This window comes from Streptomyces herbicida (genome assembly GCF_032656585.1).
Classification (GTDB): Bacteria; Actinomycetota; Actinomycetes; order Streptomycetales; family Streptomycetaceae; genus Streptomyces; species Streptomyces herbicida.
In genome coordinates, this window is the sequence record NZ_JAUYWJ010000017.1 from 112,172 (window position 1) to 212,283 (window position 100,112).

A 100,112-nucleotide genomic window follows, 5' to 3' on the forward strand; every position below is an offset into this window, starting at 1 on the left:
GGCGAACCCGGGTCGCGGCGCCACACGTCCGTACCCCGGCGGGGCCCGCCCCCGTACCCCGGGGGGCCGGCCCACGGCCGTTCAGCCGAACGTGGTCTTCTCCAGCCAGAACTCCAGCAGTCCCCGCTCACCGAAGACCTCCGGCTCCAGGCTGTCGAGCGGCAGCCGGCGGTAGAAGGCAAGCCGCGTGCAGATGGATACTGCGACCGGGTCCGCGCAAGGAGAACATCCCGACCGAGCAGGTCCCGGAGTACGACGGACCGTAGCCCGGCTGCGCCCGCGCCGTGCTGGACGCCTGGCTCGCGCAGAGCGGCAGGCTGGCCGTCGGGGCGCTGCGGGAGGCCGGGCCCGACGCCAGGATCCGGGCCTGGGCCGGGGTCGGCACCTCCGGCTCCTGGGCCCGCCGGATGGCGCACGAGATCACCGTCCACCAGCAGGTCGACCCAGCGCAGGGCGCCGCCCAGATGGCAGACCAGTTGCTCCAGCCGCCAGTCGGGGCAGGTCGGCACGGTCGCGGACAGATCGGCGCCGGACGCCACGACGGCCCTCAACTGCCCCACCTGGTGGGCGATCTCGTCGGCGTAGCGGTCATGTGCGAGTAGCGTCATGACCGTCACCCCAGGACGCAGATGATCAGCCGAGCACGACGATTTCGGCCGAGTCGAACTCCACCCCGACCTCTGCCCCGACCTCCGGTGCCTCCCGCAGCGCGCACGCCGCCTCCAGACGCGGGCGGCCGTCCTCGGGCCTGAGGTGGACCGCGACATGGGTGCCCTTGAAGGTGCGGGCGGTCACCGTACAGCACAGGCCCTCGTCGGCCGCCACGAGCCGCACCCCGGCGGGCCGTACGAGCAGCGAGCAGGTGCCCTCCGGCGCGTCCTCCGGCACCGGGAGCTTGCCCCACGGCGTGACCGCGGCCGCCCCCGCGACCGTCGCCGGCACCACGTTGTCGAAGCCGAGGAAGCGGGCCACGAACTCGTCCGCCGGACGCTGCCAGACCTCGAGGGGCGTGCCGGACTGGGCGATCCGCCCGTCCCGCATCACCACCACGCGGTCGGCGAGCGCGAACGCCTCGCCCTGGTCGTGCGTCACGGCCAGCACGGTGGTGCCCAACCGGCCGAAGAGCTCACGGAGTTCGACGACCAGCCGTTCCCGCAGCGAGCGGTCCAGCTGACCGAGCGGCTCGTCCAGCATCAGCAGCCGGGGGCGGGGCGCGAGGGCCCGCGCCAGCGCCACCCGCTGCTGCTCACCGCCGGAGAGCCCGGCGACGGCCCGGCGGGCGGCGCCCGGAAGTCCCACGAGCTCCAGCAACTCCCGTACCTGGGCGTGCTGCTCCCCCTTGGCCGCCCCGCGCATCCGCAGCCCGAACGCCACGTTGCCGCCCACGTCGCGCTGCGGGAACAGCTGATGGTCCTGGAACATCAGCCCGACCCCCCTCTTGTGCGCGAGGACCCCGCCCTGGTCGCGCCCGTCGAGCAACACCCGTCCGAAGTCCAGCGGCTGCAGCCCGGCCACCGCCCGCAGCAGCGTCGACTTGCCACTCCCGCTGGGCCCGAGCACACACACGATCTCGTGCTCGGCGACATCGAGGTCGACGGCGTCGAGCACGGCCCGCCCGCCGAAGCGCACGGTCGCGGCCTCAAGGCTCAGCAGCATCAGAACTCCCCGGTCCGGTCGGTCCGCAGCCGCTCGAGGACCAGCAGCGCCACCGCGCACACCACCATCAGAATCGTCGACAGGGCCATCGCCTGCCCGTAGTTGAGATCGCCGGGCCGGCCGAGGAGCCGAGCCACCGCGACGGGCAGCGTCGGGTTGTCGGGCCGTGCGATGAACACGGTCGCACCGAACTCCCCCAGCGACACGGCGAAGGCGAATCCGGCCGCGATCAGCAGCGCCCGCCGGACCATCGGCAGATCGACCTCCCGCCACACCCGCCAGGGCGACGCCCCGAGCACGGCCGCCGCCTCACGAAGGCGCCCGTCCACCGCCCGCAGGACGGGCAGCATGGTCCGTACGACGAAGGGCACACCGACCAGCGCCTGGGCGAGCGGTACGAGGATCCAGGACTGGCGCAGATCCAGCGGCGGCTTGTCGAGGGCGATGAGGAATCCGAAGCCGACGGTCACCGCGGACACGCCCAGTGGCAGCATCAGCAGCGCGTCGAATCCGCGGACGATCCGGCCGGCGTCGCGGCGGGCGAGCGCGGCGGCGGCGAGAGCGCCGATGACCACGGCGATGGCAGTGGCGGCGACGGCGTACTGGAGCGAGTTCCCGATCGCGGTGATCGGCGCCACCAGGAACGTACCGCCGTCCTCGCGGGTCAGCGCCCGGTAATAGCCGAAGCCGGGGGCGTCCAGGGACCGCTGCACCAGAACGGCGAGCGGCAGTACGAGGAGTACGGCGACGGTCGCGAGGACACCGGCCAGCAGCGCCCACTGCCCCGCTCCGCGCGGCCGGCGTGCCGTCACCGACGCGTCCACCAGCCGCAGCGCGGATTCCCGGCGCCGTACGGTCCACGCGTGCACGGCGAGGACCGCGCCCACGGCGACGAACTGGACGATCGTGAGGACCGCGGCCGTGGAGAGGTCGAAGATCTCGGAGGTCTGCCGGTAGATCTCGACTTCGAGGGTGGAGAAGGTCGGACCGCCGAGGATCTGCACCACGCCGAAGGAGGTGAAGGTGAACAGGAACACCATCAGCGCGGCGGCGGCCACGGCGGGCGCCAGCGCCGGGAGGGTCACCTTGCGCCAAGCCGTCAGGGGCGAGGAGCCCAGCATCCGCGCGGCCTCCTCCTGACGCGGATCGAGCTGCGACCACAGCCCGCCCACCGTCCGCACGACGACCGCGTAGTTGAAGAAGACGTGCGCCAGCAGGATCGCCCACACCGTGGTGTCCAGCCGTACGCCCCACAGGTCGTCGAGCAGCCCGCCCCGGCCGACCACCGCGAGGAACGCCGTACCGACGACGACGGTGGGCAGCACGAACGGGACGGTGACGACGGCCCGCAGAACCTGCTTGCCCGGAAAGTCGAGACGCGCGAAGACATACGCGGCAGGCAGCGCGACCAGCAGGGTGAGCGCGGCGGAGGCAAGTGCCTGCCAGGTGGTGAACCACAGGACGTGCCGGATGTCGGACTGCGCGAGTACGTCCGTGATCCGCCCGAACCGCCAGACCCCGTCGACCTTCAGACCGCGGGCGACGATCGCGGTGACGGGGTAGGCGAAGAACAGCGCGAAGAACGCGACCGGCCCGGCCATCAGCCCGAGCCGTGCCGCGTTGCCCGTACCCCCCTTACGGGCGTCGCCCTTGCGGACGGCGCCCTGGTGGGGGGCCGCTTCGGCTACTTCAGTACGAGCGAGGTCCACGACTTGACCCACTGGTCGCGGTTGGCGGCGATCTTGTCGGGGGCCATGGTCTCGGGGTCCTTGGCGGCAGCCCCGTACTCCGTGAACTCGGCGGGCGCCTGCGCGCCCTGGACCACCGGGTAGACGAACATGTTGAGCGGCATGTCCTCCTGGAACTCCTTGGAGACCAGGAAGTCGATGAGCGCCTTGCCGCCCGTGGTGTTCTTCGCGTTGCTCAGCAGCCCGGCGAACTCGATCTGCCGGAAGCAGGTGCCGTACGACACTCCGGTCGGGGCCGTGTCGGGCTTCGGCTTCGCGTAGATGACCTCGGCGGGCGGGGAGGAGGCGTACGACACGACGAGCGGCCGGTCGCCGTGCGCCTTCCTGCCTCCGGCCGACCCGGAGAACTCATCGTTGTACGCCTGCTCCCAGCCGTCGACGACCTTGACGCCGTTGGCCTTCAGCTTCTTCCAATAGTCCTGCCAGCCCCCATCGCCGTACTCGGCTGCGCTGCCGAGCAGGAAGCCGAGGCCCGGCGAGGACGTGGCCGCGTTCTCGGTGACGAGGAGGTTCTTGTACTCGGGCTTGACCAGGTCGTCGAAGGACTGCGGCGGGGTCAGCTTGTGCTTGCTGAAGTACGCCTTGTCGTAGTTGACGCAGATGTCGCCGTAGTCGATGGGCGTGACCCGGTGCTTGCCCTTGTCGAGCTGGTACTCGGCACCGACCGTGCCGAGCCCCTTGGCCTCGTACGGCTGGAACAGCCCGTTGTCGAGGGCGCGCGACAGCAGGGTGTTGTCTACGCCGAAGAAGACGTCGCCCTGCGGGTTGTCCTTGGTCAGGATCGCCTTGTTGACGACCTGGCCTGCGTCGCCGTCCGGGAGGACCTTGACCTTGTAGCCGGACTGCTTCTCGAAGTCCCTGAGCACGTTCTTCGAGACGGCCCACGAGTCGTGGCTGACGAGGGTGACGGTCTTGGCGTCCGCCGACCCCTTGCCGTCGGACGAGCCGCACGCGGTCAGCGCGGACAGCGTGAGGAGACCGAGCCCGGCGGCGACGGCCACGAGGGTCTTGTGGTGCACTGGAATTCCTCCTGGGGTTGACCAGGAAGAGACGCGGCCCCGCCCGGGACCGCGCGGAGGATTCCGCCGGTGCCCGCGCAGGGCGCAACAGCTCGAGTAATGACCGAACTTCCTACCCAGAATGACCTGGGCGAGGTTCAGAGGGTCTGCGGCCCGGTTGCCGCACTCTCAGCGCTGTGGCGCTCCCCTGTCGGAATATGAAGATGTACTGACCGGGTCAGATTACCGCTCGGTGGCCGCCAGCTGACCACAGGCACCGTCGATCTCCTGACCACGGGTGTCCCGGATGGTGACCGGAACGCCGTGCGCGGCGATCGCCTCGACGAACGCCTTCTCGTCCTCGGGCCGCGAGGCGGTCCACTTGGACCCCGGGGTCGGGTTCAGCGGGATGAGGTTGACGTGCACGGGTCTGCCCTTGAGCAGCCGGCCGAGCCGGTCGCCACGCCAGGCCTGGTCGTTGATGTCCCGGATCAGCGCGTACTCGATGGACAGCCGGCGCCCGGACCTGGCGGCGTACTCGAAGCCGGCGTCGAGCACCTCGCGCACCTTCCACCGCGTGTTCACGGGGACGAGGGTGTCGCGCAGCTCGTCGTCGGGCGCGTGCAGGGAGATCGCCAGCCGGCACTTGAAGCCCTCGTCGGAGAAGCGGTGGATCGCCGGGACGAGCCCGACGGTCGACACGGTGATCCCGCGCTGCGACAGCCCGAGCCCGTCCGGCTCGGGGTCGGTGAGCGCCCGGATCGCCGCCACGACCCGCTTGTAGTTGGCGAGCGGCTCGCCCATGCCCATGAAGACGATGTTGGACAGCCGGGCCGGGCCGCCGGGCACCTCGCCGTCCCGCAGCGCCCGCATCCCGTCCACGATCTGGTGCACGATCTCGGCGGTGGACAGATTCCGGTCGAGGCCCGCCTGCCCGGTCGCACAGAACGGGCAGTTCATACCGCACCCCGCCTGCGAACTGATGCACATCGTCACCCGGTCCGGGTACCGCATCAGCACCGACTCGACGAGCGTCCCGTCGAACAGCCGCCACAGTGTCTTGCGCGTGGTCCCCTGGTCGGTCGACAGATGCCGCACGACCGTCATCAGCTCGGGAAGCAGCGCTTCCTGCAGCTTGCCGCGAGACGCGGCCGGGATGTCGGTCCACTCGGCCGGGTCGTGCGCGTACCGAGCGAAGTAATGCTGAGACAGCTGCTTGGCACGAAACGGCTTCTCCCCGACGGCGGCAACGGCGTCCTTCCGCTCGGCGGGCGAGAGGTCGGCAAGATGCCGCGGCGGCAGCTTGGCTCCGCGGGGGGCGACGAAAGTGAGTTCTCCGGGCTTAGGCATGGCTGTACCAGTGTCGCAGATCCACATGGGTGACCTGGGGGTGTCGCTGCCTACGACTGTCGTTAGTAGTCGTCACCGGTCGCCGTTGAGCGGCCTCGGACGGCCCAGAGACGGCCCACCGTGGGGGCCGTGCGCCCTGGCTAAGCCGCCAATGTCTACCCTTCCGGTCCACTCACGCGGAGCACATCGTCCATAGCGCTACGGGCTGCCGACACGAAGGCGTCGATGGCCTCGTTCAGGTGGGAATGAACCTCGAACCACGAGTCCACGGGCGTCTCCTCGCCGGGTCCACTACGGCTTCCGTGCTCCCGCCAACGCCGCAGCGTTCGGACCGTGGGAGGAAGCTGGGAGAGACACGACATGACCTCATCTGCCAGTTGCGCTACCGCTTCAGGCCCCTCCAACTGAATCTTGTGCGCCGAGCCGCCCGCTGCCCTAACTGCTGCGTCGACTTCTGTAGCTGCGGCATCAATATCGCCGACCGGCTCGAAACGGGACCGCATGATCATGTCGCCAAGCCTGTCGCCACTCAAACGCCGCCTCCAGCAGGTGACCCAGGAGCACCGCAAGCTCCAAGAACGCCTCGAAGGCGCCCGCACCGACGACCGCATCGCTGAGAAACGCATCGCCGACCTCGAAGCACAGGTGTTGGAACGCCGGCATGGACAGTCGGCTTAAGTCGCGTGGCGCGCCCGCAGCTGATGCGACGAAAGGAGCAAATGATACTTAAAGCAGGCATGGGTCCGGGCTCTGCTGCACGTGTCCGAAGTCCTCCGGATCGGGCCGTCCGGCCGGGGTGTTTGACCTGGGCGGACACGCGAGTCGTCCGGAGTCTTCCGGAATTCCCTGGTCAGGCGGCCCTGCGTTGCGATTCTCTCGTCAGTTCACTTGGGTCCGTCAGGTTTGCTTCCCTTGATTCCAGCGAGCATCCGAGGCTTGCTCGTGCAGCCGGACGAGTCGCTCGAGATGCCACCTCGCCCGGTCAGGCTGATCAACAAACATCACGGTGACCAGGTCGCGGACTCGGTCATAGGAAGAAGGCAAAGCCTTCCCGCGCATCCAGTCGCTCACCGCGCTTCTGCTGATGTTCGCCGGGTGCCGCATCTGCCTGGCCCTATGTTCAATCATGCTGATCGCGGGTCGGCCAGCTTGGGAGTGTGCCTCGCGAAGGGCCTCTGAGAATTGCGCCAAGGCCGCGCGATAGCGGTTCAACGGTTCCCGGTCTTGCGTGCCATGCCCGCGTTCGCGTTGCGTCCTGTCAGACACCGCCTCCGTCCAGGCAGTGAGTGCCCGGTCCACTGCGGGAGCCCGCTCTTCGTCGTTGCCTGCGAAGAGCGTCTTGACGATGTGCTCGACCAAGTCGCGGCTCGGCAGGTCAGGCCCTCGAAGGGCCCGGTGCAGCGACTGCCTGGACCGGTTCATCTCGTTGCTCATGGTTGCAAGCGATTTGTCCCCACACCGCAGGACGAAGTCCTGCATGAGCGCGAAGAAGTCGTACTGCGGCCCTGGAGGAACTTGTGGCACACCCAACCGGCGTTTCGCCATGATCGAGGCTCCTGTCAACAGCGCATCAGGCTTACGTCACCATCTTATCCCCGGAGGCTCATACGGGTTGACCAGGTGCTTTCCCTATGTAGTACAACTGATACGCCGGAATCCTCCGGACGCCGCCAGCCCTGATGGCACTTCGGCTCCTACACCTGAGCCATCGGGGCTCGGCGGCAACCCAGACCGAAGGCGGACAGACATGCGCACCATTCGGCGTCTCAAGAGTGCCCTACTTCAGGTGCTCAAGGAAAGGCGGCGGATCACGATCACGGTGGCCGTCGCACTGCTCAGCTTCGCGCTCGGGGCCTGGCTGCCCGAAGAGCGCGTTCTCACCGGTGCGGCAGTTGCGGCCGCCGCAGTTGCCTTTACCCAGCTCGTCTTCTACATCTTCGACAACGGAAAGAGCGACCAGAAGCCGGGCACGAACCAGGAGGAGTAGGTCGTTCCCGGTTACATCAAAGGGCCCCGCCCCGGCGGGGCCCTTTGGCATGCTCTTGCCCTCTGCATGGAGCCTCGCGGACATGTCCGCGAGGCTCCACTACTGATCAGCCGCGACACGTTCGAAGCAGTGGTGGCTAAACTCGACGACTGAAGCAATCTTGAAAACCGTCGTGGCAGCGATGTCACCGTGGGTTCAAATCCCACCGCCTCCGCACTGCGAGCAGTGAGAACGGCCCCCGACCTGGGTGTTAGGTCGGGGGGCCGTTCTCATGCCGGTCGCCGTGACTGCCCGGTGTTCCCCGTGGTTTCCCGCTCTATCGGGCACGGCTGGGGCACGGCAGCTTCTGATCCGTAGCTCTGTAGAGATCGGTCAACGAAGGTCATACAGGATGCCGTGAGGGTCGTGAGCGACGAGGATGGGCGCTGCCGGTTGCTGGGGTTGCTGTACTTCGCTGCTGTACCGCTCACAGGTCCACTCGGGACTCCGCCTCCCGGCTTCCGTGCCGCAGTACGACGTGTGCCGGCCTGAAGGGTAGACCACGGAGCGTTGGCTCCATCACCTCGAAGAGCGCTTCCGCATCCTTCCCGTAGGCGTACAGCACGGCTTCGCCTCCGCCGAACTCGTTCCCGTCGACCTCGCCGACTCCCTCCTTCCCGACGGCGGCCGCCAGGGCTCGCGCAGCGTCGTAGATAGCGTCGCGCTCGGCACACGAGCCGTACTTGTTGTCGCTGAGCCGGTAGCGGGCGATGACGGCTTCTTCCGGCGCCTCTGCTTCGGGACTCTCAATACCCGTTTCCATGCGCGCACCCTCCCACCAGCCTCTGACAACGCATGATGGTGCACGCTTTCCAAGTCTGTTGGCGGCCCACCAGCGGCCGTGTCGGGCCATTCACCTGCGTTCATGTCCGTCCGGGCCCTAATCACGGGCCGAGGGTCAGGCCCGCCTGAACGGTGGTGTCCGTCGCTGAATGAGACGGAAACTGAGACGGACGGGCATGGGCTGACTAGGCCGTTCGATCAGATGAGGCCGTCGATTGCTAGGGGAGGTGGCGGGGGCCGCGCGGGACGGGGGGGCAGAGAAAGCGCGATCACTACAACAGGAAAGCGGTGATCGGCCATCCTGGTAGCACGAGGAGGAATCCCGTGACGGCCAGGCCCAGACCGCGCTGGCCCCGTCGGGCCACCTGGATGCTGGCGGTGATGAGTGCACTGGCTCGCCGGGCGAGAGGTAAGGGCCGGGCGCAACATGCCATTCTGGGCCCCTGTATGGGCCGGGCGGCCCGCCTGGGGTCGGATCGGAATCCGCCATCGGTTGGTGCCCTTCCGGCTCCGCGGCTGAGGTCGAGCGGTGCACCGACCCGCCCAAAGATTCGCATAGATGTGCGGTGTGGGCTACCTCGGGTCCGGACGTCCGTCCGGGGACCCCAAAGCCGTGATCAGATTGCTGACGTACAAGTCCACTCCGGCGATCCGCACGGGCCCCTGTGGGCTTGGGGTTGCCAACGTACTCAGGTGCACCCGGCGGCCGACCTGCCCACGTTCCCCACGCCCAGTTCCCATCCCGTCCGCCGTCGAACCACCGCCTTAGGAGCGAGGTTGGGCGATCATGTCTGTGGCCTGCGGATTCCCTGCCTCGACGGGCGGCTAAGCCGACGAGCCCCCGTCCTCGGTGAGGGCAGGGGCTCGCTCGGGATTGTGTGCTGCGGCTAGGCCGAGCCGACGAACAGGACCAGCAGCAGCCATACCACCGGTGCCGTCGGCAGCAGTGAGTCCAGGCGGTCCATGATGCCGCCGTGGCCGGGGAGCAAGGTGCCCATGTCCTTGATGCCCAGGTCCCGCTTGATCATGGATTCGCCGAGATCGCCGAGCGTGGCGCTGGCCGCGACCGCGAGGCCCAGCAGGAGGCCCTGCCACCAGCTGCCGCCGTCGATCAGGAACTGCATGCACAGGGCGCCGGCGACCATCGCAAAGCCGACCGCGCCGAGCAGGCCCTCGCGGGTCTTGCCGGGGCTGATGCGCGGGGCGAGCTTCTTCTTGCCGAAGCGCCAGCCGACGGCGTACGCGCCGGTGTCGCTGACGACCGTCAGAAGAAGGAAGGTCAGGACACGGAACGGACCGTCGTCCGCCGTCAGCATCAGCGAGACGAACGTGGCCAGGAACGGCACGTAGAACGCCGCGAAGACGCCGGCGGTGACGTCCTTGAGATAGCCTTCGGGCGGCTCCGTCATACGCCAGACCAGCACCGCGAGCGCGGTCAGCGCCATCGCCACCCAGGCGCCCTCGACACCCCGGACGTAACCGGCGACGACCATCGCCGCGCCGCCGAGCGCCAGCGGCACCAGGGGTGCCTTGATGCCCTTGCGCTCCTGGAGGCGGCTGGTCAGCTCCCACAGGCCCACCACGACGGCGACCGCTACGACGCCGACGAACACGGCCTTGACGACGAACAAAGAGGCGACGATCACCACACCGAGTCCGACGCCGACGCCTATGGCAGCACTCAGATCGCGGCCCGCACTCTTCTTCTGCGGTGCGGGCGCCGGCTGTGGTGCGTCGGGCATGGGCTCCGGATTCTGCGGCGCCACCGGGTAGGGCTGCGCCGTCGGGGTCTCGTCTCGGAACAAGGGGCCGCCCAGCCGTGCGGCCCCCCGGTCCTCATCCTGGTCTCCGCCGTACGCGGGTACGTCGTCGGGCACGATGGGCATGGGGCGAGTGTGCTGCGCGTCATGCGCATCGTACGCGGGACCCGCCGGGGCGGCTCCCCGGGCATGGCTTTGGACGTAGCCGTGGCCATGCCCCTGGTCGGTGGGCTCCCAGTACCCGGTCTGCGGCGGCGCCCCCCAGGAAGAGTCGTTCATCAGACCTCGAGCAGCTCCGCTTCCTTGTGCTTCAGGAGCTCATCCACCTGGGCGACGTACTTCGCGGTGGTGTCGTCGAGCTCCTTCTCCGCACGACGGCCCTCGTCCTCGCCGACCTCGCCGTCCTTGATCAGCTTGTCGATGGCGTCCTTGGCCTTGCGGCGCACGGAGCGGATGGACACCCGCGCGTCCTCGGCCTTGCCCTTGGCGACCTTGATGTAGTCGCGGCGGCGCTCCTCGGTGAGCTCGGGGAACACCACGCGGATGATGTTGCCGTCGTTGCTCGGGTTGACGCCCAGATCGGAGTCGCGGATCGCCTGCTCGATGTTGCGCAGGGCGCTCTTGTCGAACGGGGTCACGACCGCCATGCGCGGCTCCGGCACGGAGAACGAAGCCAGCTGGTTGATCGGCGTCGGCGCGCCGTAGTAGTCGGCCACGATCTTGTTGAACATCGCCGGGTGCGCACGGCCGGTGCGGATCGCGGCGAAGTCCTCCTTGGCGACCACGACGGCCTTCTCCATCTTCTCCTCGGCTTCGAGGAGGGTCTCTTCGATCACCACTTGCTCCTGCGTGTCTTGAGTAGGCCCGGCTGCGTTCCTTGGCGGTGGCGGCGGCCGGCTGCGTCGCGTCTTCTTCCTGCACGGTTCCCGACCGGCAGGACATTGTCCATCCCCCGGTCAGGGACCGGGTGCATCTACGGTCAGTCCCGGGTGTCCTGGTCACCCACCAGCGTGCCGATCTTCTCACCCTTGACGGCCCGCGCGATATTGCCCTCCGCGAGGAGCTCGAACACGAGGATCGGCAGCTTGTTGTCGCGGCACAGTGTGATGGCGGTGGCGTCGGCGACCTTGAGGTCGCGCGTGATCACCTCGCCGTAGCCGAGGGAGTCGAACTTGACGGCGTCCGGGTTGGTCTTGGGGTCGGAGTCGTAGACCCCGTCCACCCCGTTCTTACCCATCAGCAGCGCCTCGGCGTCGATCTCCAAGGCGCGCTGGGCGGCGGTGGTGTCGGTGGAGAAGTACGGCATGCCCATACCGGCGCCGAAGATGACCACACGGCCCTTCTCCAGGTGGCGCACGGCGCGCAGCGGGATGTACGGCTCGGCGACCTGGCCCATGGTGATGGCGGTCTGCACCCGGCTGTCGATGCCCTCCTTCTCCAGGAAGTCCTGGAGGGCGAGGCAGTTCATCACGGTGCCGAGCATGCCCATGTAGTCCGAGCGGGCCCGGTCCATGCCGCGCTGCTGGAGTTCGGCGCCGCGGAAGAAGTTGCCGCCGCCGATGACGACGGCGATCTCCGCGCCGTCCCGCACAACGGCCGCGATCTCGCGGGCGATCTTGTGCACCACATCGGGGTCCACGCCCAGGCCTCCACCGCCGGAGAATGCCTCACCGGACAGCTTCAGCAGAAACCGGCCGTGTACTTTGCCGTCGTCGCTCTTCTGGGCCTTGGTGGTCATGGAGATCCCGCCTCTTTCACGTGTTGCACATACGAAGAAGGCCATTGCCGATGGGGTCGTTTTTCGCTCCCATGCGCGGCAATGGCCTCCTCGTCAGATCTGCTGTCGTCCGTCACGCGCGTGTGCGGGGCGGCATACGCGAACGGAACGGCCGACTGCTGTCGACCCTATCGGGGTCGCGCGTCGATCGCGGTACGGACTCAGATGCCGACCTTGATGCGCGTGAAGCGCTTCAGGGTGACACCGGCCTCGTCCAGCACCTTCTGGACCGACTTCTTGTTGTCGAGCGCGTACGGCTGGCCGAGCAGCGTGGCGTCCTTGAAGAAGCCGTTGAGGCGACCCTCGACGATCTTGGCGATCGCGGCCTCGGGCTTGCCCTCGGCGCGGGTGGTCTCCTCGGCGATGCGGCGCTCGGACTCGACGACCTCGGCCGGGACCTCCGCCTGGGAGAGGTACTTCGGCGCGAAGGCGGCGATGTGCTGCGCGACGCCCTTGGCGACCGCAGCGGCCTCATCGTTCTGCTTGTCGAGCTCGACGAGGACACCGATCTGCGGGGGCAGGTCGGGCATCGTGCGGTGCATGTAGGCGGTGACGAAGCCGTCGGAGAACTGCGCGAAGCGGTCCAGGACGATCTTCTCGCCGAGGTTGGCGTTGGCCTCGTCCACGAACGCCTGGACGGTCTTGCCGGGCTCGATCTCGGAGGCGAGCAGGGCCTCGAGGTCGGCCGGGGAGGTCTTGGCGACGTGCTCGGCAATGGTGTTGGCCACGGCCTGGAACTTGTCACCCTTGGCGACGAAGTCCGTCTCGCACTTCAGCTCGACGAGAACGCCGGAGGAGTTGTCGTCGGCGATGATGGAGACCACGGCGCCGTTCTCGGCGGAGCGGCCCTCGCGCTTGGCGACGCCCTTCTGGCCCTTGATGCGCAGCGCCTCGACGGCCTTCTCGACGTTGCCCTCGGCCTCGTCCAGCGCCTTCTTGCAGTCCATCATGCCGGCGCCAGTGAGCTCACGAAGCTTCTTGACGTCGGCGGCGGTGTAGTTCGCCATGAGTCTGTGAATCTTTCTCGAAGTCTGGAGGATCGAAGATCAGGGGATCTGCAGTTCCCATGTAGCCGGGGCTGCCGACGCGCCGCTGATCCGCGGGTGAACGGCGGGGGCGGACTTCATGTCGCCGCCCCCGCCGTCAACACTGACGCTGACGGAGTCAGGCCTGCTCGCCCTCGGCGGCCGGGGCCTCGGCGGCGGGAGCCTCGGCGGCGGGAGCCTCAGCGGCCGGTGCCTCAGCGGCCGGAGCCTCAGCGGCCGGAGCCTCAGCGGCCGGTGCCTCGGCGGCGGAAGCCTCGGCAGCCTCGGCGGCGGGAGCCTCGGCGGCCGGAGCCTCTTCCTTCTTCTCACCCTCGAGCAGGTCGCGCTCCCACTCGGCGAGCGGCTCGCCGGCGGCCTTCTCACCCTTGTCGCCGGTGGCGACGCCGGAGCGGGCGATGAGGCCCTCGGCGACGGCGTCGGCGATCACACGGGTGAGCAGGGTGACGGAGCGGATCGCGTCGTCGTTGCCCGGGATCTTGTAGTCGACCTCGTCGGGGTCGCAGTTGGTGTCGAGGATGGCGACGACCGGGATGTTGAGCTTCCGGGCCTCACCGACCGCGATGTGCTCCTTCTTGGTGTCCACGATCCAGACGGCGCTGGGCACCTTCTGCATCTCGCGGATACCACCGAGGGTCTTCTCCAGCTTGGCCTTCTCGCGCGAGAGCACGAGAAGCTCCTTCTTGGTCAGACCGGAGGCGGCGACGTCCTCGAAGTCGATCTGCTCGAGCTCCTTGAGGCGCTGCAGACGCTTGTAGACGGTCGAGAAGTTGGTGAGCATGCCGCCCAGCCAGCGCTGGTTGACGTAGGGCATGCCGACGCGGGTGGCCTGCTCGGCGATGGCCTCCTGCGCCTGCTTCTTCGTGCCGACGAACATGACCGTGCCGCCGTGGGCGACGGTCTCCTTGACGAACTCGTAGGCGCGGTCGATGTACGACAGCGACTGGAGCAGGTCGATGATGTAGATGCCGTTGCGCTCGGTGAAGATGAAGCGCTTCATCTTCGGGTTCCAGCGACGGGTCTGGTGACCGAAGTGGACGCCGCTCTCCAGCAGCTCCCGCATCGTGACGACGGCCATGGCCGTTCTCCTTGAGTTTCTCGGTTGTGCCGCGGGTACCGGCCGGCACCCGCGCCTGACGCCCGAGTGCGCCTTGCCGCGAGGGACCGAGAGGCGCTGACACCTGTTTGTGATCATCAGGTGTCGGGGCGTGCGAAGTCGACCCGGTGGCCCGGATCGCCAAAAGAAGTGTACGGGACCCGCGAGGTACCGGGTGACGCCGCTGTCCACAACCGGTGAGTTGTCCACAGATCCCGGCCATGATCGACGGGGGTGCGGGACCGTTCCGACATGCGACGAGTGATGCGACGAGCGAGGCGTTGCGGGTGGACGTGGGCGGGGTTGCTGCTGGGACTGTCGGCGGTGCTTCTCACCCCGCCGGCCCGGGCGGACGTCCCGCCACCGGCTCCACCGGCCCCGGTACCCGCGATCGGCCGCGCCTGGCCGGTGGGGACCCGCCCCGCGGTACTACGGGGCTGGGAGCCCCCGGCAACGCCGTACGGGCCCGGCCACCGCGGAGTGGACCTGGCGGCGGCACCCGGGGCACCGGTCCGCTCGGTGGCGGCGGGCCGGGTGTCCTTCGCGGGCCGGGTGGCGGGGAGAGGTGTGATCTCCGTGGAGCTGGAGGGAACGGATCTGCGGACGACGTACGAGCCGGTGCTCCCATCGGTGAAGAAGGGCGACGAGGTGGCGGCCGGGGAGGTGGTGGGGGTGCTGGAGCCGACGGGCTCGCACTGCGGGAGTGCGTGCCTGCACTGGGGCCTGCTCAGGGGCGAGACCTATCTGGACCCGCTGTCGCTGCTGCCGCCGTGGCTGCTGAACCGGGGGCCGTCGAGACTGCTGCCGGTGCTGGGCGTGCCCTTGCCGGCCTGAGCGGGGCTCAGCCGCGCACACCCCGCAACGCCATCGCCACGGCCGCGTCAGTGATGTCGGCGGGATCCTCGGCCGCACCCAGTTCGATGCGGCGGACCGCCGCGTCCACGACCCCCTGGAGGAGCATCGCCGCCAGCCGGGGCTGCTCGTGTCCCATCTCCCCCAGCGCCTCGACGATCATCGCGACGAGCCCGCCGTGCGCGGCCCGGATCTTCTCCCGTGCCCCGGCGTCCAGCTCGCTCGCCGAGATCGCCACGACGGCCCGGTGCCGGCGGTCCCCCACCAGCGCCAGCTGCTGCCGCACATACGCCTCGACCTTGTCCTCGGCCGACTCCGTCCGCTCCATCGCCGCCGAGACCTCGGCCGCCCACACCGGGAAGTCGACCTCGCACAGCTCCTCGACCACGGCGGCCCGCGACCGGAAGTACTCGTACACGGACGACCGCGCAAGACCGGTCCGCTCGGCGAGGGCCGGAAAGGTCAGCGCCTCCGTCCCGCCCTCGGACAGCAGGGACCGTGCCGCGTCCAGCAGGGCGGCTCGCTGCATCGACCGGTGCTCGGCCACGGAGGCCGCTCGAATCCTTGGCACGTCAACCACTTTACGGACGCATCACCCCGGACGGGAGCCACTCGGCCCTCACACGGCGTTTCCGCCGGTTCACCGGCCGAAGCTCGCCAGCTTCGCCCGCAGCTGCAGCACCGACTTGGTGTGGATCTGGCTCACCCGGCTCTCGGTGACCCCCAGGACGTTCCCGATCTCGGCGAGTGTGAGCCCCTCGTAGTAGTAGAGGGTGACGACGGTCTTCTCCCGCTCCGGCAGCGTGTTGATCGCCCGCGCCAGGAACCGCCGCAGCTCCCGGTCCTCGGCCACCTCCACCGGATCGTCGGCGGCGGTGTCCTCCAGCGTGTCCATCAGGCTCAGCCGGTCCCCGCCCTCGCCCCCGACATGCAGCAGCTCCTCCAGGGCCACCACGTTCGCCAGCGACAACTGACTGAACACCGCGTGGAGTTCGTCGACCTCGATGCCCAGCTCCGACGCCACCTCGTACTCCGAGGGGGTGCGTCTGAGCCGTGCCTCGAGCGTGGCGTACGCCCGCTCCACGTTCCGCGCCTTCTGCCGCACGGACCGGGGGATCCAGTCCAGCGCCCGCAGCTCGTCGATCATGGCGCCACGGATCCGGGTGATCGCGTACGTCTCGAACTTGATCTCCCGCTCGATGTCGAACTTCTCGATCGCGTCGATCAGCCCGAACACCCCCGAGGACACGAAATCGGCCTGCTCCACGTTCGGCGGCAGACCGACGCTCACCCGTCCCGCCACATACTTCACCAGCGGCGAATAGTGCAGGATCAGCTGTTCCCGCAGCCGATCGTCCCCCGTCGCCTTGTAGGACCGCCACAGCTCGTCGAGCGTCGACGGAGCGGGCGGCCGCACGCTGCCACCGTCGCGGGCGGCTGGGGGGATCGCCGCCCGGTCGGACCCGGAGGTGTGCTGGGGCATTCGTCGCCTTGTGCCGTTCTGCAGTGAAGTGCCGGTGAAAGGGTGAAGGAGAGTGCCTGCGTGAGCTGTCGGTCTGGTGTCGAGTTGGCGCGGTCTGCGTCGGGGTCTTCGTGAGCGTAGCGTGACTGTGGAGTCGCGGTGTGCGAACAACGAGGCACCACCCCTGCGCGAACCCCCTCCCCGGCGCGCCCCACCGAGCTCCGCACGTCGCTCTGCGTGACGGAACGGAGGTGTCAACTGGGGGAAATCCCAAGGGCGTCGGGGATTCCCCCGGACGGACGAACCCATTCGGTCAGCACCGACCGTGACCCTCCCGGACCGAGATCAGGGCCTGGCGTGTCAACTTCCAGCCATCGCCGTGTCGTTCGACATAGCCAAGTGATCGGAGTTCGTACAGCCTCGCGATCGCCTCGTCCTCCGTCGTCTGCGCGCCGCGCGCGATCTCCCCGGGCCGTGCCGCCCGGCCCCCGGGCACGGCGGCCAGGACCTGCCGTGCGGCCGGTTCCAGCAGGTCGCGGGGCAGCACCGGGCCGCGCCGGGCCGGTGCCAGCTCACCCATGTCGCCGACCAGCTCGACGACTTCCGCGGCATCGGTGACCAGCGCCGCCTCACCGCGCAGCAGCTCGTGCACGCCCGCGGAGAGCCCGCTGGTGGCGGGCCCGGGCACCCCCATGGTGAACCGCCCCAGGCGCTGCGCAGCCCGCGCCGTGACCAGCGAACCGCTGCGGTAGGCGGCCTCCACGACCACCGTGCCCCTGGTGAGCGCCGCGATCACTCTGTTCCGCAGCACGAACCGGCTCGGCGTCGGATGTTCACCGGGCGGCAACTCCCCCACCACCAGGCCCTGTTCCGCGATCCTCGCGATCAGCTCGGTGTGTCCGCGCGGGTAGGGCCGGTCGACGCCGCAGGCCAGTACGGCGACGGTGGCGCCGCTCGCGCCGAGGGCGCCCCGGTGAGCGGCGCCGTCGACCCCGTAGGCGCCGCCGGACACCACCACCCACCCGCGCTCGGCGAGTCCCGCGGCCAGCGCGGACGCCATGTGGGCGCCGTATTCCGTGCAGGCTCTGGCCCCCACGACGGCGACCGATCGGAGCGCCCACATCCGCAGGCTGGGGCTGCCGCGCACCCACAGTCCCGTGGGCCGGGCGTCCCCCAGGTCGTCGAGCTGGGCGGGCCACTCGCCGTCCCCGGGGCACACGAACCGCACACCGGCGTCCCGCGCGATGTCCAGATCCCGCTGTGGCTCGGCCTGCGCGGCCCGCGCCACCAGCCCCGCCCAGCGCGTCCCGCTCACCCCCGGCAGCGGCTCCCCACCGGCCCGCAGCCGCCGGGCGACCTCCCGCACCCCGTACTCCCGCAGCCAGCGGCCGCCGGTCTCGTCACCGGGTTCGACGACACGGGTGAGCAGGACACGGCAGAGCAGGTCGCGGGAGTGGAGCTCGCAGGAGCGCAAGTCGCGGGACTGCAGGTCGCCGCGGGGATCGTCGCCTGCGCTCACGTCAGTGCCCCGATGGCCATGGGCACGCCCCGTGGGACTCCGGTGCGCAGCTGCAGGGCGAGGGCGACGTCCGTGGCGTCGGGCCGGTCGTGACCGGCGAGGTCCGCGACCGTCCAGGCGACCCGCAGGACGCGATCCAGCCCGCGGGCGGTCAGCACGCCTCGCTCGAGGTTCCGCTCCGCCTCGTCCATCGCGCCGGTCATCGCGTGCCAGCTGCTGCGCAGTTCCCGGCCCGGCACCTCGCTGTTGGTCCGCCACGGGGTTCCGACGAGGCGTGCCGCCGCTCGTTCCCGGGCTTCCCGGACCCGGTCGGCGACCGTCGCGGTGGACTCGCCCCGGGCGCCGGGCTCGGTGAGCTGGGCCCGGGTCACGGGGTCGACCTCGACACGGAGGTCGACCCGGTCGAGCAGGGGGCCGGACAGCCGCGCCTGATAGCGACGGATCGCCGACGGCGGGCATTCGCACAGGGCGTCCCGCTGGGAGAAGCGGCCGCAGGGGCACGGGTTGGCCGCGAGCACCATGAGGAAGCGCGCCGGGAACCGCACCACACCCGCGCTGCGCGCGATCACGACGTGCCCCGACTCCAGGGGCTGGCGCAGCGCGTCGAGGGGCTGGCTGTGGAACTCCGGGGCCTCGTCGAGGAAGAGCACCCCCCGGTGGGCCAGGGACACCGCTCCGGGTCGTGCGATGCCCGGGCCGCCGCCGACGAGCGACTGCATGGTGGCCGAGTGGTGCGGGGCGCAGTAGGGGGCGATGTCGATGAGCGGCTTGCCCGGTGGCAGGAGTCCGGCCACCGAGTGCACGGCGGTGACCTCCAGCGACTCCTCCCGGGTGAGCCTGGGCAGGACGGCGGGCAGCCGCTCCGCGAGCATCGTCTTGCCGGCACCGGGCGGCCCCTCCAGAAAGAGGTGGTGCCCGCCCGCGGCGGACACCTCCACCGCCGTGCGCGCCGAGCGCTGACCCACCACGTCGGCCAGGTCGTGGTCCTGGTCGTGCTGGGCGCTGCCCAGGGTGTGCATGCCGGTTGCGGCTCCGGTGCCGGGCACGCGCAGACCGGCCAGGAGCGGATCGGGGCGGCCCTGCTCGTCCGGCGCCTCCTCGGGCACCGGCTCGTCCGTCAGCACGGCGATCAGCTGCCGCAGGCTGCGGATGCCCAGCACCGACACCCCGGGCACCAGCGACGCCTCCGCGGCGGCGCATTCCGGCACCACCACCTGCTCGTATCCGGCGTCGGCCGCGGCCAGCACCGCCGGCAGGACACCCCGGACCGGGCGCACCCGGCCGTCCAGTCCCAGCTCTCCGATCATCACGATGTCGGCGAGCACCCTCGGGTCGATCCGCTCGGCGGCACCGAGCACCGCGCAGGCGACGGCGAGGTCGAACCCGCTGCCCGCCTTCGGCACCGACGCCGGGCTCAGGCCGACCGTGACCTTCTTCGACGGCCAGGAGGCGCCCGAGTTCACCACGGCCGCCCGTACCCGGTCCTTGCTCTCCGTCAGGCTCTTGTCCGGCAACCCCACCAGTGTGAACGCCGCCACCCCGGGTTCCAGGTCCGCCTGGACCTCGACCACCACGCCCTCGACGCCTACCAGCGCCACCGAGCACGTACGGGCGAATCCCATGTCAGGCCACCCCCCGCGCGTGCTCGACGACCGGCGCGCCGCGGTCGGGCAGGAGGACGCCGACCAGGTCGATCCGGACGCCGCCCGGCGGGGCCCCGCCGTGGGCATGGATCCACCGTTCGGCCAGGCCTCGCAGCCGTCCGGCCTTCTCGGGCGTGACCGCCGCCATCGGATGCTCGAAGCCACCGCTCCTGCGGGTCTTCACCTCGCAGACGACCAGCACCTCGCCGTCCCTGGCAACGATGTCGATCTCGCCCGTCCTGCCACTGCGCCAGTTGCGCTCCAGCACCGTCATCCCGGCCTCGACCAGCCGCCGTGCGGCCAGTTCCTCGCCGTACCTGCCAAGTGCACTGCGTGCGTTCATGTCGGCACCACCTCCGGCGCCAACGCTCACGCATCCGCCTCCAAGAAGTGGATCTTGGTGGATGGCTCAGCGGTTGTGGACAACTCCGTCACCCGCCCGGAAGTTCGAGATCGCTCTTGTTCAGCTCCTCGATGTTCACGTCCTTGAACGTGAGGACACGTACCTGCTTCACGAAGCGGGCCGGCCGGTACATGTCCCAGACCCAGGCGTCGGCCATCGACACCTCGAAGAACACCTCGCCCTGGACCGAGTGCACCTGCATCTCGTAGTCGTTGGTGAGGTAGAAGCGCCGCTCGGTCTCGATCACGTATTTGAACAGACCGACGACATCGCGGTACTCCCGGTAGAGCTTGAGCTCCATCTCGGTCTCGTACTTCTCGAGGTCCTCGGCGCTCATGGCATGTTCCCCTTCACCCGTGCGATCCCACCATTGTGCGCCAGTCCCGCGGGCCCCTAGACGATTTCCGGGTCAAGGGTCACGGGCCTGGCCGGGGGACCTTCGTCGAGCAGCCTCCGCAGCAGCTCGGCGAGTCTGGTCGGATACACCGTCTCATGCGCCCGGGTCAGTTCCTGGCACGTCCACCATCGAGCTCCGGCGACACTGCGCCGCTCCAGCTCGGTCAGGCCGGCCGCCTCGGTCACCGTCTGGGCCGTACGAGCCAAGTAGTACCACTCGTCCTGGTCCCAGCGGCGGCCCGCGAACGGGAACGAGCACATGCGCCGCCACAACACCGGGCCGAGTTCGACCTCGGTGATACCGGTCTCCTCGACGAGTTCCCGCAGCGCGGCCTGTTCGCGGGTCTCGTCGCCCTCCAGGCCGCCGCCCGGAGTGAACCACCAGTCGTCGGCCGGATCGTCCGGCTCATGGCCGTGCAACAGCAGGATACGGTCCTCGGGGTCGAGCAGGACGACCCTGGCGACCTTGCGCAGACCCCCCTGGTACGCGTTCTCGTACGTGGCTCCGGCGTCCCCGGGGGCCGTCGCGCCCGCGTCCGTGGCCTCAGCCGGCACTGGCTGGCTCCGGCCGCTTTCCGGCGCGGGAGCGGGCCGCTCGCTTGGCGATCGGGCCGTACGCGCCGCCGCCGAGGACCAGGACGGCACCGCCGACGACCAGACAGAAGATGATGCGCAGCGGGCCGGGCTGGGACAGGGTGCCGAGGGACTCGAAGCCGGTGGGGCGCTTGAGCATGCCGTTCATCGGCCAGACGACGGCGTCCACGCGGGCACTCACGGCGTTGCGCGAGACGGTGCCGCTGGCCGCGTCCGTGAGGTGGGCGGTGGAGTCCAGGGAGCCCTGGCGTTCGTCACCGAGGAGGAAGAGCCGGCCCTCGGGGACCTTCACGGTCGGGAAGTTCTTGATCTCGGCCAGGCTGCCCTTGGGCAGATACGGCTCCTCGATCTGCTTGCCGTTGACGGTGAGCTTTCCGTCGGTGCAGCAGGAGATCTTGTCACCGCCGACCGCGACCACGCGCTTGACCACGTTCGCGTTGGTGACCCAGGACTTGTCGCGGAACACGACGACGTCACCGCGGCGCACATCGCCGCCGTCGACGCGCTGGGCCAGGACGCGGTCGCCCATGTTGATCGTCGGTGCCATCGAGCTGGTGGGCACGGTGTACGGCCGGTAGACCACCGCTGCCCACGCGAATCCGCCGAGGAACAGCACCAGGCCCAGCGCGACGGCCAGCCCCGACAACCGCTGTCCCAGCCGGCTGCCGACCTGCGCCGTGCCGGTGCCACCGCTGCGCGGGGCCGTACGTGTAGTGCTCTCGCCACCCATGGACCCGCACCCTACCCGGCGGTACGGGAGCGGGGGAGCCCCTCTTTCGCGACCCCGGTCACAAGCTTTCCAAAGCTTTCACGGCTTCCGGAGGGCTTCACCGCCGCTGAGGACCTCACGAGCGTCATGCCGGGGCCCCCGGCCCGTCATCGGACCGGGGGCCGCAGCGAGGTCGCCGCTTCCCGGCCTACGCCTTGGTGCCGGGCTCGGTCGTCCGGGCGGCGGTGCGCCTGCGCCGCCACACCGCCACCGGCAGCACGCCCACGAGGGCGAGGCCCTCCGGCGCGACCGAGAGGGACGCGGCGGCGGCGGACTGCTGGTCGAGACCGGGCTGGTCGAAGGTGTCCGGGACCGGCAGCGTGCCCCAGCGGTTGATCGGCCACGCCTTGACGATGGCGCGACCGACGACCTTGTCGACCGGGACCATGCCATGGTTCTTGTCGTCCTGGTTGTAGCGGGAGTCACGCGAGTTCTGGCGGTGGTCGCCCATCACCCAGATGTAGCCCTTGGGTACCTTCACCTTGAACTGGCCGCCCTGGTCGTCGACGCTGCACGGCGTGTTGCCGGGGTAGACGTAGGGCTCGTTCAGCGCCTTGCCGTTGACCTTCAGCGGGCCCGAATTCTTGCACTCGATCGTGTCGCCGCCGACGCCGATGACCCGCTTGATCAGGTCCTTCTCCTCCGCGGAGGGCATCAGACCGATCCAGCTGAGGACCTTCTGCACGGCGTTGGGGGTGGGCGTCGGCTCGCCCTTCAGCCACTCGGCCGGGTCGTGGAAGACGACGACCTCGCCACGCTCCGGCTCGGAGCCGAACCACGGGGTGAGCTTGTCCACCAGGACGCGGTCACCCTGCTGGAGGGTGTTCTGCATCGAGTCGGACGGAATCGAGAACGCCTGCACCAGGAACGTCTTGATCAGCAGCGCCAGCACCAGCGCGATGCCGACCAGGATCGGCAGCTCCTTCCAGAAGGAGCGGGGCTTCTTGGGGCCGGCGGCCGAGCCGCCCGGGCCGTCGTCCCCGCTCCCCGGCTGCTGCCCGCCCGAGGACGGGCCGCCGCCGGCCGGTCCGGGCTCATTCCCTGAGGTCATGTGGCCGTCCGTGGCGGGGACACTCTCTTCCGCGGGGCGCCCGGGGTGCTCCTCGCCGTCGTGTCCCGACCGTGCGCCAACCGCTACATCCCCCACGCCAACTCCTTACTCTGTGCCGCCGCCTGCCCCATACACGACGCAGGCCCACCACTCCCATAACGAGCGGGAGTTCCGCAGGGGTCGGGAGTTGGATGAATCCGTTCGGTTCGTCGGAGGCAACCCTATGCGACAGTTCGGGAGCGGCGGTCGACCCCGACACGGAGTTCGACACGCTTGCGAAGGTTTTAGGTTCCTGCAGCCTGGTCCAGTGGCCGACGGGCCAGCCGATCACCATGGCCCGGCCCACCACCGAGTCCTCGGAGACCGTCCCGCCGTAGTCGGTGTTCTGGTGCGCGCGGGAGTCGGCGGAGTTGGCCCGGTGGTCTCCCATCACCCACAGCCGTCCCTGGGGGACGGTGATGTCGAACGGGGTGCTGGAGGGGGCGTTGCCGGGATACAGATAGTCACCCTCGGTCAGGGGCACGCCGTTGACGGTCACCCGTCCCTGCGCGTCACAGCACTTGACGTGGTCGCCGCCGACCCCGATGACCCGCTTGATGAGGTCCTTCTCGTTGTCGGAGGGCAGCAGACCGATGAAGGTGAGCCCTTCCTTGATCTGCTTGACGACCACCGGGTCGTTCTTCTTGGTGGTCTGCTCGTCGGCCAGCCAGCCGCCGGGGTCGTGGAAGACGACGACGTCCCCGCGCTGCGGCTTGGAGCCGAACCACGGGGTGAACTTGTCGACCAGGACGCGGTCGCCGATCCGGATCGTCTGCTCCATGGAGCCCGACGGGATGACGAAGGCCTGGACGAGGAACGTCTTCAGTACGAGGGCTATCAGGACGGCCACGCCGACCAGCAGCGGTATCTCACGGACCGCGCTGCGCCTGCGCTTGCGCTTGACCTTGCGCTGGAGCTTGCGCCGCTCCGCGCGGGAACGGCCGCCGGCCGGGCCGACGGCGCGCCGGGTCCCGGTGGGCAGCAGGTTGTCCGCGGCGCTGCTCGGCACACCACGCGGTTTTCCGCGGTTACCCATGCGCGCCCTCCGCCGCGGGCACGCGCGCGTAGGCGACGGGGCGGTTCAGGCGTCTCCAGTGGCCCACCGGCCAGCTGATCCAGTCGGCGCGGCCGATGACGTCCCCGACGGGGATCATGCCGCCGCCCGGAGAGCCCAGGTGGTCACGGGAGTCGCTGGAGTCGCTGCGGTGGTCGCCGAGGACGAACAGTGTGCCGTCGGGCACGTCGACGTCGAAGGAGACGGCGGACGCGCGGTCCCCCGGATAGAGGAACGCCGTCTCGTCGACCGACCGGCCGTTCACTTCGATCCTCCCCTCCTTGTCGCAGCAGACCACATGGTCTCCCCCCACACCTACAACGCGCTTGATGTAGTCGGCGTCCCCGAAATACCCGGTGCCGTCGAACACGACGACATCGCCGCGCCGCGGCTCGGCACCGAAACGGTACGCCAACTTATTTACGAGAACGCGGTCCCCGATCCTCAATCCCTGTTCCATGGATCCGCTGGGAATCTGGAAGGGTTGCACCACGAAAGTGTTGAGAAGCAGCAAAAACAGCAGGCAGACGAAGAGGGTGAGGGTGATCCACCCGCCCGGCAGCCACTCGGTGATCCGCGACACCAACGCGAAACGCGACCGTCCCTCCACGGCCCCCGTGTCGGGGCGGGAGGAGCGGTCGCGCTCCGTCGGCTGTGCTTCGGTGTCCATCGGAGCCAGATGCTATCCGGCCCCGCTGTGACTTCCGGGAGGCGCTCAGCTCTCGCGCTTCTCCTTGATCTTCGCGGCCTTGCCACGCAGCTCGCGCAGGTAGTACAGCTTCGCGCGACGCACGTCACCGCGGGTGACGAGCTCGATCTTCTCGACGATCGGGGTGTGCACCGGGAAGGTGCGCTCGACGCCGACGGAGAACGAGACCTTGCGGACCGTGAAGGTCTCACGGACACCGGAGCCCTGACGGCGGATCACAACGCCCTTGAACTGCTGCACACGGGAGCGGTTGCCCTCGATGACGCGGACGTGGACGTTGACGGTGTCACCCGGACGGAAGGCCGGGATGTCGCTGCGCAGCGACGCGGAGTCGACGGAGTCGAGCAGGTGAGACATTTCGTCTGCTTTCTTCGCTGATGCCACAGGTCATCAACGGGAACTAGGTTTCCATGAGGACTGCCGTGCGGGTCGGGGCGGGCGTCGTGTCCCCCTGTGGCAGGGGCGCTCGCCGGACGGACGCACAGCAGCGGTCTATTCTTCCACGCCCTCTGGCCTGCGCCAAAATCGGCCGTACGGCTCTCCGTCCGGGTCCGGAGCCCAGCCCAGGATGGAGAGCATCTCGCGGTCCTTCTTGTCGAAGGCCCTGGGGTCGCAGCACTCGATGAGATCGGGCCGGTTGGCCGACGTACGCCTGAGGGCCTCGTCCCGGCGCCAGCGGGCGATCTTCCCGTGGTGGCCGCTGAGCAGCACGTCCGGGATCTCCCGGCCGCGCCAGACGGGCGGCTTGGTGTAGACGGGGCCCTCCAGGAGGCTCGCCATCGCGCCGGGCGCGAAGGAGTCGTCCCGGTGGGACTCTGCGTTGCCGAGGACACCGGGCAGCAGCCGGGCGACGGCCTCCGTGACGACGAGCACGGCCGCCTCGCCGCCGGCCAGGACGTAGTCGCCGATGGACACCTCGTACACCGGTATCCGGGTGGCGTACTCGTCCATGACGCGCCGGTCGATGCCCTCGTAGCGGGCCGGCGTGAAGATCAGCCAGGGGCGCTCGGAGAGCTCCACGGCCAGCTCCTGGGTGAACGGGCGGCCGCTGGGGGTGGGGACGATCAGCGCGGGCGCGTGGGAGCCCGTCTCGTAGCCGTCGGCCAGGACGGAGTCCAGGGCGTCGCCCCAGGGATCGGTCTTCATGACCATGCCGGGGCCGCCGCCGTACGGCGTGTCGTCGACCGTGTTGTGCCGGTCGTACGTCCAGGACCGCAGGTCGTGCACGTGCACGTTCAGCTGTCCACGCGCGCGTGCCTTGCCGACCAGGGAGACCTTCAGCGGTTCCAGGTACTCGGGGAAGATCGTGACGACGTCGAGGCGCATTACGCCTCGTCCCGCGAGGACGCGATCTCGGCCCGGTCGTCGATCAGGCCGGGCGGAGGGGAGATGACCGCCTTCTGCTCCTCCAGGTCGATCTCGGTGACGATCTCCTCCACGAAGGGGATCAGCACCTCGCTGCCGTCGGGCCGCTCCACGATGAACAGGTCCTGGGAGGGCAGGTGCGAGATCTCCGTGATCCGGCCGACCTCCGTGCCGTCCTCGGTGACCACGTCGAGGTCGATGAGCTGGTGGTCGTAGTACTCGTCCTCGCCCTCGGGCAGCTCCTCCGGGTCGATCTCGGCGATCAGGAGGGTGTTGCGCAGGGTCTCGGCGGCGCTGCGGTCGCCGAAGCCCGCGAAGCGCAGGAGGAGGCGGCCGCTGTGGACGCGGCCGGTCTCGATGGTGAGCGGGCCCGCGGATGCGGGATCGGTGGCCAGTACGGCGCCGGGTGCGAGCCTGAGCTCGGGCTCGTCGGTACGTACCTCCACGGTGACCTCGCCCTTGATGCCGTGGGCACGGCCGATCCGTGCGACTACGAGCTGCACTGTGCTTGATCTCCTGTCATACGACTGCGGGCCGGGGACGGCCCAGTGGCCCTCCCCGGCCCGAGCCGGTGCTGCGAAACGTCAGCGGACGTGGTCCACGTCGACGAGGTCGACGCGGACACCGCGGCCGCCGATGGCGCCCACGACGGTGCGCAGGGCGCGCGCGGTGCGGCCGTTGCGGCCGATCACCTTGCCGAGGTCGTCGGGGTGCACCCGGACCTCGAGAACGCGCCCGCGGCGCAGGTTGCGCGAGGCGACCTGCACATCGTCAGGGTTGTCGACGATGCCCTTCACGAGGTGCTCAAGCGCCTCTTCGAGCATGCTGCTCAGGCCTCGGTCGACTCGGACTCAGCCGCGGCCTCGTCCTTCTTCTCAGCCTTCTTCTTCTGGGTGATCGCCTCACCCTTGCCCTCGTCGTCACCGCCGAGAGCCTCGAACGACGGACGCGCGGCCTTCGGCTCGGCGACGAGCAGCGGCGCCGGGGCGGGCTCGCCCTTGAACTTCTGCCAGTCGCCGGTCTTCTTCAGGATGGCGAGGACGGGCTCGGTCGGCTGCGCGCCGACACCCAGCCAGTACGCCACGCGCTCGGCGTCCACCTCGATGACCGACGGGTTGTAGGTCGGGTGGTACTTGCCGATCTCCTCGATCGCACGGCCGTCACGACGGGTGCGGGAGTCGGCGACGACGATGCGGTAGTGAGGCGAACGGATCTTGCCCAGACGCTTCAGCTTGATCTTGACTGCCACGGGAGTGGATTCTCCTGGATTTGACGTGGTTGGGCACGGCGAGACTGCCGCGTGGGGTTGCGGTACCCGAGTGCCCGATGGACGCGTCAGCCGGAGGAGAGAGGGGTCCTGTGCGGCTGTCGAGTACAGCTAGCCATTGTGCCACACCCTGCGCGTCACCTTCGGCCGAGGGGGCCGGGTGATCTTGAGCATGCCAATGGGGCACCCGGCGTGGAGGTGACCGTACGTCGGGTGCGCCATTCGGCACCGGCGACCTGCCGGCTGCGACTGCCACGAGCAGTCGCAGCCTCAGCTCGCCGCGGCTCCCACGACCTCCGGGATGCGGAACGGCTTGCCGCAGCCGCCGCACACGATCGGGGCCTGGGCCAGGACCGACGGAACCACCCGGACGTTGCGGCCGCAGTCGCAGACCGCCTTGACGCGAACGCCGCCGCCGGAGGAGCCATGGCGGGCGGCCGGGCCGCGGAAGGTGCGGGAGGTGTCGGCGGACGTGGCCACCGTGTGGGCCTTCAGGGCGCGCTGAAGGCGTTCGATCGTCGGCCGGTAACGCCGCTTCGCCTCGGCGTTCAGCGTGACCAGCGAGAAGCCACTGCTGGGGTGCGGTTCGTCGGGGTGGTCCAGGCCCAGTTCCTCGGCGATCGCGAGGAACCTGCGGTTGTGGTAGCGGCCGGCGCGGGAGGTGTCGCGGACCCCGCGTGCGGCTGCGATGCCATGGACTGCCTCGTGGAGCAGTCGTTCGAAGGAGAGCTCGTGACCGCAGGCGGACGACGACTCCCCGATCAGGGACTCTGGCGCGGCAAGGTCAGGCAGTTCGGGGTGGTACCGCTGAATGTCGGCCCACGCCTGTGCCAGCTCTGCGGCGAGAACAGGTGGTGTCTGTGTCGTGCTCACGTAATGACAACGAGCCTGAGGGCTCCAGTGTTCCGATTCCGGGCCATCCCAAATAATTTGCACTTACCCGTCAGTTGCCGCTGATGCGTCCTGACGAGGGCGGGTGCGCTGATCTGCGGAGAAGCTTCACAGCTCATACCAAGCCGGTGCGTAGTCTGACGTACGACCCGGCGCGTAGATCAGATCCGCGCGCCGGGACGGGTGTCGTCGGCGGTTGCGCAAGAGGCGTTTCGGTCGCTCTCGTGGCGGAGTCGCTACTTCAGTACGTGGCGGAGTCGCTACTTCAGTAAGCGCGCGCGACGACCGCGACGTTACTCGGGGCGTCCCCGTCCTCGGGCACCGACCCGTCCTCGGCGAGCAGACACCGTACGGTCATCGCGTGCTCGGCCAGCTCGGCCTCGCCCTCCTCGCCGAGGGTGCCCCACGGGATGCGCGCCCAGCCGCCGGCGGTGACCGCCTCGGCGGCCTCCTCGATCGTCGACACGTCCGCGGTGCGGGACTCGCGGCGCTCCCGGGACTGCTTCAGCAGCAGCGCCTGATCCTCTTGGAGGATGGCGGGGAGGAGCCCGGCCAGGGCGTCCAGGGCCACCGGCTCCTTGCCGCCCGGGATCCGGCGGACCAGCATCGCCGTGCCGTTCTCCAGGTCACGGGGGCCGACCTCGACACGGACGGGGACACCCTTCAGTTCCCAGTCGACGGCGCGGCGGCCGAAGGGGATGTCGGTGCGGTCGTCCACCTGGATCCGGATGCCCGCCGCCCTGAGCCGCTCGCCGATCTCACGGACCTCGGCCAGAACCGCTTCCTCGCCCTTGATCGCGAGGACGACCGCCTGGATCTGCGCCAGCCGCGGCGGGACCCGCAGGCCGTTGTCGTCGCCGTGCGTCATCACCAGCGCGCCGATCATGCGGGTCGTCGACCCCCAGGAGGTCTGCCAGACGTACTCCTGCGTACCGTCCTTGGACAGGTACCGGGTGTTGAACGGCTTGGCGAAGTTCTGGCCCAGCTCATGGCTGGTGACCATCTGCAGGGCCTTGCCGTCCCCCATCATGCTCTCCAGCGTGAGGGTGTTGATGGCGCCCGCGAACCGCTCCTTGACCGTCTTGCGGCCGGAGACGAAGTCCATCGCGAGGATGTTCTCCAGGAAGTCCCCGTAGACGTTGCGCTGGATGTGCGAGGCGAACTCCCGCGCCTCCTCGTACGTGGCGTGCGCGGTGTGCCCCTCCTGCCACAGGAACTCGGAGGTGCGCAGGAACAGACGCGGGCGCAGCTCCCAACGGACCACGTTCGCCCACTGGTTGATGAGCAGGGGCAGGTCCCGGTAGCTCTGCACCCACTTCGAGAAGTACTCGTTGATGATGGTCTCCGACGTGGGCCGGACGACCGCGGGCTCCTCCAGCTCCTTGCCGCCGCCGTGCGTGACCACCGCGAGCTCGGGCGCGAACCCCTCGACATGGTCGGCCTCCCTGGCGAGGTACGACTGCGGGATCAGCAGCGGGAAGTACGCGTTCTGGGTACCCGTCTCCTTGATACGGGCGTCCATCTCGGCCTGCATCCGCTCCCACAGCCCGTAGCCGTACGGTCGGATCACCATGGTGCCGCGCACCGGCCCGTTGTCCGCCAGCTCGGCCTTGGCGATCAGATCCTGGTACCAGCGCGGAAAGTCGTCCGCCCTGGACGTGAGAATGGATGCCTTTGCCATGGCGCGATGGTACGGGCTCAGGTTGCGGGCATGTGAAATCTCGCCACGGGCGCCGCGAACCCACAAGCAGGGCCCCACGACCCCTGGACGTCACCGCGAGCCGGGAGTTACCTGACATACGTGGGGAGTGCGAGCGCACATCACGGGGGCCACGGAATCGGGCACACCACCAACTCTCGGCGGATTGGGGCGCTTACCTATGACACCTACGCTCGTGCGGCACACCCTGTCTCACGCGGGATCCGCACCCCGCGTGAACCTGGACGCACGCGCGCGTGACTGGTCCGAGATCCAGGAGCGGATGCTCGTCCCGCTCTACGAGGCCGTCTACGAGCGACTTGAAGTGGGCCCCGCCAGCAGGCTGCTGGGCCTCGGCTGCGGCTCCGGGCTCGCCCTGCTGATGGCGGCCTCCAGAGGAGCGGCGGTCACCGGTGTCGACTCCGCCCGTCCCGAACGGCTCGTCCTCGCACGGGCCCGGCTGCTGCCCGACACCTGGGGCACGCGCGCGCGTGCGGCCACCCGGATCGTCGAGGGCTTACCCCGGGACGGGGCCGACACCAGGACGCCCGCGTACACCCTGGTGACGGCCTTCGAGCCGATCGGATGCCTGGCAGGCGACTCGGAAGGACTCGGTGAGCTGCTCGCCTGCGCGACACCGCTCGCCGAACGCGGAGCGCCGGTGGTGCTGGCCGGCTGGGGTCCGCCGGAACGCTGCGCCACGTCGTCCGTGCTGCGGGTGGCCACGAAACTGGCCGATCCGCTGCGCAGCGCGGGCAGTTGGCGCCCCGCCCTGCGCGACGACCTGGAGGAGGTCGCCCAGCGGGCGGGGCTGAAGCCGGACGGTTCCGGGCGGGTCGCCTGCCCGTTCGGGTACGCCGGTCCCGGCAGTGCCGTACGGGGCCTGCTGTCGACGGGCCTGTTCGACGCGGCGATCGCGGCCACGGACCAGGAACAGGTGGACAAGGAACTTACGGAGGCACTGCACCCGTACCAGCGGCCGGACGGGACCGTGTGGATGCCGAACGTGTTCCGCTACCTGATCGCCCGCACGCCCTGAGCGTCCCTCAGGCCTCCGGGTCCTTCGTCAGGCGCGTGATGCCCGCGATCCGGTATGCGTCCGCCTCCTCCAGCGTCTCGTTCTCCAGCAGTGCCTCGGTCAGGGCGTCCAGCTGGGAGCGGTGGTCGTGGAGCTTGCGGCAGGCCTCCTCGTAGCACCCGTCGACGATCCTGCGCATCTCGGCGTCGATCGCGTCGAGGGTCTGCGGGGCGGCCGAGAGCCCGTACGCCTGCTGGGCGTCGCTCGGCAGGGCGGAGAGCCGGCCGATGCGCTCGCTCATGCCCCAGCGGGCCACCATTCCGCGTGCGATGGCGGTGACCTGTTCGAGGTCGTTCTCCGCACCCGTGGTCACGACGCCGTAGACCACCTCTTCCGCCGCCATACCGCCCAGCGCGCCGATGATCCGGCCGCGCAGATAGCCCTCCGAGTGCGCGTACCGCTCCACCTCGGGGGTCGACATCGTCACGCCGAGGGCCCGGCCGCGCGGCACGATGGTGATCTTGCGGACGGGGTCGGCGCCGGGCTGCAGCATGCCGAGCAGGGCGTGCCCGCTCTCGTGGTAGGCGGTGCGCCGGCGGTCCTCCTCGGGCATCACGAGGGTGCGCTCGGCACCGAGCTGCACCTTCTCCAGCGCCTCGGACAGGTCCGACCGGGTCACCGTCTCCTGCTTGCGCTTGACCGCGAGCAAGGCGGCCTCGTTGGCGAGATTGGCCAGATCTGCGCCTGTCATGCCCGGGGTGGTCCGGGCCACCTGGGCCAGGTCCACGTCCGGATCGAGCGGGATCTCACGGGTGTGGATCCGCAGGATCGACTCACGCCCGCCCCGGTCCGGCGGCGAGACGTGCACCACCCGGTCGAACCGGCCGGGCCGGGTCAGCGCCGGGTCCAGGATGTCGGCGCGGTTCGTCGCCGCCACCACGACCACGCCCTCCGAGCCGGAGAACCCGTCCATCTCCGTGAGGATCTGGTTCAGTGTCTGCTCGCGCTCGTCGTGGCCGCTCACCGACGGGCCGCCGCCGCGCTGCCGGCCGATCGTGTCGATCTCGTCGATGAAGATGATCGACGGTGCCACCTTGCGGGCCTCGGCGAACAGCTCCCGGACCCGGGAGGCGCCGACACCGACGATCATCTCGATGAACTCGGACGCGGAGGCGGAGAAGAACGGTACGCCCGCCTCGCCCGCCACCGCGCGCGCCAGCAGGGTCTTGCCGGTGCCGGGCGGGCCCGCGAGCAGCACGCCGCGCGGCATCTTCGCGCCCATCCTGCGGTAGGCGTCGGGGTTCTCCAGGAAGTCGACGACGTCGTCCAGCTCGCCCTTGACCTCGTCGATCCCGGCCACGTCGGCGAACGACGTGCGCTGGGTGCCCGGCCGGGGCCCGACCGGCTTGGGCGGGGCCTTGCGGCCGAGCATGCCGCCCGCACCGCCCAGTCCCCCGCCGATCCGGCGCGCGAAGAAGATCCACACGGCGACCAGCAGCACGATCGGCACCAGCGAGATCAGCAGGTTGGACAGCAGACTGCGCTCCTGCACGACGGGCTGCGCGGTCACCGTGACGCCATGGCTGCTCAGGTTCTGCCAGAGCCTGTCGTCCGCGAAGGCCGGGCGCTGCGTCCTGAACTTGGTGTACTGGCCACCACCGCTGGGCTTGGCCTGGGGCGTCTTGAGCTCGCCCTGGATGGCGTCGCCCTTGGAGTAGATCTTGGCGACGTTGCCGTCGCCGACCTGCCTGCTGAACTCCGTGTACGAGATCGTCGGCTCGTTGCCCTGGCCCAGGTAGTTCAGCCCGATGTAGGCCAGCAGAAAGACGATCACCGCGGTGACGGCGAGGCCCCACCACCTTCCGCGTATCCGTCGGCCACCGGGCCGCCGGGGCGACTCGTCCGGGGTGCCCTCGGTACGCCACGGCTGATCAGGGTCTTTCCGTGGCGGCGCGGCATTGCTCATATCTGGACGTTACGGCACACAGCGAGCCGCGGCACGCGCTGAGGGCGCCCTCCCCGGAGGAGGACGCCCTCAGTGCCGTACGACGTCGGTAGGCGTCGGCCCATGAACGTCGGGCCGGCCCATGAACGTGTCGGGTCAGCCCATGAACTTCTTGAACTCGTCCGGCAGCTCGAAGTCCTTGCCGCCCTGCTGCGGGAGTCCGAAGGCGCCACCGCCCTGGGCGGCCGCCTCGCGGCGCTGAGCCTCCTCCAGCTCCTGCTGCTTGCGCTTCATCGGGTTGCCGGAGCGCTGCTTGCCCTTGGCCTTCTTCGGCTGCTTCTTGGTGCGGCCGGGTCCGCCGCCCATGCCCGGGATCCCCGGCATGCCGGGCATACCGCCGCCCTGAGCCATGCGGGACATCATCTTGCGGGCCTCGAAGAACCGCTCGACCAGCCCCTTCACCGCGCTGACCTCGACACCGGAACCCTTGGCGATACGGGCGCGGCGCGAGCCGTTGATGATCGTCGGGTCCTGGCGCTCGCCCGGGGTCATCGACTTGATGATCGCGCCCACGCGGTCGACTTCCCGCTCGTCCAGGTTGTTGATCTGGTCCTTGATCTGCCCCATGCCCGGCAGCATCCCGAGCAGCTTCGAGATGGAGCCCATCTTCCTGACCTGCTCCATCTGGGCCAGGAAGTCGTCCAGGGTGAAGTCCTGGCCCTTCTTGGACGCCAGCTTGGAGGCCATCTTCTCGGCCTCTTCCTGGCTGAACGTCTTCTCCGCCTGCTCGATCAGGGTGAGCAGGTCACCCATGTCGAGGATGCGGGAGGCCATCCGGTCAGGGTGGAACGCGTCGAAGTCGTCGAGCTTCTCGCCGTTCGACGCGAACATGATCGGCTTGCCGGTGATCTGGCGGATCGACAGGGCCGCGCCACCGCGGGCGTCACCGTCGAGCTTGGAGAGCACCACGCCGTCGAAGCCGACGCCGTCGCGGAAGGCCTCCGCGGTGTTGACGGCGTCCTGACCGATCATCGCGTCGACGACGAAGAGGATCTCGTCCGGCGAGACCGCGTCACGGATGTCCGCGGCCTGCTGCATCATCTCCTGGTCGATGCCCAGGCGGCCGGCGGTGTCCACGATCACGATGTCGTGGACCTTGGTCTTCGCGTGCTCGATGGAGTCCTTGGCGACCTTGACCGGGTCGCCGACGCCATTGCCCGGCTCTGGCGCGAACACGGCGACGCCGGCGCGCTCGGCGACGACGCTCAGCTGGTTGACGGCGTTGGGGCGCTGGAGGTCGGCTGCGACGAGCAGCGGCGAGTGGCCCTGCTCCTTGAGCCAGCGGCCCAGCTTGCCCGCGAGCGTGGTCTTACCGGCACCCTGCAGGCCCGCCAGCATGATCACGGTGGGGGGCTGCTTGGCGAAGCGCAGGCGCCGGGTCTCGCCGCCCAGGATGGTGACGAGCTCGTCGTTGACGATCTTCAGCACCTGCTGGGCGGGGTTCAGCGCGCGGGACACCTCGGCACCGAGGGCCCTTTCCTTGACGTTCTTGATGAACGTCCGGACGACAGGCAGGGCCACGTCCGCTTCGAGGAGCGCGATGCGGATCTCGCGGGCCGTGGCGTCGATGTCCGCCTCGGACAACCGCCCCTTGCCGCGCAGGCTCTTGAAAGTCGCTGAGAGGCGATCGGAGAGAGTATCGAACACGGCGGCGTCGGTCCTCGGGGGTCGGGGGCAGTGTGAGCGTCTTCCAGGGTATCCGGCCCTGCAAGCAAATCGTCCCCGCCTGCTGTGTTCAGCGGGCGGGGACGGAAAGTCACCGCGAAGTCACGCCCGCAGCGTCTCCTCCAGCTTCCGCGCCACCGACGCGGCCTCGTCCCCGGGCAGCGGCGAGCCGTCCGTGCCCGTGACGTAGAAAGCATCCACGGCGTTGCTGCCCAGCGTGCTCACATGCGCGCTGCGCACCCGTACGCTCGCGTCCTCCAGGGCCTGGCCGATACGGAACAGCAGTCCCGGCGCGTCCTGCGCACGGACCTCGATCACGGTGGCGTGCCGGGAGGCCGCCGAGGCCACCGCCACCCGGGCGGGTGGCGCCACCCAGCCACGGCGCCGGGGGTAGGCGGCGTCGCGTTCGGCGAGGCGGGACGCGATGTCCAGGGAGCCGTCCAGGGCGCGGACCAGGTCGGCACGGAGCCGGGCCGCCTGCGGCAGGGAACCGTACTCCGCCGCGACCCGCCAGTTCAGCAGCAGGACGGAGCCTTCGTCGACGTCGTCCGGGAGGCGCAGGGCGCGCAGCTCGGCGGTGCGGACGGTCAGCCGGTGCACGGCGAGCACTCCGGCCACCGCGGGCAGCACGCCCGGCTGGTCGGGTACGGCGATGACGAGCTCCACGCCGAGCGGCTCGGGCTCCCCGGTCGGTTCGTCCTCGGGCCGGGGTTCGGTCTGGGCGCGCAGGGCCAGCACCGGGCCGCCGGTGCGGAACGCCTCGATGGCGAGCCGTTCCTGTTCCGCGCTGGGCGCGGCGGGCTCGGGCTCCTCGGGGGCGTCCCCGGCGAGCACGGCCGAGACCCGTTTCACCAGATCGGCAACCAGGGAGCCGCGCCAGGACGACCAGGCGGCCGGGCCGGTCGCCAGCGCGTCCGCCTCGGTCAGGGCGTGCAGCAGTTCCAGGGTGCTCTGCGAGCCGACCTCGTCGGCGACCGAGCGGACGGTGGCGGGGTCCTCCAGGTCGCGCCGGGTGGCCGTCTCGATCAGCAGCAGATGGTGCCGTACGAGGGTGGAGAGCACCGCCACGTCCGCACGGTCGAAGCCGATGCGGGCCGCCACGTCCTTGGCGATGATCTCGCCGGCCACCGAGTGGTCGCCGGGCCAGCCCTTGCCGACGTCGTGCAGCAGCGCGGAGACCAGAAGGAGGTCGGGACGGCTGACACGGCGGGTCAGCTCGGAGGCGCGGACCGCCGTTTCGATGAGGTGACGGTCGACCGTCCAGATGTGGACGGCATTGCGCTGCGGGCGGCAGCGGACCCGCTCCCAGTCCGGGAGCAGGCGGGTGATCAGGCCTTCCGCCTCCAGCGCCTCCCAGACGTCGATTGTCGGGCGGCCCGAGCCGAGCAGGGTCACGAGCTGCTCGCGCGCCTCGGCGGGCCAGGGCGTGGGCAGGGGGCGCGCGGTGGCGGCCAGGTGCCGTACGGCATGCAGGGAGAGCGGGAGGCCGGCCTGTGCGGCAGCGGCCGCGGCGCGCAGGGGAAGCACGGGGTCGCGTTCGGGGCGCGCGGCGCGGGCGAGCACCACCTCGCCGTCCTGCTCCACCACACCCTCGGCCAGCGGAGACCTTTCGACGACGGGCTTGCCGCCGCCCAGCATGGCGCGCAGCCTCGGCCGCACGGCGCGCGACCGCAGGACGCGCCCCACTTCACGCCAGGTGACATCACTGGCGTACGAGATGACGCGTGCGGCCTCGTAGACCTGGCGCAGCAATGTGTCGGCATCGAGCAGGCCCAGCTCCGCCGCGACCTGGTCCTGCTCCTGCAGGGCCAGCCGGTCGGTGGCCCGCCCTGTGGTCAGGTGCAGGGCGTCACGTACGTCGAGCAGGCGCCGCCGGGCGTCCGCGAGGCCCTCGCGGGGGGCGTCGGCCAGCCAGGACGCGGCGACCGCGCGCAGGGCGGTGGCATCCCGGAGGCCGCCCCGGGCCTCCTTCAGATCGGGTTCCAGGAGGTACTGGAGCTCGCCCTGGCGCTCGGCGCGCTCGCCGCACAGCTCCTGGAGTTCGAGGAGGCGCTTCGGGGCCTGGTTGCGCCAGTCGGCGAGCACCGCCGTGCGCAGTCCGGCCGTGAGGCCCAGGTCGCCCGCGATATGACGGGCGTCGAGGAGACCGAGCTGGACCTTGAGGTCCTCACCGGCCGTCTTGCGGGCCTCGGCCGGGGTGCGCACCGAGTGGTCGAGGGCGAGGCCCAGGTCCCAGACGGGGTACCAGACGCGATCGGCGAGGGCGGCGACCGCCTTGGTGTCGCCGCCGTCGTGCAGCAGCAGGAGGTCGAGATCGCTGCGCGGGGACAGCTCGCCGCGGCCGTAGCCGCCGACGGCCACCAGCGAGACGCCCTTCAGGCCCCCGGCGGCCGCGGTGAACAGTCCCGCCAGCCAGTCGTCCGTGAGTTCGGCGAGGGCCGCACGGCGCGGCGGCCCGGACCGCGCCCCCTCGGTGAGGAGGCGCAGCCGGGCCGCCGCATAGCCGCTGGGTCCCGAGTCCTCTGCGTCTTTCCGAACATCCGTACTCGTCACCCGGCGACTCCTGTCCTTCTTCTGTGGTGAGCGTGCCCGCTCAGAGCGCGTCGGGGCCGCGCTCGCCGGTCCGGACCCGTACGGCGGCCTCGACCGGGAGGGACCAGACCTTGCCGTCCCCGATCTTGCCGGTACGGGCGGCCTTGACGATCACGTCGATCAGCTGCTCGGCGTCGTCGTCCTCGGCCAGCACCTCGATGCGGATCTTGGGAACCAGGTCGACCGTGTACTCGGCACCACGGTAGACCTCGGTGTGGCCCCGCTGACGACCGTAACCGCTGGCCTCGGTGACCGTCAGGCCGTGGACGCCGAAGGCCTGGAGGGCCTCCTTGATCTCGTCGAGCCGGTGGGGCTTCACGACGGCGGTGATGAGCTTCATGCGTCCACCTTCTTGCTCTGCGTGCCGGCCAGCGCGGCAGCGGAGGCGGTGCCGACGACACCGCCGCCCGCGCCGCTGAAGTCGTATGCGGTCTCGGCGTGCTCCGCCTGGTCGATACCGGAGACCTCCTCGTCCTCGGTGACCCGCATACCGATGGTCTTGTCGAGGAGGAAGGCGAGGATCGCGGAGGCGACCAGGGAGTAGGCGAGGACCGCGAACACACCGGCGCACTGCTTCCACAGCTGGTCGAAGGAGTGGTTGCCGTAGAAGACACCCGTGGCGGTGGACTGGCCCTTGCCGGTGGCGAAGAAGCCGATGAGCAGGGAACCGATGATTCCGCCGACCATGTGGACGCCGACGACGTCGAGGGAGTCGTCGTAGCCGAACTTGAACTTCAGGCTCACGGCCGCAGCGCAGGCGACACCGGCGATGGCGCCGACGGCGATCGCGCCGAGCGGGGAGACCGCGCCACCGGACGGGGTGATCGCGACCAGACCGGCGACCGCACCGGAGGCGGCGCCCAGCGTGGTGAACGCGCCGTGCCGGATCTTCTCGTAGGCGAGCCAGGCCAGCATGGCGGCGGCGGTGGCGACCTGCGTGTTGACGAACATCAGCGCGCCGACGCCGTCGTCGTTGCCGAGCCACGAGCCGGCGTTGAAGCCGAACCAGCCGAACCACAGGAGCCCTGCGCCGAGCATGACCAGCGGGAGGCTGTGCGGGCGCATCGGGTCCTTCTTGAAGCCGACGCGCTTGCCGATGACCAGGATCACGCCGAGGGCCCCGGCACCCGCGTTGATGTGGACCGCCGTACCACCGGCGAAGTCGATCACGCCGAGCTTGTAGGCCCAGCCGTCGGCACCCCAGACCCAGTGGGCGACCGGGACGTAGACGATCGTGGCCCACAGGGCGACGAAGAGCGACCACGCCGAGAACTTGACGCGGTCCGCGAGGGCGCCGCTTATCAGGGCCGGTGTGATGATGGCGAACATCATCTGGAAGACCATGAAGACGAAGATCGGGATGTTGTAGCCGTCCCAGAGCTGCGTCAGCCCGATGTTGCTGAGGCCGAACCAGTCGGGGTTCCAGCCGATGAGGCTGTTGTTCGTGCCGAAGGCGAGGGAGAAGCCGTAGAGCACCCACAGAATGGTGACGATGCCCATGCTGATGAAGCTCATCATCAGCATGTTGAGGGTGCTCTTGACGCGGACCATGCCTCCGTAGAAGAAGGCGAGACCCGGGGTCATGATCAGCACCAGGGCGGAACAGATGAGCATGAAGCCTGTGTTCGCGGAGGACAGCTTGGGTGCCTCCGCGGCAAGCGTGATGGCTGGTGCCATCGGCGTCTCCTCGTCGGTTGGTACGGCCCCGTGCGGGCGAAGCCTGAGATCGGTCCGGTCAAGTGGGGGTGCGCCGGTTATGCGCCATGAGATTGGCGCAGCGCGGTTTCGGTGGAAGCCCCTCGTTGTTTCGCCGGGGTGACGAAGGCACCGCGCGTGTTACACGTCGATGAACTGCCGGATGTCGGCCACGCCGATCGTTATCGTGACGCAACCTCGATGAATGGCAGCGCGACCATGAATGGAGGAACCCCGACGGCGATCAACCACGTCCGCGAGAGCGGCGCCGGTCGGGCGCAAAAGGGACCGGCCGCGGGCGGCCTCCGATGACCTGGCGTGGGGGAGCCGAGTCGGACAGTTCGGGAGGGCCGGCCGCGGCCGGGGCTATGGGTTTCCTTCGGACGTCCGGGCCTCAGACCGCCTCGGCGGTCTCGGGAAGGTCCACGGCGAGCTGCTCGGTGAGGTCGATGACCTCCGCCAGGTGGCCGAACTCGCGTACGGCCGTGTCCACGGTCTTTCGGATACGAGTGTTCACGCGCTCGGAGCGGACCTTCTTGGCGATGCCCATGGCCTGAGAGGCATAGGCGGTGCTCCGCTCGGGCTCGCGGCGCAGCAGATGCACGGTGGCCATTCCGATCAGGTTCAGTGCGTACGACCGCTGGTGCTCGTGGTCCTTCGCGAACCGCTCCACGGCCCGCTGCATCAGGGGCTCGGCCAGGGAGGCGTAGGTGGGGCTGCGGCCGGCGACATACGCCAGGTCGCGGAAGGAGTGGGAGTTCTCGCCGTACAGCTCGGCCTCGGAGAAGAAGCGGATCCAGTCGGGGTCCGGCTCGTCCCACTCGTCGACCTCGGCGAAGGTGTCCTCGGCCATCCGGACGGCCCGCTTGCACTTGCCGGGCTGGCCCATGTTGGCGTAGGCGCGGGCCTCCATCGCATACAGCATGGACTGGGTCCGCGGGCTTGCGCAGTCCCGGCTGCCGTACTGCGCGAGGTGGATCAGCTCCAGGGCGTCGTCGGGCCGGCCGAGGTGGATCATCTGGCGGCTCATGCTGGAGAGGACGTACGAGCCGAGCGGCTTGTCCCCCGCCTCCTTGGCGGCGTGCAGGGCGAGGACGAAGTACTTCTGCGCGGTGGGCTGGAGTCCGACGTCGTAACTCATCCAGCCGGCCAGCTCGGCGAGCTCGGCGGCGACCTTGAAGAGCTTTCTGGCGGTGGCCTCCGGTTGGGGCTCCTGGAGGAGGTCGGTGACCTCGTGCAGCTGGCCGACGACCGCCTTGCGGCGCAGGCCGCCGCCGCACTGGGCGTCCCACTGGCGGAACATCACCGTGGTGGACTCCAGCAGGTCCAGCTCTGGCTTGGACAGCCGGCCCGGGCGGCGGGAATCGTGGTACGGCTCGGATTCGGGCTCCGGGAGCGGGCCGGACGGCGTGGGGACGAGCCAGCGCTGCATGGGTTCGATGAGGGACGGGCCGGCGGACAGGGCCAGCGAGGTCCCGAGGAAGCCGCGCCGCGCCAGCATGAGGTCGCTGCGTAAGAACTCGCTGAGCAGGGCCACCGTCTGCGGGCCCGTCCAGGGCAGGTCGACCCCGGACACGGAGGGTGACTGACGGGCCGCCCGCAGGCCGAGGTCCTCCACGGAGACGACACAGCCGAACCGCTCCGAGAACAGCTCGGAGAGGATCCTCGGGATCGGCTCGCGCGGGTTCTCCCCGTCCAGCCAGCGGCGCACCCGGGAGGTGTCCGTGGAAATGTGATTGGCACCCAACTGGCGTGCCCGCCGGTTCACTTGCCGGGCGAGCTCGCCCTTGGACCAGCCACTGCGCACGAACCACGAGCCAAGCAGCTCATTGGGGCGCTTGTCAGCGTTCGTCCCGCTACCGCCGTTGCCGCCCACTGGAACGCCCCCATCCCTGAGACCACTTGTCGCCGAGTGCGCCAAGCCCTATCAGAATGCCGGTGAATAGGGCCGCCCGTCCGGCGGTTCTCACCCTCCGAACGGGATGCCGACTTGCCTCCGGCATACCCACGAGGGCACGTGCCCCCAGGCCTCGTGCACTCAAAGTAATCCTACGATCACGGGTCCAGCCATGGCGATCCCGGAAACGCCACCATTCGCCACCCCTTCGAATGAACTCACGGACGCCCAGGCGCGATTCACTTGACACAGGACGGCCGCGAGTGGATGCAGGAGTGCACTCGGGGGCGCACATCGCCGGGTGCACCACCGAAATCGCCTCGGCGCGCCGCTTGCCTCCCGCAAGCGCGGGCACCAGTGGTGACAGGGAGTCACTTTCCGCTTCCGTCCCGTTCCGTGGCGTAACCACCGGCGCGCTGGACCCGTTGGAGGGGGCATGGGCTTCACGATCGGCGGTATTCGCGAGATCCGCACCGGCGCACGTCGGCGCGGCCGTTCGTCGGAGTGCACCGCCGTCGCCGAGTTCACCGGGCTGTGGGGCTGGGACGTGGTGCCGGGCGCGCGGGCCGCCGCGGGCGCATGTTCGTGCGGCCGGGCGGACTGCAGCGCGCCGGGCGCGCATCCGCTGGAGTTCGCGCCCCAGATCTCCGCCGGGGCCACGCTCGACGAAGTGACCAAGGCCTGGGGCGAGTTCCCGGGTGCTTCGGTGATGCTGCCGGTCGGGCGGGCATTCGATGTCATCGAGGTCGCCGAGCCCGCCGGGCGCCGCGCCCTGGTCCGCCTCGAACGCATGGGCCTCCCGCTCGGCCCCGTGACCGCGACTCCGGACGGCCGCGCCCACTTCCTCGTCGCCCCGGGCGCCGCCGCCGATCTGCCCGCGCTGCTCTACCGCATGGGCTGGGACGACCCGTCCTCCCTCGACCTGCGCGGCCTCGGCCCCGGCATGTACATCACGGCGCCGCCCTCGGACCGGGGCGGGCTCGGCCCGGTGCGCTGGCTGCGGCCGCCGGCGCTGGACTCGGTGTCGAAGCCGCCCGCCGCCCGGCTGCTGCTGGGGACGCTGGCCTACGTCGCGCACCGGTCACGGGCGTAGGGGCATCGATCACGAGCCTCGGGCGCCGGTCACCGGCCACCTAGAGCCCGTCCGACGTTTCCCGCCTGCCGCGGGTCGACCGGCCGTGTGCACAGACGGCGAAGCGCCCGCCCCAACTGGACCTTGGGGCGGGCGCTTCTCGACGGGCGTAGCGAATACGGTGGGTGACTTCACTCCCCGATAAGGGCGTCAACGAACGCCTCCGGCTCGAACGGCGCCAGGTCGTCTGCCCCCTCGCCGAGACCGACCAGCTTGACCGGCACGCCCAGCTCGCGCTGGACCGCGACCACGATGCCGCCCTTGGCGGTGCCGTCCAGCTTGGTCAGCACGATGCCGGTGATGTCGACGACCTCGGCGAAGACACGGGCCTGGACGAGACCGTTCTGGCCGGTGGTGGCGTCGAGGACGAGCAGCACCTCGTCGAGCGGGGCGTGCTTCTCGACGACGCGCTTCACCTTGCCCAGCTCGTCCATGAGGCCGGTCTTGGTGTGCAGCCGGCCGGCGGTGTCGATGAGCACGACGTCGACGCCCATCTCCTTGCCCTCCTTCACCGCGTCGAAGGCGACGGAGGCGGGGTCACCGGCCTCCGGCCCGCGCACGGTGTAGGCGCCGACCCGCTCGCCCCAGGTCTGCAGCTGGTCGGCGGCGGCGGCACGGAAGGTGTCGGCGGCGCCCAGGACGACGGTGCGTCCGTCGGCCACCAGGACCCGGGCGAGCTTGCCGGTGGTGGTGGTCTTGCCGGTGCCGTTGACGCCGACGACCATCACGATGCCCGGCTTGCGGTCCTCGGGCTCGGTCTTCACCGAGCGGTCGACTTCGGTGCCGACCAGCTTGAGGAGCTCCTCGCGCAGCAGGCCGCGCAGCTCCTCGGGGGTGCGGGTGCCGAGCACCTTGACGCGCTCACGCAGGCCCTCGACCAGCTCCTGGGTGGGCTGGACGCCGACGTCGGCGGTGAGCAGCGTGTCCTCGATCTCCTCCCAGGTCTCCTCGTCGAGGTGCTCGCGGGAGAGCAGGGTGAGCAGGCCCTTGCCGAGGGCGTTCTGCGAGCGGGAGAGCCGGGCGCGCAGCCGCACCAGGCGTCCCTCGGTGGGCTCCGGGATCTCGATCGCGGGAGCCTCGACGGCTTCGGCGGCAGGGGGTTCCTCGACGGCGACCGGGGCCGAGCCGTCCGGGAGGTCCACCTCCTCTATCGTCCGGCGCGGTTCGTCGCGCGGCGTCTCGGCCTCGTCGCCGATGTGCGGCTCGGCCGGAGGTGCGGTGATGTCGGGCGTGGCGGGGGGCGGCGGGGGCAGCTGCTTCTTGCGCCGGCTGCCGACGACGAGCCCGCCGAGCACCGCGAGCACCACCACGGCGATGACTACAGCAAGGATGACGGTTTCCATAACGCGTCCAGTATCCATCCCTCCCCCAGCAGGGCCCTTGATCCGCCGGGAGGGTTTTTTCGTAGATTCCTCCAAGGGATCCACGGCCGCTCGGCGTTCCCGCCACCACCATGGCGATCTGACGTACCGTCAGCTAATCTCCTCCCTCGCCGACACCCCACCCGGCGAAGGGGACGTCCCATGCCCGTCACGGTCGTACGTTTCAATCTCGTCGAACCCGGCGCGACCCCCGCCTCCCTCGCCGCCCGTTACCGGGCCGCCCTGGAGATGGCCGCGTACGCCGACGAGCACGGCATCACCACCGTGCAGACGGAGGAGCACCACGGAGCCGCGAACAACTGGCTGCCGTCGCCGTTCGCCTTCGCGGGAGCGGTGTTCGGGGCGACCCGGCGGACAGCGGTCACCGTCTCGGCGGTCATCGGTCCGCTGCACGACCCGCTGCGGCTCGCGGAGGACGTCGCCGTGCTCGATCTGCTGAGCGGTGGGCGGCTGGTCACCGTCGCCGGGATCGGGTACCGGCCCGAGGAGTACGCCCTGTTCGACGTGGACTGGAAGCGGCGCGGCAGGCTCCAGGACGAACTGCTGGAGACCCTGCTGAAGGCCTGGACCGGAGAGGAGTTCGAATACCGGGGCCGTACGGTACGGGTCACCCCGCGCCCTTACACCGATCCGCACCCCCTGCTGCTGGTCGGCGGCTCCTCGAAGGCCGCCGCCCGCCGGGCCGCCCGGCTGGGCCTGCCGTTCTTCCCCAGCGCGCATCTGCCGGAGCTGGAGGCGTACTACAAGGAGCGGCTCGTCGAGTACGGCACGGAGGGCTGGACCATGATGCCCGCCGCCGAGACCCCGCTCCTGCACATCGCCGAGGATCCGGACCGGACGTGGGCCGAGCACGGCCGGCACTTCCTGCACGAGGCCCGGACGTACGCCTCCTGGCAGTCCGGGGACATCCGCTCGGCGGTGAGGTCGGCGGCCACGACGGTGGACGAGCTGCGCGCCGAGGGCGTCTACCGGATCCTCACCCCGGAGCAGTGCGCGGCCCAGGGCCTGGACAGTCTCGTCCTCCATCCGCTGGCGGGCGGGATGCCGGTGGAGGAGGGGTGGCGGAGCCTGCGGCTGTTCGCGGAGCAGGTGGTTCCGGCGTTGGACGGCTGACCTGCGGTGATGACCGATGGCCCGGTCGAGGCCGCCGGTGATCCACCGGGCCCCTGAGTCCTGCCCGTGGCGGCCGAACAGGACCTCTACGTGGCGGCCGGTGACGTGCCGGAGTTCCAGCGCGAGGTCGCTCTGCTGCGCTCCCGTCTCGACGAGGTCGCCCACGGCACCGAGCGGCCGGGCACGGTCGAGGAACGCCGACACCAGATCGGGACTCGTCTGCGGATCGTCGAGGAGAGCATCCGCAAGGCCCTGGAGATCGGCGGCGGTGTCCTGACGCGGTGAACGTCCGGACATCACACCGCCGCCCCGGTCCGGGCAGTGGCCGGGCCGGGGCGGCGGAGGAGTACGAGGAGAGGGGCAGCGGGGACTTGGCCCTTCTCCTCGAGTCCGCGGGGCGGGTCAGCCCATCTCCTCCAGCGACTTGCCCTTCGTCTCCTTGACGAACTTCAGGACGAAGGGGATGGAGAGCGCCGCGAAGGCCGTGTAGATCACGTAGGTGACGGAGAGGTTCCAGTCGGCCAGCGACGGGAAGCTCGCGGTGATGGCCCAGTTGGCGATCCACTGCGCGGCGGCGGCCACGCCCAGGGCGGCGGCGCGGATCTTGTTCGGGAACATCTCGCCGAGCATGACCCAGACGACCACACCCCACGACAGGGCGAAGAAGAGGACGAAGACGTGGGCGGCGATCAGGGCGATCCAGCCCTGGGTGGCCGGCAGCTTGCCGTCGACCAGGTCGTGGGAGAACGCCCAGGCCTCCAGCGCGAGACCGACGGCCATACCGACGGAACCGATGAGGGCGAGCGGCTTGCGGCCGACGCGGTCCACGAAGATCATCGCGATCACGGTGCCGACGATGTTGATGATCGACGTCGTGAAGGAGTAGAAGAACGAGTCCGTCGGGTCGACGCCGACCGACTGCCACAGCGTCGAGGAGTAGTAGAACGCGACGTTGATGCCGACGAACTGCTGGAAGACCGAAAGGCCGATGCCGACCCAGACGATCGGCTTGAAGAAGAAGCCGCCGCCGAGCAGGTCCTTGAAGGTGGACCTGTGCTCGCTGTTCATGGCCCGCTCGATCTCGGCGACCCGGGCGTCGAGGTCACGGTCCTGGCCCTCGACCTCGGCGAGGATCTCGCGGGCGCGCTCGCGCTTGCCGACGGAGATCAGGAAGCGGGGGGACTCGGGGATCGCGAAGGAGAGCAGGCCGTAGAGCACGGCCGGCACGACCATCACGCCGAGCATGACCTGCCAGGCCTCCAGGCCCATGAGGTGGCCGCGCTGGTCGCCGTCGGCGGCGTTGAGCAGGCCCCAGTTGACCAGCTGCGAGATGGCGATGCCGATGACGATGGCGGCCTGCTGGAAGGAGCCGAGGCGGCCGCGGTAGGCCGGCGGGGCGACCTCGGCTATGTAGGCGGGACCGATGACCGAGGCCATGCCGATGGCGAAACCGCCGACGATGCGCCACAGGGCGAAGTCCCACAGCGAGAAGGGCAGCGCCGAGCCGACGGCGCTTACCGTGAACAGCAGGGCGGCGATCTGCATGACGCGGATACGGCCGATCCGGTCGGCCATGCGGCCGGCCGTCGCGGCGCCGATGGCACAGCCGATCAGGGCGATGGCGATGACCTGGGCCAGCGCGGCGGAGCCGATGTCGTAGCGGCCCCGGATCGCCTCGACGGCGCCGTTGATCACGGAGCTGTCGTAGCCGAAGAGGAAACCGCCCATCGCGGCCGCCGCCGCGATGAAGACGACATGCCCGAGATGTTCGGGTTGAGCCGTGCCGGCTCCTGACTTGGGTGCCTGCGCTGTGCTGGTCACGAAAAACTCCTCGGGCACCCGGCAACGCTGCCGGGGTGGGGGTGAGCCCTTCAACCTGAAGGTAAAAGCAACGTTGCAGAGACTATGCCTTCAAGTTTCGAAGTCAATAGGCCTAGTCATGTGACTTTAGAGCGCAGGCGTGGGGGATAGACTTCAAGAAGTGAAGAAATCAAGAAGTGCAGGTCGCGATAGGTGCAGACCACACCGGTCTAGCGCAGACGCTGCGAGATGACCTTCGACACTCCGTCACCCTGCATGGAGACGCCGTACAGCGCGTCGGCGACCTCCATGGTCCGCTTCTGGTGCGTGATCACGATCAGCTGCGAGGACTCCTGCAGCTCCTGCATGATGCGGATCAGCCGCTGCAGGTTGGTGTCGTCGAGCGCGGCCTCGACCTCGTCCATGACATAGAACGGGCTGGGCCGGGCCTTGAAGATCGACACCAGCATCGCGACGGCGGTGAGCGACCTCTCGCCACCCGAGAGCAGGGAGAGCCGCTTGACCTTCTTGCCCGGCGGCCGGGCCTCGACGTCGACGCCGGTGGTGAGCATGTTGTCGGGGTCGGTCAGCACCAGCCGCCCCTCACCGCCCGGGAACAGCCGGCCGAAGACGCCCTCGAACTCCCGGGCCGTGTCCCGGTAGGCCTCGGTGAAGACCTGCTCGACGCGCTCGTCGACCTCCTTCACCACCTGAAGCAGGTCGGCGCGGGTCTTCTTCAGGTCCTCCAGCTGCTCACTGAGGAACTTGTGCCGCTCCTCCAGGGCCGCGAACTCCTCCAGCGCGAGCGGGTTCACCTTGCCGAGCTGCTGGTACGCCCGCTCGGCCGCCTTCAGCCGCTTCTCCTGCTCGGCCCGCACGAAGGGCCTCGGCCGGTTGCGCGGGTGCTCCGGGTCCTCGGGGAGTACCTCGCCCTCGGCGGGCGGGGACGGCGGTACGAGCTGGTGCGGGCCGTACTCGGACACGAGCCCGGCGGGCTCCACGCCCAGCTCCTCCAGCGCCTTGGTCTCCAGTTGCTCTATCCGCAGCCGCTTCTCGGCGCCGAGCACCTCGCCGCGGTGCACCGAGTCCGTCAGCTTGTCGAGCTCGGCCTTGAGATCGCGTCCGGTGCCGCGGGCGGCGGTCAGTTCCTGCTCCCGGCGGGCCTTGGCGGTCTCGGCCGCGGCCCGCTCCTGCTCGGCGCGGCCCAGTGACACCTCGACGTGCGTGAGCAGTTGCCGCGCACCCGAGGCGACCGCCTCCGCGACGGCGGCCTCGTGGCGCAGCCGCGCCCGCCGCTGCTCGGCACGCGCGCGTGCCTCGCGTTCGGCGCGGGCGCCCCGGTCGAGCGCGTCGGCCCGCCCGGCGAGCCCCTTGACCCGCTCCTCGTGCGTACGCACCTGGAGGCGGGCCTCCATCTCGGTCTGCCGGGCGTTGGCGCCGTCGGCGGCGAGCCGGTCGCGCACCGAGGTGTCCGGCTCCTCCTCGATCGGCATCTCCTCGGCGACGGCGAGCCGTTCGGCGAGCTCCTCGACGTCCTGTACGGCCTTGTCGAGCGCCTCCTGCGCGCGTGCCGCCGCCGCGGTGGACCGCTCGGCCTCACCCGCGGCACCGCGCGCCTGGCCGGCGAGCCGTCCCAGCTGCTGGGCGACGGCCGACTTCTCCCGGTCGGCCGCCCGCCGCCGCTCTCCCAGTTCCTCGACCAGCGCGGCACACTCCTTGCGCCCCTCGGCGGCCCGGCCCTGTGCCTCGGACAGCTCCGCGCAGCGCACGGCCAGCTCGGCCAGCTCGGCCGCGGCCTCGTCCACGGACGCCTGCACCTCGAGCAGACTGGGCGCCCCGGCGGACCCGCCGTGCGCGAAGTGCACCCCCAGCAGGTCGCCTTCGGCGGTGACGGCGGTGAGATCGGGGTGGGCGTAGACGAGGTCCTCGGCGTCCTCGAGGGTGCCGACGACGACGATCCCGCGCAGCAGGCGGCGGACGGCCGGCATCAGCTCGGCGGGACCACGGACGAGATCGGCCGCGAAGGGGTTCCCGTCGGCACGGAGACGGTCCGCGTGCCGCTCGTCGGAGCCGAGGGCAGCCGAGGGCCTTGCGGCATGCAGGTCGTCCGGCGAGCCGATCCCGGCCGCCGCACCCGTACCGAAACGGCCGTCCCCGGCGCCCGCGGCTGCCGGAGAAGCGGTTCCGCCTGCCGCACCGGTCATGGCGACCTGATCGAACCCGCTCACGTGCCGCTCGCCGGAGGCGGAGGCGGCGGAAGGCCCGCCCGCGCCCGCTCCGATCCCGGCACCCGCATCCCCGGCACCGGCCGGGTGCGGCGTCCGAGCACCGTGTGCACTCGCCCCGAACCCGTCCACCCGCAGCCCGCCGGGGCCGGCAGCACCCGCGGCTTGCGGGGAAGTGGGCCCATCTGCCGGCCGGGCCGGTGCGGGGTCCTCCGGTGCCCCCGCCAGCAGGAGGGACGCGCGGCCGGCGTCCTGTTTGCGCAGCAGTCTGATCGCCTCGGCCGCCGATGCCGGGGTCGTCACCGCGATCGCGTCCGCCGCCGCGCCGAAGGCGGCGGCCAGTGCGACCTCGTGGCCCGGGGTCACCGTCAGCAGCTCGGCCGCCGGGCCCAGCAGGCCGCTGAGCCGGTCCTTCGCCCCGAGCAGCACACCCGTGCCGTCCTTGCGTCGCAGGCCCAGTGCCAGCGCGTCATGGCGGGCCTGGGTGGCGGCACGCCTGCGCTCCGCCGCGGTGGCGGCCTCACGGGCGGCGGTGAGGGCGGACTCGGCCTCCGCGAGCTGCCGCTTCGCAGCCTCGTGCCGCTCGCCGAGTTCGGCGTCGCCCGCGTCGAGGCCGTCGACCTCGGCCTTCAGGGTCTCGTACTCCTCCTGCGCGGTGACGGCCCGCTCCTGGGCCTCGTCCCGCGCCGCGGCCAGCCGGTCGATCTCGGACTGGGCGGCCGCGGCACGCGAACGGGCCGCGTTGACCTGCCCGTTCAGCCGAGCCAGGCCCTCACGGCGGTCGGCGATGGCGCGGGCGACGTCCTTGAGGCGCCGTTCCTCGAGGGCCAGCTCGCGTTCCAGCTCGGCGCGGTGGGCGACGGTGTCGTCGAGCGCGCGCTGGGCCGCCTCCAGGGCGGCCTCCAGCTCGGCCTCCTGCTCGCGGATACGGGCGGCCTCGCGCTCCATGTCCTCGGGGTCACGGCCGCGCCGCTCCTCGGCGGGCACGGACGTGGCGCTCTTCACCCGGGCGTCGGCCAGCGAGATCGTGCCGCGGACGCGTTCGGCGAGCTGGGAGAGCTCGTACCAGGTCTGCTGGGCGCGCTGCAGGCGAGGTGTGAGCTGCCGTACCTCGTCCTCGAGGAGCGCCTCGCGCTGGAGCGCCTTCTTCAGCTCCTGTTCGGCGGCCTCCTTGCGCTCCTTCAGCGCGGCCTCGTCGGCGATCTCGCCCTTCAGGGCTTCCCTCAGCCGTACGAGGTCGTCGGCGAGCAGCCGCAGCCGGGCGTCGCGCAGGTCGGCCTGGATGACGGCGGCCCGTCGGGCGACCGCGGCCTGCCGGCCCAGCGGCTTGAGCTGCCGGCGCAGCTCGTCCGTCAGGTCCTGCACGCGCGCGAGGTTGGCCTGCATCGCGTCCAGCTTCCGCAGCGCCTTCTCCTTGCGCTTGCGGTGCTTGAGGACGCCGGCCGCCTCCTCGATGAAGGCGCGGCGGCCCATGGGGTCGGCGTGCAGGACGGAGTCGAGCTGGCCCTGGCCGACGATGACGTGCATCTCGCGGCCGATGCCGGAGTCGGACAGGAGTTCCTGGATGTCGAGGAGACGGCAGGTGTCGCCGTTGATCTGGTACTCGCTGCCGCCGTTGCGGAACATGATCCGCGTGATGGTGACCTCGGCGTACTCGATCGGGAGCGCCCCGTCGGAGTTGTCGATGGTCAGCGACACCTCGGCGCGGCCCAGCGGGGGGCGGCCGGTGGTGCCGGCGAAGATGACGTCCTCCATCTTGCCGCCGCGCAGCGACTTGGCGCCCTGTTCGCCCATGACCCAGCTGAGCGCGTCCACGACATTGGACTTGCCCGAGCCGTTCGGCCCCACGACACACGTGATCCCCGGCTCGAACCGGAGCGTGGTCGCCGAGGCGAACGACTTGAACCCGCGGAGGGTCAGGGCCTTGAGGTGCACGCCGGTGGACTCTACCTTCCGCCGGTATCTCACTCCATGAACCCTGGCAACCCCGCGGTTTCGCCCTTGAACATGCAGGGCACATCAGACGTTAAAGAGAGTGAAAGGATGCGCGGGGTAGGTAAAGACGGAGACGGGGGAAAGAAAGAAGGGACGCCGAAGCGTCCCTTGCAACTCTGACAACTTAGCGGTTGATACGGGCAGCCCAACCACTGCGTGTGCTGTCGTGGAGCGATGCAGCGATCAGGTGAGCGCAGGCTCCGCCTGGTGTGCGTCGATGCTCTCCATGATCCTGTCGTGAGAAGCGGCAGCCGTCAGCGCGTCGTTCTCCGCCTGGATTCGTACGAGCTCGGATTCCAGGTCCTGTACGCGCTGCTGGAGCCGTCGCATCTCGGCGAGGAGTCGAGGGTCGGAGCCGCCGACGTAACCGAGAAGCGCCTTTGCCATGATGGATGGTCCTCCACACTGAGTGACCGACCGAAGCGGTGTGGGTCGTGAGGGATTCGCACCCGCGGTGCTTGACACACTCGAGTGTTGCTCTGCCGTTGCTACATGCCAAACAGCTAAGGTGCGCGGGGCTTTCAGCGTCTCACCAAAAAGTTTGACGGTCAACACGATCACGCCCCGTATTGGCGGGCAACCCGGGCGTGCGCGGCCTGGAAGCGGCGGCGCTGCGAGTCCTGCGGGGCCCTCGGGACGTAGCGGTGATCCGTACCTGCGGAGCCTGCCACGACAAGCGGTTCTTGGCAACCACCAGGTGGTTTCTGCTGTGGGCACCTGCCAGTGGCATGCTCCTGTGCTGCTGCCTGCGGGGCTTTACGGAATGGGGTCAGCGGATGGCGAAGCCGTCATAGCCGCCGCGGGGTGTGTCCCAGATCTCGGTGACACCGTCCACATGCCCGGGCGTGTCGCTGCCCTGGAGCCAGTCGAGGAGTCCCTCGCATCCTTCCCGCGTGCCCTCGGCGACGACCTGGACCCGTCCATCGCCCAAATTGAGAGCAAAACCACTCAGGCCGCCGATCTCCAGCGCCTTGGCCCGCGTGAACCAGCGGAAACCCACACCTTGGACGCGTCCACGCACCCAGGCGACCAGTCGCACATCCTCGCTCATGGGTGCAACCTAACCGGCCAATGTCTCTCGGGGCACTTCTTCCTCAGGCGCCATGCGGTACCGTCCCCACCCAATGAATCTCATATGAAACTCACTCGATCGAGTGAGTTGGGTTGGCCCACAAGATCGTATGGGTGCGGTTGACCGCGAGACGAGGAAGGCAAGGACATGGGACGCCACCGACGCTCCGCCGCCGGCCGCGCCGCCACGAGCCGCGCCACGGGGGTCACACAGACGCACGGCTCGTACTCGGGGAGCCACGACCCGCAGGACTCGTACGCGGGCGATCGCGCCACCATGGGCATCGCTCCGTACCTGAACCCTGAGGCGTACGCCGACGCCAACGCGAGGAGCTCGGCGTATCTGTACGCGATGGAGGACGGATTCGCGCCGGTCACGGACACGGCCGTCTTCCCCGCGGACGGATTCAGCCCGGCGGGTGCCCCCCGGGAACGCGGACACCGACGCAAGAAGAAGGCCGCCACGCCCGTGCGCACGGGTCTGCTCGGTGTCTCCGCCGCCGTCGCCATCGGCACGGTCGCGGTGGCCACGGGCGCGGTGCCCGGCCTCGACAACTACAAGCTCGGCGGCACCACCAGCACCTCCGGCGGTGACAAGGTGCAGGCCGCGGGCGCGCCCAGCAACACGGCCGCCGAGCAGGGCGGTACCTCCGGCAGCGCCGACAACGGTCGCGGCGGTGGTTCCGGTGGTGCGGCCGGCACCTCGACGAGTCGCGGCGCCGACCGCTCGGCCTCGCCGACGCCGTCCGCCTCGGCATCCGCCTCGCCCACGCCGACGAAGCCGCCGTCCGCGGAGCCGACGGCCTCCACGCCGTCGAAGAAGCCGACGGGCAAGCCGGAGAACAAGGAACCGAAGGCCCCGCCGAAGAAGTCGTCCCCGGTCACGATCTCCGCCTCGGCCGCCGCGGAGGCGCAGGTGCTCAAGCTCGTCAACGAGGAGCGGGCGAAGGTGGGCTGCAGCCCGGTGTCCGCGAACAGCTCGCTGTCCAAACTGGCCGAGGCCTTCAGCGACGACATGGCCGCGCGGGGTTTCTTCGACCACACCGACCCTGACGGGGCCACCCCGTGGGACCGGGCCGACAAGGCCGGCATAACCGGCCTCGGCGGCGAGAACATAGCCCGGGGCCAGACCGACGCGGCCGCGGTCATGGAGGCCTGGATGAACAGCCCGGGGCACCGGGCCAACATACTGAACTGCGACTTCAAGACCCTGGGCGTCGGTGTGCACATCGGCTCCGGCGGTCCCTGGTGGACCCAGGACTTCGGGTACTGAGATAACCGCAGGTCAGAGACCTAGGAACCTTCCTGGGCCGTCTCGGGGCCGTCATCCGCAGGCTCGTCGTCCTCGAAGACGCGATCAACGGCGGCCCGGGTCCGGGTCTGGCTCGTCGGCATCAGATGCGTGTAGGTGCGCAGAGTGAAGCCGGGGTCATGGTGCCCTAGGTACTCGCTCAGGGCCTTGATGCTCTCCCCCGCGTCCAGGAGGACCGAGGCGTAGAAGTGCCTCAGCGCGTGCATGCCATTGTCCCGCCCCGTCTCGACACCCACGGCCCGAAGCGCAGGACGCCAGACGCGATCATTGAAGCGGTTCCGGTCCAGTGCCAGGCCTGCGGAACCAGTGAAGATCAGCGATGCCGTAACCGGTGGGCCGTCGAGGGTCTTCCACGGCAGGGTGATCTCTGTAGCCGGGTGGCGCTTCAGGTGACCAGCCAACGCGAAGGCGACGGACTCAGGCAGAGGCACGTCACGTTCCTTGCCGCCCTTCGGCGGAGCGAGCACAGGCCGGTGGCGCTGAAGCAACTTGACCTGTCGCACGACGTGTACCACACCACCTAGGAAGTCCACGTCTTCCACGGCCAGGCCGAAGGCTTCTCCCTGGCGCAGGCCGAGACCAGCGGCGACGCTGACAAGGGCCTGGTAGCGCTCAGGCAGCGCGGCCCGAACGCCCATGACCCGTCCGGTAGACCAGGGCTTGACCTTGCGCGGCTCCAGCCGGGGCGCCCGCACAGACCGAGCGCTGTACGGGTTCGCGCGAATGATCCGGTCCTCTACAGCAGCGGTAAAGACGGTCGAGACGTGCGCGAAGATCCCACGTCGGTATCCCGCCGACAGCCCTCGATCCTCAAGGGTCCGCAGCCAGAGGCCGAGGTGAGACGGGGTGAACGAACTCAAGGGCCGAGAGCCCAGGTACGGGATCGCGTGAAGCCGTAGCCGACTCTCGACGGACTCACGCGTCAGGGGGTCCGTGATCTGCGTGGTCATCCACTCGGTGGCGTACTGCTCGAAGGTGACCTTGCCTGCGTCAGGGTCAACGTAGTCGCCGCGCGACATGTCCGCCTCGATGCTGGACAGCCACTGTTCCGCCTTTCGCTTCTGCTTGTCCGGGAAGCTCTTGGACTTCTCGGAGCCATCCGGCCCGATGTAGCGCGCGCGGTAGCGCAGGCCAACGCCGTAACGCTCGGTCTTGACTTTGGACGGCTTGCCATCCGGACCGGTCTCGGTCTTGTACCAGCGGTCTTGGATGTGTCCGGCCATCAGGCGGCCCCTTCCATCAGGGACTCGACCCAGCTCCGTACGTCTTCGGGGTCGAAGCGAACGTGCCGGCCGACCCGGAAGCCGCGCGGACCGGTGTGCTTGCGGCGCCACTGGTAGACGGTCTCGACGGGGACGCCCAACAGGTCAGCCAGGTCAATCGGGGTCAGGTAGCGCGACGGCAGAGAACGCCTCATGCGCACACCTCCCGGTCGTCCGGCCCGGACCAGTCGGCCAGGGCTTCGCGGGCGGTTTCGCGGTTGAGCTGGAGGTCGCGGGCGATGGTGGCGGCGAGGGCGGATTCGCCGGGGGTGTGGCCGTGTCCGGCGTACTGCCAGTCGGCCAGGACTAGGACGGTGTCCGGCTGGCGCTCGTCGAGGCCAAGGTTTTGGCGTTCTTGGGCGGCGCGGTAGTCGGCGCGGGCTTGGCGCAGGGTGCCGAGGGTGGTCGAGTAGCGGCGGGACTTGGAGGAGAAGTGGCCGCGGAAGCCGAGCATGTGAGCCCAGGCCCAGAGCCGTCGGTCCGGGTACAGCTCATCCAGCCCGACGCGCCGGAAGCTTACGGGGCCATGATCACTCGCGCCAAAGCAGCTCCCGGCCAAAGTCGCTACGCCGACCTAGGTGTGCTGTCCGGCGGGTCGCCCCACCGACCCCGCATCCGACAGCCCTGTCACCCGAACGGCCCAACATGACGTGTCACCCACATGGATGAACATCAAGCTGATTAGTGCCCCAATCAAGGCAATCCGTGAAAGGGGAACCGAATGCGCATTCGACGTATCCTCGCCGCTGGCATCGCCACGGCAGCCCTCGCCGGACTCGGCCTCACAGGTGCCGCCACCGCCACCGCCGCCAACCTCACCCCAAGGCAGGGCGCCATCAATGCCCTCACCCCGGGTGAGTGCGTCGACGGCGGCGGAACGGTCGATTGGACCCCCAACCCGGCCAACCCCGGCACCGGGACCTGCAGGGGCGGCACGGGCAACGGGCAGGCAGTCGACTAAACGCCACTAGGCGCTAGGAACGCTCCGCAGCCACGCGCTGCGGGGCGTTCCCGCGCGAGCGTAGCCGGGAGAGTCGCAGGGACCGTGCCGACCCGTCGGGCACGCTAAGTGGCCAACAGTCGTCCTTGTCTTAGCCCTCCCGCTCGGGGCCGTCTCTGGGCCGTGCGGGGGTGCTCAACGACGACCAACGCTGACAACCACCGACAGCTAAGTCGCAGGTCGCAGCGTTGATCGATTACGCAGCCGCAGGTCAAAGACCCGGCCCTTCACTTTTCGGGTACTAGACCCGGCCCACCCGGTACCGGTGACGGCGGTCGCTCAGGCGGCTGCCGCGCGCCCCTGGAGGAACACCTTCGCCGTCTCGGCGACCCGGCGTCCCAGGTGCTCGGCCGTCGCCACGTCCGCCTTGTGCACGGCCTCCGGGCCCTCGTCCACGTTGGTCTGCGCGGCCGCGCCCGCGAAGACCCCGAGGCGGTTGAGGTCGTGCTCGGAGCCGGCGCTGTTGTTCCAGCCCGGGTGCAGGCCGAGGTTGACCCAGTTCATGCCGTGCTGGGCGGCGAGGATCTGGAAGAACTGCAGGGTGTGGAGCTTGTCGCCGCTCTTGGACCCGGAGTTGGTGAAGCCGGCAGCCAGCTTGTCCTTCCAGTCCTGCCCGAACCAGCGCTTGGAGGACGCCTCCGCGAAGACGTGGAAGGCGCCGGACGCGGTGCCCATGTAGGTGGGCGACCCGAAGACGATCGCGTCGGAGGCGTCGAGGGCCGCCCACTGCTCGTCGGTGATCTCGTCGACCTTGATCAGGTGCACCTCGGCACCGGCCTCGGCCGCTCCGGCGCGGACGGCCTCGGCGAGGACGGCGGTGTGGCCGTAGCCGGAGTGGTAGGCGATGGAGACGACAGGGGTGGTCATGATGGGCACTCCTCAAGTGGGCAGTTCCATTGCGATGACCAAAGGAAAGCACTAACCATCAGTTAGTGCAACCTGCCGGTTAGCGCTGTGTTCGAGTACGCTTTGGACATGAACAGCACCGAGGAGCGCACGGAGGAGCAGGGTCTCCCCTACGACGTGTTCGCCAAGGCCTGTCCGTCGCGGGGCACGCTGGAGCACGTCACGGGCCGCTGGGGCGGGCTCACTCTCGGCGCGCTGTACGAGGGCTCGATGCGCTTCAACGAGCTGCGGCGCCGTATCGACGGCGTGAGCGAGAAGATGCTGTCCCAGACCCTGCACGCGCTGGAGCGCGACGGCCTGGTGCACCGCGAGGCACAGCCGACGAACCCACCGCGCGTGGACTACGAACTGACCCCCCTGGGCCGGCAGATCGCCGAACGGCTGCTGAGCCTCATCCACTTCGTGGAGGGCGCCATGGACGACGTGCTGCGGTCACGCCTGGAGTACGACTCCCGGCAGCCCTGAACGCTCGGTCGGTCCGCCGGACCAGCGAGGACAGGTTCGGGGCGGTCAGGCGGTCCGGGCCCGCGGTGGCCTCTGGCACTTCGGGCAGAAGTAGCTGGAGCGGTTCATCCAGGGGCGGCGGTGCATCGGTGTGCCGCATCTCTTGCACGGCAGGCCCTCGCGTCCGTACGCGTCCAGTGAGCGGTCGAAGTAGCCCGACTCGCCGTTGACGTTGACGTACAGGCTGTCGAAGCTGGTGCCGCCGACGGCCAGGGCCGCGTTCATCACGTCCCGCACATGGCCGAGGAGTTCGGCGGTGCGCGGGCGGGTGAAGCTCGCGGTCGGGCGCTCGTAGTGGACACGGGCGCGCCACAGGGCCTCGTCCGCGTAGATGTTGCCGACTCCGCTGATCAACGACTGGTCCAGCAGGGCCCGCTTGATGGTGGTCCGCTTGCGGCGCAGGGCCTGGTGGAAGGCTTCGTCGTCGAACAGCGGGTCGAGGGGGTCACGAGCGATGTGCGCGATGACGGAGGGCAGTCCCTCGGGGGTGTTGTCGTGCAACGACAGCCCGCCGAAGGTGCGTTGGTCGACGAAGCGCAGCTCCGTGTCCACCTCGTCCGCGAAGCGGATACGGATGCGCAGATGCTTCTCGTCCGCCGCCTCGTGCGGCTGGACCAGCAGCTGGCCGCTCATGCCGAGGTGAGCGAGGACGGACTGGTCCGTGTCCTCCAGGGGCAGCCACAGGTACTTGCCCCGGCGGCTGGGGATGCCGATGCGATGGCCCTTGAGACGGTGCGCGAAGTCGTCGGCACCGGCCACATGACGGCGTACGGCGCGCGAGTGGAGCACCTCGGCGTCGGCGACGGTGCGATGGGCGACCCACCGCTCCAGGCCACGCCGTACGACCTCGACCTCGGGCAACTCGGGCATGGTGACCCCCGTAACGGACCGTGTATGAGCCGAGCGCCCGCCCCCGGGGCGGGAGCGGGCGCTCGGGTTGCGCTGTTCTGCTCGTCAGGCGGAGGCGGAGGGCGGGACGGCATCGCCGCCGGCGGCCTCCGTGGCCGAGTCGAGGGCCTGCTTGGCCTCCCTGGCCGCCTTGGCCCGCTCGTCCGCCGCGGCCCGGATGGACCGCCAGGCGGACTCGGCGGCCTGCTGCTCCGCCTCCTTCTTGCTGCGGCCGGTGCCGGTGCCGTACGAGACGCCTCCGACGCGGGCGGCAGCAGTGAAGGTCTTCTCGTGGTCGGGGCCGGTCTCCGTGACCAGGTACTCGGGCACGCCGAGCCCCTCGGTCGCGGTGAGCTCCTGGAGGCTGGTCTTCCAGTCCAGTCCGGCTCCGAGGTTGGAGGACTTCTCGATCAACGGGTCGAAGAGCCGGTGCACCAGCTCCGACGCCGAGTCGAGGCCCTGGTCGAGATAGACCGCGCCGATCACCGCTTCCAGGGTGTCGGCCAGAATGGACGCCTTGTCCCGGCCGCCCGTGCCCTCTTCACCACGGCCGAGCCGGATGAAGGAGCCCAGGTCGAGACCGCGGCCCACCTCCGCGAGCGCACGCGAGTTCACCACCGCGGCCCGCAGCTTGGCCAGCTGGCCCTCGGGCAGGTCGGGGTGGGTGCGGTACAGCGTGTCCGTGACGACGAGGCCCAGGACGGAGTCCCCGAGGAACTCCAGGCGCTCGTTCGTCGGCAGACCGCCGTTCTCGTATGCGTACGAGCGGTGGGTCAGTGCACGCACCAGAAGGGCGGACTCGACCTGATAGCCGAGCCGCCCTTCCAGAAGCGTGTGGGACGAGGCCGTGCTGTCCGTCTTCTTCTTGGCGGATGGGTCCGCCTTGGCGTCATCCGCCTTCTTGGGACTGGACACAGTGCCTCTCACCTAGCCACTCAGACTTCGAGGACCTGGCGCTTGTTGTAGGTGCCGCAAGACGGGCACGCGATGTGCTGCTGCTTGGGCTCGTGGCAGCGCTCGCACGCAACCAGGGTGGGGACCGCAGCCTTCCACTGCGACCGGCGGTGGCGCGTGTTGCTGCGCGACATCTTCCGCTTCGGAACAGCCACGGCTACTTCTCCTGCTTCTCGGCGGCGCGCGCTGATCCGGGCCCGTCGCCGCTCATCTCGTCCTTCTCGCCGTCCGTCATGGTCTCGGCGAGTCCCTGCAAAGCCGCCCAACGGATGTCGACGGCGTCGTGGTGGTGGTCCGGGTCGTCCGCAAGGCGTGCCCCGCACTCGGCGCACAGCCCTGGGCAGTCTTCCTGGCACACCGGCTGCATCGGCAGTGCGAGCACCACCGCATCGCGCAGCACCGGTTCGAGGTCGAACAGTCCGTCCTCGAGGAAGAGCCTGTCCTCGTCGTCCTCGGCGTCGTCGCCCGGCTCCGCGATCATGCGGCCCCGGTCGTCGGCGTCAGGGTACGAGAACATCTCCTGGAAGTCCGCTTCGAGATCGAACTCGAGCGGCTCCAGACACCTTACGCACTCCCCCTCGGCCTGTGCACGGGCGGTGCCTGTGACGAGCACACCTTCCATGACCGACTCGAGTCGGAGTTCGAGCTCCACCGGGGCGCCTTCCGGCACTCCGACGACTCCCTTGATACCGAAGTCCTGGGGAGCGTCGATCGTGCGGGTCAGCCGCTGCAGCGCACCAGGACGCCTCCCCAGCTCGTGCGTGTCGAACACGAGAGGGTTGCGGTGGTCGAGGCGGGCGTTAGAGGCCATTCCTGCTTTCGATCTTTGAGCTCAGAGGGACACTGCCCTTCGGTGTTCCCGGGCAGCGCTGATCGCGGACGTACACGCGACCGAAGAGCCAGGATACTGGACCTTTCGCTCTCGGCCCAATCCGGTGGGTGCTCCCGGCCCGCGCGGGCGTTCCGGGGCACCCCTACAGGCCGCGTTCCCGCTCGTAGGCGCGCAGCTGCTCGGGCGTGATCATGCTGGTGTCGAAGAGGCTGGTCTCGTCGAGCGCGTAGCCCTGCTGCCCCTGCTGCCCCTGGTTCGGGACCTGCCCCTGGCTGGGGACCTGCTGCTGGTCGTAGGCCGCCTGCTGGCCGTCGTAGCCCTGGTAGGCGTACGGATCGGCCTGCTGGTAGCCGTACGCGTCCTGCTGGGCGTACTCCTGCTGCTGGTAGCCGTCGTAGACGTCCTGCTGCTGATAGCCGTAGGCCGGCTGCTGGTCGTACTGCTGCGCCACGGGCTGCTGCGGCCGTACCGGCTGCTCGGCCGGGGTGTCCTGCTCGGCGAGGGCGGCGAGGTCGGCCAGGTAGTCGGCGTCGCTGGAGTGCTGGAAGGTCGTGTTGTCGCCGGCGAGGGCGCCGAGGTCGTCGGTGGCGATACGGCCGTGCAGCTTCTGGCGACCGCGGCCGACGGCGTCCAGGGTCTTGGCGAGGACCGCCTCGAAGGCGCCCAGCTTGGCGTCGACGTAGGCGTCGGCGTTGTGGCGCAGGGTCTCGGGGTCCTGGCTGCGCTCGGGGGCGTCCTCGTCCTCGTAGCCGTTCTCGTCCAGGCCGGGGCCGGTACCGAGGAGCTTCTCGCGGCCGCGGCCGACCGAGCCGAGGGTCTTGGTGAGGACGACCTCGAAGTTGGCGAGCTTGGAGTCGACGTAGTCGTCGGCCTCCACGCGCACGTCCTCGGCCTCCTTGCGGGCCTCGGTCAGGATCCGGTCGGCCTCGGCCTGGGAGCGGCGGGCGACCTCGGTGTCGGAGATCAGCGAGCCGCGCTCGGCGTGCGCCTGCCCGATGATCCGCTCGGCCTCCTGGCGGGCCTGCTCGACCATCTGCTCGCGGCCGCCGATCAGCTCCTGGGCCTGCGCGAGGGAGCCGGGCAGGGCCTCGCGCACCTCTTCGAGCATCGCGAGCAGGTCTGCGCGGTTGATCACGCACGACGCCGACATGGGCATGGCCCGGGCGCTGGAGACCATGGCCACGATCTCGTCGAGCTTCTTCTGCACGTCCACCTGTGCTCGCCACTCTCTACAGCTGTGTTGGAGACGGACGGGACGACTGTACGGCCATGGGGCGGCCGTCCGACACCGGGTGATGGATTGTCAGGATCCGGTGGGTTTCGCCGAGCGCCGTCAGTCCTTCTTCAGGCGCTCGGTGAGAGCCTGAAGGACCACCGGCGGGACCAGGTGGGAGACGTCGCCGCCCCAGGTCGCGACCTCCTTGACCAGGGAGGACGACAGGAAGCTGTAGGTGGGGTTGGTGGGCACGAAGAGGGTCTCGACGCCCGAGAGGCCGTTGTTCATCTGGGCCATCTGCAGCTCGTAGTCGAAGTCGCTGACGGCGCGCAGGCCCTTGACGATGGCGGGGATGTCGCGCTGCTTGCAGAAGTCCACGAGGAGGCCGTGGAAGGCCTCGACCCGGACGTTCCCGTACTCCGCGGTGACCTGGCGGATCAGGTCGATCCGCTCGTCGATCTCGAACAGGCCCTTCTTGGCCTTGTTGATCATGACCGCCACATAGACCTCGTCGTACAGACGCGAGGCACGGGAAATGATGTCGAGGTGTCCGTTGGTGATGGGGTCGAACGACCCGGGACAGACGGCGCGGCGCACTTGTGATCCCTCGCTCTCCAGTCCGGTCATCGTGCGTCTTCGCACGTAGAGGCGGCGCGACCGTACCAAAACGTTCCCTCGCCGTAGCGACGGGCCCGGAGCGCTTCGAAGCCGTCCGGCCAGCGGAATTCGCCACCTCTGGTGCTGCGCTCCACGGTGACGAGCGCTTCCGTCGCGAGCCACCCCTCCGTGCGGAGTGTGAGCAGAATCTCCCGAAGATCGTCGTCCGAGACGGCGTACGGGGGATCGAGGAAGACGATGTCGTACGGCTCGGCCGGCGCCGGTGTCCTGATGATCTGCTCCGCTTTGCCCGCCCTGACCTCGGCGCCGGGGAGGCCGAGGTTCCGTACGTTCTCGCGGACCGTGCGGGCGGCGCGGGCGTCCGCCTCGACCAGCAGGGTGTGGCTCGCGCCGCGGGAGAGGGCCTCCAGGCCCACGGCACCGGAGCCGGCATAGAGGTCCAGAATCCGCTCACCGTCCAGGGGGCCGCCGAGCAGGGACTGCCAGGTGGAGAAGAGGCCCTCGCGCGCGCGGTCGGAAGTGGGGCGGGTGCCGGTCCCTGGCGGGACGGCCAAGCGGCGTCCGCCGGCTGCGCCGGCGATCACGCGGGTCATTTCGGGGTCCTTGTTCGTGGACGACTTTGCGTTCAGTCTGGCAGGCGAAGGGGGCAGGCGCGTGATGGCCGTCGGCCTGTGCGGGTGCGCGGGCGCCGGTCGCGCCCGCGCGGCGGTAGCCGCATAGTCCATACAGCCCCACGCCCCTGGATGGGACCGACTCAGCCCTTTTCGAGGTACTGCTCCCTCTCGTCGTCCAACAGTGCGTCAAGGGCCGTGCGAAGGCCCGGCAGCCTGTCCAGCTCAGGGTCGGCCGACACCACCGCCGCAGCCTCCTCCCTCGCCTCCACGATGATCTCCTCGTCCTCGATGACCGCCAGGACCCGCAGGGAGGTGCGGGCACCCGACTGGGCCTGGCCCAGGACATCGCCCTCGCGGCGCTGTTCCAGGTCGATGCGGGAGAGCTCGAAGCCGTCGAGGGTGGAGGCGACCGCGCCGAGCCGCTGGCGGGCCGCGCTGGCCTCGGGCATCTCGGTGACCAGGAGGCAGAGGCCGGCGGCGGAACCACGGCCCACGCGGCCGCGCAGCTGGTGGAGCTGGGACACGCCGAACCGGTCGGCGTCCATGATCACCATTGCGGTGGCGTTCGGGACGTTGACGCCGACCTCGATCACGGTCGTGGCGACCAGGACGTCCGTCTCCCCGGCCGCGAAGCGGCGCATGACGGCGTCCTTGTCGTCGGGGTGCATACGGCCGTGGAGCACCTCCACCTTCAGGCCCGTGAGCGGGCCCTTGACCAGCTGGTCGGCCACGTCGAGGACGGCGAGCGGCGGGCGCTTCTCGGCCTCGTCCTCGGGGGACTTCTTCTTGGGATCCACGTCCTCGTCCCCGATCCGGGGGCAGACGACGTACGCCTGGTGCCCGTTCTCCACCTCCTCGCGGACCCGCTCCCAGGCGCGGGCCAGGAAGTGCGGCTTGTCGGCGGCCGGGACGACATGGCTGGCGATCGGCGAGCGCCCGGCCGGGAGCTGGTCGAGGACCGAGGTCTCCAGGTCGCCGAAGACGGTCATGGCGACCGTGCGCGGAATGGGCGTGGCGGTCATGACGAGCAGGTGCGGGGGCTGCTTGCCCTTGCCGCGCAGGGCGTCGCGCTGCTCCACGCCGAACCGGTGCTGCTCGTCGACCACGACGAGCCCCAGGTCGTGGAACTGCACCTTGTCCTCGATCAGCGCATGCGTGCCGATCACGACCCCGGCCTCGCCGGTGACGAGATCCAGCAACGCCTGCCGCCGTGCGGCCGCCCCCATGGATCCGGTGAGCAGCACCACCTTGGTGGCCTGCTCGGACCCGCCCAGCATCCCGCCCTCGGCGAGCTCCCCCATCATCTCGACGACCGACCGGTGATGCTGCTGTGCGAGCACTTCGGTGGGCGCCAGCATGGCGGCCTGTCCGCCCGCGTCGACGACGGCGAGCATGGCGCGCAGGGCGACCAGGGTCTTCCCGCTTCCGACCTCCCCCTGCAGCAGCCGGTGCATCGGATGCTCGGTCGCCAGGTCGTCGAAGATCTCCTTGGAGACCTTCCGCTGGCCCTCGGTGAGGGTGAACGGGAGGCGGTCGTCGAAGGCCGTGAGGAGGCCGTCGCTCTTCGGCTCGCGGGGCACCGCCGGGAGTTGGGCGTCGGCGTACCGGCGGCGGGCCAGGGCGACCTGGAGGACGAAGGCTTCGTCCCACTTGAGGCGGGCGCGGGCGTCGGCGATGTCGGCCTTGGTGTGCGGGCGGTGGATCTTGAGGAGGGCCTCCGGGAGGGAGACCAGGCCGCGGCCCTCGCGGAGGGAGTCGGGCAGCGGGTCGAGGGCTTCCCGGGCGCTGGGCAGCACCGTCTGGATCGCCTTGCCGATCTTCCAGGACTCCAGCTTGGCGGTGGCGGGGTAGATGGGGATGAGGGCTCCGGCCCAGGTCTCCACCGCTTCTTCGGTGTCGCCCTTCAGCAACTCATAGGCCGGGTGCGCCAGTTGGAGGCGGCGGTTGAACACGGAGACCTTGCCCGCGAACATCGCGCGCGTGCCCGGCAGGAGCTCCTTGTGGGGCGTGTGAACGCCGTGGCCGAAGAAGACCAGTTGGAGGCGGCCGCTGCCGTCCGTGATGGTGACTTCCAGGCGCTGGCCCTTGCCGCGGGGGGCCTTGGCGGAGACGAAGGAGTGCAGGCGGGCGTCGGCGACCTGGGCGACCACCGTGACGTGCTCGTCCATGGGGAGATCGGCGAGGTGGGTGAGCTGGCCGCGTTCCTCGTATCTGCGCGGGTAGTGGTGCAGGAGGTCGCCGACGGAGTGCAGGCCGAGATGCTCGGCCATCACCTTCGCGGTGGCGGGGCCGAGCACTGACTTCAGCGGTTGTTTCAGTGGTTCTTCCAGTGCGGGCACGAGATCCATTGCACACCACGCCGCTGACATTGCCGTATACGTCCCGGGAAACCCCTGGTCAGACGGGCTGTTCGGGCTCTAGGATGGCCCGCTCCGGCCATCCCCCGCGGTCACCGCCCCACCAGGGACCGCCCGACCCCGCGCCGAAGCTCTTCCCCCCACCGGCGCTGCGACGATGGACTCCCAGACCTCACAGTCATCCCAGGCATCACAGTCACCTCATACGTTCCAGGTCGACCTGCGTGGTTTGGTGGACCTGCTCTCCCATCACCTGTACTCCAGCCCCAAGGTCTATCTGCGCGAGCTGCTGCAGAACGCCGTGGACGCCATCACCGCCCGGCGGGGCGACGAGCCCGACGCCCCGGCCCGGGTGCGGCTGTACGCGGACGGCGGATCGCTGCGGGTGGAGGACTCCGGCGTCGGGCTCACCGAGTCCGACGTGCACAGCCTGCTGGCGACCATCGGCCGCAGTTCCAAGCGCTCGGACGGGCTGCAGGAGGCCCGCTCGGACTTCCTGGGCCAGTTCGGCATAGGGCTGCTCGCCTGTTTCGTGGTCGCCGAGCGGATCCGCGTCGTCAGCCGCAGTGCCCGTACGCCGGATGCCCCGCCCGTGGAGTGGACGGCGCGTGACGACGGCTCGTACACCGTGCGGACCCTGCCGGACGAGGCGCGCCCCGAACCGGGCACCACCGTGCACCTGGTGGCGCGGGCCGGGGCCGCGGAGTGGCTCTCGCCCGAGCGTGTCCTCACCCTGGCGCGGGACTTCGGGTCGCTGCTGCCCTACGACGTACGGGTGGGCGACGAGGCGGTCACCGACCTGCCGGCGCCCTGGGACCGCGCGTACCCCTCCCCCGCGACCCGGCGGGTGGCCCTGGCCCGGCACTGCCACGAGCTGTTCGGCTTCACCCCGCTGGACTCGATCGAGCTGAACGTGCCGCTGGCCGGGATCCGCGGGGTGGCGTACGTGCTGCCGTCGGCGGTGAGCCCCGCCCAGCGGGCCACGCACCGCGTGCATCTGAAGGGCATGTTGCTGACCGAACGGGCCGAACAGCTGCTGCCGGACTGGGCGTTCTTCGTGCGCTGCGTCCTGGACACGGACAGTCTGCGGCCCACGGCCTCGCGCGAGTCGCTCTACGAGGACGAGACCCTCGCCGCCGTGCGGGAGGCGCTCGGCGAAAGGATTCGCTCCTGGCTGACGGGGCTCGCGGCGGGCGATCCGGAACGGCTGTCCTCGTTCCTGTCGGTGCACCACCTGGGTGTGAAGTCGCTGGCGCGGCACGACAGGGAGATGCTGCGCACGATGCTGCCGTGGCTGCCCTTCGAGACGACCGACGGGCGGCTGTCCCTGGAGGAGTTCGCGCAGCGGCACCCGGTGGTGCACTTCACCCGGACGGTCGAGGAGTACCGGCAGGTCGCGCCGATCGCGTCCGCGCAGGGCGTCGGGGTGATCAACGGCGGTTACACCTACGACAGCGAGCTGGTCGAGGCGCTGCCGTCGGTGCGCCCCGGGACGGTGGTCGCCGAGCTGGACGCGGACACCGTGACCGCGCATCTGGACGCGGTCGACCCGGCCGAGGAACTGGCGCTGTCCGGCTTCCTGGCGGCCGCGCGGGAGAAGCTCGACCCGCTGGGCTGTGACGTCGTACTGCGGGCCTTCCATCCGCTGTCCGTGCCCGCGCTGCACCTGGACGACCGGGCGGCCCGGCACGAGCAGGCGCGGGCCGAGGCCGAGGAGCAGGCGGACGACCTGTGGGCGGGCATCCTCGGCTCGCTGCGCGGCAGCGCCCCGCGCGCGCGTCTGGTGCTCAACCATCTCAACCCGCTGATCCGGCGCATCAGTTCCCTGGCGGAACCCGAGCTGATCGGCACCGCGACGGAGTCGCTGTACGGGCAGGCGCTGCTGATGGCGCAGCGTCCCCTGCGGCCCGCCGACTCCGCGCTCCTCAACCGGGCGTTCATCGGCCTCCTGGAGTGGGCCACACACGGGGAGGACGGTCACCGATGACCGAAGACACCGGGATCACCGACTTCGACGCGCTGCGCCGGGCGATGGCCGAGAACGGTGAGCAACCGGAGGGTCCGGCCCGCAACGCGCGCGCGGAGCAACTGCTCGCCGAGGCCGAGCGGCTGAACATCCCGCTCGCCGTGATCGAGGCGCTCGGGCACCAGCTGAAGGTCTACAACTACAGCTCCGAGAAGGACAAGATGTTCGTCCCGTTCGCGCGGCTGCTGCGCATGTGGGACGAGCGGCCCGAGGACTTCGACGAGTACGAGACGCACTCGCTGCACTGGGTCTTCAAGTGGATGTCGGCCGGGATGCTGGACCAGCCGCACATCCCGCTCGCCTCGATCGAGAAGTGGCTCGGCGAGATGGAGCACCGCTACCGGCTGGCCGGGCATTCGGAACGGGCCGTGCGCAGCGCCGAGTTCAGCGTGGCGGCGCACATCGGGGACGTGGACCGCGCGGGGCGGGCGTACGACGCCTGGCTGGCCGCGGACCGGGACCGGATGGCGGACTGCCATGCGTGCGAGCTGCACGGGCAGGGCACCTGGCAAGTGAAACTGGGCCGCGACGCCGAGGCGCTGGAGCTGTGGCGGCCGGTCCTGGAGGGCGAGTACACCTGCGCCCACGAGCCTCACACCGTCCTCGCGTCCTCGCTGGCGCCGCTGTTGCGGCTGGGCCGCGTGGACGAGGCCCGCGCCCACCATCTGCGCGGTTTCCGGCTGGTGCGGCCCATGGAGAGCATGCGCGGCGCGTACGCGGACCACGTGGAGTTCTGCGCGCTGACCGGCAACGAGGCGCGTGGTCTCGAACTGCTCGCGGAGCGGCCGGCGTACTTCACCGACACCGGGCAGCCGCGCAGCCGGCTGGACTTCATGGCCGTGGTGACCCTGCTGATGGACCGGATGACCGGGCTCGGGCTCGGCGACGAGCGGGTGCCGGGGCCGGCCGGCCGGGCGTGGACCGCCCGGGAGCTCGCCGCCCACGCGCGCACGCAGGCCCTGGAACTGGCCGGGCGGTTCGACCGGCGCAATGGCTCGCCGTCCGTCGGCGAGCGGGTACGCGCGCGCATGGAGCAGCGGCCGCTGGTCGAGCGGCTGCCGCTCGGGGTGCGGACGGTCACCGTGCGCACCCCCGTGGCAGCCCCGCCCGCCCCCGTCACGGTCGCGGACCCGGCGGGCGAGCCGGACCTGCCCACGCTGCTCGCCGAGGCCCGGCGGCTGTCGGACACCCTCCGGCCCCACGCGATCGAGGCGTGGGCCGCGGTCGCGCGGGCGGCCGAGGGCGTCGAGCTGGACGCGCGCGACCGCGCGGAGATCGCCGACCACGAGGCGATGGACCGCGGCCCGGACGGCGTCGGCCTCTTCGAGCGGGCCGCCGAGCTGTACGCGGAGGCGGGCGACCCCGGGGAGGCGCTGGCGGCACGCACGCGTGCGGCGTACGTACGCGCGCTGTCGGGTCAGGTCGACGAGGCACTGGCGGCGGTCGCGGAGCCGTACGACACGGTCCTCGCTCTCTACGCCGACGAGGCGACCGGCGTACGGCAGACGGCGTCCGTGCTGATGGGGCGGGCGCGCATCCTGATGCGGCGGGTGCACGAGGACGCCCCGGGTGCCGTCGCCGCGGCCGAGCAGGCCGTACGGGAGCTGCTGGCGCTGGTGAACGGCCACGTCGGCGACGACGTGCGGCTGGCCTCCCGGGCCGCCGAGGGGCGCGCGATGCTCGCGGAACTGGCCGAGCACGCCGGGAACACGGAGCGCGCGGCGGAGCTGTTCCGGCGGGCCGCGCGGGGGTTCGTGGAGGCCGGGCTGCCCTGGTTCTGCGTGGAGTACGAGGTGCGGGTGGCCGCTCTCGCGCACCAGGGCGGCGACATGGCGGAGGCGGAGCGGGCGCTGCGGGCGTCCCTGGAGCACGGCGGGCCTTACCTGGAGGCGACCGGACGGGCCCAGCTGCACCTCCAGCTCGCCGAGGTGGTGGGCGGCCGGGGTGCCGTGCCGGAGGCCGCGGAGCATGCCCTGCAGGCCGCGCACTGGGCCGACGAGGCGGGCGAGAGCGCCACGCTGGGCGCCTGGGCGCGGCACCAGCTGGGCGGCTTCCTGCTGCGGCAGGGGCGGTTCGCCGAGGCAGCCGAGGTGCTGGAGTCGGCGCTGCCCGATCTGGACGCGGACACGCACGGCGACGGCGCGATCGTGCAGACGCAGTGGTGGCTCGGTGACTGTCTGAGCGAGCTGGGCGAGCACCGCGCCGCCGCCGAACGCCGGCTGCGGGCCGCCGAGATCGCCCGGCACTGGCCCGAGCAGCAGGACCATGCGACGCTCGCCCACCTCGCCGCCGAGTCCCTCGGGCAGGCAGGGCTGCAGGAGGAGGCGGACCGCGCCTACGCGCGCGCGGGCGGCCTGTGGCGCTCGCTCGGCAATGTGCACGGCCTCGTCCGCTCGCTGCGCGCCCGCGCGTGGCTGGCGCTGCGCGCGGAGGGCGGGCCGGCCGGGGCGCGGGAGCTGATGGCCGGCGCGGTCGAGGAGTGCGCGGCGGCACTGGAGACGGCCGGCGACGAGGAGACGCGCGGGCGGCTGCTCGCGGAACTCGGGCACACCCACCGTCAGTTCGGCGAACTGCTGGCCCGCTCGGTGTCCGAGGAGGCCGAGGACGGGGTGATCCAGGCCGCGTTCGAGGAGGCGCTGTCCCAGATGGAGCGGGCGGCCGCGGTGTTCGGCTCGCTGGGCGACGACGCCCTGCACAGCCGTACGGGGGCGGAGCTGGCCGCGGGCTGGCTGGAGGCCGACCTGGGCCGCCCGGCCGACGCGGCCGCACGCGCGCGTGTGGTGCTGACGGCGTACGAAGGGGCCGACGACGCGGACGAGACCGTAGCGGCACGCCGGGCCGAGGCGGGCCAGATGCTGGAGCTGCGGGACCGGTGAGCGCGGAGCGCCGGGGTCCGCTGCTGCACGGCGGGCATCCGGCGCTCCCTCGTTCGGGGCGTGCGGCTCACTCCACGCCGATGAGGAGCAGGGCCCCCTGCCGTCCGCCCCGGTACACCACCGTGTCGACGGCGAGGTAGGACTCGCGGACCCGCGCCTCCAGGCGGTCGGCGATCTCCTCCGGTGCGTCGTCGCCGAGGACGAGGGTGACCAGTTCCCCGCCGGCCTGGAGCATGCGGTCCAGGACGGTCTCGGCGGCGGCGGTGACGTCCGAGCCGATGATCGCGACATCGCCGTCGATGAGGCCGAGGACGTCTCCGGCCTGGCAGATGCCGGCCATGGTCCAGGACTGGCGCTCGGCGATGGCGACCTCGGCGTAGCGGGTGGCGCCCGCCGCCGAGGTCATCTGGACGACGTCCTCGTCGAAGCGGCGCTGCGGCTCGTGGACCGCGAGCGCGGCGATGCCCTGGACCGCGGAGCGGGTGGGGATGAGGGCGACCCTGATGCCTTCCGCACGGGCCTGTTCGGCCGCCGCGGCCGCCGTGTGGCGCAGCTCCGCGTCGTTGGGCAGCAACACCACCTCGCGCGCGTGGGCACGTCGTACGGCGTCGACGAGTTCCCCGCTGGCGGGCGGCTCTCCGGGGCGGGCGAGCACGGTGGTCGCGCCGGCCTCCGTATACAGCCCGGCCAGGCCCTCGCCGGGCACGACGGCCACCACGGCGCGCTGGACCCGCTCGCGGGGCGGCCGCGCGCCCCCGATGTGCACATCGCCGAGCCCGAAGTGGGTGATCCGGATCCGGTACGGCCGCCCGGCCTCGACGCCCGCCTCCACGGCGGCACCCGCGTCGTCGACGTGCACATGGACGTTCCACAGCCCGTCCCCGCCGACCACCACGAGGGAGTCCCCGAGGGCGTCGAGCCGCTCCCGCAGCCGCGCCACGGATTCGTCGCCGGCCTCCAGCAGATAGATCACCTCGAAGGCGGGCCCGCCGGCCTCCGCCCCGTCGCCGCACCCGGTCGCCTTCGTGGAAGCGGCCGCCCCGCGCGCGTGCGCCTCCGCGACGGCCTCCAGGTGTCCCGCATAGGCGGGCGCCGCCCCCTGCGCGCCCGTCGGCGCCTCCCCCGTGAACGTCTCCACCAGGGCGGCCAGCACCGCCACCAGACCCCGGCCGCCCGCGTCGACCACTCCGGCCCGCTCAAGGACGGCCAGCTGCCCCGGAGTCGCCGCGAGAGCCGTACGCGCCCCTTCATAGGCCGCGCGGGCGACCGTCCCGCAGTCGCCCTCGGTGCCCTCGGCCGCGGCGGCGGCGGCCGCGGCGACGGACAGGACCGTCCCCTCGACCGGGTGGGCCACGGCCTGGCGGGCGGAGTCGGCCGCGTGCCGCAGGGCGAGCCGCAGCCCTTCGCCGTCCGTGTGAGCGGCCTCACCGTCGGCGGTGAGCACCTGGGTCATGCCGCGCAGCAGCTGGGCGAGGATCGTCCCGGAGTTGCCCCGTGCCCCGATGAGGGCGCCGTGCGCCATGGCGTGCACGGCATCGGCCAGCGAGGGCCCGTTGCCGTTCGCCGGACCCGCCTCGTACCCGGCGAAGACCGCCTCGACCGCGGCCACGGCCGACTCCAGGGTCAGATACAGGTTCGTGCCGGTGTCGCCGTCCGCCACCGGATACACGTTGATCGCGTCGATCTCCTCGCGCGCCTGCCCCAGCGCCCGGAGCGCGAGACCGCACCAGGTGCGCACCGCGAGAGCATCGAAGAATGTCTGCGGCACCTGCGCCACCTGCGCCTCCCTGAGCTGCTGGACGTCGGACGCAGCGTAGACCCCGGGTCGCCGTCCACCGGAAGAGGGCCGGGAGCGGGCCCCTGAGCTGCCATGGTAGTTTCGTTCTACGGGCGCAGCCGTTGTATGCTGCTCCGGTTGCCCGATCCCGATCGGGCCATTCCCCTGGCAACGCCACTCAAGATCTCAGATTCTAGGATCTCGATCCCGGCATGCCGGGATCAACCGTAAGTGCATCTGAAGTCTTTGGAGTGACCCGTGGCTGCCAACTGCGACGTCTGCGGCAAGGGGCCGGGCTTCGGCAACAACATCTCGTTTTCGCACCGCCGTACGTCCCGCCGCTGGAACCCGAACATCCAGCGTGTGCGTACCGTGGTCGGCGGGACGCCGAAGCGCGTGAACGCTTGCACCTCGTGCATCAAGGCCGGCAAGGTCTCGCGCTGACGCACCTCCCCCAAGCTCTGACCGAGCAAGGGGGACCCCCATCACGCGCGGCCACTGCTGGTTCGCTGCATGAGCCGGTCCACCTGTGGGTGGACCGGCTTTTTGCCGTACCCGCGAGGTCACTCGGGCGTCCTGAACCGCCACGCGTGATCCACCGGCCCGATCCCCCCGCCCAGCGCGAACCCGGTCGCGATCGCCCCGGTGACGTACTCCTTTGCCTCGGTGACCGCTTTGGGCACGGAGCGCCCCTTCGCCAGCCCCGCCGCGATCGCGGACGCGAGCGTGCAGCCCGTGCCGTGCGTGTGCCGGTTGTCGTGCCGCGGTGAACGCAGCCAGTGCTCCTCGGAGCCGTCGGTGAGCAGGTCCACGGCGTCTCCGGGCAGATGGCCGCCCTTGATCAGCACCCAGCGCGGGCCGTGGGCCAGCACGGCGGCCGCGGCCGCCCGCAGCCCCTCCTCCGACTCGACGCGCACGCCGGTGAGTTGGGTCACCTCGTCGAGGTTCGGGGTGGCCACGGTCGCCACCGGCAGCAGCTTCGTGCGCATCGAGTCCAGCGCGGAGGCGGCCAGCAGCGAGTCCCCGTGCTTGGAGACGCCGACCGGGTCCACGACCGCCGGAGCGTCCGTCTCGCCGATCAACACGGCCACCGCCTCGACGAGTTCGGCCGAGGCGAGCATGCCGGTCTTCACGGCCTGTACGCCGATGTCGTCGACGACGCTGCGGTACTGGGCGCGGACCGCCTCCACGGGCAGCTCCCAGGCGCCCTGCACGCCGAGGGAGTTCTGCGCGGTGACCGCCGTGATCACGCTCATGCCGTGCACCCCGAGCGCGAGCATGGTCTTCAGGTCGGCCTGGATGCCGGCGCCGCCGCCGGAGTCGGAGCCGGCGACGGTCAGGACCCTCGGCGGCGCGCTCACGGCTCCATGTCCCCGAAGTGGTCCCAGCCGCCCTTGCTGGTCCACGGTGCCCCGTCGACCGTCACCTGGGGCAGCGCCGAGGGGTTGAGGACCTCGCCGATGACCTTCCAGCGGGCCGGCAGCTTCACGTCCGGCGGGAAGGTCGCCACGATCGCGTGGTCCTCGCCCCCGGTCAGCACCCACTGGAGCGGGTCGACGCCGACGGCCTGACCGATGTCGTTCATCTGGGACGGGATGTCGATCGCGCCGGAGCGGATGTCGATGCGGACCTTGCTGGCCTCGGCGATGTGCCCGAGGTCGGCGATCAGTCCGTCGCTCACGTCGCACATCGCGGTCGCGCCGAGCCCGGCGGCCGCGGGGCCCGCGTGGTACGGCGGTTCGGGGCGGCGGTGGGCCTCCACGAAGGCACGCGGCGAGCGGAAGCCGCGGGACAGCACCGCGTATCCGGCCGCGGACCAGCCGAGCCAGCCGGTCACCGCGACGAGGTCGCCGGGCTGCGCTCCGGCCCGGGTCACCGGCTCCTGGTTGCGCAGATCGCCGAGCGCGGTGATCGACACCATGATCGTGTCACCCCGTACGACATCCCCGCCGACCACCGACGCGCCCGCGACCTGGCACTCGTCGCGCAGGCCGTCCATCAGCTCGCTGGGCCAGGTGACCGGGAGTTCGGCGGGGACGACCAGGCCGAGCAGCAGCGCGGTCGGTACGGCGCCCATGGCCGCGATGTCGGCGAGGTTCTGCGCGGCCGCCTTGCGCCCCACGTCGTACGCCGTGGACCAGTCACGGCGGAAATGCCGCCCCTCCAGGAGGATGTCGGTGCTCGCCACGACCCTGCGGTCGGGCGCGGCGACCACCGCGGCGTCGTCGCCCGGGCCGACCCGGACCACCGGGGTGGTCGTCAGACGGGAGGTGAGCTCCCTGATGAGCCCGAATTCCCCGAGCTCACCAACAGTGCCCTTCATTGGCCCTTCGCCCCTTCTGTCCCTGTCCGTGCCCGCTCGCGCACCATCATCGTCCTCGATACGGTCGAGATGACCGTCAACTTCTGCCGTGCCTGCACCCCGGCGCGGATGCCCGGGTCTCCGCAGGTCTCCCCGCGGCGAGCGACGACGCGATACCGTGGCGTTCCTTTTCCCCACATGATCCTCGTGGCCGCCCTGGAGGTTCCGTGGTACAGGCGTACATCCTGATCCAGACGGAGGTCGGCAAAGCGTCGACCGTCGCCGAGACGATCAGCAAGATCCCTGGAGTCATCCAGGCCGAGGACGTGACCGGACCGTACGACGTCATCGTGCGGGCGCAGGCCGACACCGTCGACGACCTCGGCCGCATGGTGGTCGCCAAGGTCCAGCAAGTGGACGGCATCACCCGCACCCTGACCTGCCCGGTCGTGCATCTGTAGCCCCCGTCTACCCTTGGCCGGTGAACTTCTTCCGTCACCGGCTCATCGGTCTGCCCGCGCTGGCCCTGCTGATCTCCGTCGCGGGCTGCTCATCAGCAGACGACAGCACCACCGTGGCGGTTCCCAGCCCCGACGCGAAGACGGCCGGGATGTGCCGCGATCTGCACACGGTGCTGCCGAAGAAGCTGGACGGACGGAGCCGCAACGACCCCGAACCCCGGTCCGCCTACACGGCGGGCTGGGGAAGCCCGGCGATCATACTGCGCTGCGGTGTCGTGCGGCCGCCCAAGATGATCGACCCCAAGGTGGCCCGCGGCACCGACCCGAACGCGATCGGCGGCGGGGTCAACGGCGTCGACTGGCTCATGGAGAAGCAGGACGACGGGACGTGGCGGTTCACCACGGCCAAGCGCGAAGCCTATGTGCAGCTGATCCTGCCGAAGGAACTGTCCGGTCAGGACGACAGTGCCCGGGTGCTCGCCGAGATGGCCGCCTCCATCAAGAAGGCGATCCCCTCGGGGATCGCCTCCATGACATGACGGCCGCGGGCCGGGGGTCCGGCCGCTAGCGCAGCCCGGTCGAGCGGCGCAGCGCGGCCTGTACCAGCCGGTCCACCAGTTCCGGGTAGCTGATCCCGGTCGCCTGCCACATCTGCGGGTACATCGAGATCGGCGTGAAGCCGGGCATCGTGTTGATCTCGTTGATCACGAACTCGCCGTCCTCGGTGAGGAAGAAGTCGGCGCGGACCAGACCCTCGCACGAGGCCGCCTCGAAGGCGTCCACCGCGAGCCGCCGCACCTCGGCGGTCTCCTCCTCGGTCAGCGGCGCCGGGACGATGCCGGGCGTGGAGTCGATGTACTTGGCCTCGAAGTCGTAGTACGCGTGAGCGTCCGGCGGCGGGATCTCGGCCGGGACGGAGGCGCGGGGGCCGTCCTCGAACTCCAGGACGCCGCACTCGATCTCGCGGCCGCGCACCGCGGCCTCCACCAGGATCTTGGGGTCGTGGCTCTGTGCCTCGGCGATCGCCTCGTCCAGGCCCGAGAGGTCGTCGACCTTGGTGATGCCGATCGACGAACCCGCGCGCGCGGGCTTCACGAACAACGGCCAGCCGTGCTCGCCGGCGAAGTCGATGATCTTCTTGCGGGCGGCGGACTCGTCCTGCTGCCACTCGCGGGGCCTGATCACCACATACGGGCCGACCTTGAGCCCGAAGGAGGTGAACACCCGCTTCATGTACTCCTTGTCCTGGCCGACGGCCGAGGCGAGCACACCCGAGCCCACGTAGGGGACGCCGGAGAGCTCCAGGAGGCCCTGGAGGGTGCCGTCCTCGCCGTAGGGGCCGTGCAGCACCGGGAAGACCACGTCGACCTCGCCGAGGGCCTTGGGCACCGATCCGGGCTCGCTGTAGACGACCTCGCGGTTGGCGGGGTCGACGGGCAGCACCACGCCGCCCTCGCTGGACTCCGCGAGTTCCTCGACGCTCGGGGTACGGCGTTCGGTGATGGCCATCCGGTCCGGCTCGTCGGCGGTGAGCGCCCAACGGCCGTCCCGGGTGATGCCGATCGGGAGGACGTCGTACTTCGTCCGGTCGATGGCGCGCAGTACGGCGCCGGCGGTGACCACGGAGATCCCGTGTTCGGAGCTGCGCCCGCCGAACACGACGGCCACGCGCGGCTTGCGGGACGGCTGCTCAGGGCTCTGGGGGAGGTTCTCGGTGCTCATATCGGGTTGAGAGTACCCGGTGGTAGTGCTCCGACACAGCGTCCGACAGCCGGGATCGCTCAGCGTCGTTCCGGCTTCGCGCTGCGCGACATCAGCTCCTTGAGGGCCACCACTGGCGGCTTTCCCTCGTGCACGATGTCCACGACCGTCTCCGTGATGGGCATGTCGACGCCGTGCCGGCGGGCCAGATCCGCCACGGACTCGCACGACTTGACGCCCTCCGCGGTCTGCTTGGTGACCGCGATCGTCTCCTCCAGGGTCATGCCCTTGCCGAGGTTGGTGCCGAAGGTGTGGTTGCGGGAGAGCGGCGAGGAGCAGGTGGCCACCAGGTCGCCCAGGCCCGCGAGTCCGGAGAAGGTCAGCGGGTCGGCGCCGAGCGCCAGACCGAGCCGGGTGGTCTCGGCGAGCCCGCGCGTGATCAGCGAGCCCTTGGCGTTGTCGCCGAGGCCCATGCCGTCGGCGATGCCGACCGCGAGGCCGATCACGTTCTTGACCGCGCCGCCCAGTTCGCAGCCGACGACGTCGGTGTTGGTGTACGGGCGGAAGTACGGCGTGTGGCAGGCGGCCTGGAGCCGCTGGGCGACCGCCTCGTCGGTGCAGGCCACCACGGCGGCGGCGGGCATGCGGGCGGCGATCTCCCGGGCCAGGTTGGGACCGGTGACCACGGCGATACGGTCCTGGCCGACCTTGGCGACGTCGTCGATGACCTCGCTCATCCGCATCGCGGAACCCAGCTCGACGCCCTTCATGAGGGAGACGAGGACGGTGCCGGGCGCCAGTAGCGGAACCCATTCCGCGAGGTTGGCGCGCAGGGTCTGGGAGGGGACCGACAAGACCGTGAAGTCGGCGTGGGCGGCGGCCTCGGCCGGGTCGGTGGTGGCCCGCAGGTTCTCCGGGAGCTCGACGCCCGGCAGGTAGTCCGGGTTCGTCCGGGTGGAGTTGATCGCCTCGGCGACCTCCGCACGGCGGGCCCAGATGGTGACCTCGCAGCCCGCGTCGGCGAGCACCATGCCGAAGGCCGTGCCCCACGAACCGGCGCTGAAGACCCCTGCCTTGACCGGCTTGCTCACTTGCCCTGTCCCTGCCCTTCTGGCTGCTTGCCCTGGGTCTGCGTCTGCGCCTCGGTCCGGCGTCGCTGCTCGATCCGCTCCCGGCGCGGGTCGTAGGGCGTATCGGGCGCCTTCTCGCCGCGGATCTCCTCCAGCAGGCGGGTGATGGCGGCCATGATGACCTCGGTGACCTCCTTGAGGAGCTCCGGAGTCATCTCCCGGTCGTAGAAGCGCGACAGGTCGACCGGCGGGCCCGCGAGGACGTGGTGCGTCTTGCGCGGCCAGAGGTTGGGCTTCTTGGCGTACGCCGGCAGCAGTTCGTTGGCGCCCCACTGGGCGATCGGGATGACCGGGCACTTGGTCTGCAGCGCCACGCGCGCGGCACCGGTCTTGCCGGTCATGGGCCAGCCGTTCGGGTCGCGGGTGAGGGTGCCCTCGGGGTAGAAGGCGACGCACTCGCCGCGCTCCACGGCGTCGATCGCGGCCCGGAACGCGCTGAGCGCGTCGGTGCTCTCGCGGTAGACGGGGATCTGCCCGGTGCCGCGCATCGCGGCCCCGACGAATCCCTTCTTGAAAAGCCCGCTCTTCGCCAGGAATCGCGGAACGCGTCCGGTGTTGTACTGATAGTGCGCGTACGCGAAGGGGTCCACGTGGGAATTGTGGTTCACCGCGGTGATAAATCCGCCGTCGGCCGGAATGTTCTCCATTCCACGCCAGTCCCGCTTGATCAGAACCACCAGCGGCGGTTTGCAGAGGACCGCTGCGAAGCGGTACCAGAACCCGATTCTGCGGCGGGACACTCGGACACCTTCCTCTAGGACTTCTCCCCGGGTGCGGGGGCCGCACAAGTGTCGCCCCGGGCCGCCGGTCTGTCGAGGACACCGTACGCCCCATGACCGGAACCGCCGGATGACCCGAGTGACAATGTCCGCAACAAGAGAGGGACGGTACGTCGGTGCAGTGGACCTTGGTCATACCCCTCAAGCCCCTGGCGCGGGCCAAGAGCAGGCTCTCGGACACCGCCGCCGACGGGGTGCGCCCGGGACTGGCTCTCGCGTTCGCGCAGGACACGGTGGCCGCGGCGCTGGCATGCCCGCAGGTCGGGGATGTGGCGGTCGTCACGGACGACGAGCTGGCCGGCCGCACGCTGGCGGCGCTGGGTGCGCGGGTCGTCCCGGACGAGCCGGGCGGCGGTCTGAACGCCGCCCTGGCGCACGGAGCGGGGGTCGTACGGTCGTCGCGTCCGGGAACTCCCGTGGCGGCCCTGAACGCGGACCTGCCGGCCCTGCGGCCCGCGGAATTGTCGCGGGTGCTGGCGGCGGCGGCTGAATTCCCGCGCGCCTTTCTCGCCGATGCGGCCGCAATCGGCACCACCCTGCTGGCGGCGGCCCCCGACCGGGAATTGCACCCGGCATTCGGCACCGATTCGCGGGCCCGGCACCGTGCCTCGGGGGCGGTGGAACTCCGGCTCGACGCGGTCGACTCGGTACGGCAGGACGTGGACACCGGCGAGGACCTGCGCGCGGCACTGGCCCTCGGGGTGGGACCGCATACGGCGGCGGTGTCGGCGGGCCTGCTGATTCCGGGGTCCTGAGGGCGCCCGTTCGGGGACTGGGGATCCATGGAGCCGGCAGCCCGGCAACCCCCTGGGGGCGCGGGGAACGCGCTCAAACCACGACGTACCCGCACCCGGCAGCCGGGCCGCAAGCCCCACGACGCGACCCGCATCCCGGCGGGCACTAGGCTGGCCGTCATGCAGGCGACCGCATACACGTACGACCCCGAGACCCGCAGTGGTCAGGTGCTGCTCGACGACGGCACCCCGGTGCCCTTCGACGCGCCGGCGTTCGACGCGGGGGGCCTTAGGCTGCTGCGGCCCGGGCAGCGTGTACGGATCGAGACGGAACCGGCTCAGGGCGCCGGAGAGGGCCTGCGCATCACGCTGGTGACCCTGCAGACGTTCTGAACGTCCGCCCGAACGCGCCGCGGGCCGGGCTCCCGAGGGGAGTCCGGCCCGGCGTGTGAGTTGCCCTTCGGCCCTGCTGATCAGCGGGCGGTGGCCTTCTTGGCGGTGGTCTTGCGTGCCGTCGACTTCTTGGCGGGGGCCTTCTTGGCCGTGACCTTCTTCGCCGGGGCCTTCTTGGCGGTGGTCTTCTTGGCGGCCGCCGTGGTCTTCTTCGCCGCGGCCGTGGTCTTCTTGGCGGTCGTCTTCTTCGCCGTGGTCTTCTTCGCGGTGACCTTCTTCGCGGGTGCCGCCTTCTTGGCGGTGACCTTCTTCGCGGCCGCGGCCTTCTTGGCGGTGGTCTTCTTCGCCGCGGCCTTCTTGACCGTCGCAGCCGCGCCGCCGGTCAGGCTGCCCTTGGGCGCCTTCTTGACGGCGACCTCGCCGCCGCGCGGGAGCTTCTTCGTGCCGCTCACCAGGTCCTTGAAGCCCTGACCGGCGCGGAAGCGCGGCACGGAGGTCTTCTTGACCCGAACCCGCTCGCCCGTCTGGGGGTTGCGGGCGTAGCGGGCGGGACGGTCCACCTTCTCGAAGGAACCGAAACCGGTGACCGAGACCCGGTCCCCGGCGACCGTCGCGCGGACGATCGCGTCCAGGACCGCGTCGACAGCGTCGGCGGCCTGCTGGCGGCCGCCCAGCTTGTCGGCAATCGCTTCTACGAGCTGCGCCTTGTTCACGTCTTCCCCTTCGGAGACATCGCCAGAACGAAAGTGTTCAAGCTTTTTCGCACGTTAGGCAGATATATACCGCAAATCAAACACGAAACGGGCTTATCACCCGTGCGCCGCAACAGACTCGGCTGTCTCGGACGGTTCAGCCTTCCTCGCCGGGGATTCGCCCCTCGTCGAGGTCAGCCGTGAACCGCTCCAGACGCCTTGCCGCATCGGCGAGATCGTGCTTGGCCGCGGCCGTAATGACCAGCAGCTTCCGGGTCAGCGCCATCCGTACGCCCTCCGGGACTTGCAGTGCGCGCACTCTTGTGTGCGCTTCCTTCAGTTGGTCCGCGACCGCCGCATAGAGCTCGAGTTGGCCGTCGTGTTCCATGCACAGATTGTGCCATCTGGGGCGAGTTGTCGCCTGCGCAGGGTGCAACTGCCGCCTCAAATGGCCTTCCGGGCACTTGCGGGGGGCGCGGTCACTGTACTCACGTACCCCGGCAACAGCCGTCGTAACGTGGGAAGTTGGGCGGACGTGCGAGAACGCGCAGGGCCGTTCGGGTGCAGACATGGCTGTACCCCCAATCGTGGCGATCGGGGGTACAGAAGAGGTGTTGCGGTGGCCGAAATCAGACCTGGATCAGGCGCCGGTCAGCTCTGGAGCGTCCGCGGCTTGTACGACGGGCGCTTGGCCTCGTACGCGGCGATGTCGGCCTCGTTCCGGAGGGTGATGGAGATGTCGTCCAGGCCGTTCAGCAGCCGCCAGCGGGAGTTCTCGTCCAGCTCGAAGGAGGCGGTGATGCCCTCGGCGCGCACCTCACGCGCCTCAAGGTCCACCGTGACCTCAGCAGTGGGGTCCTTCTCGGTGAGCTCCCACAGCGCGTCCACGGTCTTCTGCTCCAGAACCACCGTGAGCAGGCCGTTCTTCAGCGAGTTGCCCCGGAAGATGTCGGCGAAGCGGGACGAGATCACCGTCTTGAAGCCGTAGTTCTGCAGCGCCCAGACGGCGTGCTCACGGGAGGAGCCGGTGCCGAAGTCGGGGCCCGCGACCAGCACGGTCGCCCCCTGCCGCTCGGGGCGGTTGAGCACGAACTCCGGGTCCTTGCGCCAGGCCTCGAACAGCCCGTCCTCGAAGCCGTCCCGGGTCACCTTCTTGAGCCAGTGAGCAGGGATGATCTGGTCCGTGTCGACGTTGCTGCGGCGCAGCGGGACGGCCCGGCCGGTGTGGGTGGTGAATGCTTCCATGACTGATCAGACTCCAGCGGGCACGGGGGTGTCGGCGGACAGGTCGGCGGGGGACGCCAGGTGGCCCAGGACGGCGGTTGCGGCCGCGACCTGCGGCGACACCAGGTGCGTACGCCCGCCCTTGCCCTGCCGGCCCTCGAAGTTGCGGTTGGAGGTGGACGCGGAGCGCTCACCGGGAGCCAGCTGGTCCGGGTTCATGCCCAGACACATCGAGCAGCCCGCGTGCCGCCATTCGGCGCCGGCCTCCTTGAAGACCACGTCCAGGCCCTCGGAGACGGCCTGCAGGCCCACGCGCACGGAGCCCGGGACGACCAGCATCCGTACGCCGTCGGCGACTTTGCGCTCCCTGAGGATGTCCGCGGCGGCGCGCAGGTCCTCGATGCGGCCGTTGGTGCAGGAGCCTACGAAGACGGTGTCCACCTTGATGGAGCGCAGCGGCTGACCGGCGTCCAACCCCATGTATTCCAGGGCCTTTTCGGCGGCGAGGCGCTCCGAAGCGTCTTCGTACGAAGCCGGGTCGGGGACGGACGCCGAAAGCGGCGCGCCCTGGCCGGGGTTGGTGCCCCAGGTGACGAACGGCGAGAGGGCGGCGGCGTCGATGTGCACCTCGGCGTCGAAGACCGCGTCCTCGTCCGTCTTCAGGGTCTTCCAGTACGCCACGGCGGCGTCCCAGTCCTCGCCCTCGGGAGCGTGGGCGCGGCCCTTGATGTACTCGAAGGTCGTCTCGTCGGGGGCGATCATGCCCGCCCGGGCGCCGGCCTCGATCGACATGTTGCAGATGGTCATGCGGGCCTCCATCGAGAGCTTCTCGATGGCGGAGCCGCGGTACTCCAGGATGTAGCCCTGGCCGCCGCCCGTACCGATCTTGGCGATGATCGCCAGGATCAGATCCTTGGCGGTGACGCCCTCGGGCAGCTCGCCGTCGACCGTGATGGCCATGGTCTTCGGGCGGGCCAGCGGCAGGGTCTGGGTGGCCAGCACATGCTCCACCTGGGAGGTGCCGATGCCGAACGCCAGCGCGCCGAAGGCACCGTGCGTGGAGGTGTGGGAGTCGCCGCAGACGACCGTCGTACCGGGCTGGGTCAGGCCCAGCTGCGGGCCGACGACGTGCACGACGCCCTGCTCGACGTCGCCCAGCGGGTGCAGCCGCACGCCGAACTCGGCGCAGTTCTTGCGCAGGGTCTCCAGCTGGGCGCGGGAGACCGGGTCCGCGATGGGCTTGTCGATGTCGAGGGTCGGGGTGTTGTGATCCTCGGTCGCGATGGTGAGGTCGAGACGGCGCACCTGGCGGCCTTTCTGGCGCAGGCCGTCGAAGGCCTGCGGGCTGGTCACCTCGTGCAGCAGGTGCAGATCGATGAAGAGGAGGTCGGGCTCGCCCTCGGCGCGCCGGACGACGTGGTCGTCCCAGACCTTCTCCGCGAGTGTCCTACCCATCGCTTTCCCTTCGGCCGGCAAAGGTGCGCCGGCCCAACTAGAGATCTTGGGAGGCGGCCCCCGCACCCTGTGCCGGGCACCCGCCGCCAGGCCCGTTTGATCCGCGGGCCGCTGTGCATACAAGGGTTGCGCGTCTCACGGAAAATTGAACTTGCGTTTCACAGAGTGAGACGTGAGTATCGTTGCATGGACAACAGTAGCGGCGTCGGCGTTCTGGACAAGGCAGCCCTTGTCCTCAGCGCTCTGGAGTCCGGTCCGGCCACCCTCGCGGGTCTGGTCGGGGCCACCGGACTGGCACGACCCACGGCCCACCGGCTGGCCGTGGCTCTGGAACACCACCGCATGGTGGCACGCGACATGCAGGGCCGGTTCATCCTCGGGCCGCGCCTGGCCGAGCTGGCCGCGGCGGCGGGCGAGGACCGCCTGCTGGCGACGGCGGGCCCGGTGCTCACCCACCTCCGTGATGTCACCGGCGAGAGCGCGCAGCTCTACCGGCGCCAGGGTGACATGCGTATCTGTGTGGCCGCGGCGGAACGGCTGTCCGGCCTGCGGGACACGGTCCCGGTCGGCTCCACGCTGACCATGAAGGCGGGCTCCTCGGCACAGATCCTGATGGCCTGGGAGGAGCCCGAGCGCCTGCACCGGGGCCTGCAGGGCGCCCGCTTCACGGCGACGGCCCTGTCGGGTGTGCGGCGCCGCGGCTGGGCCCAGTCCATCGGCGAGCGCGAGCCGGGGGTCGCCTCCGTCTCCGCGCCGGTGCGCGGCCCGTCCAACCGCGTGGTGGCCGCGGTGTCCGTCTCCGGCCCCATCGAGCGGCTGACGCGCCACCCGGGCCGTATGCACGCCCAGGCGGTCATCGACGCCGCCGGGCGCCTCTCCGAGGCGCTGCGCCGCTCGGGCTGAGCCCTTCGCAGCCTCGGGGTACGTCACCGGGGAGGGCCCGCCTCAACGCCGCGGCAGGTCCTCCCCGTCCCCCCGCTTCAGACGGTCTTCTCGGGCTCGGGCACCGGCTGCGACCGGTACGCGAACCGGTCCTTCGCATACCGGCCCCGCCGCTCCAGCGGCACCTGTCCGTGCGCCGCCGCCAGGCCGAACGCCGGCATGTCGCCGTAGACGGACTCGTACGACCCCTCCGGCACGACGTACGTCTCGTGCCAGATGCCCACGTGCCCGCGCACCTTCCCGGCCTTCTCCTTGCGATTGACCAGCGCCCAGACGTGGTGGTGGAAGGCGTCCGGCGCGGTCGCGTACGCGTAGAGCTTCTCCTTGGACTCCCAGTACTGCACCACGTAGTAGGTGCGCGGCGAGGCGGTCAGCAGGATCCGCCCCAGCAGCCCCCGGCTCGGGTCGCGAGCAAGCTCCCCCAGCATGCGCAGCATCGCCAGCAGCACCGGGAGCCACTGGTGCACCGCCCGGAAGTGGTTGATGCGCATGCCGATCAGCAGGACCACTACGTCACCCTCTGCCGCCGCGGTGGTGCGGCCCGGAACCGGTGTGGTGGACACGGCGCCCCTCTCGTCCGATCGGATAGCGGCACTATCCTTCCGTGTGATGCTTGGATAGTGGCACTTCCCAAGGAAAGGCGCAAGGCATGCGGCTTGCCGAGCTGAGTGAGCGCAGCGGCGTATCCACCGCGACGATCAAGTACTACCTGCGCGAAGGACTGTTGGCGCCGGGCCGCCAGGTCAACGCGACGACCGCCGAGTACGACGAGGAGCATCTGCGCCGGTTGCGTCTGGTGCGCGCGATGATCCAGGTCGGGCGGCTGCCGGTGGCGACGGTGCGGGAGGTGCTGGAGCATGTCGACGACGAGTCGCTGGGCCGCACCATCCGGCTGGGCGCCGCCCTGTGGGCGCTGCCGCAGGTGCCGGAGCCGGACGAGGACGACGAGTACGTCCGGACCGCCCACCGTGAGGCGGACGGGCTGCTGGAGGTGCTGGGCTGGACCAACGCCCAGCTGCTCACGACCGTCTCCCCCTCGTACCGCTCCCTGGTGGTGGCGATCGCCGCGTTCCGCCGGCTCGGCTACGACTGGGACGCCCAACGACTGGTCTTCTACGCGATGTTGATGCACGAGGCGGCGAGGTACGACCTGGACTTCGTGGAGGCGCAGCCGTCGGAGGCGGAGAAGGCGGAAAGCGCGGTGATCTCGGCGGTGCTGGTCGAGCCGATGCTCCAGGCCCTGCACCGGCTGGCCCAGGAGGAGGAGTCGGCGCGGCGGTACGGCTTCGAGTAACGCCGAAGGCCCTCCAGCGAGCTGGAGGGCCTTCGTCCGGTGTACCCCCGACCGGATTCGAACCGGCGCTACCGCCTTGAGAGGGCGGCGTGCTAGGCCGCTACACAACGGGGGCGAGGATCTTACGTTTCCGCAGATCCGAGCTGGTCTACCTGGACTCGAACCAAGACTAACTGAACCAGAATCAGTCGTGCTGCCAATTACACCATAGACCAATGATGGTTTAGACCAGTCAGTACCCCCGACCGGATTCGAACCGGCGCTACCGCCTTGAGAGGGCGGCGTGCTAGGCCGCTACACAACGGGGGCCCTAGCGATTCCGAGTTGCCCGGAACCAGTACCCCCGACCGGATTCGAACCGGCGCTACTGCCTTGAGAGGGCAGCGTGCTAGGCCGCTACACAACGGGGGCTTGCGGATGGGATCCGCAGGTGCAGATGAGCTCTGCGAGCTGGCCTACCTGGACTCGAACCAAGACTAACTGAACCAGAATCAGTCGTGCTGCCAATTACACCATAGGCCACTGGAACGCAAGCCCTTGAGGGGATCTCGTTCTAGTTTTGCGCCCTGGGGTTCCGGTCTTCCGACCCGCTCCCCTCGGCGCAGGAAGAACATTACCCGAAGGTGGACGGGGCTCCAAAACGACTATCCGTGCCGACGATGGCGGGGAGTTCAGTGAGGGTGGAGATCCGGTGGGGCACGGCCGCCCCGGCAGCGTCCGCGTACACCCCGCCGCGATCGATCCACACGGACAGCAGACCGGCCTCGGCGGCGCCCCGCCCGTCGATCTCCGGGTGGTCGCCGACGTACGCGACCTGGTGCGGGGCGAGCTCCAGGGCGTCGCACGCGGCGAGGAACGCCTCGGCCTTCGGCTTGGAGACGCCCAGTTCGGCCGCGCACAGGACGGCCTCGAAGCGGTCGCGCACGCCGAGCACCCGCAGCTTGCGGTCCTGGACGGTGAGGCTGGAGTTGGACAGCACCGCGTGCCGGTGGCTGGCGGCGAGGGCGTCGAGGGCGGGCAGGACGTCGGGGAACAGGGTCCAGGCGGCCTCGTAGTGACCGACGTAACGCTGGAACCAGGCGTCGGCCTCGGCGTCGGTCAGCTCCTGGTCCAGGAACACCCGTACGCGGTCGCGCCGCTGGTCCTCGAAGGACGTCTCCCCCGCCGAGAACCGGGCCCACTGCTGATCGGTGATCTCGCGCCAGCGCAGCAGGGCCCGCTCCGGGCTCCCGTACCCGTGGAGCATGCCCTCGGCCGCCAGATGGGAGCGCATGCCCTCGCGATCCGCGCTCGTGTAGTCGAAGAGGGTGTCGTCCACGTCCCAGATCACGGCCCTGATCGTCATGCCCCCACCCTAGGCCGAACACCTGCTCCCGTCAGGACAGCGCAAGGGGCGGCAACCGGTGATCCGGTTGCCGCCCCTCCGTGTGCGTCCTACGCCGTCAGCTTCGCCAGGGCCGCGTCGATGCGGGCCAGGGTCTTCTCCTTGCCCAGGATCTCCAGGGACTCGAAGAGCGGCAGGCCGACCGTGCGGCCGGTGACCGCCACGCGGACCGGGGCCTGGGCCTTGCCGAGCTTGAGACCGTGCGCCTCGCCGGCCGCCAGGACGGCCTCCTTCAGGGACTCGGCGGAGTTCCAGTCGGCCGCGTCCAGCTTCTCGCGGGCGGTGCGCAGGAGGGCGTCGGAGCCCTCCTTCATCGCCTTCGTCCAGCTCGCCTCGTCGAAGACCGGCTCGGCGAGGAACAGGAAGTCGACGTTGTCGGTGATCTCGTCGAGGACCTTGAGGCGGGTCTGCGCGTGCTGGGCGATGGCCTGCCACTTCGTCTCGTCGAAGTCCTCCGGGGCCCACGGGGCGAACGGGGCCCGGAGCCACGGCCGGCAGCGCTCCGCGAAGTCCTTCACATCGAGGAGACGGATGTGGTCGCCGTTGATCGCCTCGGCCTTCTTCAGGTCGAAGCGCGCCGGGTTCGGGTTCACGTCGGAGATGTCGAAGGCCGCGACCATCTCGTCCATCGAGAAGATGTCCTGGTCGCCCGAGAGCGACCAGCCGAGGAGCGAGAGGTAGTTGAGCAGGCCCTCCGGGAGGAAGCCTCGCTCGCGGTACAGGTTCAGCGACGCCTGCGGGTCGCGCTTCGACAGCTTCTTGTTGCCCTCGCCCATCACGTACGGCAGGTGGCCGAAGGCCGGGATCTGCTTGGCGATGCCGAGCTCGATCAGCGCCTTGTACAGGGCGATCTGCCGGGGGGTGGAGGAGAGCAGGTCCTCGCCGCGCAGCACGTGGGTGATCTCCATCAGCGCGTCGTCGACCGGGTTCACCAGCGTGTACAGCGGGGCGCCGTTCGCCCGGACGATGCCGTAGTCCGGCACGTTCTCCGGGGTGAAGGTCAGCTCGCCGCGGACCAGGTCCGTGAAGGTGAGCGCCTCGTCGGGCATCCGGAAGCGGACGATCGGGGTGCGGCCCTGGGCCTGGTACTGCTCGACCTGCTCGGCGGTCAGGTCGCGGCAGTGGCCGTCGTAGCCGGAGGGCTTGCCCGCCGCGCGCGCGGCCTCGCGGCGGGTGTCCAGCTCTTCCTGGGAGCAGTAGCAGTGGTAGGCGTGACCGCCGTCCAGGAGCTTCTGTGCGACGTCCTTGTACAGGTCCATGCGCTGCGACTGGCGGTAGGGCGCGTGCGGGCCGCCGACCTCGGGGCCCTCGTCCCAGTCGAAGCCCAGCCAGCGCATCGCGTCGAGCAGCTGGTTGTAGGACTCCTCGGAGTCGCGGGCCGCGTCGGTGTCCTCGATGCGGAAGACCAGAGTGCCCTGGTGGTGCCGGGCGAACGCCCAGTTGAACAGGGCGGTGCGGACCAGGCCCACATGGGGGTTACCGGTGGGAGACGGACAGAAACGTACGCGAACGGGGGAGGCAGGTGCGCTAGCCACGCTTGACAACCTTGTTGTTGAGAGTGCCGATGCCTTCGATGGTGACGGCGACCTCGTCGCCGACGTGCAGGGGGCCGACCCCAGCCGGGGTGCCCGTGAGGATCACGTCGCCGGGCAGCAGCGTCATGGCCTCGGAGATGTTGACGATCAGGTCCTCGATGGGGTGGATCATTTCACTCGTACGGCCCAGCTGGCGCTGTTCGCCGTTGACGGTGAGCTGGATGGTCAGATCGTTCGCGGCGGCGAGGTCCAGGTCCGTCTCCACCCAGGGGCCGAGCGGGCAGGACGTGTCGAAGCCCTTGGCCCGGGCCCACTGCTTCTCGCGTCGCTGGACGTCACGGGCGGTGACGTCGTTGGCGCAGGTGTAGCCGAGGATCACGTCCTTGACGCGGTCGCGCGGCACCTCGCGGCACATACGGCCGATGACCACGGCCAGCTCCGCCTCGTGGTGGAGCTCCTCGGAGAAGGAGGGGTACTGGATCTCGTCTCCGGGGCCGATCACCGAGGTGGACGGCTTGAAGAAGGCGAACGGGGCGTCGGGGACCTCGTTGCCCAGCTCCCTGGCGTGCTCCGCGTAGTTGCGGCCGAAGGCCACGACCTTGTTGGGGAGCACCGGCGGGAGCAGCCGGACCTTGCTCAGCGGCACCTTCGTACCGGAGAGCTCGTAGTCCGCGAACGGGATGCCCTTGATGATGTCCAGGACGAGCTCGTCCTGTTTTTCGCCCTCGACCGCGCCGAAGGCGACGTTCCCGTCGATGGAGAACCTGGCGATGCGCACGGGATCCTTGCGCCCCTTAACTGAGCCGGCTGGAGTCTGACGCTCCAGGCTAACGCGGCAAAGGGGGGCGCCCCGGAACTTCCGCGCCGACCGCCTTGAGCATGCGGCGGCCGTCCGCCGTACTACTGCGCAACGGAGGAGGTCACGGGGATCTCCATGAGGACGGTGCGCCTGGGGTTGGCGGTCTGGGAGGGCAGGTCGACGGGGTGTTCCGGCTGCTCCGGGGTCTGCAGTTCACCGGCGTCCTCGAGGTGCGCCAGAGTCGTGCGACGCGGGTTGGCTATGTTGCGGAACATCATCGTCTTCACGGTTGTACGGGGCCCTGTCGTGAGTGGTTGGCAGAGAGTTACCTCTTGTAAAGCGCCAGGCTAAACATCCAATTCCCCGGCGAACTCGCCAAGTGCCCCGCATCTGTATGTGAGTTTGCTCACGACTCTGCACGCAAACCGGTCAATTCAGGCTCGCGTTCCATGCCAACGAAACGGACATTGACCCCCTGAAGCCATCATTCCGCTCCTGATCATGGCGACTGGGACAACCCCTCAACTCCCATGACTCGCAGCGATTCGCCCGTTATGTACGAGATCATCTTCTACGTCTCGTAACCTGCCACTCACTCACTGTCACTCAGGTCACAGCTCGGTCCACGGCCCTTGTTGGAGATCCTGCACTGTGCTGGAATTCCACGGACCGCCGCGGGATCGAGCCGGCGCGCAGGGCGCAGAGCAGCGCCGAGCGGCGGCGAGACAGGGGGAGCCAGCGTCGGTCACTCCAGAACACCCGGGGCGCGTTTTCAGGACGCTCCCCACAACGCCGACACCGTGTCCTTCCGTTCGCGCGGAGGGGCGCCTGGTCCAGAGGTTGCGACGCTAGTGCAGGGACGTTTCAAGAGGGATGGCAGCGCTTCGGCGGAGCCGGAGCCGCACGGCGGGACCGACCGCGGTTCCTCGCCCCAGCACGCCCAGAACCCGGGCCCGGTTCCCATCGGCGACGGCGGTGAGCGCTCCGGGCGCCCCGGCGCGGCCGTGTCGCCGAGCCCCGCGCCGACAGTCAAGTCCGTCCAGGGTCCGACCGGCCCGGGTCCGCGAATAGCACTGCGCAACTGGCGCATCTCCACGCGCCTGGTGTCGCTGCTCGCGCTCCCCGTGGTCGCGGCCACCTCGCTGGGCGCGCTGCGCATCAGCGACTCCATGACCGACATCCAGCAGCTCGACAACATGAAGCTGCTGACGGACATGACCAAGCAGGCCACCGAACTGGCCAACGCGCTCCAGGAGGAGCGTGACCAGTCCGCCGGTCCGCTGGCTCACGGCCTCAAGGCGACCGACTACACGGTCAAGGGCTACCAGGACAAGACCGACCGGGCCAAGCAGAACTTCATCGACTCCTCCGAGGAGATCGACGCGGCGAGCAAGAACGGTCAGCTCCAGGGCGTCCGTGACAGCCTCGTCGGCCTGGTCGGCCAGCTGGAGGGTCTCGCGAAGATCCGCCGGAGCGCCTATGCGTCCAAGGACAACTCGACGCAGACCGTCGAGTCGTACCACCGGCTGATCACCCAGCTGGTCGACCTCTCGCAGGACATGGCGGAGGCGTCCAGCAACCCCGAGATGATCCAGCGCACCCGCGCCCTGGCGGCGTTCTCCGCCGCCAAGGAGTACGCGTCCGTGCAGCGCGCCGTCATCGCCGCGGCCCTGCCCGACAACAACACGGCGGCCGGAAAGCTCTCGGACAACGACCGGCTCTACGGCCAGTCGGCACTCTCCAGCGAGGGCTCCGAGCTCACGATCTTCCGGAAGATCTACGCGGGCGGCAACGTCGCCGAGCTCCTGAAGCCCATCGACTCGGGCAACCCGACGATCGAGTCCGCGGACACCTACGCCAAGCGCGCCCTGAGCGGCCCCAGCGGCCTCACCGACCAGAGCAAGCGCTCCTACCGCGACTGGGTGGACGACAGCTCGACCAAGCTCGAGCAGATGAAGAAGATCGAGCACTCGCTGCTCGAGGACATGGAGCAGAAGGCCCGCGAGCTGCGCAACGCCACCGAGCGCGACGCGATCATCTCCGGTGTGCTGATCCTCATCGTCCTCGGCGTGTCGCTGGTCGGCGCCTTCGTCGTGGCCCGCTCCATGATCCGCTCGCTGCGCCGCCTGCAGGAGACCGCCACCAAGGTCGCCCAGGACCGTCTGCCCGAGCTGGTCAAGCAGCTGTCCGAGTCCGACCCGCAGGACGTCGACACGTCCGTGGAGTCGGTCGGTGTGCACTCCCGGGACGAGATCGGCCAGGTGGCCGCGGCCTTCGACGACGTGCACCGCGAGGCGGTCCGCCTCGCCGCCGAGCAGGCCCTTCTGCGGGGCAACGTCAACGCGATGTTCACCAACCTCTCGCGCCGCTCCCAGGGTCTTATCCAGCGCCAGCTGTCGCTGATCTCCGAGCTCGAGTCCCGCGAGGCCGACCCGGACCAGCTGTCCTCGCTGTTCAAGCTCGACCACCTCGCGACGCGTATGCGCCGTAACGGTGAAAACCTTCTCGTTCTCGCCGGTGAGGAGCCCGGCCGCCGCTGGACCCGCCCGGTCCCGCTGGTCGACGTGCTCCGCGCCGCCGCGTCCGAGGTGGAGCAGTACGAGCGCATCGAACTGGCCGCCGTGCCGACCACCGAGGTGGCCGGCCGCGTGGTCAACGACCTCGTGCACCTGCTCGCCGAGCTGCTCGAGAACGCCACCTCCTTCTCCTCGCCGCAGACCAAGGTCAAGGTCACCGGTCACGCGCTGCCCGACGGCCGCGTGCTGATCGAGATCCACGACACCGGTATCGGCCTCTCCCCCGAGGACCTCGCGGCGATCAACGAGCGGCTCGCCTCGCCGCCCACCGTGGACGTCTCGGTGTCCCGCCGAATGGGTCTGTTCGTGGTCGGTCGTCTGTCGCAGCGCCACGGCATCCGTATCCAGCTCCGCCCGTCCGACTCCGGTGGTACGACCGCGCTGGTCATGCTCCCCGTCGACGTCGCCCAGGGCGGCAAGAAGCCCGCTCCCGGCAAGCCCGGCGCCCCCGCGGCGACCGGCGGTCCGGCCGCCGCGCAGGCAGCGGCCGGTGCGGCCGCGGCCCGCCGCAGCAACCAGGGCTCCCTCGGTGCCGGTGCCCCCGGTGGCGCCCTCGGCGCCGGCGGTGCCTTCGGCGGCGGTGCGCCGTCCGGCGGCGGGCGTCTCGGCTCGGGCCCCGGCTCGCGCGGCCAGGTCGGCGCCGGTCAGGGTCCGCGTGCGGCACTGCCCGGCGCGGGCCAGGGCGGCCGTCCCGGTGCCCAGGGTGGCGCCCGTGGTCCGCAGAGCCCCGACGCGAACCAGCAGGGCCGTCCCGCCTCGGCCGGTGCCGGTGCCGGTGCCGGCTTCGGCGGACAGACGCCGGGTGCCCCGCAGGGTCTGCAGGCGGCCGGCACGGGCGCGCCCCAGCAGAACATGTTCGGCGGCCGCGGTCCCGCGTCGCACAAGCGCGGCAACAACGCCTCCGACCAGGGCCGGCAGATCCCGCCGCGCGGTGGAGCCCGGGCCGAACTGCCCGGCGGCAACCCGCAGCAGCGCACTCCGAGCTGGAGCGACGACAACGCGCAGCCGCAGGTCTCCCGCGCCTCGCTGGACGCCCCGCGCGGCCACGACGAGCAGGACCCGGCGCAGACCGCGCGCATGCCGCGCATCGACGACCGGCAGGGCCCGGGTTCGACGGCCGAGATTCCGGCGGTCCCCCGCCAGGACTTCAACGGGTCCCAGAACACCGGTCAGTTCGCCCGTCCCGGCGCGAACGGCCAGCAGGGCACGGGCTCGTTCGTCCGCCCCGACGTCTTCGGCACTCCGGCCGGGCAGCCGAACGGCTCCGCCACGGGCCAGTTCGCCGCCCCGCAGGCGTACGACCCCGGTTCCACCGGCCAGTTCCCGGTGCCCGGCTACGACGGCGGGTCCACCGGTCAGCACTCCCTGCCCGGCCGCCAGAACCTCGCCCAGCCGACGGGCCAGTACGAGCGGCCCCAGGCGGGCGACTTCGGCGGGCAGCGTCCGCCGGCCCCGCAGCAGCGTCCGGCCCCTCAGGAGCCCGAGGCGCTGCCGCCCGCGAGCGGTCCGGGCGACGGTCGTACGCCGCTGTACGACACCCTGGAGACCAACTGGTTCCACGGCGGCCAGCAGGAACGGCAGCAGAGCAACGGCTCGGCCCCGGCCCCGCAGCAGTCGCAGGCTCCCGCTCCCTCAGCCGCTCCGGCGGCTCCCCAGCGTCCCGCTCCGACCGCCTGGCGCAGCTCGCCGAACGACGACCTCGTCCGGCAGGCAGAACGCGTACGGCAGCCGGCCGCGGGCGGCGTCACCACCTCCGGCCTGCCGCGCCGGGTGCCCCGGGCGAACCTCGTACCGGGCACGGCTCAGCAGCAACAGCACCAAACCGGTCCGCAGGTCTCGCGTGCGCCTGACGACGTACGCGGCCGGCTGACCAACCTCCGTCGGGGTATCGCGCAGGGTCGGCAGGCCAACACCGGCCAGACCGGCAGCTACCCGAACCCCACTCACCAGCAGGAGCGTTAGTTGAGCCAGATGAGCCAGGCGGCACAGAACCTCAACTGGTTGATCACCAACTTCGTGGACAACACCCCTGGTGTGTCCCACACCGTCGTCGTGTCCGCCGACGGTCTCCTTCTGGCGATGTCGGAAGGCTTCCCGCGGGACCGTGCCGACCAGCTGGCGGCCGTCGCGTCCGGGCTCACCTCGCTGACGGCCGGGGCGTCCCGGATCTTCGAGGGCGGCAACGTGGCGCAGACGGTCGTCGAGATGGAGCGCGGGTTCCTCTTCCTCATGTCGGTCTCGGACGGCTCGTCCCTCGCGGTCCTGGCCCACCCCGAGTGCGACATCGGCCTCGTCGGCTACGAGATGGCACTGCTCGTCGACCGTGCAGGGGCGGTCCTCACGCCCGACCTGCGCGCCGAACTCCAGGGCAGTCTGCTCCACTGACCGGCCCCGGTACCACTCACCTCACCAAATCACCGTCCGGCCGCCACAATCCCCCCACCGGCCCCGTCAGACGGCAAGACTGACCGACCTGCTGTCCCGCCCGGAGGATTCATGACCCCGCCCACCGCCTCTCATGATCCGTACGCGGAGCCGTACGGGGACGAGGGCGACCAGCCGCTGGTACGTCCGTATGCGATGACCGGCGGTCGGACGCGGCCGCGCTATCAGCTCGCCATAGAGGCGCTGATAAGCACCACGGCCGACCCGGCAGCGCTCATGGGGCTGCTCCCGGAGCACCAGCGCATCTGCCACCTGTGCCGTGAGGTGAAGTCGGTCGCGGAGGTGTCGGCGCTCCTCGCCATGCCGCTCGGTGTGGCCCGGATCCTGGTCGCCGACCTCGCGGAGGCCGGCCTGGTCGCCATCCACCAGCCGGGTGGCGACGAGAACAACGGCGGCGCTCCGGATGTGACGCTGCTCGAAAGGGTGCTCAGTGGACTTCGCAAGCTCTGACGCGGGCCGGGCCACCACCTCGGCGAAGATCGTGGTGGCGGGCGGCTTCGGCGTGGGCAAGACCACGTTCGTCGGCGCCGTCTCGGAGATCAACCCGCTGCGCACGGAGGCCGTCATGACGTCCGCCAGCGCGGGCATCGACGACCTGACCCACACCGGGGACAAGACGACCACCACGGTCGCCATGGACTTCGGCCGTATCACGCTCGACCAGGACCTGATCCTGTACCTGTTCGGTACGCCCGGTCAGGACCGCTTCTGGTTCATGTGGGACGACCTGGTGCGCGGCGCGATCGGTGCCGTCGTGCTGGTGGACACCCGGCGTCTGGCCGACTGCTTCCCGGCGGTGGACTACTTCGAGAACAGCGGTCTGCCGTTCGTGGTCGCGCTCAACGGCTTCGACGGGCAGCAGCCCTACCAGCCCGAAGAGGTACGCGAGGCACTGCAGATCGGACCGGACACCCCGATCATCACGACCGACGCCCGGCACCGGGCCGACGCCAAGAGCGCGCTGATCACACTGGTCGAGCACGCCCTCATGGCACGCCTGAGGTAGCACGCAAGTCGTGAGTGGCATACGGCAGTTGTCGTAAAGATTTCGGAGCCGGCTGTGGCCTTTGACACGGTCGGCTCCGGTGTTCATAACGTTTCGGCAGAGGAATCAGGTGGTATCGCCACGCGTCGCGGTCGATCGGTGCCGCTGCGCTCACAAAAGCCCCGCCTTTTGGCGGGGCTCGTTCTTTATGACCGTTTTATCTGGGGCTTACATCCCCCCCAATCCGGGGTTTGCAGTGTTTGGAAGTGCGCTGGTCGACGTGCTGGAATGCCTGAACTGCCCAATAGTCAAAGACGTACTGAGTAGTGGTCTGTGACACACCGGGCTCTGAGAGACTGCGGCACGTCGTAGGTGCCCGCCGCCGAGAGGTTGTTGGTCGAGTGAGGCGAAGCAAGAACGGTCCCGAGCCGTCGGCGCGGGGCAACTTCACCCCGCCGCCGCGCGCTGCGGCGCCCACCCCTGTGCCAGGCTCGGAGCCGGCGGCCGCCCCCGCGAAGAGCGGCGGCCGTTTCTCCCCGCGCAACTGGCGAGTGCCCACCAGGCTGAACGCGATCCTGCTCATACCCGTGCTGGTGGGCCTCGTCATGGGCGGCTTCCAGGTGAAGAGCTCGATCGACACCTGGCAGGAGGCCCAGGACGCCGAGAACACCGCGCGCCTGGTGCGCGCCTCCCTCGGCTACGCGGATGCCCTCTACAACGAGCGTGACGTCACGGCGGCTCCGCTGCTGCAGGGCAAGGGCCAGAGCAACAGCACCGTCGTCTCGGCCCGCAAGCAGACGGACGAGGCCGCCGACGCCTTCGACCAGGCCGCGCAGAACATGCCGCAGAAGGCGGGCCTGCAGCGCCGCCTGAAGCTGTTCCGCGAGGAGGAGCCGAAGCTCCAGGACCTGCGCGCCGCGGCCTACACCACCAAGATGACCGGCGTGAACACCGAAGAGGGCTACGTCGGGATCGCCCACCCCCTGATGGAGTTCGCCAACGAGCTCGGTCTGGGCACCGGCAACATCACCTCCTACGGCCGTACCGTCTACGCCATCTCGCTGACCAAGGCCGCCCTCTCGCTGGAGCGGTCGATCGGCATGCATCTGCTGGTCAAGCCCGGCCCGGACCAGCCGAACCTGGCGACCCAGCGGGTCTCCCTCTCCTCGTACGCCTATCTGGAGCGGATCGCCGTCGAGGAGTACGTCGGCGGTGGCACCGAGGCCGACGCGCAGAAGCTCACCGACGCCGAGACGAAGATCAAGACCGACGGCGCGGCGATGGCCGAGGCGGCCAAGGGCAAGGACCCGAGCTACGTGCCCCCGCCCAACGTGACGAAGATGGTCGCGGCCCTGGCCCAGCTGCCCGACACCAGCACCACCACCCGCGCCGGTCTCGCCACCAAGGGCATCACCGCGCAGAACTGGTGGGCGGTCAACACACTCAAGTACGACGCCTACCGCCAGATCGAGTTCGGTCTCGCCGACAAGGCGGTGAGCGAGGCCTCCGGCATCGCCGACGACGCCAAGACCTCCGCGTTCATCACCGGTGCCGTGGTCGTGGTCGCCCTGCTCGCCGCGTTCATCCTGGCCGGTCTGGTGGCCCGCCAGATGAGCCGCTCGATGCGCCAGCTGCGCAACGCCGCCTTCGGCATCGCCGAGCAGCGTCTGCCGATGCTGGTCGACCAGCTCTCCCGCACGGACCCCGGCCGCGTCGACACCCGTGTGGCGCCGATCCCGATCTCCTCCACGGACGAGATCGGCGAGGTCGCCCGGGCCTTCGACCAGGTCCACCGCGAGGCCGTCCGGCTCGCCGCCGAGCAGGCCCTGCTGCGGGGCAACATCAACGCGATCTTCACCAACCTGTCGCGCCGCAACCAGTCGCTGATCGAGGGCCAGCTGACGCTGATCACCGATCTGGAGAACAACGAGGCCGACCCGGACCAGCTGGAGAACCTCTTCCGCCTGGACCACCTCGCGACCCGTATGCGCCGCAACGGCGAGAACCTCCTGGTCCTCGCGGGCGAGGAGCCCGGCCGCCGCTGGGACCAGCCGGTCCCGCTGGTGGACGTCCTGCGCGCCGCCTCCTCCGAGGTGGAGCAGTACGAGCGCATCGAGCTCTCCGGCGTCCCGGAGGCCGAGATCCACGGCCGCGCCGTGACCGACCTCGTGCACCTGCTCGCCGAGCTGCTGGAGAACGCCACCACGTTCTCCTCGCCGCAGACCAAGGTCCGCGTCACCGCGACCCGTCTCCCCGACGGCCGCGTGATGATCGAGATCCACGACAAGGGCATCGGCCTGACGGCCGAGGACTTCGCGGACATCAACCACAAGCTGGCCAACCCGCCGACCGTGGACGCCGCGATCTCCCAGCGCATGGGCCTCTTCGTGGTCGGCCGGCTGTCCGACCGGCACGGCATCCGCGTGCAGCTGCGCCCCTCGGGCGAGCAGGCCGGCACGACCTCCCTGGTCATGCTGCCGGACGCGATCACGCACGGTGGTGGTGGCGAGCAGCCGCTGGACCGCGAGGAGTTCACGGTCTCCCAGATCATCCCGGAGCAGCACTTCCAGGGTGAGAGCTTCAACCAGATCCAGCAGCCGCCGATGCGTACGGCGGCCGAGCTCGGCTTCGACGACAGCCGCTACGCCGACGTCCCCGACGACATCCGCGACCTGGACCCCGTCGGCCGCTCGCTGATGCGCGAGGAGCGCCGTGCGGCTCTGGAGTCCCAGTCCGCGGGCGGTCCGGCTCCCCAGGAGACCCCGCAGGCCGCCGAGGCCCCCGCGTACGCCGACGACTTCGACGGCCTGCAGGGCTACGACGGCAGCCGTACCGGCTACCAGGAGCAGCCCGCGGCCTACGACCCGCAGGTTGCGTACGAGGAGCAGCAGACCGCGTACGCGGAGCCGCAGCAGCCGTCGTACGACGAGCAGTACTTCGCGCCGAACGGCGGTCTGCCGAACGGCGACGGTTACGCACCCAACGGCGGCTACCCGGAGCCCGCGTATACGGAGGCGGCCCAGGACGGGCCCGCCGCCGCGCACACCGCGGCGCCCGAGGGCTATCCGGCCTACGAGGAGCAGTCCTACCAGGACGACTGGCCGCAGCAGGACGGCTACCAGAACGGCTACCCGGCCCAGTACGCTCCCGAAGCGGAATCTGCGCAGGCCGGTGACGTGAGCGAGCGGGACCGCGTAGGCTTCGACCGTCCGGGCGCGGCCTCCTCCGCCGCCCACCAGCTGACCGACGCCGGTCTGCCCCGCCGCGGATCCATCGCGGGCGGTACGAATGGCGCGAACGGCTCGAACGGTGCGGGGCGCACACACCGGGAAGCACCGGCTTCGGTTCCGGAGAGCAACGGCGACGGCTGGCGTTCGGCGAACGACGAGCGCTGGCAGCAGGCCTCGCAGCTCCGGAAGCCCAAGGCGGGCGGAGTCACCTCCTCCGGTCTGCCGCGGCGCGTGCCCAAGGCCAACCTGGTCGAGGGAGCCGCCGAGACCACCCCTCAGGGAGGCCCACAGGTCTCCCGCGCCCCGGAGGACGTCCGGGGCAGGCTGAGCAACCTGCGTCGAGGCGTCCAGCGCGGACGCAGCGCAGGCAGTGAAACGAACGGCCAGGGCTTCGGCCCTGACAGCACCTACAACCAGGAGCGTTAGTGTGAGCCCGATGAGCCAGGCGGCACAGAACCTGAACTGGTTGATCACCAACTTCGTGGACAACACCCCGGGGGTGTCCCACACGGTGGTGGTCTCCGCCGACGGACTCCTTCTGGCTATGTCCGAAGGCTTCCCCCGCGACCGCGCCGATCAGCTCGCGGCCGTCGCCTCCGGTCTGACGTCTCTGACGGCAGGCGCCTCCCGGATCTTCGAGGGAGGCAGCGTGAATCAGACGGTTGTGGAGATGGAGCGGGGATTCCTGTTCATCATGTCCATTTCCGATGGTTCGTCGCTGGCGGTCCTGGCCCACCCGGAGGCGGACATCGGTCTCATCGGGTACGAAATGGCGCTCCTGGTCGACCGCGCAGGCACGGTTCTTACCCCGGACCTGCGCGCCGAACTCCAGGGAAGCCTTCTCAACTAACAATCAGACGGTGCGTTTTCGCGTCCCGGGGCCGTAAGGTTTCGGGACGCGGCTCCACAGGGATGGGTGCCCGGCACGGTCGGAGGAGGAGAGAAAGTGGCAACACCCCCAGGCGGTTCGAATACGGGGAACTGGTCGTACGGCCCTGCCCAGGGCCAGGGCGACGGTTCCGCGAACCGGTACAACTTCCCCTCCGCCCCGAGCCACCGGCAGCCGTACGCGCCGCAGGGTCCCGGTCCTTCGCCGTACGACCAGCCGTCGGCACCGCGCATTCAGCCGGTGCAACCGCAGCGTCGTCCCGAGCCGGCGCCCGCCGGGGCGGCGAACAACCCCTTGGTGCGTCCGTACGCCATGACCGGTGGCCGGACCCGCCCGCGGTACCAGCTCGCCATCGAGGCACTGGTGCACACCACCGCGCAGCCGCACCAGATGCAGGGCCAGCTGCCCGAGCATCAGCGGATCTGCAACCTCTGCCGAGAGATCAAGTCGGTGGCCGAGATCTCGGCACTGCTGACCATTCCCCTCGGCGTGGCCAGGATCCTCGTCGCCGACTTGGCGGAGGCGGGCCTGGTCGCCATCCATCAGCCCGGCGGCGACGAGAACGCCGGTGGCCAGCCAGACGTGACACTGCTCGAAAGGGTGCTCAGTGGACTTCGCAAGCTCTAGCGGCGGTCCTTCCCGCTCCACCACCTCCGCGAAGATCGTGGTGGCGGGCGGCTTCGGCGTGGGCAAGACCACGTTCGTCGGCGCCGTCTCGGAGATCAACCCGCTGCGCACAGAGGCCGTCATGACGTCCGCTTCGGCAGGCATCGACGACCTCACCCACACCGGAGACAAGACCACCACCACGGTGGCCATGGACTTCGGCCGTATCACCCTGGACCAGGACCTGATTCTGTACCTCTTCGGTACGCCCGGTCAGGACCGCTTCTGGTTCATGTGGGACGACCTGGTGCGCGGCGCGATCGGCGCGATCGTCCTGGTGGACACCCGGCGTCTCGCCGACTGCTTCCCCGCGGTCGACTACTTCGAGAACTCGGGCCTGCCCTTCGTCATCGCCCTCAACGGCTTCGACGGCAACCAGCCGTACAACCCCGACGAGGTCCGCGAGGCCCTGCAGATCGGCCCCGACACGCCGATCATCACGACGGACGCCCGCCACCGTGCGGACGCCAAGTCGGCGCTCATCACTCTCGTGGAGCACGCCCTGATGGCCCGCCTCCGCTAGCAGAGCCCGGATGCGTAAGGGGGCGCCCTCTCAGGAGGACGCCCCCTTACGCATGGCCATGGACACATCTCGTGCGCATGCGCACGAGAAGGGCCCCTCCCAGCCGGGAGGGGCCCTTGTGTGTACTGCTGTGCGGCGCGGTCTAGGCGTGCCAGCTGTGCGGGGCGCGGAAGCCGGGCTCGCGCTCCAGTCGGCGCCAGCCGGCCTTGGCGCGGCCACGGTGGGTCTGGGCGGTGGAGTCGGCCGGCTGAGCGGCTGCGCGGGCCAGGAGGACGGCCGTGATGGCGGCGACTTCCTCGGGCTCGGCGTGGCCCTTCTCGACGCGGATGTCAGGGGTGTTCATAAGTGTCAGTCTCCGTGAGAGAGGTTTCTGCGGGAGTACCGCAGAGGATCCGCCGGGTTACTGCGGGGGGTTGCCGTGCTTGCGCGACGGCAGATCGGCGTGCTTGGTGTGCAGCATCGCCAGTGACTTGATGAGCACCTCGCGGGTCTCGGCCGGGTCGATGACGTCGTCGACCAGACCGCGCTCCGCCGCGTAGTACGGGTGCATGAGCTCGGCCTTGTACTCCTTGACCATCTTCTGGCGCATCGCCTCGGGGTCCTCGGCCTCGGCGATCTGCCGCCGGAAGATGACGTTGGCCGCGCCTTCCGCGCCCATGACGGCGATCTCGTTGGTCGGCCAGGCATACGTCAGGTCGGCACCGATGGACTGGCTGTCCATGACGATGTAGGCACCGCCGTACGCCTTGCGCAGGATCAGCGAGATCCTCGGCACCGTCGCGTTGCAGTACGCGTACAGCAGCTTCGCGCCGTGCCGAATGATCCCGCCGTGCTCCTGGTCGACACCGGGGAGGAACCCCGGAACGTCCAGGAACGTCACGATCGGGATATTGAAAGCGTCACACATCTGGACAAAGCGCGCAGCTTTTTCGCTCGCCTCGATGTCCAGGACGCCTGCCAGCACCTGGGGCTGGTTGGCGATGATGCCGACGACCTGGCCGTCGAGCCGGGCCAGCGCGCAGATGATGTTGCGCGCCCAGCGCTCGTGCACCTCGAGGTACTCGCCGTCGTCGACGATCTCCTCGATCACCTTGGCCATGTCGTAGGGCCGGTTGCCGTCCGCCGGCACCAGGTCAAGCAGGACGTCGCTGCGCCGGTCGGCCTCGTCGGAGCACTCCACCCGCGGCGGGTTCTCGCGGTTGTTCTGCGGGAGGAGCGAGAGGAGGTAGCGCACCTCGTGGATGCAGGTCTCCTCGTCGTCGTAGGCGAAGTGGCAGACACCGGAGGTCTC

General features: G+C 70.2%; 95 protein-coding genes, 5 tRNA genes and 3 pseudogenes. 28 read left to right on the forward strand and 75 right to left on the reverse strand.

Annotated features, from left to right (window positions below; genetic code table 11):
- Positions 1-284 precede the first annotated feature (284 nt).
- Positions 285-377, forward strand: a pseudogene (locus Q8A52_RS32175) (hypothetical protein); the annotation flags it as partial.
- Here the strand turns inward: Q8A52_RS32175 and Q8A52_RS32180 are convergent.
- The 5 genes and pseudogenes from Q8A52_RS32180 to rlmN all read right to left on the reverse strand — a co-directional run.
- Positions 363-608, reverse strand: a pseudogene (locus tag Q8A52_RS32180) (maleylpyruvate isomerase N-terminal domain-containing protein); the annotation flags it as partial. The pseudogenes Q8A52_RS32175 and Q8A52_RS32180 overlap by 15 nt on opposite strands.
- Positions 609-633: 25 nt before the next feature.
- Positions 634-1,656: an ABC transporter ATP-binding protein gene (locus Q8A52_RS32185; protein ID WP_316757850.1), complete on the reverse strand. Its 1,023-nt coding sequence runs from the start codon at positions 1,654-1,656 to the stop codon at positions 634-636.
- Positions 1,656-3,257, reverse strand: a complete 1,602-nt coding sequence (locus Q8A52_RS32190) for an ABC transporter permease (protein ID WP_316758012.1) — start codon at positions 3,255-3,257, stop codon at positions 1,656-1,658. The genes Q8A52_RS32185 and Q8A52_RS32190 overlap by 1 nt, the downstream gene beginning before the upstream one ends.
- Positions 3,258-3,340: 83 nt before the next feature.
- Positions 3,341-4,423, reverse strand: coding sequence for a thiamine ABC transporter substrate-binding protein (locus tag Q8A52_RS32195; RefSeq protein ID WP_316757852.1), 1,083 nt, complete (start codon positions 4,421-4,423; stop codon positions 3,341-3,343).
- A gap of 222 nt (positions 4,424-4,645) precedes the next feature.
- Positions 4,646-5,752, reverse strand: coding sequence for a 23S rRNA (adenine(2503)-C(2))-methyltransferase RlmN (gene rlmN, locus Q8A52_RS32200; RefSeq protein WP_316757854.1), 1,107 nt, complete (start codon positions 5,750-5,752; stop codon positions 4,646-4,648).
- A 501-nt stretch (positions 5,753-6,253) separates the two neighbouring features.
- Between rlmN and Q8A52_RS32205 the strand changes: the two genes are divergently transcribed.
- Entirely contained in the window at positions 6,254-6,430 is a 177-nt protein-coding gene (locus Q8A52_RS32205; RefSeq protein ID WP_316757855.1) for a hypothetical protein, read from the forward strand.
- 219 nt (positions 6,431-6,649) lie between these two features.
- On the opposite strand, the gene Q8A52_RS32210 is transcribed toward Q8A52_RS32205, so the two are convergent.
- The gene (locus Q8A52_RS32210; RefSeq protein WP_316757857.1) at positions 6,650-7,297 is read right to left on the reverse strand and encodes a hypothetical protein; all 648 of its coding nucleotides are present in this window, start codon (positions 7,295-7,297) and stop codon (positions 6,650-6,652) included.
- 202 nt (positions 7,298-7,499) lie between these two features.
- Here Q8A52_RS32210 and Q8A52_RS32215 point away from each other — a divergent pair, with 202 nt between their 5' ends.
- Positions 7,500-7,739: a hypothetical protein gene (locus tag Q8A52_RS32215; protein WP_316757859.1), complete on the forward strand. Its 240-nt coding sequence runs from the start codon at positions 7,500-7,502 to the stop codon at positions 7,737-7,739.
- A gap of 466 nt (positions 7,740-8,205) precedes the next feature.
- Here the strand turns inward: Q8A52_RS32215 and Q8A52_RS32220 are convergent, their stop codons facing one another.
- From Q8A52_RS32220 to rpsB, 6 genes are all read right to left on the reverse strand, one after another.
- Positions 8,206-8,541 (reverse strand): hypothetical protein, encoded by a 336-nt coding sequence (locus tag Q8A52_RS32220; RefSeq protein ID WP_316757861.1) that lies wholly within the window; start codon positions 8,539-8,541, stop codon positions 8,206-8,208.
- Positions 8,542-9,448: 907 nt separating this feature from the next.
- Positions 9,449-10,600, reverse strand: coding sequence for a phosphatidate cytidylyltransferase (locus tag Q8A52_RS32225; protein WP_316757862.1), 1,152 nt, complete (start codon positions 10,598-10,600; stop codon positions 9,449-9,451).
- Positions 10,600-11,157, reverse strand: a complete 558-nt coding sequence (gene frr, locus Q8A52_RS32230) for a ribosome recycling factor (RefSeq protein WP_067041614.1) — start codon at positions 11,155-11,157, stop codon at positions 10,600-10,602. The genes Q8A52_RS32225 and frr overlap by 1 nt, the downstream gene beginning before the upstream one ends.
- 143 nt (positions 11,158-11,300) lie before the next feature.
- Complete coding sequence (gene pyrH / locus Q8A52_RS32235; RefSeq protein WP_316757866.1) at positions 11,301-12,059, reverse strand: UMP kinase; 759 nt, start codon at positions 12,057-12,059, stop codon at positions 11,301-11,303.
- Between the two features lie 200 nt (positions 12,060-12,259).
- Positions 12,260-13,105 carry a translation elongation factor Ts gene (gene tsf / locus Q8A52_RS32240; RefSeq protein WP_316757867.1) on the reverse strand — a complete coding sequence of 282 codons (846 nt, stop codon included), beginning with the start codon at positions 13,103-13,105 and terminating at the stop codon, positions 12,260-12,262.
- A 157-nt stretch (positions 13,106-13,262) separates the two neighbouring features.
- Positions 13,263-14,219: a 30S ribosomal protein S2 gene (gene rpsB, locus Q8A52_RS32245; RefSeq protein WP_316757869.1), complete on the reverse strand. Its 957-nt coding sequence runs from the start codon at positions 14,217-14,219 to the stop codon at positions 13,263-13,265.
- Positions 14,220-14,501: 282 nt separating this feature from the next.
- Here rpsB and Q8A52_RS32250 point away from each other — a divergent pair, with 282 nt between their 5' ends.
- The gene (locus Q8A52_RS32250) at positions 14,502-15,071 is read left to right on the forward strand and encodes a murein hydrolase activator EnvC family protein (RefSeq protein WP_408649288.1); all 570 of its coding nucleotides are present in this window, start codon (positions 14,502-14,504) and stop codon (positions 15,069-15,071) included.
- A gap of 7 nt (positions 15,072-15,078) precedes the next feature.
- Here Q8A52_RS32250 and Q8A52_RS32255 read toward each other — a convergent pair whose 3' ends face one another.
- From Q8A52_RS32255 to proS, 18 genes are all read right to left on the reverse strand, one after another.
- Entirely contained in the window at positions 15,079-15,636 is a 558-nt protein-coding gene (locus tag Q8A52_RS32255) for a TetR/AcrR family transcriptional regulator (RefSeq protein WP_316758014.1), read from the reverse strand.
- A gap of 93 nt (positions 15,637-15,729) precedes the next feature.
- Positions 15,730-16,572 (reverse strand): RNA polymerase sigma factor WhiG, encoded by an 843-nt coding sequence (gene whiG / locus Q8A52_RS32260; RefSeq protein WP_263213204.1) that lies wholly within the window; start codon positions 16,570-16,572, stop codon positions 15,730-15,732.
- Between the two features lie 292 nt (positions 16,573-16,864).
- Positions 16,865-18,040: a DNA-processing protein DprA gene (gene dprA / locus Q8A52_RS32265; RefSeq protein WP_408649289.1), complete on the reverse strand. Its 1,176-nt coding sequence runs from the start codon at positions 18,038-18,040 to the stop codon at positions 16,865-16,867.
- Between the two features lie 26 nt (positions 18,041-18,066).
- Entirely contained in the window at positions 18,067-19,692 is a 1,626-nt protein-coding gene (locus Q8A52_RS32270) for a YifB family Mg chelatase-like AAA ATPase (RefSeq protein WP_316757875.1), read from the reverse strand.
- A gap of 1 nt (position 19,693) precedes the next feature.
- Entirely contained in the window at positions 19,694-20,056 is a 363-nt protein-coding gene (locus tag Q8A52_RS32275) for a YraN family protein (RefSeq protein ID WP_316757877.1), read from the reverse strand.
- A gap of 88 nt (positions 20,057-20,144) precedes the next feature.
- Positions 20,145-20,453, reverse strand: coding sequence for a DUF2469 domain-containing protein (locus Q8A52_RS32280; RefSeq protein WP_003965949.1), 309 nt, complete (start codon positions 20,451-20,453; stop codon positions 20,145-20,147).
- 56 nt (positions 20,454-20,509) lie between these two features.
- Entirely contained in the window at positions 20,510-21,067 is a 558-nt protein-coding gene (locus tag Q8A52_RS32285; RefSeq protein WP_408649285.1) for an NUDIX hydrolase, read from the reverse strand.
- Positions 21,057-21,836, reverse strand: a complete 780-nt coding sequence (gene lepB, locus Q8A52_RS32290) for a signal peptidase I (RefSeq protein WP_316757879.1) — start codon at positions 21,834-21,836, stop codon at positions 21,057-21,059. Before lepB (Q8A52_RS32290) ends, Q8A52_RS32285 begins: the two co-directional genes overlap by 11 nt.
- Before the next feature lie 187 nt (positions 21,837-22,023).
- Positions 22,024-23,022, reverse strand: coding sequence for a signal peptidase I (lepB, locus tag Q8A52_RS32295; protein WP_316757881.1), 999 nt, complete (start codon positions 23,020-23,022; stop codon positions 22,024-22,026).
- Entirely contained in the window at positions 22,910-24,001 is a 1,092-nt protein-coding gene (lepB, locus tag Q8A52_RS32300) for a signal peptidase I (RefSeq protein ID WP_316757883.1), read from the reverse strand. The genes lepB (Q8A52_RS32295) and lepB (Q8A52_RS32300) overlap by 113 nt, the downstream gene beginning before the upstream one ends.
- Positions 23,994-24,689 carry a signal peptidase I gene (lepB, locus tag Q8A52_RS32305; protein WP_316757885.1) on the reverse strand — a complete coding sequence of 232 codons (696 nt, stop codon included), beginning with the start codon at positions 24,687-24,689 and terminating at the stop codon, positions 23,994-23,996. Before lepB (Q8A52_RS32305) ends, lepB (Q8A52_RS32300) begins: the two co-directional genes overlap by 8 nt.
- Before the next feature lie 45 nt (positions 24,690-24,734).
- Positions 24,735-25,085 carry a 50S ribosomal protein L19 gene (gene rplS / locus Q8A52_RS32310; RefSeq protein WP_030612790.1) on the reverse strand — a complete coding sequence of 117 codons (351 nt, stop codon included), beginning with the start codon at positions 25,083-25,085 and terminating at the stop codon, positions 24,735-24,737.
- A gap of 135 nt (positions 25,086-25,220) precedes the next feature.
- A complete protein-coding gene (gene trmD / locus Q8A52_RS32315; protein WP_316757889.1) occupies positions 25,221-26,054 on the reverse strand; it encodes a tRNA (guanosine(37)-N1)-methyltransferase TrmD in 834 nt (277 codons plus the stop codon).
- On the reverse strand, positions 26,054-26,596 hold the full coding sequence (rimM, locus tag Q8A52_RS32320; protein ID WP_316757891.1) for a ribosome maturation factor RimM: 543 nt from the start codon (positions 26,594-26,596) through the stop codon (positions 26,054-26,056). Before rimM ends, trmD begins: the two co-directional genes overlap by 1 nt.
- A gap of 81 nt (positions 26,597-26,677) precedes the next feature.
- On the reverse strand, positions 26,678-26,917 hold the full coding sequence (locus Q8A52_RS32325; RefSeq protein WP_003973401.1) for an RNA-binding protein: 240 nt from the start codon (positions 26,915-26,917) through the stop codon (positions 26,678-26,680).
- 5 nt (positions 26,918-26,922) lie between these two features.
- Positions 26,923-27,342 carry a 30S ribosomal protein S16 gene (rpsP, locus tag Q8A52_RS32330; RefSeq protein ID WP_171152431.1) on the reverse strand — a complete coding sequence of 140 codons (420 nt, stop codon included), beginning with the start codon at positions 27,340-27,342 and terminating at the stop codon, positions 26,923-26,925.
- A gap of 288 nt (positions 27,343-27,630) precedes the next feature.
- Complete coding sequence (locus tag Q8A52_RS32335; RefSeq protein WP_316757896.1) at positions 27,631-28,233, reverse strand: hypothetical protein; 603 nt, start codon at positions 28,231-28,233, stop codon at positions 27,631-27,633.
- A 283-nt stretch (positions 28,234-28,516) separates the two neighbouring features.
- Positions 28,517-29,932, reverse strand: coding sequence for a proline--tRNA ligase (proS, locus tag Q8A52_RS32340; RefSeq protein WP_316757898.1), 1,416 nt, complete (start codon positions 29,930-29,932; stop codon positions 28,517-28,519).
- A 199-nt stretch (positions 29,933-30,131) separates the two neighbouring features.
- Here proS and Q8A52_RS32345 point away from each other — a divergent pair, with 199 nt between their 5' ends.
- Entirely contained in the window at positions 30,132-30,989 is an 858-nt protein-coding gene (locus Q8A52_RS32345; protein ID WP_316757899.1) for an SAM-dependent methyltransferase, read from the forward strand.
- 7 nt (positions 30,990-30,996) lie between these two features.
- Here the strand turns inward: Q8A52_RS32345 and ftsH are convergent, their stop codons facing one another.
- The 6 genes from ftsH to nsdA form a co-directional block, all read right to left on the reverse strand.
- Entirely contained in the window at positions 30,997-32,934 is a 1,938-nt protein-coding gene (gene ftsH, locus Q8A52_RS32350) for an ATP-dependent zinc metalloprotease FtsH (protein ID WP_316757900.1), read from the reverse strand.
- A gap of 135 nt (positions 32,935-33,069) precedes the next feature.
- The gene (ffh, locus tag Q8A52_RS32355; RefSeq protein WP_316757901.1) at positions 33,070-34,620 is read right to left on the reverse strand and encodes a signal recognition particle protein; all 1,551 of its coding nucleotides are present in this window, start codon (positions 34,618-34,620) and stop codon (positions 33,070-33,072) included.
- Between the two features lie 120 nt (positions 34,621-34,740).
- On the reverse strand, positions 34,741-37,191 hold the full coding sequence (locus Q8A52_RS32360) for a [protein-PII] uridylyltransferase (RefSeq protein WP_316757903.1): 2,451 nt from the start codon (positions 37,189-37,191) through the stop codon (positions 34,741-34,743).
- Between the two features lie 40 nt (positions 37,192-37,231).
- Positions 37,232-37,570: a P-II family nitrogen regulator gene (locus Q8A52_RS32365; RefSeq protein WP_316757905.1), complete on the reverse strand. Its 339-nt coding sequence runs from the start codon at positions 37,568-37,570 to the stop codon at positions 37,232-37,234.
- On the reverse strand, positions 37,567-38,907 hold the full coding sequence (locus tag Q8A52_RS32370; protein ID WP_316757907.1) for an ammonium transporter: 1,341 nt from the start codon (positions 38,905-38,907) through the stop codon (positions 37,567-37,569). The genes Q8A52_RS32365 and Q8A52_RS32370 overlap by 4 nt, the downstream gene beginning before the upstream one ends.
- Before the next feature lie 412 nt (positions 38,908-39,319).
- A complete protein-coding gene (gene nsdA, locus Q8A52_RS32375; RefSeq protein ID WP_316757908.1) occupies positions 39,320-40,801 on the reverse strand; it encodes a transcriptional repressor NsdA in 1,482 nt (493 codons plus the stop codon).
- Positions 40,802-41,258: 457 nt separating this feature from the next.
- Between nsdA and Q8A52_RS32380 the strand changes: the two genes are divergently transcribed.
- Positions 41,259-41,915 (forward strand): bifunctional DNA primase/polymerase, encoded by a 657-nt coding sequence (locus tag Q8A52_RS32380; RefSeq protein ID WP_316757910.1) that lies wholly within the window; start codon positions 41,259-41,261, stop codon positions 41,913-41,915.
- A gap of 170 nt (positions 41,916-42,085) precedes the next feature.
- Here the strand turns inward: Q8A52_RS32380 and ftsY are convergent, their stop codons facing one another.
- The gene (ftsY, locus tag Q8A52_RS32385) at positions 42,086-43,297 is read right to left on the reverse strand and encodes a signal recognition particle-docking protein FtsY (protein ID WP_316757912.1); all 1,212 of its coding nucleotides are present in this window, start codon (positions 43,295-43,297) and stop codon (positions 42,086-42,088) included.
- 180 nt (positions 43,298-43,477) lie between these two features.
- Here ftsY and Q8A52_RS32390 point away from each other — a divergent pair, with 180 nt between their 5' ends.
- Together Q8A52_RS32390 and Q8A52_RS32395 are read left to right on the forward strand one after the other, a co-directional pair.
- A complete protein-coding gene (locus Q8A52_RS32390) occupies positions 43,478-44,449 on the forward strand; it encodes an LLM class flavin-dependent oxidoreductase (RefSeq protein ID WP_316757913.1) in 972 nt (323 codons plus the stop codon).
- A 66-nt stretch (positions 44,450-44,515) separates the two neighbouring features.
- Positions 44,516-44,734: a hypothetical protein gene (locus Q8A52_RS32395; protein WP_316757915.1), complete on the forward strand. Its 219-nt coding sequence runs from the start codon at positions 44,516-44,518 to the stop codon at positions 44,732-44,734.
- Positions 44,735-44,851: 117 nt separating this feature from the next.
- On the opposite strand, the gene Q8A52_RS32400 is transcribed toward Q8A52_RS32395, so the two are convergent.
- From Q8A52_RS32400 to Q8A52_RS32415, 4 genes are all read right to left on the reverse strand, one after another.
- A complete protein-coding gene (locus Q8A52_RS32400) occupies positions 44,852-46,270 on the reverse strand; it encodes a sugar porter family MFS transporter (protein WP_316757916.1) in 1,419 nt (472 codons plus the stop codon).
- 209 nt (positions 46,271-46,479) lie between these two features.
- Positions 46,480-50,409 carry an AAA family ATPase gene (locus tag Q8A52_RS32405; RefSeq protein ID WP_316757918.1) on the reverse strand — a complete coding sequence of 1,310 codons (3,930 nt, stop codon included), beginning with the start codon at positions 50,407-50,409 and terminating at the stop codon, positions 46,480-46,482.
- 243 nt (positions 50,410-50,652) lie between these two features.
- The gene (locus Q8A52_RS32410; RefSeq protein WP_058922942.1) at positions 50,653-50,856 is read right to left on the reverse strand and encodes a hypothetical protein; all 204 of its coding nucleotides are present in this window, start codon (positions 50,854-50,856) and stop codon (positions 50,653-50,655) included.
- A 382-nt stretch (positions 50,857-51,238) separates the two neighbouring features.
- Positions 51,239-51,520 carry an acylphosphatase gene (locus Q8A52_RS32415; protein ID WP_316757921.1) on the reverse strand — a complete coding sequence of 94 codons (282 nt, stop codon included), beginning with the start codon at positions 51,518-51,520 and terminating at the stop codon, positions 51,239-51,241.
- A 168-nt stretch (positions 51,521-51,688) separates the two neighbouring features.
- On the opposite strand from Q8A52_RS32415, the gene Q8A52_RS32420 reads away from it, so the two are divergent.
- A complete protein-coding gene (locus Q8A52_RS32420; protein ID WP_316757923.1) occupies positions 51,689-52,813 on the forward strand; it encodes a CAP domain-containing protein in 1,125 nt (374 codons plus the stop codon).
- A 20-nt stretch (positions 52,814-52,833) separates the two neighbouring features.
- On the opposite strand, the gene Q8A52_RS32425 is transcribed toward Q8A52_RS32420, so the two are convergent.
- From Q8A52_RS32425 to Q8A52_RS32435, 3 genes and pseudogenes are all read right to left on the reverse strand, one after another.
- The gene (locus Q8A52_RS32425) at positions 52,834-54,075 is read right to left on the reverse strand and encodes a tyrosine-type recombinase/integrase (protein WP_316757926.1); all 1,242 of its coding nucleotides are present in this window, start codon (positions 54,073-54,075) and stop codon (positions 52,834-52,836) included.
- Entirely contained in the window at positions 54,075-54,269 is a 195-nt protein-coding gene (locus Q8A52_RS32430; protein ID WP_316757928.1) for a helix-turn-helix transcriptional regulator, read from the reverse strand. The genes Q8A52_RS32425 and Q8A52_RS32430 overlap by 1 nt, the downstream gene beginning before the upstream one ends.
- A pseudogene (locus Q8A52_RS32435) lies at positions 54,266-54,613 on the reverse strand (replication initiator); the annotation flags it as partial. The gene Q8A52_RS32430 and the pseudogene Q8A52_RS32435, both read right to left, overlap by 4 nt.
- A gap of 222 nt (positions 54,614-54,835) precedes the next feature.
- Here Q8A52_RS32435 and Q8A52_RS32440 point away from each other — a divergent pair.
- Positions 54,836-55,075, forward strand: coding sequence for a hypothetical protein (locus tag Q8A52_RS32440; RefSeq protein WP_316757930.1), 240 nt, complete (start codon positions 54,836-54,838; stop codon positions 55,073-55,075).
- A 318-nt stretch (positions 55,076-55,393) separates the two neighbouring features.
- Here the strand turns inward: Q8A52_RS32440 and Q8A52_RS32445 are convergent, their stop codons facing one another.
- On the reverse strand, positions 55,394-55,981 hold the full coding sequence (locus tag Q8A52_RS32445; protein WP_316757932.1) for a flavodoxin family protein: 588 nt from the start codon (positions 55,979-55,981) through the stop codon (positions 55,394-55,396).
- 108 nt (positions 55,982-56,089) lie between these two features.
- On the opposite strand from Q8A52_RS32445, the gene Q8A52_RS32450 reads away from it, so the two are divergent.
- Positions 56,090-56,485 carry a winged helix-turn-helix transcriptional regulator gene (locus Q8A52_RS32450; protein WP_316757934.1) on the forward strand — a complete coding sequence of 132 codons (396 nt, stop codon included), beginning with the start codon at positions 56,090-56,092 and terminating at the stop codon, positions 56,483-56,485.
- Positions 56,486-56,530: 45 nt separating this feature from the next.
- Here the strand turns inward: Q8A52_RS32450 and mutM are convergent, their stop codons facing one another.
- The 8 genes from mutM to recG all read right to left on the reverse strand — a co-directional run bounded on the left by mutM (position 56,531) and on the right by recG (position 63,994).
- Positions 56,531-57,394: a bifunctional DNA-formamidopyrimidine glycosylase/DNA-(apurinic or apyrimidinic site) lyase gene (mutM, locus tag Q8A52_RS32455; protein WP_316757936.1), complete on the reverse strand. Its 864-nt coding sequence runs from the start codon at positions 57,392-57,394 to the stop codon at positions 56,531-56,533.
- An 84-nt stretch (positions 57,395-57,478) separates the two neighbouring features.
- On the reverse strand, positions 57,479-58,339 hold the full coding sequence (gene rnc / locus Q8A52_RS32460) for a ribonuclease III (RefSeq protein WP_316757937.1): 861 nt from the start codon (positions 58,337-58,339) through the stop codon (positions 57,479-57,481).
- 8 nt (positions 58,340-58,347) lie between these two features.
- Positions 58,348-58,521 (reverse strand): 50S ribosomal protein L32, encoded by a 174-nt coding sequence (gene rpmF / locus Q8A52_RS32465; protein ID WP_003951102.1) that lies wholly within the window; start codon positions 58,519-58,521, stop codon positions 58,348-58,350.
- Between the two features lie 2 nt (positions 58,522-58,523).
- Complete coding sequence (locus Q8A52_RS32470) at positions 58,524-59,177, reverse strand: YceD family protein (RefSeq protein WP_316757939.1); 654 nt, start codon at positions 59,175-59,177, stop codon at positions 58,524-58,526.
- Positions 59,178-59,340: 163 nt separating this feature from the next.
- Positions 59,341-60,411, reverse strand: coding sequence for a cell division initiation protein (locus tag Q8A52_RS32475; protein ID WP_316757941.1), 1,071 nt, complete (start codon positions 60,409-60,411; stop codon positions 59,341-59,343).
- Positions 60,412-60,531: 120 nt separating this feature from the next.
- Positions 60,532-61,011 (reverse strand): pantetheine-phosphate adenylyltransferase, encoded by a 480-nt coding sequence (coaD, locus tag Q8A52_RS32480; protein ID WP_316758017.1) that lies wholly within the window; start codon positions 61,009-61,011, stop codon positions 60,532-60,534.
- A 26-nt stretch (positions 61,012-61,037) separates the two neighbouring features.
- Positions 61,038-61,625, reverse strand: coding sequence for a 16S rRNA (guanine(966)-N(2))-methyltransferase RsmD (rsmD, locus tag Q8A52_RS32485; RefSeq protein ID WP_316757943.1), 588 nt, complete (start codon positions 61,623-61,625; stop codon positions 61,038-61,040).
- 161 nt (positions 61,626-61,786) lie between these two features.
- Positions 61,787-63,994, reverse strand: a complete 2,208-nt coding sequence (recG, locus tag Q8A52_RS32490; RefSeq protein WP_316757945.1) for an ATP-dependent DNA helicase RecG — start codon at positions 63,992-63,994, stop codon at positions 61,787-61,789.
- A 166-nt stretch (positions 63,995-64,160) separates the two neighbouring features.
- Here recG and Q8A52_RS32495 point away from each other — a divergent pair, with 166 nt between their 5' ends.
- A complete protein-coding gene (locus Q8A52_RS32495; RefSeq protein ID WP_316757947.1) occupies positions 64,161-65,990 on the forward strand; it encodes an HSP90 family protein in 1,830 nt (609 codons plus the stop codon).
- Positions 65,987-68,905, forward strand: a complete 2,919-nt coding sequence (locus Q8A52_RS32500) for a tetratricopeptide repeat protein (protein ID WP_316757950.1) — start codon at positions 65,987-65,989, stop codon at positions 68,903-68,905. Before Q8A52_RS32495 ends, Q8A52_RS32500 begins: the two co-directional genes overlap by 4 nt.
- A 67-nt stretch (positions 68,906-68,972) precedes the next feature.
- Here Q8A52_RS32500 and Q8A52_RS32505 read toward each other — a convergent pair whose 3' ends face one another.
- Positions 68,973-70,682 carry a DAK2 domain-containing protein gene (locus Q8A52_RS32505; RefSeq protein ID WP_316757952.1) on the reverse strand — a complete coding sequence of 570 codons (1,710 nt, stop codon included), beginning with the start codon at positions 70,680-70,682 and terminating at the stop codon, positions 68,973-68,975.
- A 258-nt stretch (positions 70,683-70,940) separates the two neighbouring features.
- Between Q8A52_RS32505 and rpmB the strand changes: the two genes are divergently transcribed.
- A complete protein-coding gene (gene rpmB, locus Q8A52_RS32510; protein ID WP_009190838.1) occupies positions 70,941-71,126 on the forward strand; it encodes a 50S ribosomal protein L28 in 186 nt (61 codons plus the stop codon).
- 119 nt (positions 71,127-71,245) lie between these two features.
- Here the strand turns inward: rpmB and thiD are convergent, their stop codons facing one another.
- Entirely contained in the window at positions 71,246-72,043 is a 798-nt protein-coding gene (gene thiD, locus Q8A52_RS32515) for a bifunctional hydroxymethylpyrimidine kinase/phosphomethylpyrimidine kinase (RefSeq protein ID WP_316757954.1), read from the reverse strand.
- A complete protein-coding gene (locus tag Q8A52_RS32520) occupies positions 72,040-73,005 on the reverse strand; it encodes a thiamine-phosphate kinase (protein ID WP_316757956.1) in 966 nt (321 codons plus the stop codon). The genes thiD and Q8A52_RS32520 overlap by 4 nt, the downstream gene beginning before the upstream one ends.
- Positions 73,006-73,211: 206 nt before the next feature.
- On the opposite strand from Q8A52_RS32520, the gene Q8A52_RS32525 reads away from it, so the two are divergent.
- Complete coding sequence (locus Q8A52_RS32525; RefSeq protein WP_003997603.1) at positions 73,212-73,445, forward strand: Lrp/AsnC family transcriptional regulator; 234 nt, start codon at positions 73,212-73,214, stop codon at positions 73,443-73,445.
- 20 nt (positions 73,446-73,465) lie between these two features.
- The gene (locus tag Q8A52_RS32530; RefSeq protein ID WP_316757960.1) at positions 73,466-73,984 is read left to right on the forward strand and encodes a DUF3515 domain-containing protein; all 519 of its coding nucleotides are present in this window, start codon (positions 73,466-73,468) and stop codon (positions 73,982-73,984) included.
- A 25-nt stretch (positions 73,985-74,009) separates the two neighbouring features.
- Here the strand turns inward: Q8A52_RS32530 and Q8A52_RS32535 are convergent, their stop codons facing one another.
- The 3 genes from Q8A52_RS32535 to Q8A52_RS32545 are packed head-to-tail and all read right to left on the reverse strand — an operon-like array spanning position 74,010 to position 77,016.
- The gene (locus Q8A52_RS32535) at positions 74,010-75,167 is read right to left on the reverse strand and encodes a D-alanine--D-alanine ligase family protein (RefSeq protein ID WP_316757961.1); all 1,158 of its coding nucleotides are present in this window, start codon (positions 75,165-75,167) and stop codon (positions 74,010-74,012) included.
- 59 nt (positions 75,168-75,226) lie between these two features.
- A complete protein-coding gene (locus Q8A52_RS32540) occupies positions 75,227-76,237 on the reverse strand; it encodes an NAD(P)H-dependent glycerol-3-phosphate dehydrogenase (RefSeq protein WP_316757964.1) in 1,011 nt (336 codons plus the stop codon).
- Entirely contained in the window at positions 76,234-77,016 is a 783-nt protein-coding gene (locus Q8A52_RS32545; protein WP_316757966.1) for a lysophospholipid acyltransferase family protein, read from the reverse strand. The genes Q8A52_RS32540 and Q8A52_RS32545 overlap by 4 nt, the downstream gene beginning before the upstream one ends.
- Before the next feature lie 155 nt (positions 77,017-77,171).
- Between Q8A52_RS32545 and cofC the strand changes: the two genes are divergently transcribed.
- Positions 77,172-77,810: a 2-phospho-L-lactate guanylyltransferase gene (gene cofC / locus Q8A52_RS32550; protein WP_316757967.1), complete on the forward strand. Its 639-nt coding sequence runs from the start codon at positions 77,172-77,174 to the stop codon at positions 77,808-77,810.
- Positions 77,811-77,969: 159 nt separating this feature from the next.
- Positions 77,970-78,182 carry a hypothetical protein gene (locus Q8A52_RS32555; RefSeq protein ID WP_316757969.1) on the forward strand — a complete coding sequence of 71 codons (213 nt, stop codon included), beginning with the start codon at positions 77,970-77,972 and terminating at the stop codon, positions 78,180-78,182.
- An 80-nt stretch (positions 78,183-78,262) separates the two neighbouring features.
- On the opposite strand, the gene Q8A52_RS32560 is transcribed toward Q8A52_RS32555, so the two are convergent.
- The 4 genes from Q8A52_RS32560 to leuC form a co-directional block, all read right to left on the reverse strand.
- The gene (locus Q8A52_RS32560) at positions 78,263-78,895 is read right to left on the reverse strand and encodes an HU family DNA-binding protein (protein WP_316757971.1); all 633 of its coding nucleotides are present in this window, start codon (positions 78,893-78,895) and stop codon (positions 78,263-78,265) included.
- 136 nt (positions 78,896-79,031) lie between these two features.
- Positions 79,032-79,262 carry an SCO5555 family protein gene (locus Q8A52_RS32565; protein WP_316757972.1) on the reverse strand — a complete coding sequence of 77 codons (231 nt, stop codon included), beginning with the start codon at positions 79,260-79,262 and terminating at the stop codon, positions 79,032-79,034.
- A gap of 263 nt (positions 79,263-79,525) precedes the next feature.
- Positions 79,526-80,119, reverse strand: coding sequence for a 3-isopropylmalate dehydratase small subunit (gene leuD, locus Q8A52_RS32570; protein ID WP_316757974.1), 594 nt, complete (start codon positions 80,117-80,119; stop codon positions 79,526-79,528).
- A 6-nt stretch (positions 80,120-80,125) separates the two neighbouring features.
- Positions 80,126-81,553, reverse strand: coding sequence for a 3-isopropylmalate dehydratase large subunit (leuC, locus tag Q8A52_RS32575; protein ID WP_316757975.1), 1,428 nt, complete (start codon positions 81,551-81,553; stop codon positions 80,126-80,128).
- 186 nt (positions 81,554-81,739) lie between these two features.
- Between leuC and ndgR the strand changes: the two genes are divergently transcribed.
- Positions 81,740-82,456, forward strand: a complete 717-nt coding sequence (gene ndgR, locus Q8A52_RS32580; protein WP_145883474.1) for an IclR family transcriptional regulator NdgR — start codon at positions 81,740-81,742, stop codon at positions 82,454-82,456.
- 77 nt (positions 82,457-82,533) lie between these two features.
- On the opposite strand, the gene Q8A52_RS32585 is transcribed toward ndgR, so the two are convergent.
- Complete coding sequence (locus tag Q8A52_RS32585; protein WP_316757980.1) at positions 82,534-83,058, reverse strand: DUF4188 domain-containing protein; 525 nt, start codon at positions 83,056-83,058, stop codon at positions 82,534-82,536.
- Between the two features lie 86 nt (positions 83,059-83,144).
- Here Q8A52_RS32585 and Q8A52_RS32590 point away from each other — a divergent pair, with 86 nt between their 5' ends.
- On the forward strand, positions 83,145-83,789 hold the full coding sequence (locus Q8A52_RS32590) for a MerR family transcriptional regulator (RefSeq protein WP_316757982.1): 645 nt from the start codon (positions 83,145-83,147) through the stop codon (positions 83,787-83,789).
- A 42-nt stretch (positions 83,790-83,831) separates the two neighbouring features.
- Here Q8A52_RS32590 and Q8A52_RS32595 read toward each other — a convergent pair.
- The 9 genes from Q8A52_RS32595 to Q8A52_RS32635 form a co-directional block, all read right to left on the reverse strand.
- Positions 83,832-83,904 (reverse strand) — tRNA-Glu (locus Q8A52_RS32595).
- Between the two features lie 28 nt (positions 83,905-83,932).
- Positions 83,933-84,004, reverse strand: a tRNA-Gln gene (locus Q8A52_RS32600).
- 21 nt (positions 84,005-84,025) lie between these two features.
- Positions 84,026-84,098, reverse strand: a tRNA-Glu gene (locus Q8A52_RS32605).
- Positions 84,099-84,127: 29 nt separating this feature from the next.
- A tRNA-Glu gene (locus Q8A52_RS32610) sits at positions 84,128-84,200 on the reverse strand.
- A gap of 39 nt (positions 84,201-84,239) precedes the next feature.
- A tRNA-Gln gene (locus Q8A52_RS32615) sits at positions 84,240-84,311 on the reverse strand.
- 91 nt (positions 84,312-84,402) lie between these two features.
- Positions 84,403-85,134, reverse strand: a complete 732-nt coding sequence (locus Q8A52_RS32620) for an HAD family hydrolase (RefSeq protein ID WP_316757984.1) — start codon at positions 85,132-85,134, stop codon at positions 84,403-84,405.
- 89 nt (positions 85,135-85,223) lie between these two features.
- Positions 85,224-86,708, reverse strand: a complete 1,485-nt coding sequence (gltX, locus tag Q8A52_RS32625) for a glutamate--tRNA ligase (protein ID WP_316757986.1) — start codon at positions 86,706-86,708, stop codon at positions 85,224-85,226.
- Entirely contained in the window at positions 86,701-87,486 is a 786-nt protein-coding gene (locus Q8A52_RS32630; RefSeq protein ID WP_316757988.1) for a fumarylacetoacetate hydrolase family protein, read from the reverse strand. Before Q8A52_RS32630 ends, gltX begins: the two co-directional genes overlap by 8 nt.
- A gap of 122 nt (positions 87,487-87,608) precedes the next feature.
- A complete protein-coding gene (locus Q8A52_RS32635) occupies positions 87,609-87,794 on the reverse strand; it encodes a hypothetical protein (RefSeq protein WP_316758018.1) in 186 nt (61 codons plus the stop codon).
- Between the two features lie 564 nt (positions 87,795-88,358).
- Between Q8A52_RS32635 and Q8A52_RS32640 the strand changes: the two genes are divergently transcribed.
- From Q8A52_RS32640 to Q8A52_RS32675, 8 genes are all read left to right on the forward strand, one after another.
- Entirely contained in the window at positions 88,359-92,045 is a 3,687-nt protein-coding gene (locus Q8A52_RS32640) for a sensor histidine kinase (protein ID WP_316757990.1), read from the forward strand.
- A 9-nt stretch (positions 92,046-92,054) separates the two neighbouring features.
- Complete coding sequence (locus Q8A52_RS32645; RefSeq protein ID WP_003973453.1) at positions 92,055-92,468, forward strand: roadblock/LC7 domain-containing protein; 414 nt, start codon at positions 92,055-92,057, stop codon at positions 92,466-92,468.
- A 111-nt stretch (positions 92,469-92,579) separates the two neighbouring features.
- The gene (locus Q8A52_RS32650) at positions 92,580-92,978 is read left to right on the forward strand and encodes a DUF742 domain-containing protein (protein ID WP_019058642.1); all 399 of its coding nucleotides are present in this window, start codon (positions 92,580-92,582) and stop codon (positions 92,976-92,978) included.
- Positions 92,959-93,534 (forward strand): GTP-binding protein, encoded by a 576-nt coding sequence (locus Q8A52_RS32655; RefSeq protein WP_067004841.1) that lies wholly within the window; start codon positions 92,959-92,961, stop codon positions 93,532-93,534. The genes Q8A52_RS32650 and Q8A52_RS32655 overlap by 20 nt, the downstream gene beginning before the upstream one ends.
- Before the next feature lie 380 nt (positions 93,535-93,914).
- Complete coding sequence (locus Q8A52_RS32660) at positions 93,915-97,169, forward strand: sensor histidine kinase (RefSeq protein ID WP_316757998.1); 3,255 nt, start codon at positions 93,915-93,917, stop codon at positions 97,167-97,169.
- 10 nt (positions 97,170-97,179) lie between these two features.
- Positions 97,180-97,593, forward strand: a complete 414-nt coding sequence (locus Q8A52_RS32665; protein WP_004983065.1) for a roadblock/LC7 domain-containing protein — start codon at positions 97,180-97,182, stop codon at positions 97,591-97,593.
- A gap of 96 nt (positions 97,594-97,689) precedes the next feature.
- A complete protein-coding gene (locus Q8A52_RS32670; RefSeq protein WP_316758000.1) occupies positions 97,690-98,259 on the forward strand; it encodes a DUF742 domain-containing protein in 570 nt (189 codons plus the stop codon).
- The gene (locus Q8A52_RS32675; RefSeq protein WP_026248371.1) at positions 98,240-98,821 is read left to right on the forward strand and encodes a GTP-binding protein; all 582 of its coding nucleotides are present in this window, start codon (positions 98,240-98,242) and stop codon (positions 98,819-98,821) included. The genes Q8A52_RS32670 and Q8A52_RS32675 overlap by 20 nt, the downstream gene beginning before the upstream one ends.
- A gap of 142 nt (positions 98,822-98,963) precedes the next feature.
- On the opposite strand, the gene Q8A52_RS32680 is transcribed toward Q8A52_RS32675, so the two are convergent.
- Together Q8A52_RS32680 and Q8A52_RS32685 are read right to left on the reverse strand one after the other, a co-directional pair.
- Positions 98,964-99,164 carry an acyl-CoA carboxylase subunit epsilon gene (locus Q8A52_RS32680; RefSeq protein WP_316758002.1) on the reverse strand — a complete coding sequence of 67 codons (201 nt, stop codon included), beginning with the start codon at positions 99,162-99,164 and terminating at the stop codon, positions 98,964-98,966.
- Positions 99,165-99,221: 57 nt separating this feature from the next.
- Positions 99,222-100,112, reverse strand: an 891-nt coding sequence (locus Q8A52_RS32685; protein WP_316758004.1) for an acyl-CoA carboxylase subunit beta, incomplete at its 5' end; no start/stop codon positions are given.

Coding starts and splice junctions, on each gene's coding strand:
- Q8A52_RS32415 (WP_316757921.1), bottom strand. CDS start 51,520: ATGAGCGAGGATGTGCGACTGGTCGCCTGGGTGCGTGGACGCGTCCAA.
- ftsH (WP_316757900.1), bottom strand. CDS start 32,934: ATGAGCAATGCCGCGCCGCCACGGAAAGACCCTGATCAGCCGTGGCGT.
- Q8A52_RS32450 (WP_316757934.1), top strand. CDS start 56,090: ATGAACAGCACCGAGGAGCGCACGGAGGAGCAGGGTCTCCCCTACGAC.
- Q8A52_RS32495 (WP_316757947.1), top strand. CDS start 64,161: ATGGACTCCCAGACCTCACAGTCATCCCAGGCATCACAGTCACCTCAT.
- lepB (WP_316757883.1), bottom strand. CDS start 24,001: ATGGGTAACCGCGGAAAACCGCGTGGTGTGCCGAGCAGCGCCGCGGAC.
- Q8A52_RS32410 (WP_058922942.1), bottom strand. CDS start 50,856: ATGGCAAAGGCGCTTCTCGGTTACGTCGGCGGCTCCGACCCTCGACTC.
- ndgR (WP_145883474.1), top strand. CDS start 81,740: ATGGACAACAGTAGCGGCGTCGGCGTTCTGGACAAGGCAGCCCTTGTC.
- recG (WP_316757945.1), bottom strand. CDS start 63,994: ATGGATCTCGTGCCCGCACTGGAAGAACCACTGAAACAACCGCTGAAG.
- Q8A52_RS32620 (WP_316757984.1), bottom strand. CDS start 85,134: ATGACGATCAGGGCCGTGATCTGGGACGTGGACGACACCCTCTTCGAC.
- Q8A52_RS32280 (WP_003965949.1), bottom strand. CDS start 20,453: ATGAGCGCCGAGGACCTCGAGAAGTACGAGACCGAGATGGAGCTCAAG.
- Q8A52_RS32665 (WP_004983065.1), top strand. CDS start 97,180: ATGAGCCAGGCGGCACAGAACCTGAACTGGTTGATCACCAACTTCGTG.
- rsmD (WP_316757943.1), bottom strand. CDS start 61,625: ATGACCCGCGTGATCGCCGGCGCAGCCGGCGGACGCCGCTTGGCCGTC.
- Q8A52_RS32500 (WP_316757950.1), top strand. CDS start 65,987: ATGACCGAAGACACCGGGATCACCGACTTCGACGCGCTGCGCCGGGCG.
- ftsY (WP_316757912.1), bottom strand. CDS start 43,297: ATGGAAACCGTCATCCTTGCTGTAGTCATCGCCGTGGTGGTGCTCGCG.
- leuD (WP_316757974.1), bottom strand. CDS start 80,119: ATGGAAGCATTCACCACCCACACCGGCCGGGCCGTCCCGCTGCGCCGC.
- tsf (WP_316757867.1), bottom strand. CDS start 13,105: ATGGCGAACTACACCGCCGCCGACGTCAAGAAGCTTCGTGAGCTCACT.
- Q8A52_RS32205 (WP_316757855.1), top strand. CDS start 6,254: ATGATCATGTCGCCAAGCCTGTCGCCACTCAAACGCCGCCTCCAGCAG.
- Q8A52_RS32215 (WP_316757859.1), top strand. CDS start 7,500: ATGCGCACCATTCGGCGTCTCAAGAGTGCCCTACTTCAGGTGCTCAAG.
- Q8A52_RS32370 (WP_316757907.1), bottom strand. CDS start 38,907: ATGGCACCAGCCATCACGCTTGCCGCGGAGGCACCCAAGCTGTCCTCC.
- Q8A52_RS32680 (WP_316758002.1), bottom strand. CDS start 99,164: ATGAACACCCCTGACATCCGCGTCGAGAAGGGCCACGCCGAGCCCGAG.
- Q8A52_RS32645 (WP_003973453.1), top strand. CDS start 92,055: ATGAGCCAGGCGGCACAGAACCTCAACTGGTTGATCACCAACTTCGTG.
- Q8A52_RS32420 (WP_316757923.1), top strand. CDS start 51,689: ATGGGACGCCACCGACGCTCCGCCGCCGGCCGCGCCGCCACGAGCCGC.
- Q8A52_RS32520 (WP_316757956.1), bottom strand. CDS start 73,005: ATGAAGGGCACTGTTGGTGAGCTCGGGGAATTCGGGCTCATCAGGGAG.
- Q8A52_RS32365 (WP_316757905.1), bottom strand. CDS start 37,570: ATGAAGCTCATCACCGCCGTCGTGAAGCCCCACCGGCTCGACGAGATC.
- rlmN (WP_316757854.1), bottom strand. CDS start 5,752: ATGCCTAAGCCCGGAGAACTCACTTTCGTCGCCCCCCGCGGAGCCAAG.
- whiG (WP_263213204.1), bottom strand. CDS start 16,572: ATGCCCCAGCACACCTCCGGGTCCGACCGGGCGGCGATCCCCCCAGCC.
- Q8A52_RS32275 (WP_316757877.1), bottom strand. CDS start 20,056: ATGAACGCACGCAGTGCACTTGGCAGGTACGGCGAGGAACTGGCCGCA.
- Q8A52_RS32190 (WP_316758012.1), bottom strand. CDS start 3,257: ATGGCCGGGCCGGTCGCGTTCTTCGCGCTGTTCTTCGCCTACCCCGTC.
- rplS (WP_030612790.1), bottom strand. CDS start 25,085: ATGTCTCACCTGCTCGACTCCGTCGACTCCGCGTCGCTGCGCAGCGAC.
- Q8A52_RS32270 (WP_316757875.1), bottom strand. CDS start 19,692: ATGGGATTCGCCCGTACGTGCTCGGTGGCGCTGGTAGGCGTCGAGGGC.
- proS (WP_316757898.1), bottom strand. CDS start 29,932: ATGGCAAAGGCATCCATTCTCACGTCCAGGGCGGACGACTTTCCGCGC.
- Q8A52_RS32650 (WP_019058642.1), top strand. CDS start 92,580: ATGACCCCGCCCACCGCCTCTCATGATCCGTACGCGGAGCCGTACGGG.
- Q8A52_RS32440 (WP_316757930.1), top strand. CDS start 54,836: ATGCGCATTCGACGTATCCTCGCCGCTGGCATCGCCACGGCAGCCCTC.
- Q8A52_RS32220 (WP_316757861.1), bottom strand. CDS start 8,541: ATGGAAACGGGTATTGAGAGTCCCGAAGCAGAGGCGCCGGAAGAAGCC.
- Q8A52_RS32565 (WP_316757972.1), bottom strand. CDS start 79,262: ATGGAACACGACGGCCAACTCGAGCTCTATGCGGCGGTCGCGGACCAA.
- pyrH (WP_316757866.1), bottom strand. CDS start 12,059: ATGACCACCAAGGCCCAGAAGAGCGACGACGGCAAAGTACACGGCCGG.
- Q8A52_RS32250 (WP_408649288.1), top strand. CDS start 14,502: ATGCGACGAGCGAGGCGTTGCGGGTGGACGTGGGCGGGGTTGCTGCTG.
- lepB (WP_316757879.1), bottom strand. CDS start 21,836: ATGGGTGGCGAGAGCACTACACGTACGGCCCCGCGCAGCGGTGGCACC.
- Q8A52_RS32325 (WP_003973401.1), bottom strand. CDS start 26,917: ATGCTCGAAGAGGCGCTTGAGCACCTCGTGAAGGGCATCGTCGACAAC.
- trmD (WP_316757889.1), bottom strand. CDS start 26,054: ATGCGCCTCGACGTCGTCACGATCTTCCCCGAGTACCTGGAACCGCTG.
- Q8A52_RS32470 (WP_316757939.1), bottom strand. CDS start 59,177: ATGGCCTCTAACGCCCGCCTCGACCACCGCAACCCTCTCGTGTTCGAC.
- Q8A52_RS32555 (WP_316757969.1), top strand. CDS start 77,970: ATGCAGGCGACCGCATACACGTACGACCCCGAGACCCGCAGTGGTCAG.
- leuC (WP_316757975.1), bottom strand. CDS start 81,553: ATGGGTAGGACACTCGCGGAGAAGGTCTGGGACGACCACGTCGTCCGG.
- Q8A52_RS32445 (WP_316757932.1), bottom strand. CDS start 55,981: ATGACCACCCCTGTCGTCTCCATCGCCTACCACTCCGGCTACGGCCAC.
- Q8A52_RS32210 (WP_316757857.1), bottom strand. CDS start 7,297: ATGGCGAAACGCCGGTTGGGTGTGCCACAAGTTCCTCCAGGGCCGCAG.
- lepB (WP_316757885.1), bottom strand. CDS start 24,689: ATGGACACCGAAGCACAGCCGACGGAGCGCGACCGCTCCTCCCGCCCC.
- Q8A52_RS32225 (WP_316757862.1), bottom strand. CDS start 10,600: ATGAACGACTCTTCCTGGGGGGCGCCGCCGCAGACCGGGTACTGGGAG.
- Q8A52_RS32590 (WP_316757982.1), top strand. CDS start 83,145: ATGCGGCTTGCCGAGCTGAGTGAGCGCAGCGGCGTATCCACCGCGACG.
- rpsB (WP_316757869.1), bottom strand. CDS start 14,219: ATGGCCGTCGTCACGATGCGGGAGCTGCTGGAGAGCGGCGTCCACTTC.
- Q8A52_RS32425 (WP_316757926.1), bottom strand. CDS start 54,075: ATGGCCGGACACATCCAAGACCGCTGGTACAAGACCGAGACCGGTCCG.
- Q8A52_RS32390 (WP_316757913.1), top strand. CDS start 43,478: ATGCCCGTCACGGTCGTACGTTTCAATCTCGTCGAACCCGGCGCGACC.
- Q8A52_RS32185 (WP_316757850.1), bottom strand. CDS start 1,656: ATGCTGCTGAGCCTTGAGGCCGCGACCGTGCGCTTCGGCGGGCGGGCC.
- Q8A52_RS32535 (WP_316757961.1), bottom strand. CDS start 75,167: ATGAGCACCGAGAACCTCCCCCAGAGCCCTGAGCAGCCGTCCCGCAAG.
- Q8A52_RS32345 (WP_316757899.1), top strand. CDS start 30,132: ATGACACCTACGCTCGTGCGGCACACCCTGTCTCACGCGGGATCCGCA.
- Q8A52_RS32380 (WP_316757910.1), top strand. CDS start 41,259: ATGGGCTTCACGATCGGCGGTATTCGCGAGATCCGCACCGGCGCACGT.
- mutM (WP_316757936.1), bottom strand. CDS start 57,394: ATGCCCGAGTTGCCCGAGGTCGAGGTCGTACGGCGTGGCCTGGAGCGG.
- Q8A52_RS32430 (WP_316757928.1), bottom strand. CDS start 54,269: ATGAGGCGTTCTCTGCCGTCGCGCTACCTGACCCCGATTGACCTGGCT.